Here is a 108,912-nt window from a genome sequence, read left to right on the forward strand (position 1 = left end):
GGGCCGGGAAGTCGGTCCCCTCTGCACGGTCGTTCTCGGGGGTGGTCTCGTTGTCCTCGCGCAGGGAGTCGAGGTCGGCGCGGACCTTCTCCGGGTCGAGCGTGCTCGTTGCTCCGTCGCCGCTGTCCGAAGCGTCGTCGACGACCTCCTCGTTGCTCTCGGCCGGGGCCTGCTCGTCCTCGTTGGCCGGAGCCGGGGGGACGATCTCCTCCGGGTCGGTGACCTCTTCCAGTCGGTCCTCCTCGCGCAGGGAGTCGAGGTCGGCGCGGACCTTCTCCGGGGTGAGGGGCGTGGCGTCGTCGGAGTCGTCCGGGAGCGGGGTGCCGTTGCGCTCGGCCTTCTCGCGGGCGCGGCGCTTCTTCCGCTTCTCCGCGTCAGGCCACACGATCCGGGTGGTGCCCTTGGAGTCGGTGTTGATGGACGGCGGGGCCGGGGTGCGGGGCAGGAGGTCGGTGTCCTGGGCCTGGGCGGGATCGTCCGCGTCGGCCGGGTCTTCGCCGGCAGCTATTCGGGCCTCGCGGAGGTTGTGCTCGATCTGCTCCAGGCGGGACCGCTTCGCGGCCATGTCGTCGGGGCTGGAGACGTCGCGGCTCTGCTCGCGGATGGCGGCCGCGACGAGCCTGCTGCGGCGCTCGGCGGCGTCCAGTTCGTCGGCCTGTTCGAAGGGGCGGTCGACGCGCAGCTTGGCGTCGTCGGCGTTGCGCTCTTCGACGCGGAGGCGGGACTGGGCACGGGCGATGTCGGCCTCGACGTTGGCGAGGGAGTCTTCGAGCCGGGTGATCGGGGTGATCCCGTTGATGTCGAGGTCGCCCTCGCCGTACGTGCGGCTGCTGTAGGGCACGTCGGGGAAGGAGATCGTCGCGGTGCCCTGCTCGCCGTACGGCCGGCTCCAGTCCCGCTTGTACTGGGCGGTGACCTCGATGTTGCCGATCTTGCCGATGATGTGCTGCTTGTGGGTGCCGTACGGCTGCTTGTCGCCGTCGCGTATGACGGCCTTCGCGGCGGTGGCGAGGGCCTGCATCGCCTCCTGGCGCTTGGTGAACGTCTTCGTGCCGATGGTCGCCTCGAAGTTGTCGCCGCGGGTGTCCTTCTTCCGCTCGGCGACGTCCAAGAGCTGCCTGACGAGCTTGTCGGTGTGCTCGCGCAGCAGTTCGGCGCCGCGGATCGTGGACTTGAAGCCCTCCTGGGCGCGCAGGTAGCCCTTAAACTTCCGCTGGAGGACGGCGAGGGAGGCCCGGACGTTCGCCTGCTCCAGGAGGTAGGCGTTGCCGGTCGCCATGGCGGTGACCTGCTCGGGGTTGAAGACGCCGTCCGGGATGTCCTCGACGGTGCGGTCGGTGAGGTTGCCCTTCATGAGCTGCCGGATGAATTTGGCCTTGCGGGCGACGGTCTGCCAGGAGAAGCCGTCGAAGGACTGCTCGGTGACGTACTGGAAAATGGCGACTTCGGGGTTGGCGTTGCCCTGCCGGATGATCCGGCCGTTGCGCTGTTCGAGGTCGGCCGGCCGCCACGGGCAGTCGAGGTGGTGCAGCGCCGTGGCCCGGAGCTGGACGTTCGTGCCCGTGCCCATCTTGGTGGTGGAGCCGAGCAGGACGGCGATCTTGCCGGTGCGGGCGTCCTCGAAGAGCCGGGCCTTCTCGGCGTCGTTCTTCGCCTCGTGGATGAAGCGGATCTTCTCGGCGGGGACACCGCGGTCGACCAGGAGGGTCTTGAGCTCGTCGTAGGCCGCGAAGTCGGACTGCGACATCTCGTCCACGTCGGTCGGGGCGCTGTCCTTCTTCCCCTTCTTCTTGCGCCCCGGGTCCTTCGGGGTGCCCATGTCGAGGAACACGATCTGCAGGCCGCCGGGGGTGTCGTGCGGCGTGTCGTCGTTCTTCGAGGTCGGGTAGACCGCATCCTTGGTCTGCTCGTAGATCCGGTGGATGTTGTCGGCGGCCGCCGGGAGCTTGTTGCCCATCTCGTCAAGGCCGACCATCCGCGGGTCGAGCGAAACCTTCCGCCCGTCCGACGAGATCTTGAGCATGTTGTCTTCGGTCGGCTCGACGCGGCCTTCCTTCACCGCGCGGGCACGGGCCGCGAGTTCCTGCTGGTAGGCCATCTGTCCGTCGGTGGGGTCGACGGTGATGGTGACGGCCTTGCCACCGGCGACGTCCGGGACGTCGAGGTGCAGGTCATCGGCGGTCTTCACGTCGGCGACGGTTCGCCAGATCCTCAGCAGCTCCGGCATGTTCCGGAACGCGGCAAAACGGGAGACTTCGCGGAAACCTGATCCGTCCGCAGCCAGCTCGACGCCGGAGACGATCTTTCCGTAGGTGGAGGCGAAGTCGTCAAAATCACGGATCTTCGCCTTTTCGAGAAGGTCGGGCCGCAGGTAGCGCAGCATCGTGTGCGCTTCGGTGACGCTGTTGGAGATCGGGGTGGCCGTGGCGAAGGTGACCACGCGGCCCGTCTTCGTCTTGGACCGCAGGTACTCCAGCTTCATGTCGAGGTCGGAGGCCCGGTTGGAACCCTCGATCGCGGCGCCCTGGATGGACGAGCTGGTGGCGAGGTTCTTGTAGTGGTGCGCCTCGTCCACGACCACGTAGTCGATGCCCGTGTCCTCGAAGTACAGGCCGGCGAGGTCCTTGGACGCCACGATCTTGGACTCGATCTTGGCTTCGAGGTTCTTGAGCTTCTTCTGGAGCTCCTTGACCATCCGGGACTCGGAGCGTCCGCCGCGGCCTTCCTCCTCCTCGTTCTGCTTCTGGCGCCTGAGGGCCCTCTCCAGGGCCTCCTTCTCCCGCTTGATGTAGGCGATCTGGGCCTCGGGCCGCATCTGGATCGACTCGAACGCGTTCTGAGTCAAAATCACGGCGTCCCAGTCGCCGGTCGCGGCGCGGGCGATGAACTCGCGGCGCTTGCGGCCCTGGAGGTCATCGCTGGAGGCGGTGAGAATCCGGCCGGCGGACTGCGGGTACAGCTCCACGAACTCGTCGTGGAACTGCTGGAGCATGTGGCCGGGCACGACCATCGCGGCCTTGTTGATGAGGCCGAGGCGGCGCAGCTCCATCACGCCCATGGTCATTTCGGCGGTCTTGCCGGCGCCGACCTCGTGCGCGAGGAGCACGGCGGGCTCGTTGACCATGCGGGCGACGGCGGAGTGCTGGTGCGCGTGCGGCTTGAACCAGGAGGCCAGGCCCGGCATGGTTCGGCGCTGTCCGTCGTACGAGCGGAGGGCCAGGTTGTTGTGGGTGTCGTTGTACGCCTTCTTGATGGCGTCGGCGCGCTTCGGGTCCTCCCACAGCCAGTCCTGGAAGCGTTCGCGCATCTCCTCGGCCTTGGCCTGCGCGGCGGCGGTCGCCTCCTCGTCGATGTACGAGGGGCCGTTCTCGGGCTTCACCCGGACCTGGATGCGACCGTTGGTGAGGATCGCCTCGGCCAGCTTGATCGCGTTCCACTGCTGGGTGCCCCAGATGGAGCGGGCAGCGCTGCCCTTCTTGGTCCCGTCGGGCGCTTCGACCTTCCACATCGAGCCGCCGTGGTAGTACACGCGGACGTTCCGGTCGCGCAGGATCTCGCGGAGGAACTGCTCGACGGGCTCGGAGCCGATCCAGGCCGCGCCCATCGGGGCGTCGATCTCGCCCGGGGAGATCTCGGGCGGGAGGACTTCTTCGAGGTGCCGGACGTTGACCTCGAAGCGCCGGTCCTCACCGGCCTTCTGCTGGGCTTCGTTGAGCTTGCCGCGGACGTTGCCGGACAGGTAGTCGGCGGCCGGGATCAGGTCGCCGCCGTCGTGCGGCTCGAAGACGAGTGGCCACTCCTTGCCGCTGTCCGGGTCCTTGGATCGGGCTTCGAGCAGCCGGGTCCGCGCGTCCTCGGGCGTCAGACCGAGGATCTTGCCCAGGGCCTCGCCGTCGAGGCGGCCGTGCTCCTCCAGGACGAGCGCCATCGCGTCCTCGGGCGAGTCCGCGCGGCCCGCGATGGTGCGGTGGACGGCTTGCCGCTTACTGAAGATGGACGCCTTGCTCGACTGGCCGGTGCTGATGTCGAAGGCGTCGAGGGACAGGACGACCGCCATCGTCGGGTCCTTGGCCATGAGGCCGCCCATCTGCGGGCGCTTCTTCGTGGCCTTCTCGACGGTCTCCCCGGTGATCGGGTCGGTGGCCTTGCGCTTGCCCCAGGTGTAGCGGTTCAGGGCCCCGTGCTTGCCGTGGTACTTGTCGTACCGGGCGTTGAGGTCGGCCCGGAGCATGGTGATGATCTGTTCGTCGGCGTCCGGGCGGGACTCCTCGGCGATGAGGGCCTTCATCGCGTCGCGCAGGCCCAGGAGCTGGCGGACTTCGTCTTCCTGGGTGGCCGGGACGTGGAAGGGGTGGATCTGGCCGTCACGGACCTGGGTGAAGGTGCCGTCGTCCTCGGCCTGGACGTGTCCGTCGATGCGGTCGGAGCCGGGCGGGAGCAGCTTCGCCTTCGTCCGGTTGCCGTTGTCCTTCTTGTACCCCAGGCCGTCGGCCTTGGCGTCGGCGACGAGCTTCTTGAGCGCCTTGTCGAGCGCCGGCTCCAGGTGGCCGTCGCCGTCGACGCGGAGTTCGCCGTCGCGGTACATGCCGGAGCCGACGGCCATCTCGCCGAGGACCCGCTCGCGGTTGTGCAGGAAGTACGGGTTGACGAAGACCGACTCGCCGAGCGGGAGGTCTTCGTTCTGGCCGGGCGGGGTCTGGCCGGGCAGCCCCTCGGCCTTCATCGAGTGCACCCAGGTCGGCGGGTCGTCCTTGCCGCGGGCCAGCTTCACCGCGCCCTTGCGGTCGCGGCCGGTGGTGAACTCCTTGTCCTTGTCGCGGCGCCGGAAGACGAGCAGGTCGGTGACGACCTCGGTGCCGGCCGTGCGACGGTGTGCGCCGGACGGGAGGCGGATCGCGCCGACGAGTTCGCCCTTGCGGGCCATCTCCATGCGGGCGTCCTCGGCCCGCGCGGTGGCGCCGTCCATGGTGTAGCGGGACGTCACCACGGCGACGAGGCCGCCGGGGCGCGTCAGGTCGAGGCTCTTGAGGATGAAGTGGTTGTGGATGTTGTGCCCGCCCTTGTTGTGGCGGAGGTCCACGACCTTGTAGTCGCCGAAGGGGACGTTGCCGACGGCCATGTCGAAGGTGCCGTCGGGCACCCGGGTCTTCTCGAAGCCCTCGTTGCGGATGTCGGCGTGGGGGTACAGCGCCTTGGAGATGCCCGCGGTGATCGGGTCCAGCTCGACGCCGGTCATCTGGGCGCCGTCGGGCGCGTAGCCGATGAAGTTGCCGCTGCCGGAGCCGGGCTCCAGCACGTCGCCGCCGTCGAAGCCGAGGTCGCGCAGCGCCTGCCAGACGCCCTGCACGATGGAGGGGTCGGTGTAGTGGGCGTTGAGGGTGTTCGCCTCGGCCGCGGCGTACTCGTCCTCGCTCAGCAGCTCCTTGAGCCGGGCCTGGAGCGGGACGAACTCCTCCTTCGGGTCCTCCACGAACACCTGGGGCGTGGCGCCCCAACCGCTCCAGCGCGAGAGGGTGTCCTGCTCGGCGGGGGTCGCGGGGCGCTTCTCGTCCTCCAGGCGGCGCAGCACCTCGATGGCTGCGATGTTCGCGCGGACGCGGGCCCGCACGGAGGACGGGACGAGCGAGCGCCCGTCCGCCGGCGGGGTGAAGGAGGGGGCGGTCTCCTCCTGTGCGGAGGAGCCGAAGGCTACGCGGTGATCGTCGGCAGGGACCTCGTCATCGGCATGTCCTTGTCCTCCGTCCCGGCCTCCTTCTCCACGTACACCAGCTCGCTCATCGCGGCCTCCCGCGCCCTCAGCTTCGCCATCTGAATCTGGCCGTTCCGCGCCATCGCGTCCAGCTCCGCGCCCGGCTCCGGCTCCGGCACGAGGTCCATGAACGTCTCCCCGATCTCCGTCTCGACCGCCTCGCCGATCCGGGTGAAGAACGCCTCCCTCTCGTTCTCCGGGATCTCCGACAGCGCCGTCGGCCGGTACGTCGTCCAGTACGCCTGAGCCCGCTCGCCGTACGGATTCACTCTGCTGCTCCTCCTGCTGCTGGTTGTCCGGCCGGTCGTCGGCCTTCGGCTTGGTGTCGTCATCATCGCCGGTCACGGCGTCGGACGGGATGGCGGGGCGGTCCGGGGCCGGCTTCTCGTCTCCGTCGGGCCGCTCGTTCTCGGGCTTCTCCTGCGTGCGGGCGCCCGCCCGGTCGGTGTCCTGGGTCGGGCCGACGTGTCCGACGGCAACGTTGCCCTCGGGGACGCCGGAGCGATCGGCGATCTCGCGGGCGGCGGCGCTCTCGGGATTCGGCTGCTGGCGGATGCCGCCGCGCTTGTTGCGGGCCTTCGCGTCGTACGCCTTCTCCGTCTCGGCGAGGAGCCGGCCGAACTCCGCCCTCGCGCCCTCCTCCTGGAGGCGGTCGTTGAGGCCGGGGCTGTCCCAGTCGAACGGGCGGCCGTCGACCTGCGCCTGCTCCAGTCGGTTGGCGAAGTCCGTCGCCTCGGCCTTCCGGCCGAAGGAGGTGAGCTGACCGCCGGTGGCGATGTGGTCGATGACGTACCGGGTCTCGGGGGTGCCGTCTCCGCGCTTGAGCGTGGCCTTGGCGACGACGAAGGTGCCGCCCTTGGACATCTGGGGGTTCTGGAGCTTGGCGTAGATCTGCCGGACGGCGCGGGTGTGCCGCTCCTGGCGGTCCTGCTCCTCGGTGAACGGGGTCAGCTCCCCGCTGGCCCAGTGCTGCTGGACGTCGGCGAGGGTCTTGAACCGGCGGTTGTCGGCGGGCGCCGGCTTCTTCGCGGCCGCACGCCGGGGGGTCGTCTTCTTGGGCTGCGGGACCGGCTCGTCCTGCCAGGCCCGAGGGGCGGGCTTGCCGTTCTTCCTCGGCTTCGGGATCTTCTTCCCGTGGTGGGCCTCGAACCGCTGGACGGTGAGGTTCAGGGCGTCGGCGAGGTTCTGGGCGTAGCGGGCGACGTCTTCGTGGCCGTCTCCCTCGGCGATCTCGGCGAGCCGTTCGGCTTCCTCGGCGAGGTCCCGGACGGTGTCGAGATCCTGGGGGGCGTTGCGGTCCTGGGGGTCGGCGCCGTCGTACGGGATGTGGCCGTCAATCATCTCGTCGAGGAAGTCGGTGCCGTCCCCGGAGAGTTCGTACAGCTCGCCGAAGGCTTCGTCCGCCTCGGAGTTGTTCCAGTCCCGGGGCATGACGGCTTCGAGGTCGGCGAAGTAGTCCGTGCTCAGCTCGGCGACCGCGCGGCGGGCATGGTCGGTGTCGTGGAACTGGCCCTCGCGGTCGGGGTCCTTCTCCGTCTTCTTCGGGCCGCGGGCGCGCAGGGCGTCACCGCGGCCGGCGATGTGTCCGGAGCGCCCGTCCCCGCCGTCGATGCGCAGCAGGTTCGGGTAGTGGCGGGTGGGCCGGTTGGTCTTGGCGGCGTCCGGGAGGAGTCCGCCTTCGTCGTCCTTGTCGTTGGGCATGACGCGGCCCTGGGGGACGAACGGATCGTCGTCCTCCGGCTCGGGGCCCTCGCCCAGGTCCTCGCCTTCGGCGTCCGCGCCGACGTCGTTGCCCTCGTCGTCCTTGTCGTGCGGGTCGTCGGGGGTCTGGCCGTCGTCGCCGGCGTCGTCCTGGTCCTGAGTGCCCGTACCGCGCTTGGGGTCCTTGGTGCGGCGCTCGTCCTCGTCGCGGACCTTGCGCTTGCTGCGGGTGGGGGCGGTGCCGTCAGGCCGGGCGACCATGGTCAGCCGCGAGGCGTGGACGGTGGAGCGCTTTCGGGTGGTCAGGTCTTCTACGAGGACGTTGCGGCCGCCGAGGGCCCGGACGACGCGGGCCATGCCGCCGCCCCACATCCTCGCCACGCCGCCCGTCTCGATGAACCTGCCCTTGCTGTCGCGGGGGTGCAGATCGGGATTCCACGGGCGGCGGAGCCTCTTCGTTTCGAGGCTGGCGAGGCGGCGGTCAGCGGCGGTGTCGATCTGCATGTGGCGGACCATGCACACCGCGGGTGGTTAACGTCGCGTGCTCGATCGGACGCCGCACCGCAAAGGAGGTCCTTTGAAGTATTGGGTAGGCGGGCCGCGCCGCTAGAATCGCCACCGAGCAGGGCTCCCCTGCCGTGGCGGCCCTTCGCGGGCCGAGGATCGCAACGAAGACCGGCTGCGCTCGGCGCACCGGTTCCCAGCGCTGCCTTCATGACCGCCCGCCACGGAAGGACTGACCGATGAGCCTCGACATCGCCCACCTGCACGCTCCGCCCACCGAAGAGGACTGGGAGGAGCTGAGCAGCTACACGCCCGCCGACGACGGCTTCGAGTGGCGCGACATGCTGACCGAGGCCAACATCGCCGCCTCCTACAGGTACAGCGACGACGTCCGCAGGATGCTGCACACCATCCCCGGCGCCTCGGCCCGCTTGCAGGAAATCGGCGAACTCCTTCTGATCGAGACCGTCCAGGAGGCGATGAGCCTGGCCGTGTGCGTGCTGCGGCTGGAAGAGGACGGAGAGCTGTGCCGTACCGACGGCGGCCAGGCCTTCACCACCAGCCGGTCGTAGTTCCCTGATCGGATCTCCTGGAGGGCCAGGAGTCGTTTCGCGGGGCCGTCGCCGGGATCTTCCCTACCCGGCGACGGCCCCGGGCGCCGGCTCAGCCTCCCGCTGGCGCAACGATGACGAACCCGGCGTTGATCGCCGCTTCGAGGTAGTTGCGGGCGTCGGGTAGCCCGTCGGCCTGCTCGTCCTCGGTCAGCTCCTCCCATGTCGGGAGGTGGGAGCAGTCGTGGGCGAACTGCTGGCGGGCCTTGGCCAGGGCCAGGACGCGGGGATCGTCGAGCGGGATCTGGGGCAGCACGGCGTCTTCCTCGGGGAGTTCGGGGCTGTTCCGGGGATCGTGGCGGCCGCGAAGCCCTCGTGCCGCCTGGAACCAGGCTACCGAGCCGGCGTGTTCTCAGGGCTGAGAAGCAGGTGCTCACATCGTCTCGGTGAGGATGTGGAGGCCGAACCACCCCGCGAAGCCGAACCAGGCGACGGCGAAGACCGCGCGGCCCGCCTTGGAGGTGCGGGTGCGGAAGAGGGCCCGCACGTTCTCGGAGAGGGTGTCGTCGTCACGGCGGCTGATGAGCGCGATCGTCTCGAAGACGGCGAAGACGCAGGTCCAGGCGATCCAGATGGCGGGCCACATCAGGGGGATTTCTCCTCGGTGTTGGTGCTGCGGTAGTACAGGCGGCAGCGGCAGTTGGCGGTCAGGGCGATGGGGGCGATCGGGTCGCCCGGGTAGCGCATGGGGTAGCCGGCCACGTCGTACGGCTCGGTGACGGGCAGGGTGACGCCGTCCTGCGCCTCGTGGGCGGGGCGCACGCGGTCGTCGCGGCGGGTGATCCAGGTGCGCTCGACCCCCGGGCCGAGCGCGGCCGCCGTGGCTTCGGCGGCACCGTTGACCGTGGCGGTGGCGGCGGCTTCGGCGACGTGCCGGGCAACGTCGGCGGCGCGGTCGGCGAAGACGGTGCGGATCAGGGAGGCCAGGTCTTCCAGGTCGTCGGTGACGCCCTGAGCCTGGTCGAGGAGTCCGGCGAGCCCTTCGAGGAAGTCGTGGAGGGTGGAGGTGGCGGCGGCGACGGCGGCGAGCACCGCGGTGGCGATCCCGCCCTGGGCAGCGGCCGGCGGGAGGTCGGCGCCGAACGCGGCCGCGATGTCGCGGGCGACAGCGGCGGCGGCCTGGGTGAGGATCGGGGTGAAGGTGTCCGCGGCCTCGTCGGTCCAGCGCTCGGCGTCCACGATCCGGGCGGTGTCGAGCGGTGTCGTGCCTCCCCTGGTGTCGTGAGGACCGTCCGCCGCCCAGAACCTCGTCTTCTTCCGGGCCTTGGGCGATCGGAGACGGGCGAGGATGACGCCCTGCTGCCGGGCGAAGAGCGCGTCGAGCGCGGCCGCCGTGGCGAGACGTGCCCGGTCGAAGTCGTCGTCGGTGACCACGTGCTCGCGCGGGCCGCTGGTCGGCAGGCCCTTGGTCTGGATGCCGCGGGCCTCATCGACGGCGGCCGCGGCCAGGCCCGGCTCGGGTTCGTCGTGCTCTCGTGCTTCCGCAACGGCGGCTGCGGCGGCTCCCGAGCCGGGGGGAGCGTCCTGGACGCGGGCCTGCTCCACGGCAGCCGCGGCCGGCCCGGGTCCGGCCGGGGCAGCTCCCTCGGCGCGAGCCTGCGCCACGGCCTGGGCGGCGGCGCCGTCCGGTTCGGCCCCGGGGTCGAGCGCCGGGGGCTCGCCGGTCGGGGCGGGGTGTCCGGCGAGGGGGTCCTCGGCGCCGGGCTGCTGACCGGGCCCGGCGATGCCGAGCGCGGCCGCGTCGGCGGGGTGCTGCGGCACGGGGGCCTTCTGCGGGGAGATCCACAGGGCGCGGCTGTGTGCGTTGTCGTACGCGGGGAAGCCCGAGCGCTTGCGGTACTCGTCGATCGAGATCAGCCCGGCTTCCCACTCCTCGCGGGCCTCGGCGCGGCGTTTGCGGCGCGGCAGCTCCAAGGCCTCGACGGTGGAGGTGTCGTACCGGATGGAGAGGTCGTCTCCGAGGTCGCTGGCGAAGGCGTTGGCGATCAGCTCCAGGTGCGGCAGCTCGGTGTGAACCCAGAAGCCGTACTCTTCCTGCTCGGCGTTGTCGAAGGTGCGGCCGGACGCGTTGCCGGTGACGGACTCCGGCACTCCGAAGGCGGCCAGGATCTCGACCTTGGCGTTCTGCGAGGCGTGCTCGTACGCCATTTCCCGGGGGCGGGCGGCCAGGTCGACGTAGTTCATGCCGCCGGGGCCCGAGCCGATCACGGACAGGTGCCCGGCGTACTCGGCGCCCGGGAGGAAGCGGTGTTCGAGCCGGTCCATGTCGCGGGCGGACATGGTCGAGGTGTCGACGGCGAGGACACCGCCGGGCCGGGCGTCGTTGCGGATGAAGGCCACGTTGTACAGCCGGCTGAGGTGGTCGAGGTCGACCGATATGCCCGCGGCCTCCAGGGGCGTGATGCCGGAGAAGGGGTCGGTGGGGTGTGGGTCGCGAATCCAGCGGACGCGTTCGGGGTCGAGTTCTCGGACATCGCCGTAGAGCGTGGTGAACTCGTAGTGCTTGATGTACTCGCCCTTGGGGTCGGGTACGGGGATGACCCGGTCCGGGGGCAGGAGGTCGAGCCGGGTGATCGTGCCGCGGTTGGACCGGGTGACCTCGATGAACGCGCCCCTCTTGGAGAGGAGGATCTGCCCGGAGGCCCTTTTCCGCAGGACCGGCCCGGTCTCTAGCGGGTTGGCCTGTCCGTTCAGGACCCGCAGGAGGGGGTGGTCGGGGAAGGTCTCCTCGAACTCTCCGTCTTCGGTGAGGCCGCGGCCGATCTCCAGGGGCAGCCGGGAGGCGTGCTTGCCCATGGTGTCGATCGCCTTGAACGTCCAGATGCTCTGTTCGAAGCCCTCGGTGACGACCTTGTTGAGGTCCCAGCCGTCTGCGCGTCCCTCGGTGCCCCAGGAGGTCGTCGCGGTGGCGTGGGTGGTGGAGGTGTAGCCGCCGGTCCAGGTGACGGTCTTCGACTCGGCCGGCTTGGGGCCGGGGGTGACGAGCGAGCGGAGGGCGGGGAGCCAGCGTCGCCCCATGTCACGCCTCCTTGCTGCTCAGCCATACGCCGCCGCCGGTGACGAGGGCGCAGGCGAGAGTCCACGGGGAGACGAGCCAGGCGGCGAAGGTGATCAGCGACAGGCCGATGCCGAGCGGGAGGTAGCCGAGGAGGGCTCGGGCGGTTCTGCCGAGGGAAGGACTGCCGAAGAGGGTGCCGAGGGCCCCGGTGCATAGCCCGGCGCCGATGAGGAAGAGGGTGAGGAGCGGGGTGACCGTGGAGGTGACCCACAGCAGGCCGACCGTCCCGGCTCCGATCAGGAAGAGCCCGACGAGCTCGCGGGCCACATGATGGCGGGGCGCACTGTGGTTCGGGAGGGGTGGGAGGTTCGGCGATGTCTTCACGCGGCGGACCGTAGGAAGATGGTGTGCCTTGCGTCGCGCGCTGCGTGGTCAGCGGGGCGGTCGGGAGACGCCGGCGACGTAGGCGTTGATGCCGCGGCGCTGGATTCGACCGCCTGGGATGATCATGGCGCTCGGCGGGGGCGGGGCGGGCATCTTCCGCTTCGCCCGTACGCTCTGGTCGCCGCCGATCAAGTGCCTGTTGTCGATCTGGGCCTCGCAATCGGCGTCGGCCACGTCCTCGTACGGGCGGCGGCAGTTGCCGCAGTAGACCTCTAGGGCGTCGACCCGGGTGTTGTCGCCCATCGTGAAGGAGCCCCGGAAGTCGGCGATCTTGGCGATGCGGTCCTGTACCGCGATCTCGGCGGCGACCACCCAGGAGTGTGAGAGGTCCTTGGGCTCCTCGGGCTCCGGGGCCAAGGCCGGCTCGGTGGTGCCGAAGAGATCGAATTCGAGTTGGTCGAGTACAGGCGTCGGCACGTGCGGTTCCTCCAGGCTCGGGACGCCTTAATGGACGGAGTGGCCTGGGTTTCCGTTACACCGGACGGTGACCTGTTGTCGCGCGCTGCCGCTTCGGAGGCGCGTTGGAGCCGCCGGAATGGCCGGATGGCCGTTGCTGGCGGCGCGGGCCGACAAGGCGGTCACGGGACTCCGAGCGACGTGAGCCGACGCCGAAGGGCCCGGTGCGCCGTGCACCGGGCCCCTCGGCTTGCGGGACGAAGACGGCTTCACGCCTGGCGGCCTCTGTGCTTGCACCGTATGCCCGCCTCCACCTCGGAAACGGTGGGACGCCGTATCTGGCCGCAGTCCTTACACCGGCTGGTCCAGGACGAGGACCGGTTGCCGGGATACTGCACCTCGGGCGTGTATCCGCCCGCCTCCATGATCTCCCACGCCTCCTCGTCGTCTTCGGGTTCCTCCGGGATCGGCGGCGGGGTGTAGTAGCTGGGAAGCGGGTGCTGGTCCTCGTCGGCGTGCCCCCCGAGGAGCATCCCGAGGCTGATCCACTGGCCCCGTTTCGGTGACGCGGTCATGAGGTGTGTACTCCTTTCGAGTTCGGCTTCGGGAGGCCGGGAGGGCGGATTCGGATCGTTGAGTCTTCTCGTTGCGGGGGAAGGTCTCTTCGCCGGTGGTGGTCGCCCGGAGACCGATCAGCTCCTGGCCAGCCTCGGACGCGTGTTCTTCTCAGCCTCCGCGAGAGCAGCCGCCGCGTGCTGCGCCAACCGGCGCAGGTGCGGCTCCAGCTCCGGGTAGTCGCCGCGCGCGGTGGACTGCAACAGCGACGCGCACGCGATCAGGATCGCCACCTGCCCGGACTCGTGGGCGAGCCACGTCGACAGCTCCCGGTACACGACGGCTGCGGTGGCCGGAGCCGTCTGCGAGTACGCGTAGAAGAGCGCCGCGTCCCAGCCGTACGGCGCCATGCCCCAGCCCTCCCAGTCCAGGATCGTCGCCTCCGCGGTGACGTTCGCCGGGTGGAAGTCGCCGTGCGCGCACGTCCAGTGCGTCACGTACGGGGCCGGGTAGCCGGTCATCTCCGGCACGACCCGCTCGATCCATGATGCGCGCACCGCGGTCCGGTCGGTGTGCTCCTGGCTCACGTGGTAGAGGTTCGCCCTCGTCCGCGCCCACCACAGCCGCGACAACTCCAGCTCTTCGGTGAGCTGCGGCGTCTGCGACAGCATCGGCTCGTCCACGAAGGTCATCAGCTCCGCGCGGTAGGACCAATGCCTTTCGTGGATGTCGTGGATCGCGATGACGCCGGGGCGGAGTACTTCGCGGAAGCGTCGCACGGTCAGCTCCGTGCCGGACCACTGCGGGGTGGCGCCCGCCCGCTCGGGGATCTCCTCCACGATCCGCAGCCAGCACGGGCCGTGCCCGGGGTGCTCGACGCGGTTGGACAGGCTGCGGCCGTGCCACCCCCACTTCCCCCGGTCGGCCAGTCGTACCCCGAGGGCGTTCCTGGCGCGCTGGTGCGCCGCCATCATGCGGACGGTCTTCGCCGGGTCAGTGGGTGGTGAGTACATCGCGCCCTCTCCGTTCGTTCAGCAGGCGCTCTGCCATCATCAGCGCCAGAGCGCTTGTCGGCAGCACAAAGTCACCGGACATCACCGACTTGATCGCGTCCGGCAGCGGCATGAGGTCTATGTCGAACTTGTCGAACGTCACCTCCTCCGCGTCCCCGTACCGCAGGCCCTCCCCGAGACACAGCGTCGTCCGGTCCGGGCAGTCCGTCGCGTGCAGGAACGATCCGAGGCGCGTCCACTTCGAGGCCTCGATCCCGGTCTTGCTGCGCAACACCCGCTCGGCGGTCGTCACATCCGCCTCGCCCACGTTCGACGCGCCGCCGGGCAGCGTCAGGTATGCGCCAAGGCCCATGGCGTACTGTCGCCGCAGCACCGTCACATGCTCACGATCGTCCAGGGCCACCACGACCACCCCGTTCATGCCTTCCCCAGCTCTACGGGCTGGTCCGGCCACCGCGTTCCTCTGCTCACCGTCTTCCCTTCCTCCACGCCGGGAGACGGGCCGTCTCCCGGCTCTGTCGAGGCTCCGCTAGTGCAGAAGCCCCGTGACCTCCTGACCGGCGAGGCCTTGGGCGACCTGCCAGAGCATCCCGCCGCGCGACGCCTTCACCAGCACCTTGTCGCCGGGCTTGAGCCGCGATTCAACGAGCGTTGTGGCGGTCGCGTTGTCAGCGACGATCGCCACCTCCGGCACTCCGGCGTCTGCGGCCGCCAGGGCGAGCTGCTTCGCCATGGCGCCGCCGACCGCGACGAGGATGTCGACACCGGCTTCGGCCGCCATCTTGCCCACGTCTCTGTGGGCCTGTGCCTCCTGGTCGCCGAGTTCGAGCATTTCTCCGAGCACCACGATCAGGCGGCCTTCGGGCTGCTCCTGCTGCTGCTCAGCCACCGAGGACCACCCCCCGGCCCGCGTAGAAGCGGTCCAGGCGCTCCCAGGTGACGGGCGCGAACTCCTGGTTGACGCCGGGTAGCCCCGACGGGTTGTGGAGCATCACGCCCTCCTTCGTGATCCCGACCGCGAGGACTAGGTGGCCACCCTTCACCGGCGGCGCCTCGGCGTTCGTACGGATCGTCTTGTGCACGGATAGCAAGGCGAGCTGACCGCCGCCGACCGCTGTCCTGATCTCGGCGGCGGTCAGCTCCGGGGCCGACCTGGCTTCCAGTCCCCACCGGCTCGTGAAGTAGTCGGCGAACGGCTGATAGATCAGCCCCCGTACGTGGTTCCCGTCCCGGACGTACGCGCCGGCGTCGACGAGCTCGCGGACGAGCGTCACCGACGGCGGCACGGGCCTCTTCCAGTGGTCGAGCGCCATCCGGGCGCACGCGACACCGCACATCCGCGGTGCCCAGAACGCGTACTCCTCCGGGGTGTCGGCTCCGGATTTCAGCCACAGCGGGTCGTCGGCGGCGTCGCGGGCACCAGCGATGAACTCGGGTACCAGCTCTGGCGATTCCCACTGCGAGTAGTACGGGACGGGGTGTTTGGTCGTGGACTCGTTCATGGGTCCACGGTCTCACCTACGGCAGGTAGGCCGGCTTCGTGAAGGCCGTCTTCACGACGTGTTGCACGAGCGTCGGGTACGGGATGCCGGCCGCCTTCGCCATGGTGGCGAGGTTCCCGCGCTCGGACAGGCCCGGCAGGGTGTTGCACTCCAGCATCGTGATCCTGCTGTTCGCGGCGGCGAGGAAGTCGACCCGCAGCACGCCGTGCGCGCCGATCGTGCGGAACACCCGCTTCGCCATGTACTTCATGGCGTCCGTGACGTGGTCGGGCAGCAGGGCCGGGCAGTTCTCGGTCCGCAGCGACGCGTCGTGCTTGGCCTCGTAGTCGTAGAACTCGCGGTCCGTCACCGCCGAGTGCACCGGCAGGACCTGGACGTGCCCCTCGACCTCGATCAGACCGACGCTGCAGGAGATGCCCTTGACGTACTCCTCGACGAGGTAGTCCGTGTACGGATCGGCCTCCAGCGCCTTCTCGATCATCTCGGTGAGCTGGGCCTCGTCGTGCGCGATGCCGGCCGCGAGACTTCCGCCGCCCGAGCTGGGCTTCACGAACACCGGGAAGCCGAGGGTGTACCGCACGGAGGAGAGGATCGAGGAGACCGTGTTCTGCTTCTCGACCGGCACCCACTTCGGCGTGTCCATGCGTTCCTGGGCGACGAGCGTCTTGAACGTCGGCTTGTACATGCCGAGCGCGGACGCCATGACACCCGAGCCGGTGTACGGCATGCCGATGGTCTCCAGCGCGCCCTGCATCTTGCCGTCCTCGCCGCCGAGCCCGTGCAGACCGAGGAGGGCGACGTCGATGCGGTCGGGCAGCGCCGACAGCGGGACGTCTCGGCAGTCGATCAGGTCCGCGTGGAGGCCTTCCTCCACAAGAGCCTTCGCGGCCGCTTCGCCGGAGGCCAGTGAACCGGGCCGCTCGGGGGAGTCGCCTCCGCACAGGACACCGATCCGTAAGGTCTTGATGTCCGGCACCGTGTGTGTGGGCATGGTGCTCTCCTTCCGCTTCAGAGGGATCAGGGGGTTCAGGGGGTCCGGCCGGACGCGGGTGCCATGCCGCGCGGTGGGAGAACCATCGTCGGTGTCGAAGGTGTACGCGGCCGCTTGATCGCGTCCGGCCGGAGGTGGGGACCCGCCCCTCGACCTACGCCCCGGATGGGCGTGATGAGACCCGGCAATAGGCCGGGGACGGGGGTCTGGTGGGCCGTCCGGCACGGCCCCCTCGGGTCGACGGGACCGGGGGCCGTGCCGGGGCGCGCCGCGCTCAACGCCCGCGCAGTACGGGGGGTCTGCGGGCGGGGCGCGGCGTCTGGGGGCGGGAAGGCAGGTGTCTTCCCGCGGACCGCATCCGGCCGATGCCCGATCTCGGGCCTCGGAGCCGGAACGGAGTTCTACGCGGCGGCGTGCTCGACGGGCTTCCTGGCCGCGGCGTGCTCGCGGTCGAAGATCTCGATGAACTCCTGGGTGCGCTCGTCCCCGGACTCCTTGGACCGGAAGTCGCGGGTCTCGCTCCAGAAGTCGCGGACGGCCGGCCGCTCCATGAGGCTGCGGGCCTGCACGCGCAGCTCCTCCGGAGTGACGACGCCCAGCTCGTAGTTCAGGTGGTTGAGGCTGATCTGGGAGTTGACCCGCACCATCTGGGCGAGCTGTTCCGGGGTGAGGTCTCCCTTGTTCCAGATGCCCCAGTGCTCGGGGTCGGTCGCGATGGCCCCGAGCAGCCGCTGGTGGAGAGCGGCCGTGTCGAGCCGGAGCCGCTGCTGGTGCTGCTCCCTGGAGAGCTCGATCGTCTCCCGGTGCCGCTTCTCGGCGAGCTCGGCCCTCTCCCGGTGCAGGCGTCCCGCGTTCAGGATGCCGACGGCGACCGTGGCGGTGGCGATGAGGATGGCCCTGGAGGTCTTCATGAACTTGCCCTTCGTGGAAGTGGAACCGGTCCCCGGAAGCTCCGGCAATGAGAGGTAGCACCCGGTAAGGGGGTGGGGCTCCCGGCACGGACTTCTCGGCACTCCGCCGTATGCCGCCCGAGGAGGAAAACGGCTGGCGTAGTAGTCCATGCCGGGAGGTGGTACCGCTCCCGGCCCGTAGCCCCGTCACGGGCGTCGGACCCGACACGAGGCCGGGAGCGAGTTCGGATCAGCCGTACGGTCCGCGCAGAACCACGGCCGTGACGGCGCCGGCCGGGTCCAGGTCGTAGCGGCGGGAGGAGGCCCAGCCCCGAGCGAGTTCCTTCACCGCGGCTTCGGACAAGGCGTGCACCTTCGAGCCGTTGGGCCGCTTCTCGCTGACGGACGTCGTCACGTGCAGTACGCCGTTGTCTCTGCGCAGCCACCTGCGGATGTCGGTGATCAGCCGGGTCGCGTCCAGGAACGGGAGCACGTGGCGGCAGACGACGAAGTCGACGCTGCCGGGCACGAGGTGGGGAGGGGCCGCGCCGACGTCGAAGTTGTGGGTCTCGAACCGCTCGTTGGCGTGTCCGGTGTGGAAGTGGCGGGCGCGCTCGATCGCGGTCGGGGAGGAGTCGTAGCCGGTGACGTGCAGGCCGATCTTGGCCATCCGGCAGGCGAAGGAGCCCAGGCCCGTGCCGATGTCGAGAGCGACCTGGCCCGGGGCGGCGCCGGTGTAGTACCGGAACCGGTCCACTTCGCCGACGCTGATCGGCTGGGGGAGCCCGCCCTGCTGGTAGAGGAGGTCCCAGTCGGGCAGGGGGTGGGCCATGGAAGGGCTGATGATCATATCTACTTCCCCTGCCTCTGGGCGTTCTCGACGGTGCCGTTCGCACCCCAGGTCACTCGGTCACCACCAGGGCGTCGCGAAGGCGCTCCAGACGCTCGGCGGAGAACCGGTCGTTCGGGGCGCTGTCCTTCGCGAAGGCGTCGAACTCGGACGGCTCCGGCTCACGAGGAGCCATCGCCTTCCAGGCCGCCAACGGCTCGCGGCGGGGCAGGGGGGCGGTCATCTGAAAGTCCTCACATCTCGTGCTCGGTGAGCAGCAGCATCCACAGGACGAACGCGATGACGGTGATCACGAAGAGGATCTGTACGGCGACCTGTCGCCATCCCCACCCGCGCTCGTCCATCCACCGCATGGCCTTCTTCAAGACCCGGTTTCGGGGGTGATCAGCCCGGTGACGCCCAACCGTTCGTGGACGAATCTCAACTCGGCGACGTACTCGCCGTCATCACGGCTGATGTGGAACCGGTTGACCGCGATCACGCCGTCCGCGAAGCCCTCGTGGATCAGCTTCCGCACACGGAGCCAGCCGGCCGACTGCTGCGGCGCCTGAGGGCCGCCGCTGTCGTGGATCTCCTGTCCGGCCTGCCAGCCCAGGCGGGCGGCCTCGACGCGGAGCGGCGCGAAGAACGGCTCGGGGTCGGCTTTCGGGAGGGTTCGGACGTACAGGCAGACGCGGCGGCCACGCGTCGGCTTGTGGTCGAAGTTCTGCTCGTTGAGCGAGATCCGTAACCGTTGCAGGTGCTCGGCGGGGTTTACGGACTGGAACGGGGTGCCGGGGGGTCTGATGGCGCGCCGTGACGCGTTCGACCTGTCCATCCAGTCGGTGTTCGGTACGCGGGTGGTGCTCTGGCGCATGACGGCCTCGGCTCAGCTTGGGGGCGTGGCGGGCGACACGGCCGCCGGCTGGGGAACCGAGGGAACCCCAGGCCGGCGAGCCATGCCAGGCGGCGGGGAGGCCGCCTGACCCTCTTCCTTCGTCCAGAAGACGCAGTGACTGAGCGCAGCCGACTGCCTGTGATTTGACGTTCAGTCACATCGCCTTCCGAGAACAGCTTGCTCCTTTTGACGGTGCGAGCGCAAGATGGACGCACGAATTAGTAAAAGGATCGAACACACGGACTGCTGCTTCGAGTTGGTGACCTGCGAGGCGAGTCCATGACTCACGAATCTGCGTCTACGACGTACCGGTCTGCGTCGTGGACGTGCCAGACTGCGTCTATGACGCAGACACGAACGAGGCCGGCACCGGCGGCCAAGAACAAGCGGCCGCCGACCACTCGGGCCACGCCGACGGTCATGCGGCGCCGGGTGGGCTCTCAGATGCGGCGCTGGCGCGGCCCGATGCCCTCGGGCGTCGCCGCGAAGCTCATGGGCTGGGACAGCGTCAAGTTGGGCAGGATTGAGCGCGGTCTCTACAAGATCAGCGCCGACGAGGTCCGCGAGTACGCTGGTCTGCTCGGCATCACGGACACGCGGGCGATCGAGGCCGTCGCCGAAGCCGCCGAGGAGCCGTTGGCCGCGTCCAACGGCGCCTGGTGGAAGGCGTACGACGGCCGTGTCAGCTCGTCCCTGCTCGACTTCGTTCAGCTCGAAGCCCGCGCCAAGGAGGTCAAGACCCACCACCCCGTGGTGATTCCCGGCGCCTTGCAGTCCCCTGGGTATGCCCGCGAGATCATCGCTGCCAGCCCGAGGACGGAAGAACTCGCCAAGACGGTCGAACTGCGCATCAACATGCGTCTCGCGCGCCAGGAGATCCTGACGCGCACCGACGATCCCGTGGACTTTCACGCTCTCGTCCCCGAATCAGCGTTTCACGCCCGATTCCGGGACCCTACGATCATGCGCGATCAGCTCCGCAAGCTGATCGACGTCTCGAAGCAGCCGAACGTCACCCTCCAGATCGTGCCGCTCACGGCGCATCCGTTCTACGGATCGGACGGTCCGGCCACGATCCTGGGCTTCGACTACCCGTGGGTGAAGGTCGGCAGCATCGACAACAGCTTCGGTGGCTCGCACACCGAGGACCCGGATGAAGTCGCGTTTCTGGAGACCGGCTTCGAGCAGATTGCCTCCATCGCACTCCCGGTGGACCGCTCACGGGATCTACTCATCCAGCACCTGGAAGGAAGCAACAAGTGACCACCAAGACGACTCCGATGGCGACCGATTTTCCTGACGCCACCTGGGTCAAGTCCTCGTACAGCGGCGAGAACGGCCAGTGCATCGAGGCCGCTGACGTCCGCCCTTCGCACACCGGCATCGCGGTCCGCGACTCGAAGAATCCTGCTGGCCCGGCGCTGCTCGTGCACGGTGGCGCGTTCTCCACGTTCGTGACGGCCGTCGCCGCCGGCACGCTCTGATCTAGCACATGGCGGAGGCCCGCTTCCCCCACGGCCTGTGAGGGGGAAGCGGGCCTCCGTCGTACAGCAGTGCGCACTACACGGTCACCTTAACCACCTGGTCCGACATCGGATACGGCCCTGCATCTGCGTTCAAGAAGAAGGCTCTTCCGATCATCAGCCGAGCGCCGTCCCCAGCCAGGCAACGAGCACGAGCACGAGGATCGCGGTGCCGGCGTACGCGGCAATGGTCAGCAGCGGTGTCTTCCGTCCGCGAGCTCGCGCTTCGGCGGCCTCGCGGTACTCGTCCATGTCGGCCACGGCCCCTTCTCTCCGGTCCTCCCGAGGGAAGTGTCGCAGGCAACGCCCTCCTCCTTTTGACGGTTTCCAGTCAAAACTGCGCACTCTGCTGACAGCGTTCCTCCGTGGGCGTACCGTCTTCTCATGGCAGACTTCCACGAGCTGAGGAACCCTACGGCCTGGAACTGGATCGGCGGTTCCCCGCACCTCGGTGACAGCTTCGACAACGTCAACCCCTTCCGGCCCCAGCCCCCTCTGTTCCGCGTCATGTCGCCGCAGCGGCCGGACAATCAGGGGAACAACAACCCGTTCAACGGGAACCAGGGCCAGAACAACCATCCGGACCGGCAGGTCATCAAGAAGACGGACAAGCCCCGGCCGAACGGTTCGGGCAACAAGGACAAGCGGGCCTGAACCGTCCGGCGGGTATCCGAAGACGACGAGGCCCCGCCTCCTTGGGAGGTGGGGCCTCGTCGTCTTCGGATCAGGTGTCAGCTTCTTCGGCACGCGCCTGTGCCACGGCTGCGTGGGCGGGGCCGCCGTGGAGCGGGACCTTGGCGAGGGGGTCGTCGGTGCCGAGGCCGTGGGGCCGGTCGTAGACGAGGTCGGCGGTGCGCGAGCCATCGGCCCAGCGGCCGGCCTTGTTGCGCGCGGCCAGAGAGACGCCGACCGCGGCCATGTCGGTGTTGGCGCCCGCGCGCCAGGAGTGTGAGGTGACCTTCTTGCCGTCGATGTAGGGCACGCCGGCGCGTTCGGCCAGGAGCTGGAGCCGTTCGTTGAGAGAGCCCTCCGCCAGCCGGTTGCCGCGCTCGCGGCCTTCGGGGTACTTCCGCAGCCTGCCCTTCGTGGTCAGGGCGCGGAAGACCGGGTCGGTGGGTCCGTCGGCGCCGAGCTCGCGCAGGACGGCGTACCAGGCGCGGGCGCGGCGGACGAGCTGGAGGTCGGCCCGGTCCGTGATGTAGCGGCCGCTGCCCGCGCCGGTCTGGTCGGTCTTGGACGTGGCGGTGACGACGTGTACGCCGGTGTCGTAGATCCTGAGCCGGGGCACGAGCAGGTCGGCGAGCTCCATCTCGCGGTGCAAGTTGGCGTAGGCGAGCGCGCAGAGGAACGCGTCGCGTTTGCCGATGGGGGTGGACTCGTCGATCTTGTCGATGATCCGCAGGTTGTAGGGGAGGGTGACGGCGGCCGACCGCTGCACCTCGCCACCGTTCGCGGCCCACTCCTTGCGCCAGAGCTTGAGCCGGCCCTTGAACGCGCTCGGGTCCGGCCGGTAGTCGACCGGTTGCGAGTTCCAGATCCGCGACATGATCACGCCGACGCTGTCGGGGACGTACTGGCCCTTCTTGCCGAGCCGGATCAGGTGCAGGCCGTAGGAGGTGTACGTGGATGTCGTGCAGGGGTGGGCGATCCGCACCGGCCGCTGGGCGGCGCACCACCGCTCGAAGGCGCCGACCGAGGAGGTGCGGTTGGTCAGGGTGCTGGCGGCGAGGGCAGGCTCTTCGAGCTCGTCCATCTCCTCGTCGGTCAGCCGGAAGTCGGCGTCGGTCCAGGGCGGCACGTCGTCGTCGGACGGCGGGAGCTGGCCGGGCCGGAGCATGGTGTGCTGGGTGACGCGGAAGCGGCGAGGGCGGACACGGGTGGTGTCGGGGAGGGCTTCGTCGTCGACGAGCTCCGCGTCGACGACCTCGACGTCCACGGCCTCCGGCTCGGCACTCACGGCTCCTCCGGGTAGTCGGGGTGGTCGTGGAAGGGGGCGGCGAACTTCTTCACGACGGCGAGCAGCCGCTCCGCGAGGGGACCGTCGGGGACCTGGTCCAGGAGGTCGAGCAGGTCGTCCTTGGCGTCCAGGTCATCCAGCGTCCGGCCCGGCTGGTTGCGCAGCACGTGGAAGGTGACCTCCTCGTCGGCGTCGAGGCCGCGGCCGGTGAGGACCGGCGCGAACACCCGGCCGCCGGCCGTCACCCCGTAGCGGGCCGCGCCCGGCGCGGACGGCTCCCACCAGCCGTCACCGGACGCCGCGAGCGCACCGCGCCGCTCCTCCTCGACCCGGGCCCGCAGGAAGCCGGTCCACATGCCCGTTCGGGCATGTCCGTCCCCCGGTCGCTCCGGTCGCTCCCCGGGCATGGTGCCGTCGTTCACGCCGTCCGGCCCGGCCAGTCGGGGTGGTCCCGCCACCGCTGCGCCTCGGTGCGCATCCACTCCAGCTTGCGCACGAAGCCGACGATGTCGCCCTTCTCCATGCACGCGTCGGCGTATCCCCGGGCGTAGCCCAGGGCCTCGTAGGAGAAGAGGGTCACGGCCGGGTTCTCCGCTGCTCGCGCCTTCAAGAAGGCGTGGAAGGCGTCGAGTTGGGCGCTCATGTCCGCGTACGCGTCGATGTCGGGGCGCTCGGGCGGAGAGAGGGGGGAGCCGGTGGCGGGGGCCTTCGTCGGCTCGGGCCGGTGGCCCTGCGGGCTGTACCCGCCGCGGCGGTTCACGAGCGGACCCATGTCTCGGTCGTGGCCGGGTCCTGCACGGCGAACGCCTCCTCGTAGTCGGGGTGTTGGTGCCAGGCGCCGGCGATGTAGCGCAGCGCCTGGCCGAGGCCGTCGGCCACCCCGATGGCGTAGTCGGGGCCCTTGTCGGTCAGGTGGGGCAGGATCTCGGTGAAGGAGACGAGCAGCGCCATGGTGCCGACCGCGAGGTTGTGGGCGGCGCCGTAGTCCGGTCCGAGCTCCTGGACGCGGGCGCTGACGAAGAGGGCGAGCCGCTGGTCGACGCTCGGCCGGAAGCCGGTCGCCGTCAGCGCGTCGACCATGTCGGCCGTGGTGGAGCGGGTCTTGCCGGTGCCGCCGCGGAGGCTGCGCCCGGCGGGGTCGAGTTCGGCAGGGCCGGAGCCCTCCCGTCCGCCTTCTTCGCTGTTCTGTTCGATCCGCTCGTCCACGAAGTCCCCCTCCGGGGCGCCGGCCCGAGCGCTCGTCGCTACGGTGCCATGCCATCCCCTATTCCAGGCAGAATACCGGATAAGGCTTACCTAACCCGGTCCGGCGCGCCCGCGCGGAGGCCGCCGCGAAGAAGTGCGGCGGAACTGGAGGCGAACTGGGGGTCGGACTCGATATCGTCTCCACTGAACCCCCAGTCATCTCCAGTTCTCTGGAAGGGCCCGAGTGAACGACTCTTACACCCTGCATATCAGCGGCGCGCCCCCCGACTTCTTCGACAAGGTGCACGCGCTCCTCGCCCGGCTCCCGGCCGGCGCACTCACCACCGGCGACACCCCCACTGTCGAGACCGCCGCCGAGCTGTTCGACCGGGTCACCCCGGACGCCAGGCACCTCATCCGGCTCGCCGTCGAGGGCGACGGCCGCGCGCTCGGCGCCGACTTCCGCGCCCAGCGTGGCGAGGGCCGCCTCAACGGCGCCACCACCAGCCTCACCCGAGCGGTCAAGTCGCTTACGGAGAAGGGTCGTTGGCCCGCGTCCGTGCCGGGGGTGCTCACCTCCACGAAGGCCGGCCCCGAGGGATACCGCAAGACCCACGCCTTCACCATGCCCCCCGCCCTGGTGCCGGTCTTCCGCACCGCCCTCCAGCGGCACAACAAGCCCCCGGCCGGTGACCCCCAGGCCATCGTCGGCCACCTCGCCGAGCTGTTGGAGGATCTGGTGGGGATGACGCACGAGGGTGCCCGCGAGTTCGCGCAGGACTTCCTGGAGCGGCATGCCGGCGACCTCGCCGTCTGGGTCGTGCACCGGATGGCCCAGAGCCCGCCGGACCCGCTGCTCGATCCGCCCCCGGCCACCGAAGGATGACCCCGCCGGGCACCTCGGCCAGCGGGCTACTCGCCCCCTCGGGCGAGTAGCCCGCGAGCACATCAGCAACCCCGACGGCGGAAGAGCGACCACCGATCTGGGATCGACACCACCAGAAAGGGGAGCTACATGCCCAGTCCACTCGACGCGACCGAAGCCGGTCCTGGGGGCCAACCTGAGCGCCCTGTACATACCGGCTTGGAGGCGTGACCTGTGGTTTTTCGTGTGAGCGGGCGCGAGTTCGCCGCCCTTCGGGCCCGGCTGGAGACGTCTCGGACAACAGCACTCCGGCGTACGCGACCGCGGAAGGACGGTACGACGATGCCCGCTGGCCTCGTCCCGGGGCGAACGTGGGAGATCCCGGTGCCCGACGGGTTGAAGCTGCTGAACAGCAACGACCGGCATCCGCACTGGAGCGAGAAGGCTCGCCGTACGGCGGCGATCCGCGGCGACGTGGCCACCCTCGCCCGCTCGCTGCGGATTCCGCCCTTGCTGTGGGCGCACGTCGTCTACTTCGTGCACCCCGGGCCGCGCACCACCCACTTCGACCCGGGAAACTGGTCCCCGACCGTGAAGGCCGCGGTCGACGGCCTGGTCGACGCCGGCGTACTGCCCGACGACAACGCCACCCGCCTACGTGGGCCCGACCCGCGGCCTGGCGAGCGCTGCGGCCAGGCTGGCGGCCGCGTTGTCCTGGTGCTCACCGAGCTGCGCGCCGCCACTGGCTTCGAGGAGAGCAACACCGCATGATGCATCGCTGGGACGAAGAGCGGATGGAGCGGCAGCGCCGGACCTCCGACTTGGAGCACATCCGCTCGTACTACGGCTTGGAGGAGCGCTGCGGCGTCAAGGTCGACATCGGCGGCCGCGTCCGTTCCCATGGGGACGAGGGGACGATCGTGGACACCGCGGGCCAGTACCTCGTGGTGCTGCTCGACGGGGAACTGCGGCCGGTGAAGCGCCACGTCACCTCGGGGATGGAGTACGAGACGGCGGGAGGCTGGGTGTCGGCCACGCCGCGCTCGACGCCCGCTTCCCCCCGGGGCCGTGGTGTGATTCTCGCCGCTCGGGTGTAGCGAAATCGGCTCCCACTCCGTCTTGTTCAGTATCGGCCCCCCCGCGCGAGGCGGGGGGCCTTGTGCGGCTTGTGGAGCAACGGTGAGCGCAAGTACCCCGTCCGGCACGGACGCCCGTCTGCTGGAGGCGGCTCTGACGATTTGTGGGCGCCGTTCCGGCAAGGCGACGGCCTGCCAGAGCTGTACGCGGAAAGCCGGGGCGGCTCTTCGCCTGACGGACGGCCCCGAGCTGGGCACGGCCCTGCTGCCCGAGTTGGCCAGGGCAGTCTGCGGCTCCGAAGACCGGCCGTGTACGAGCTGCTGGGACCGTGCGACCACACTCCTGCTGGAGCTGCGCCCGTGAGTATGTCGAAGTGGTCGACCGTCACCGTCAAGGTCTCGGGCGTGCACGATGGCCAGGTCTTCGCCTACCAGCTCACGATCGCCGCCGCGCTGGTCGCCGAGGGCTCCGGCGTCCCCCGCTCGTACGTGGAGGATCAGGCGCGTGGCCGGCTGCTCGCTGCTGTGCCGACGCTGGGAAGGCGGTACGGCGAGGACCACCTGCGAGTCGAGTGGTCGGACCGAGCCGAGGTCAGCTCGGCTGGATGACCGGAGGCGCGAGGCGGTGCGCGAGGCGGTGGACCCGGCCGGTGAAGTCCCAGGTCTCCGCAGAGACACCGTCCGGTGCCGGGAGGTCGAGCCGCTGGCACGCTGGGCACGAGGGGACCGCCGGCGCCTCGGCCCCATGCGCCTCGATCTGGTGTTCCGCCCAGTCCTCGATGGCCTCCGTCGCCCTGGCCGGCTCCCCCCGGCCGAGGGCACGCTCGTACGAGGAGCGGAAGACGGCTGCCAGGAGACAGCACGGCTTCTCGCACGGTTCGGGGGTCAGCACGGTCATGTGCCGAGCGTAGTCACGTACTCCCGCTGATTCCCGACAGTTGGGGAAGATCGAACGGAATGAGGCCTGGTCAGGGCCAGGGCCAACCCAGTGCGGCCGGATCTCGCTCATGGTGGCGCTCGGGTCGGTGATCTTGTGGGATCGTGGGGACGCATCACACTTGAAAGGACCTCCTTACATGAGATCGAAATCGGAATCGCACGAGGAAGACGGTCGAGAGAAATACACCGTCTGGATTCTCGTGAAGCACGCCGACGCATTTCGAATCCTCATCAGGAAGAACTCTTTTCGCGAGTCGGATTACGTGGGCAAGCTGATCGGCCGGGGCATGCCGGTTCGTGAGGCTCGTCTTCGCGGTATGCGTCGACGGGCTCGGTGGTGGCCGCCGGTGACCACGATTGTCGCGAACGCGATCAGCCGGCGCCTGGAGGAGGAGGACCTGCAAGGCCCCTGGGACCCTCTGACCGACGAGGAGGAGGAGCTGATGATGCTGTCCGGCCGATGGCCGGGGCACAACGTCGGGGACCTGCGGCAGCGAAACTACGAACTCCCGTCCTCGCTGCTCAAGCAGTTGCGTACGGCTTCATGGAGGGTGAGCCAAGGCCCCTTGGCCGACTTGGAGGAGGAGGGACTGACCTACCACAGCATGGACATGCCTCCGGAGGACGTCGAGCGGAGGAACGAGCTGATCGAGAAGGTGTACGCACCGCCGCGGATCGTCCGGGAGGCACTGGACCGGTACGGTCCGCAGCCGACCGAGGAGGAGGACCAGGGCGCCGAGTAGCCGCAGAAACCTTGACGGTCACCCTCTTCTAAGGACCTCCTTTGCGGTATTCGGCTCCCAATTCCCTTCTCAATCACCCCGCCAATTTCCCTCGCATGGCCTGTTGGAACGCATTGCGCAGCACCTACGGAATGCGCTAGAAATCTCCGCAGACGTAATTGCAAAGCCAGGGAGGACTACGGTGGCCAAGACCAAGTCGGACGCCTCTGTACTGCGGTACGTGGGGGAGAGGAAGGTGCCGGTGTACCGGGCCGACCGCGCTCCCGAGGGTCTGCTGACCCGCGGGCAGCTCCGGGAGGAGGGCCTGAGCCACGCCGGGCTGGAGCCGGCGGGTTACCTGCACTACAACTCCCATCATGGGGTCTGCCCCCTGTTCGAGCGCCGGGCCGCGCGTCCGGTGCGACCGCTGACGGATCGGCAGCGCGCGAACCTGGCCGCGGGACGGCTTCTCGCCGGCACTCAGCCGTGCTGGGTGTGCGGTACGCGGACGAAGTGGTCGACGCGCGACCGAGAGGAGCGCGACAAGCCCGTCTGCGGCTCGTGCCTGCCCGCCGTACAGGCGGCGGCCGAGAAGGCGGCGGCCGACCGGCGGGAGGCGCAGCACCAGGCGTTCCTGGAGACGCTGGCGGCCGATCGGCGCGCCGCCGGGCAGTGGGCAAGGGGCGTCCTGAGCGATCCCGAGTGCGTGATCATCGACTCGGAGACCACGGGCCTCCTCCCCGAGCACCCCTTCACCGTTCAGATCGCAGTGGTCACCGTGGGCGGGGAAGTCCTCCTGGACACGCTCGTGAACCCGCTGGTGCCGATTCCGGAGTCGAGCACGCAGATTCACGGCATCACCGACGACATGGTGGCGACGGCGCCGACGTTCAGCGCCGTCCTGGACCTCCTGACGGACGCGCTCCGCGGGCGCCGCACGGTCATCTGGAACGCGTCGTTCGACCGCGAGGTGTTCCGCAACGAGCTGGAGCGGCACTTCGGGGCGCAGCTCCCGCCGGCCCCGGTGGACGAGGAGCGGCCGTGGTTGGCCGGTCGTGCCCCCGCCGCGGCGGTGAGGCAGGCGTCGGAGTGGCTGGACACCTTCCTGCGGGCCGACTGCGCGATGCAGTCGTACGCCGAGTGGTTTGGGGAGTGGAGCCCCTTCCATCAGGAATACACCTGGCAGCGGCTCAACGGCCCGCACAACGCCCGTGGGGACTGTGATGTGGTCGTACGGCGCCTGCGGACCATGTCCGACCTGTCGGAGGGCCAGGAGGCCCTTCCTCTCTTCAGCTCGAAGGACGTGTGATGTCGCAGCTCAGGATCATGGACTCCGACCCCGACAGGGCGAAGCGGACGGCCGAGGCCGTCATGCGGGCGCTGGAGGCGTCACCGGAGCTGGTGGCGACGAACATGTCGGGGCCGGTGCCGAATCACCGAGATCCGGGCGCCCGCGTCTTCATGGAGGTGATCCTCCTGGAGGCCCGCGGCAAGACGGCGAACGGCGCCGGGGACACGGAGGTGACGGTGGAACGGGTCGACGTACGGCCGCGCAGGCGGGGCCGGCGCGCGCTGCCCCCCGGGCGCCGTGAGCTGGAGCACTGATCCCTCCCGGCCGTCGACGGTTCAGCCGCGGGCGTCGCGGAGCCAGCGGTTGAACGCCGCCCGGTACACGCGGCCGGCGGCCGGGTCGAAGGGCCGGGTGGAGTTCCTGTTCGGGACCGGCTCGGGGATGGGGTCCCCGGGGCGCCACAGCGGCCCGACGGGCTCGTAGGCCGGGGTGGTGGCGGTGTGGCCGTCCCACTCCGCGACCGTCAGCCCGATGGCGCCCAGGGCGGGATCGTGGGTGGCGTCGACGAGCACCCATCGCCCGTCGACCTGTGCCTCGACGGCGGTGTGGACGTCCTCGCGCGAGATGAGCAGGTTCACCTCCGCAGGCTCGGGCGGGAGGTGGTAGAGCCAGCGGACACGTCGCGCCGGTACGCCGATGTTCGGGAGGTGCGTGACGAGGTAGTCGGCCTTCGCGACGCAGTCGCCCCGGCCTTCCGTGAGCAGCGAGGCGGCGTCGTGGGCGCCGTCCGTGGCGTAGGGGATGGCCCGGACCCGTTCGAAGAGCCGGATGCGGTCCTCGATGGCCATGGGGTACTCGCTCTCTCGCCGTCGGGGCCGCCGTGCACCGGGCCCCGAACAAGGCTGTGCCCCGGGAGGCTTCACGTTGAGAGGCGATCCCGGGGCGTTCGAGAACACCTTATCGCGCAGGTCGGGCCGGTCTCAACGTCTTTTCTCCTGAGGCCTGGAGTAGGGGTGCGACCCGGTAGGCTGCCCTCGGGCGGACACGACCGTCCATCGCTGATGAAGGACTTCCCACGCGGGTCCTTCGCCAGAGGCCAGGCCGTCCTCCGACGCATCGTGTGCATGTCCTGAACTCGTCCGCTTCACAGCGGCGTGTGCGTGGGGCGCGCTGCTGCACGGAGTGAGACATGCCTACGAGCAAGCCGCGAAAGCCCCGGAAGCGAACCCGGGAGATCAAAGAGCGCAGCCGGGCGATGGGCGCGAAGCACACCGAAGCGATGCGGGCCATGGACGCCGAGCGCGCCGACCGGCAGTGGCCCCCGCCCGGTACCCCTGAGTCCCCGTACGCGTACGGCGGCGACTTCCAGCGGCACACGATCCCCCTCATCCTCATCGCCGAAGCCCCGGCGGACGTATCCGACGCCGCGGTCGCCCAGGTAGTGGCCGACGCCTGCGACGTCCTCGTGCGGCCGAGTGAAGGCTGGTACAGAGCGATGGCGGACGTGTGGACGATCCCGGTGCGCCGGCCGTCGGAGGAGCTGCCGGCGCACTCGGTGGTGACGATGCTCTTCGCTCCCTCGGCGCGTCGGCCGTGGTCCCTGGAGAACGACGAAGAGAGCCAGGCCGAGCTCAGCGCCTTCGTGGACGACGCGCTCACCGCGGTCCAGGCCGCACTGCACCACCGGTACCCGACGACGAGCAGGGTGAATCCTGAGGTGCTGCCGGTAGGACCTGACAAGGCCCGCGACATCATGGAGAAGGCCGGCGAGGACGCGCGCGCTGTGACCACCGACCTGCACCCGTCGGTTCTGGAGAACGACGGTCCCGAGCCCGAGCCCGAGGAACTGCCGTACCGGGTGGTGGACCGGGAGAACCGCGGCTGGCACACCGTCGGCGAGGACCAGTACATGGTCGACTACGGCGGGCTGCGTCCGGGCCGGCCAGGAGACCCGGTGACCTTCGGTGTGCTGAAGGCCGAGCACGGCCCACTGCGCCGCGTGGTGGCGCCGGACCCCGGCGACGTCCTGATGTTGAAGGGGGCGCTGATCGACGCGGGCAAGAAGGCAGCGGCCTCGACGCTGGTCGCCTTGTACCGCGTGGCGGCCGTGTACGCGCACGACTCCTCGCCGGGGACCAACGACGCCGGCTCGCTGATCGCGGGGCGCGAGGGCTCGTGGGAGTCGGGCCTGATGATGAATCTGGCGTGGACGATCGGCGGTGACCTCCACGAGAAGCCGAAGCGGTACGACGAAAAACACGTCGGGCAGATCATCAACGTCCTGGAGCAGTGGACGAGGCACCCCACCCGCTACGTCGAGGTCGCCGAGAACCTGGCCGACATCTTCGGCCAGGTCGTGGACGCGCAGGGCGGGTGGGCGGAGGTCGCCGACCGCTACTTTCAGCCCGGCGTCCGGGTCGGGCACCCCGAGGACACGATCGAGGCGGTCCGGAACTTCCTGTTCACGAAGTCCGAGGCCTTCTGGGACGAGCAACGCGCCCCGCGGGAAGACGTCCTCGGCGAGAATGAGACGGACGAAGAGGGGGAGGCCGAGTGAGCAACGCCGAAGATCTGTACCTCGGGTGGACCGAGCTGCGGCACGCCGAGGGATGCCGGAAGCCGGCCTGGGCCGCCGAGACCCGCGACGAGTGGGACTTCTTCCGCGGCGGCAAGCACCAGTGCCCGGACGAGGACTGCGGACACAGCAGCCGCTACACGAAGACGACGCTGCGGCTGGTGTGCCGCTCCTGCGGCACGGTGCGGCTTCTCAGCGGGGAGTTGGACTCCCAGGGCGGCTCGACCGTCGAGCGGTACGGGTACGGCCAGCAGCCGCGGAAGGTCGGCGGGCTGTACCTGTACCCGGGCGGGACCGACGAGTGGATCGGCTCGCCGTGGGACTACCTGGTGACCACGGAGAAGGTGGACCGGGTCACGAAGGACAACCTCGTCGGCAGCATGGGGCAGGGCCGCACGCCCCGCGGTCGGACGATCTGGAGCGCCGGCGTTCAGCCGAAGTTCGAGATCGGGCTGTTCGGCACGCCGATGGTCACGTACACCGTGGTGAGCGGTGACGCGAAGTTCAGCTCCCCGACCGCCGCAGCACGCTGGATCGAACAGCAGATCACCGGCTGAGGCCGAGGTCCCGCCCAGGAAGGGGGTCCGGGCGGGACCTCGGCCCCTGTCTCCAGGGACGAGGAGCTGGTGCTCCTCTTCGCCGATCAGCTCGCGCGACCGCGTAGGACGACGAGCTGAGGCACGCCGCCTTGGTGCTCCTCGTGCTGTTCGAGCTCCAGGGCGACGGCGCGGCGCAGGGGTTCGAGGCGGGTCGGCATCGGCTGCCAGTCGGGCGGCAGGCCGGCGCCGCGCTCTCGGTGCAGCTCCTCCATCTCCTCGTTCAGGACCTCGGCCGCCTTCGCGAAGACCCGCTGGATGCCGCCCTTGAGCAGCGGGACGCCGGGCGGCTCCTGCACGGTGGTGCCGTCCTCGCGCTGGCCGGTGTGGTTGTGCTCCAGGCTGACCCACAGGTGCTTCACGGGGTGCTGCAGGGGTGCGACGAGGCTGGCGCGCACTGGGAGGTAGTCGCGCAGGGCCTGCCGGGTCGCGGGGGACAGTGGCCACTCCTCCGGGGGAGGCGGGGTGGCGGCGCGGCCGCTGCGGGGGCGGTGGACGCGCATGCTGGACAGGTCGGCGGCCAAGTGCGCCTCGTGCTGGGCGGCGAGGGTGCCGGAGCTGGAGGCGGTGTCGAGCACGATCCCGTACATGGCGAGGAACCGCAGCCGGAACGGCTCGGTGACCTTCCGGTCGACCCTGTCGACCAGGGTCTCGAAGCGCCGCATCAGGAGTGCACGGATCGGGGCGGCGACGACGGGCGCGAGGTTCGGCGCGGGCGGCATCTCGGGCAGCTCGAAGGGGATGCCGGCCTTCTGCGCGATGAGTTCGAGGCAGCGTCCCCGGACACGCAGCGCGGAGTCGGACTCGCGCTCGCCCTTCTTGCCGTCGCCGCGTACGAGGCCTCGTACGGCCAGCTCGAAGAAGGAGCGGGTCACGTCGAAGGCGAGCAGGGAAGGTAGGTCGTCGTACGCGTCGGGCGGCAGGCCGCCCTCGGTGAAGGCCCGCTCGTAGGCGCCGACCAGGGCGCGGAGCTGCTTGGCCCGGGACGCTCCGGTGCCCGGGTCGCTGCACAGCTCGTCCACGGTGCGCTCCATGGCGTGCAGGGACGGCACGAGAGGAATCTGCAGGGTGGGGGTGGCCATGGGTACATGATGGCGTGTCCGGCTGGATGGTGGAGCCGCCTTTCACCGGGTGGAGTGAATCCGGACGGCCCGGTCCGGGCCGGGGGAAGGTCTCCGCTCCGGCTTCCGGGCCGGTCAGGCGATCAGCCCCCGGTTGTTGCGGATCGGCTCGGGCTCGTAGATCGCCAGGAGGATGCCCTCCGCCCGGTCGGGGCTTTTCATCCCGCGGGCCCTCATCTTCTTCTTGGACTCGACCACGACGTGGCCGCCGCTGTTGTGCCCCAGCTTGGGGGTGGAGAGCTGGATGGCCGCGTCGTCGTCGACGCGGAGCCGGAGCCGGCCGGAGCCGGTCTCGGGGTCGGGCTGGAGCAGGAAGCGGGTGGCGAGCCACATCTCGTCCCGCTTCGTGAAGGGGCGCATGACGGCTCCGGGATCATCACGCAGGGGGGACTCGGAGACCATGACACCGACGATCGCGGAGGCGTGCTTGCCGTTCTCGCCCCAGGTCTTGAGCATCGACACGGCGCCGTGCCCGAGGCCGTTCTTGTCCACCTTGACGCGGACCTGGTGGGGGCTGCCGAGGGCCTGCGCGAGGCGTTCGGCGGCGTGGATCTCCTCCAGGATGCGCTTGGCGACGGTGACCTGGTTGTCGTTGGCCGCGCCACTGGAGTAGTGCCGGGCCTCGACCACGTCGCCGACGATGCGGTAAATGGTGAATTCGTCGCCCCCGTCCGCGGCCACGTCCACGCCGAGGCGTACCCAGGCGCCGCGGCGGACGGTGTGCTTGGCGGTCTCGTCAGCGAGTTCGAGGTCGCACAGCCTCACCCAGCCGGGGCCCGTCGGGTCCTCGTTCTGCTTGGCGTCCTCGATCCACGTGATCGGGATGACCTTGCCGCCGCCGCCCTTGGGGAACCGGGCGTGGACCTTGGCGATGACGTAGGGGTGGTCCTCGCCGTACGCGCGGATCGTGGCGTCGATCCAGTCCTGGGCGGGCAGGTGGTCGGCGAGGGAGTGCCGGGCGCGGCCCGGGGGGCAGTCGTTGCACAGAGGGACGCGTTCGCGGGTGATGGCGGGCGAGTCGAAGGTGGCGATGGGGATCGTGACGGTGGTGGCCTCCTCGGGCTTGTCGCCGTCCTCGCACAGGACCTCGAACCAGGATCGGGGGTCGTCCGCGGGCGGGTTGCCGATGGCGAGCATCCTGGCGTCGCCCGTCAGGAGGTTGTTGGTGCCGTTGCCGATGCTGCGGGCGATGCCGCCGGCCTCGTCCACCACGATGAGCAACTTGGGTGTGCCGTGGATGCCCTGCATGGCCGCCTCGTCACCCTCCGGCGCGGTGAAGCCGTAGGCGATCAGGACGTCGTTGCCGTAGGCGTCGGGCATCTTCCACTGGGTGGTGTCGCACGACCCGGGGAGCTGGGCGCGGGCGATCGTCCGCCTGATGTGGGGCCAGAGCTGATTGCGGACCTGCCGGAAGCGGGTCGCGGTGGTGACGATGATCATCGTGCCGGGCGGGTTCACGGCGCCGGCCCAGGCGACCAACCTCGCCGCGATCCAGGTTTTGCCGACCCCGAATCCGGCCGGGACCGCGATGCGTTTGTAGTGGGGGACGGCGTCGACGATGGCGCGCTGCTTCGACCAGATGCTTTCGCCGAGGACATCTTCGATGAAGCCGCTGGGGGTGTCGTGCCACAGGCCGTAGAGGGTGCCGGTCTCGCGCTCGACCTCGGTCAGGATCTGGGCCTGGTCGGCGTGGCTGAACTGGCGGAACGCCTCGCGGCGGACGGGGATGGGGACGCGGAGGAGTTGGTCGGCGAGGCTCCCGGCTTCCTTGGACCGTACGCCGGAGCGCTTCTCCTTGGAGGCGATGGCCGCGGCTGCGGCGGCGGTACGAGGCGGGGGAGCGGTGGACATGGCGGGCACCGTGCCGTCCGCGAAGAGCTAGTGTCGCGGCCTGCGGGTGCGGGACGGCCCCCGTCCGGTCTCGTGCCTCCGCCTCCGCAGGGGGTGGGCGCGGGGGCGGCGCGTGATCGGGGACGGGGGCCGGTGTGGAGCTGTTCGGTGGTCGGCTCCGGACAGGTACGGAGACGGAGCCGACCACCGTGGGGCTGGGCATCGGGCCCAGGGGTGAGGCGGGGGAGGTGCCTCACCGACTACAGACGGAGTGGGACGCGGAAGTGTTACAGGTGCCTCCGAAAGTTTTTTCGGGACGGGTTCAGGCGTTGACGGTCCGGGTGACGTACGAGGCCGGGACGCCGATCTCGTCGGCGATCCGCTGGTGCGCCCACTCGTACGGGGCGGCCGCCATGACGGGGATCGCGGCGTTGCGGATCGGCATGGCGGCGTCGCGCAGCGCCCGGTGGGTCTCGTACTCGCGGGCGATCCGGGGCAGGGCCTCGTGCGCGTCCTTGACCATCGGCACGCCGGCGTCCTTGCCCGCGGCCGCGAGCTGTTCGCGGGCGGGGAGCGCGGCGTCGCGGCCGAGCTTGAGGGCCTTCTGCATGACGCGCAGGACGCCGGTGCGGCTCAGGCCTGCCGAGAGGTTGATGCCGCGGGCGGTGGTGTAGCAGGTCAGGGAGGCGATGGCCTTGTCGCGGTCCTCGATGAGACGGTCGAGCTCGTCCTGGGCCTCGTTGACGATCTCGGCGGCGCGCTCCAGCCGTTCGTCGGGCCGGCTGATGGTGGCGAACTCCTTGTTGACCTGCTCCTCGGCCTGCTTGCGGATGGAGGCGAAGTCGGGCCGGTCCAGCTTGGGCACGACGCGGCGGCCGCTGGCGGCGATGGCCTCGGCGTCCGCGAGGCCGATCTGGTCGAGGGCTTCCTTCCAGCGGGCGCTGCTGTCCTGGAAGCGCGTGGCGAGGTCGACGGCCTTGGGGCCGGTCTCGTCCGTGCAGTTCAGCCCGGCGTCCTCGGCGGCGCGGGGGCGATCGGCCTTGGCGGGGAGCTTGGCGCCGGCCTCGCCCCAGGTCTGCCCGAGGGCTTCGAGCTGGATGCGGCGGAGGGTGGAGCGGACGATGCCGAACGCCTGCGCCAGGGCGTCGCGATCCTCGGGGTGGTGCAGGGCGTAGGCGGCGATCAGCTCGTCGCGTTCGGGCCTGATGGTGGCCATGCTGAGGAACGCGGTCTCGCGGATCTCGTCGGCGGCGGCGCGGCGGGCCTTCGGGTCGGCGATCTGCTGGAGCGTTTCGCGGACGTCCGCGACGGCTCCGGCTCGGACGTCCGCGTAGTCGATCGTGGGAAGGGTGGTGGTCATGGCGATCCCGTACGGGAGCGCGCCCGGGTGGGCGCTGTCGGCAGGGGAAACCCCTAGCCCCGAGTCCTTCGCCGAAAACTGTACCCCAAGTGATGTCCGGATGGCTCAATCAGGTGTTGCTCGGCTCTTCGGCCGGATCGGCATCATGCTCCAGGTCCTCGTCCTGCTCGGGCTCGGGCAGCCGGTAGAGGACCGGACGCCGGAGGCCTTTATCGCCGCTCCGGCGACATGGTCAGTGAAACGCTGACGCGGGCCCGGGTTCCGTCGGGGTAGAGGACGAACTGCGCGCCGCCCGGGTAGGTGACGGCCATCTCGCTGGGGAGCATCGGCCGGCGGACCTTCCAGCCGTCGCTGTAGCTCTCGCGGGGGTGGTCCTCGAACCAGGAGTTGCAGATCCGGCACACGAGCAGGAGGTTGTGGGGCTGGTTGATCCACAGTTCGCGGGCGCCGCCCATACCCCTGTTGACCCGGTGGTGGATGGTCAGGTCCCGGATGGTGCCGCAGCGGACGCAGCGGCCGCCGTCCCGGTGGAAGACGAGCTGGCGGACTGTGTCGGTGGGCCCGGTGCGCCGTCGGGTTGGCATGAGAGGGTGCTCCGTCCTGCCCCGGCGCCGGGCCGCGGGGCGCGGCCGCCGGTGTGCGCGCGGGGCGAGGACGGGAACATGCACGCCGGCCGGGCCTTACGTCGCGGCACCGACGAGCTCGGCGGACTCCTCCTCGTCCGGCTCGGCGGCCCGGGTGAGGGCGTCGAGGATGGTGGCGGCGTCGGGGACCCGGACGTAGGACAGCATCAGCTTCCCCTTGTCGTCCTCGCCGAGGGTCACCTCGAACTCGGCGCCGGTGGTCTCCTCGTCGTAGTAGTAGGTGCCGGGGCCGCACTCGTCGAGCGGGCCGTCGGCGTTGGTGAGCCAGGCGATGCCGAAGACCTCGTCTATGGCCTCGGCGATCACGTCGTTCGGGATGTCCTCGAACTCGACGGTCCCGCGTCCCTCGTTGTCGATGCAGAGGCGGCCGGAGCCGAGGCCGTCCTTCTCGTAGCTGAGCATCACGTCGCAGCAGTACCGGGGCGTCTTGGTGTGGTCGAGCGGGGGGAAGGCGGCCGTCATGGCGGCGACGGCGGCCTCCTCGACGTCGTTCCAGGCCCGTTCCCAGTCCTCGATGGCTTCGGTGACGGCAGGTCGCATGGTGGTTCTCTCCGTTCTTCCCGGCCCGGCGTCCCGCAGGGAGCGGCCGCCGACCAGGGGGCGGGTTGGTCGAAGAGAGCACCGTGCCGGCCTCGGGTGCTTGTGTCGCGCGAGGCCGCTCGTCGGCCTCGAACTGCCCGGGGGCGGGACGGCCCGCAGGGGCCGGAGGGGGTGACCACGACAAGGCTTCGTCTGGCTTGGGTTCGTCGTGGTTGAGGTTCTTCTTGTTTCCGTGCGCTCTCGCGCATGAGGCCGCATACGCCAGAGCGCACGTGGCCACATGCGCTGTGCCGCATGAAGGTGGTGACCACGTGCGCTGTACCGCATGAGGACCCCCACATGCGCTCTGGCGCATGTGGGTAAGAAGACGCAGGTCAGGCGGCTGCCTGCGAGGCCCGGGTGAAGAAGGAGCGGAACCGTGCCCACCGGCCGGCCGCCGGACGCTCGTCGGCGACGACCGGCTCGTCCGGGATGGCGGTGGACTGCTCCACGGCCGGGCGCTCGTCCTCGACGGCGAGCACCGTCTCCTCCGCCGTGCCCACCTTCGCCGCGCGCCGGACGGCGTCGGCCTTCACGATCCGCCGGTACAGGTTGCCGTACGGGTGCTCGGCCTCGTCCACGAGAATGCCGCTGTCGAAGAGGTTCTGGGCGGCGCGGCCGCGGGTCATCCACCGGGCGAACGAGCCGGCCGAGATCCCGGCGACCTCCGCCGCCTCGGGGCGGGTCATGCCCGCTTCCACGGCCTGGCCCAGCTTCTCGATGACGACGGGGGTCAGGAGCGTCGGGCGGCCACGGTGAGCAGTGCTGCGAGTAGTCATGGGCCGGACAGTAAGGACGGCTCCGGCTTGTGTCGCGCCCTCGAAAATCAGGCCGCGACGCAAGGCGGGAGGCGACTGCACAGTGCGCGGCAACCAGGGAGTGCACCGGCGCTCCCTCGAACCGCAGGAGCGCCTGTGTCCCCCTCGTCCCCCCTTCCGTCCTCCCTTCGCAGTTTCGTAGGCGGTTGCTGCCGGGCCGTCTACTACAGCCTGCTCTACCTCGCTTCCACCGCATTGGCGTGGGCGATCGGGCCGATGTCCCACGGCTGGAGCTGGTACTTCACGGCGAGCGTCATCGCCGGCGCGGCCGCCGGCGTGGCGGGCGAGAAGCCGCGCGACGTCTTCGCGTTCATCGCGGCCGTCTTGCTGAGCGTCTTCTCGCTCTGGGCCGGCCTGACGGTCGTCGTCGCCATCGTCCTGTTCCGGACCGTACGGCGCGCGGTGATGCTCTCCCACCGCGACCCGACGAAGCCCCGGCGCTCCCTCTGGGAGGTCATCGACAACGCGCTGGACCTGGCGGAATGACCGAGGACCCGCGCCTGCACCTGGTGCCGGTCCGGCAGAAGGACGCGAAGGACTTCGTCGCGTCCTGGCACCGGCACCACCGGCCCCCGCCGGGCGCCGTGTTCGCCGTCGGCGCGGCCGACCAGCACGGCGTGCTCCGCGCGGTCGCCCTGGTCGGCCGCCCGGTGGCCAGGGCGTACGACAACGGCCAGACCCTGGAGGTGACCCGCACGGCGACCGACGGGGTCCGCAACGGCAACAGCCTCTTGTACGGGGCGGCGTGGAGGGCGGCGAAGGCCCTGGGGTACACGCGGCTGATCACCTACACGCAGGCCGGGGAGAGCGGGGCGAGCCTGCGGGCGGCCGGTTGGCGGGTGCTCGCGCAGCGGCCACCGCGCCGTGGCTGGGACTGCCCGAGCCGGCCGCGTCCCGACCGGGGCGTCGACCACGTCCCCAGGACCCTGTGGGAGGCGCCGACGGCCTCCTCCCGGAGTTCGGCGTGAAGCCGCCGGGCCCCGGCTTCCCAGCCCCGTTCAGCGCCTCTCGGCGCATCTGAGATCCACATCACGCCCGCTGTGCGCAGCGGGAACTGACACGGCCGCGCGCCCGCCCCACTCTGGGACCGGGCGCGCGGCCGCGCAGTTGCAGCACCATCAATCAGCGAAGACCCGGAGGTCAGTCGTGTTCGCGTCCGTCTTCATCCTGCTCTACGCCGCACATCTCCTGTCCGACTACGCCTTCCAGACCGATCACCAGTCCGAGCACAAGGCCCTGCGCTCTCCGGCCGGCTGGTGGGCCAACATCTCCCACGCCGGGACCCACGTCGTCGCCTCGGCGGTCGCCCTGGGCGTCGGCACGGCCGTACTGGACCTGCCGCTGCGCGGGCCCGTCGTGCTCGGCGTGCTCGCCTGGGTGGGCCTCTCCCACGGGTTCATCGACCGCCGGTGGCCGATCCGGTGGTGGATGGAGCGCACCGGCAGCAAGGACTTCTTCAACAAGGGCGGGGCGCCGTTCGTCGACCAGACCGCGCACGTCGCCGCGCTGGTCCTCGCGGCCCTGGCCGCCGCCGCGTAGCCGCCGTGGGCCGGAACGCGGACGGGCCGCCGAGCGTGTGCTCAGCGGCCCGTCGGGGGCGGACGTCAGGCGGCGACGTACGAGCCCGAGATGGTGATGACCTCGCCGATGTCGTTCTCGCCGCCGTAGACGTGGTCGATGTTCCCGAGCGCGGCGCCGTTCTCCATGTTGGCGATGACCCGCAGGCGGTCGATGCTCTTGCCGTCGCTGCCGGAGTAGATCAGCGCGTCACCGAGCCAGACGCCGTGGTCGGCGCCCCGGCCGTCGTACTCCAGGGTGAAGACGGTCCGCAGACCGGCCGCCGCCGGTACCGGCAGGGTCAGGCCGAAGCCGTTGCTGGAGGCCGCGTTGGTCTCCTTCCGGGCCACGATCATGGCCGTGAAGGTGACGTTGCCGTCCGCGCTCTTGGCGTACCGGCCGGCGGTGGACGTGCCGTCGACGCCCTTGACGTTCGTCAGCTTCGGGGTCCAAGCAGGCATGTGTGCTCCTTCGAAGAGGTGAACCCGCCGATCTGGCGGGCGACCCGAACAGTGGAGGAGCAGCGGTGCTTACGTCGCGTCCTGCCGGACGGGAAGCCGTGGCCCGTGCTGGCGCGGCCGGGAGCGGCTGCGCCACGATGGCGCGATGAGCGACGAGGAACCGTTGGAGCAGTGGGCCCGTCGGCGCGAGGAGCGCCGGGACCGGGCTCGGGGACGGCTGCGGGCGGTGCCGCTCGGCGGCGGCCCTCACCGGGGGGCGCACGTCGAGCCGGACGCCCCGAGGGCGATCGAGGAGTACGACGGCGCCGACTGGGCGGTCGTGGGCCTGGTGCCCGATCTCGCGGCGGCGAAGGCGGCCTTGTACCCGCCGCGCCCCGAGCCGGAGCGCCCGGCCGAGTGGGACCGCCCGGCGCTCGGTCCGGGGCGCGGCCGCCACCGGCGGACGGCCCCGACCGAGGACGGGGCGCCGGGAACTACTTCTTCGTCTTGACGAGCGACGGCGCCTTCGCGGCCGGGGCGGGCGCCTTGGGGGCGGCGGGAGCCTTCGCGGCCGGGGCCGTCGGCTTGCCCGTCACCTTCGGGGCGGCGCCGGGCGAGGCCGGGCGCACCGTGCCGTGGTCGGCGGCCGGCCCGCTGCCGGAGCTCGGGCTCGTGCCCGTCTGATGCAGCACGCACGGCCGGGCGCCGGTCGGGACGTAGTCGCCGTGACCTCGGGACGAGACGGCGGCGCAGCGGGGTATGGACCGGCGGTCGTCGTCGGCGTCGCTGTCCGAGGAGAGCGCGATCAGGAGGAACGCGGCGAAGGCGAAGGCGAACGCGCAGGCGGCCAGGAGGAACGGCAGGTTCGGGGACTTCTGCGGACGGCGGTAGGTGGAGCTGGACACGGGGTCTGGGCCTTTCGGTTCGAGAGGGGGAAAGAAGAGGTGGGGGGTTACAGCAGCGGCTGCACCTTGGGGTCGTCGCCGTAGTCGTCACCGTCGGGGAAGCGGCCTTCCACGTCGGGGAGGAGGACCTGCCAGACGTCCGGCTGGTGTCCGTACAGGGCGCGCATCCCCGTGAACCCGCTGGTGTCCGCCGCGCGCCGCAGGCGGACGGAGTAACCGAAGATGACCCCCGCGAGCTCCAGGCCCTCGGTCGGGTCGAGCGCGTCGAGGACGAGCTGGTCGACGGTGTTGTTGAGGACCATCCCGGCGACCTCGGCGGACAGGCCGGTCAAGGCGAGTTCGTAGCTCCGGCCGGGCCGGTCGCACAGGCCCACGGTGTACGCGAAGGGGGGACTCACCCCATCCGGGTCGAAGACCCAGCGGACTGCGTGACCGGCCCGCTGGATGATCCGGGTCGTCTCGTCGTCGGCGGCGGTTCGGCTGCTCGGGGCCATGGGGCGCTCCTCGTGTGTGCGGCGGCGTGGGGACGCGGCACGGGCGAGGCGGGGCGCTGCTCGGCTTGCTCGCTGAGCTGGGTGGAGACGTCGGCCATCCACGCCCGGAACGCGTCAGGCGCAACACAGCCGGCCGCCGCCGTTAGCGTCCACACCTGGGCGGTAGTGGCCATGCCGGGGAGCGCGGCCGAGGAGGCGGGGAGCAGCGGCCCGTGGGGGCACCGGTGGATGCCGAGGGCGGCCGCCACGTCGCGCGTGAACCACACGATCTCGCCCTGCCGTACGCGGACGCGGACGTGAGCGGTGTCGTAGCGGAAGACGCGCGACAGGGACGGCATCGGCAGATCCTTCGGAGCGGAGCGCGGGTGGGGCACTGGTACAGACGGAGTGGGCGGCCGATCCGCTACACCCCGGCCGGGGCGCAGCGGGGCCGGTCTCAGATCAGGGCGTAAGGACTGGACTCGGTGAAGTCGCCGGAGGCGAGATCCACGATGAGGTGAGCGCCATGCACCGGCCGGTCGAGGCGGGAGTACTCGGCCAGCAGATCGCGGAACCGCTCGTCGGCCTCGGCAAAGACCTCGTACCCGGCTTCGCCCTCCTCGGGGAAGTCGAAGGGGTCAACGGTGCCGTCCTCGTGGTGCAGGTAGATCGTCTCGTCGCTCCAGTACACGCCGTCTTCGTAGTTCGGGGTGGTGACGAACTCGATGCGCACGACGGTGTCGTGGGTGGTCAGGGCGCGCAGCACGCCGAGGAGTTCGTCCTTGACGCGGCTGTCCGCCTCTCCGGCGCACCAGCCTGCCAGGGCGTACAGCGCCTCGCGGTCCATTCCCCGGAGCAGCGGCAGGAGCCGGTCCTTGTCGGTGAGGAGCGAGCGGCGCCGGAGCCGGGCCAGGGCGCTGTGCAGTCGTCCGCGCAGCCAGGCCGGGACGGTGGTGGTGGGGTTCATGGCTCTGTGGTCTCTCGGGGGGCCCGGGGCCGCGCCGACGCGGCCCCGGGGGGCGGTCAGGGCTGGAGGGAACGGGCGATCTCGGCGATCTGTTCGGCGACGGTGCGCAGCTCCTCCCGGGTTTGCGGCGCGCCGTCGGGGAGGTTGATGGTGAACATCTGGGGGTCGGGGTTGTAGTAGGGCGCCACGACCAGGTCGACCTGGTCCGGGAAGCAGTGGTCCACGAACACGTGCAGCGTGGGGACGTCGGGGCCCCAGAGCAGGCCGTACGCGCCGATGAAGCCGGAGTCCGCGCCCCAGCCGTCGCCCAGGATGCGGGCGGCCTCGCGGGCGTAGTCGCTGATGACGTACGGGTACTCGGTGCCCGGGGCGGGGTCGTACACGTCGACCTTGGCGGCCGGGGCGAGGGTGGTGTCGTTCTCGGTGGTGTTGTCGGTGTGCAGGTTCACGATGGTCTCTCTGGGAGGGGGCGCGGGCCGGCGTGGGGGCGCGGTCCGCGCGGGGATCAGAAGGTGGTGGGCGTGTGGCCCTCGACGTCGTCCACGAGCGCGAGGCCGAACGGCCGGGCGTACTCCTCGTACGTGCGCTGCACCGCGTCGCTGTGCCAGTCCACGTCGAACGCGCATCCGTTGTCGGCGCCGTCGCGCTCGACCGCGTCCTTGAACAGGGCGTCGATGGCGGCCTGGTCGCCGTCCTTGACCTGCTGGGAGTCGATGATGGTGAGCGTGGTGCCGTCGACGGTCCAGATGAGCAGGGTGGCCACAGGGGGCTCCATGGAGTGGGCCGCCCGGCGCCCGGCCGGGCGGCGGGTGGTCAGATGACGGGGACGGCGATGATCAGGTGGTCGCCGGTCTGCGGCGGCTCGGAGTCGCTGATCTCGATCAGGGCGTCAGCGATCCGCGAGCGCTCGAAGTCGTGCGGGTAGTCCAGGCCATCGGGGGAGTCGGTGAAGTAGGCGGTCGCACCCCATGTGGCCCACGCCGGGCCGTCGTCGTACTCGGTGGTGATGCGGAAGCCGACGGCGGCCGGTCGACGGACGTCCGGCCGGTCATCGAACCAGTCCTTCAGGCCCTCGCGGAGATCGTCCAGGAGCTCGCCCTCGTCCTCCCGGGGCTGCGTGATGTCGGTGGTCCACAGCCGGGCAGCGTCGCACTTGGCGCACGTGTTCTCGTCGTGGGCGTTGATGGCGCGGCAGGTGCAGCGCCACATCAGGCCGGAGTGAACGGCGCGCTCGCGGAGAACGGTGCCCTCGTACTGGAACGCGCCGCTCAGGAGGCGGTTGACGATGGCGGTCACGTCGTCGGAATCGGTGGACATGCGGGTTCCTTCCGGGCCGCCCGGCGGCGGCCGGGCGGCTGAGCATGGGGTGGGGTGGGTTAGCCGAGGAGGGCGAGCGGCGGCGCGGGTGGCAGGGCCGGGGCGTTGCCGGGCGCGGGGGGCTCGGCGGCGGCGAGGTGTCCGGCCTGCTCGCGGCGGAGGTCGTTGAAGGCGCCGTGCTCGGGGATGCCCGGGTGGGACTCGTCCGCGAGGTAGAGCACGTCCGGCGGGGTGTCGTCGTGCCATCCGGCCTGCTCGGTGAACCACTCGCGGAAGAACGGCAGGTGCAGCAGCGTGCGGCCCGCGTCGGGTAGGTCGGAGCCGTTGACGACGAAGGAGTACGGGGCCTCGCCGTCGTGCCGCTCGGGCCCGGCGAACGTCAGCGTGAACGCGGTGCCGGGCAGGGGCGGGCCGACAAGTTCGCGCAGGAACGCGGTCAGCTCGTCCAGGAAGTCGCGGGCCTCGATGGTGGTGTCGTAGCGGGCCTCGTCGTACGCGGAGAGGTCGCTCGCGGAGACCTCCCCGCCGTCGTCCTGGTACGCGGCGAGCCGGGCGGCGTGCCGGTCGTTCAGTTCGGCGTGGCGGGTGAGCCAGGGGTGTATCTGGCCGATGTAGTCGATGGTGTCGTTCATGAACTGGGGCTTTCTGGGGCGGCCCCGGGCCGGCGGCGGGCCCGGGGCGCGACGGGTCAGGCGAGGCGGGTGACGGTGATGTCGTCGGCGCGGTCGACGGTGCCGAAGGTGGTCACGGCGAGGGCCTTCGGGATGTCCGCCTCGGTGTTGTAGCCGGGGGTGATGCGGACGGTGTGGCACAGCTCCTTGTCGACGTACTGTCGGGCGAGGCCGGGGCCGGTGGCCCGGAAGTACACGACGCGGGTGTAGGTGTCGGTGTCGTCCGGTTCGGTGAAGACGGCGTACCGGGCGCGCTCGGCCTTGTCGGCAAGACGGAGGGCGGTGTGGGAGAGGAGGGCGAACTCGGCCCACGGGCGGCGGTCGACGGGCACGGTGGCGATGACCATGGTGTCGTTGTGGCGGACGGCGGTGGCGTCGGTGAATCCGGCGGTGGTGAGGCTGGCGAGTACGGTCTCGCGCAGTTCGGCGGCGGTGGCGGGCATGGGAGTCCTCCGGTCGAGGGGCAGCACCGGGCCGGCGGTCGGACGCCGGGTGCTGGCGGGCAGGGCGGATCGTGGGGGGCGGGAGCGGCTTGGGTCGCGCGCTCCCGCCCGCAGGGGCCGTCAGGCGGCGACGAGCGCGGCGGCGTCCTCGGCCTGGAGGTCGAGCTCCGGCTTGATCACGTCCCACCACTCGGCGTACGGGCCCTCTTCCTCCCAGCGGGTGCGGGCCATGGCCAGGGCGTGCCCGTTGCTCTCGGCGCGGGGGAAGCCGTAGCGGGCGAGCCCCTGCTCGGCGAGCCGGGCGTCGATGACCTCCCACGGGCGGCCGAGACGGAGCCAGTCGGTACGGACGACCGAGTGCACGGGCAGGTCGTACCGGTGCTCGCCGGTGAGCGGGGAGTCCAGGAAGTAGAGGACCTGACGGGAGACGGGCGCCTTGTCGGTGGTGAGCGGGACGGGCGCGGCGTGCTGGGCGAGGACTTCCCGGGCCTTGGAGAGGGTGAGGTCCCAGTGGTGGCGGGTGAGGGTGCCCTCGGCGGCGCGGCGGTCGATGAACGAGTACGCCTCGTTGAAGCCTTCGGCGGTGGCCCAGCCGTCCTCGGTGAGCCAAACGGCGGGCTCGGCGCCGATGTGCCCCCAGACGTCGGCGGGCGTGAAGTAGGGGCCGCCCTCGTTGAGGGTGTCGATCACGTTGCCCCGGTAGCTCTCGACGACCTTGCGGGCGGCCGGGTGCAGGGCGGCGAACAGGTCGGCCGCGAGGATGTACTGCGCCCGGTCGCGCTCGCTCCTCGCCTTGTTGGCGGCGGCGGCCTCGGTGAGCTTGTCGCGGCACCGGTCGTGGGTGTGCGACAGGGGGAAGGTCTCGGCGCGGTCGCGGGTGAAGAAGTGGCTGCGGCCCTCCCGGTGTCCGCCGGGCCGGATGCGGCGGTTGCACAGGGCGTGGCCGTCGGGCCCGAAGGCGTGCCACAGCTCATGGGTGGAGTCGGTGGTGGACCAGACGCGGGCGGTCGCGGGGTCGGTTCCGATCTGAGGCATGAATGTGCCCTTTCTGGAGGCTTTTGCCTGAGTTGTTGCCCCCCTCGCTCTTGGGGGCCAACAAGAAAAACTGTACACCAAGTTAGGGAGTGGTCAACACGTCACCCGCCCCGGGGAGACCGGCCTCCTCCCGGTGTTTCTCCGCCGCACGCCGCGCCCCGCCCCTCGACGGCACAGTCGCCCGCCACCCGCACGAGCAGGCCGCCACCGACGAGCTGTCGTACTGCCACCCGCTCTTGCGCCCGACCGGCCCCGCCCACGCCTGGCTTCCCCAGTTGTCCGCCGCCCGGGACCAGCCGCGCGGCTCCGACGTCCGGGTCACATGCCGCGCCTCCGGGGCGCACAGCAACCGCAGCCCGGCGTCCGCCACGGCGGCCACGGCCCACGTGTTCCACTGCGACCCCTCCAGCCGGGCCGACAGCTCCACCCCCGCGTCCGAGGTGACCGTGAGCCGGCCGTCGGGCCACACCCGCGCGGACGCCCCGGGCACGCTCCACCCCACCGACCCGTCCGACTGCCGGGGCACCCCGTTGGCGTGCGTCCGCGTCATCCGGGCCACCACCCGCACCGACGCCGGGGCCATGTCCGGGTTCCGGTGGTCGGCGGCGGCTGGGGCGAGCGCGGCGAGCGCGGACAGCCACGCCCCGGCGTACGGGTATGCGGCCGGGCGCAGCGTCACCAGGGCGGCGCGCTCGCCGGTCCCCGCCCGGACGGCGGCCCTGACGAACTCCCGCCCGGAGGTGCGGGCGTACTTCCGCACCCGGACCGGGCCGCGCGGGGTGGGGTAGTCGGTTTCCTCGCGGTCTGCGAGCAGGGTCAAGCCGGGCATGGAGGCCTCCAGGGCGAGCGCGGGAGCAGCAGGGCAGGACGGGGGGCGGAGGCGCACCGTCACCCGTTCGGGTGAATCAGAGGGTGCGCGGGGGAGAATCGCCGCCCCCCGGTCGTCATGTTCGTGAGCGGGCGCGTACGGCGCCCCCGGTCAGGCCGGGCAGGGCTGGGGGTGGACGCGACGGCGGGCGCGCTCCAAGACGGCCGGGCGCCGCTCGGGCGGGATCGGGACGTGGTGCTTCACGTACTCGTACGGGCCGTCCCCGGGGGCGGGCATCCGGTGCGCCACGAGCGTCCCGCCGGGGAACGCGTCGGTCGGCTCGGTGATCTCGAAACGGACGCGGGTGCGGCCGAGACGGCGCGTCCACGCGTACGTCACCCCGTCGTGCTCCGGGACCGCGAACCGGGCCGGCCCGATGCTCAGCCTGTAGAGGGTGCACGCGGTGGGCGCGCCCGGCTCGTCGTGCTCCCGCTCCCAGTGCCCGCACCGGGCGCAGCAGGGGGTGAGCGGCGGTCGCTCGCACGGCACGGCACGGTAGACCGGGCCGAGGGCGGCGGGCAGCATGCTCGCGGTCGGCCCGAAAGTGAAGACCACGGTGCCGTCCGGCTCGATGGCGGCGGCGCCGCGCGAATGGAGCGCGGAGCGAAGTACGGAGCGCAGCAGGGCGCCGGAGACCGGTACCGCGGCGGCGTCGCGGTCGACGTTGCTCAGGGCGTACGCAGGGCCCGGAACGTCGAGGGGGCGGGAGATGGCGAGCGCGGCCGGAGCGGCGACGGTGGGCATGACGGGGTCCTTTCGGGGCGGGACGGGAGGAGGGGCGCCGGGCCCCGGGCCGGCTGCGGGCCCGGGGCGCGTGGCGGGGATCAGGCGGGGGCGGCCAGGAGCGCGGCGGGGACGACGAGAAGCGGCTCGTCCGGCTCCCACATGTCGCACGCGGTGCGCCTGCCCTCCGGCACGGCGAACACGACGCGCGGCTCCGGCTCCTCGCCGTCGTACAAGTCCCGGTCGAGCTGGCACGGCGTGCACACGCACCACGGGTTCCACGGCCGGGGAGCGGCTACGTACGGGTCCGTCATCCACGCGGAGCTGCGGGTGATCCGGCCGGACCCTATGGGCCGGTCGAACGACGCAAGGACCAGATCCCCGGCCTTGACCTCCCGGGCGGCCACGACCCGGGCGGACGCCTCAGACGCCCCGGGCGGCAGGGCCTTGAACGGGGCGTTCGTCGGACGCTGGGTGGCGACCAGCGGCGTCCGGGACGGGTCGACGTCGAACATCTCACGGTGCCCCGGGCACTCCCGGCTGAGGAGCTGCGCCTCCCGGCGGCCCTGGCGGTACAGGCCGTCCAGCGGTTCGGGCAAGGACGTGGCGTCGTCGGCCTGCCGGTACTCGGTGGCACCCCGGGCGAACGCGGCCTGCCCGGCGGTGTGCGGCGCGCCGTCGTCGCCCCACATGGCCCATGGCCACAGGCCGCCGATCAGGTACCGGCCGTGCGCGTCCGGGGTCACGATGACAATGCGGCCCAACTCGTTGTACGTCTCGGTCCACTGGAGCGTCAGGGTGCCGTCGGCGGCGAAGGTGCCGCTCGTGCCCTGGTCGTCCCGGGCGGCGTTGGCGACGATCCGCACGGCGGTCTCCCGGGTGAACAGGTGCGCGGTGTCCTCGTCCCACACGGACGTGACGGGCAGTCCGACGTAGGGGCCGTGCCCGGTGTCCGAGATGGTGAAGAGCTGCACGCTCAGGGGCGTTCCGTCGGCGTGGGCGGCGGGCGGGATGCTGGTCATGGTGTGGGTTCCTTCCGGGCGAGGGGAGAGTGTCAGGGAGCGGGGGCTTGTGGCCCGGGGGCGCGGCGGGCGCCCCCGGGCCGGCTGTGTGCTCAGCGGTTGATCGGGGCGGTCGCCGCGCCGTCGTTGGCGACGGCGGCGTCCATCACCAGGTCCCGGGCCGCTCGCGGTTCGAGGAGGGCGGAGATGGTGAGGTCCTGGACCATCTCCGGGAAGTCCCACGGGCCGAAGGTCCGCCCGGGGAGCGCGGAGAACTCGGAGGTGTACCGGGTGCCGCTCTTGCGGACGGTGACCGTCGGGACGGGCGCGGCGGCCGGGGCGGGCGCCGGGCCGTGCTCGTCCGGCGTGTCCTTGTCCGGGTTGCACTCGTCCGAGTCGGCGTCCGAGTCGGGGTTGGGGTACTCGGAGCGCGGATTGGCGAGCAGGGCGAGCGTCGCCTCCCTGAACACGTCCAGCGCGTCCAGGCCGCCGAAGCCGTACGCCCGGTCAAAGGCCGTCTCCATGGCCCGCTTGACGGTGCTGAGGCGGTACAGCGGGTCCAGCGTGCGGGGCGGGGTGCCGCCGCTGTAGGCGTTGGGGACGCCCGTCGTGGTGAAGACGCGGTGCCAGTCCTCGCCCTCCGGCCAGTGGCCGACGACCACGGTGCCGTCTCCGTGGAGGTCGATGCCGCAGAGCGTCAGGTCGGGGTCGTCGGCGCGTTCGATGACGACGGTGGTGGTGCCCTCCGTCTTCGGCACGTCGAGGGTGGCCAGGGTGTTGTTCGCGTCGTCGGTGATCAGGTAGCGCACGGGGGTTCTCTCCAGGGGTGTGGGGCCGGGGCGCGGGCGCGCCCCGGCGGCGGGGCGGGTCAGCGGCACTCGACGTGCGCGCGGCACTCGGCGTCGAGCGCACGGAGCGCGGCAGTCCACTCGGGGGTACCGGGCAGCTCTTCCAGTTCGAGCACCAGGGCGCGCCCGTCGGGGTTGTCGGTGCGGGAGCCGTCGGGGTTCGTCCAGCCGTACGGCGGCCGGCCCGCGACCGTCGAGCACAGGACGGCGGCCGGGCCCGTGCCGTGGCACGCGGCGGGCAGCCCGTCCACCAGCGGGCCGCACTGGCGGTTGCCCATCGAGCGGCAGTCCCATCCGGACTCGTCCTCGTCGATCCGGCCGTCGCGGTTGTCGTCGCCGGTGAGGTCCGCCTGTCCGTCGATCCAGCCGTCGTTGTAGGCGGTGACGACGGCCCGTTCGGTGGCGTCGGCGGCGGCGTGGTCGAGCGCGGCGCCCGTGGTGTACGTGGCGAGGAGCAGCGCGGGGAGCAGGAGCAGCGTGGGGAGGAAGGGGCGGACGTGGGCGAGGAAGCGGCGCATCGTGGGTTCTCCGATCGGAGGGGGCGCGGCGGAGTGCGCCGCGCCCCGGGGTGGCAGGGGGTCAGGCGGGGCAGCAGTCGCCGGTGAGCTGACGGTGGGCGTGGCACGTGGTGCGCTCGTCGCCCGCGATCACGCCGTACCGCTCGCACGTGTCCTCCAGGACCGCGATGCGCTCAAGGGGCGCGCCCTGGAAGGGGTTGCGGCAGAGGGTCAGGTGCATGTCCGTGAGGGCCTTGAGCGCGTCGTCGGGGGTGTCGGGGAGCTGCGTGCGGCGGACGCGGTCCGTCGCGGCGTCGAGGGTGACGGCGAGGGCTTCCGTGACCCGCAGGGTGTTGAACCGGCGCGCGGTCCGCTCCCTGGCCGCGTCGACGTCGGGCGCCACGGGGGAGACGACGGCGTACCCGGTGGGGGTGCGGCCGGTCCGGCGCTCCCAGGCGGCCTTGTGCTGCCAGTCCGCGAACGTGCCCCAGGCGTGGACGCGCGGGTTCCGGCAGGGGTGTGCCTGCTGGAAGTAGGGGTCCGTGGAGTACGGGGCGCAGGGGACGCACGGGCGGCCGAGCCAGTACGCGTTGGCCCCGAGGAGCGTGCCGTCCGGGTTGAGGGTGCACGCGAGGAAGACGCGGCCGACGTCGGAGGGCGTACCCTTCGGCAGCTTCACGCCTATGAAGAGGGCGGCCGTCAGGTCCGCGAGCGCGGTGGTGAACTCCTCGTTCGCCCGGTGCCGCTCCTCGCCGTACACGCCGTGGTCGTTGAGCGTGGCGAGCGCGGCCCGGTAGCGGGTGAGCGCGGTCTCGGGGTCGGTGAGGTAGCCAAGCGTCTGGTCGAGCTGGACGCACCACGTCTCATCGGGGTCAAGTACCAGGTCGGCGGTGGTGATCGCGTGGCCGCACGGGCAGTACGCGTCACCGTCCGGGCCGATGGAGAAGGGGTGCGTGCCGCACTGGCCGCAGAAGATCGGGGTGGCGGCGGGGCGCGCGGGGACGTCGAGGAGCGTGGTCACGGCGGTGTCCTCCCGGACAAGGGCATGGGCGTGGGAGAGGAGGGCCGGGCGGGCGGCGGCGGAGGGGGTGGGCCGGCCGCCTGCCCGGCGGTCTGTGGTGCGCGCTACGCGGCGGGGACGTAGTCGGCGGTCCGGGCGTACTTGCCGCACCCGGCGGAGAGCGCGGGGTCGGTCACCCGGTAGACGAAGACCTTGATCCACTTGCCCTTGGGGTAGCCCTTGCACGGCTTGGTGCGCTTGCGGGTCTGGCGCGGCTGGTGGCCGTGGTGCGCGGTCCGGTACTCGGAGGCGACGTAGCGGCCGGCCCACGAGCCGTAGCGGTCGATCTCCTTCTCCTCCATGCCGAGCATCGTCAGGTAGTCGCTCACCTTCACGCGTTCGGTCATGTCGCGGTGGGTGCGGGTGGCGCGGCGGCGGTCGCGGAGGACGCGGCGGGCAGCAGACACAGGGGTGTCCCTTTCTGGTGAGGCCGGGGATGGGTGCGGCTCGCTCTTGCCGCTCCGTCCCGGTCGGTGCTCCACCATCATAGGCACACCCGAGCAACTTTGTACACCCAGTTAGTTCCTGAGATCGAAATCCCTTGTGCATATAGGGGACAGGGGGCGGGTTGACACCATCGACCTATCTCGGTGTACAGTCTTACTCGTTGGCCCCCAAGAGCGAGGGGGCGACACCCACACTCGGTTTCCGGAGAGAGGTCACACCCATGCCCATCGCCCTGGCCAAGCCCACCGACGACACCCCCGACACCCCGCCGGCCCCCTGGTACATCACCGTCGGAACCCGCCCGGACGGACGCGTGACCAGCGTCGAACTCTCCGACTACCCCCCGAGCAACGACACCACGTTCCGCGAGAACGTCCAGGCCACCGTGTGGCAGACCCCGCTTCCGGAGTACGAGGAGGACACGGCACGCGCGGTCAAGGTCCTCGACCTCGAACTCTCCACCGCCTACCACACCGACGACGAGTCCGAGTGGGCCAGGGGCGAGGAGAGCGCACGGGCCTTCCGCTTCGACCGCACCGACGAACGCGCCTTCCTCCGGGCCGTCGAAGCGCGGCTCATCCTCGCCGGGGTCCTCGACGCCCACGCGGGCATGGTCCACTGCCAGGGGTACGGCATCACCCTCGACACGGGCGAAGAGCACTGGGCCTACCGGGACGGCACGGGGGAATGGAACTTCGCCACCCGCGACATCCTCGACATGGAGGGCTGGAGCCACCGCGCCGACGCCATCGCCCCGGCCACGGCGTCCCCCCGTCGCCTCGCCGCCGCGATCCTCCTGCACCTGACCGACGCCGGGGACGTCGACACCGCCACCCTGCCGCCCCTGCTCCGCGCCCGCGTCGCCTACGGCCTGTGGCGCCTGAGGCCGAACTGGCGGAACTTCAAGTACCGGGCCCGCTTCCTCCTCCGCCTCTACCGCAACCGGATCACCGCCCGCATCCGCTGACCCCCGCCCCGGGGGCGCACCGCACCCGCCGGTGCGCCCCCGGGCCGGCCCGCCGCCGCCCCTCGTGACACGCGCGCGCGTAGACGGTTCCACGAAGTTCAACGAGATGTTCTTTTCGCAGGTCAGAGGCTTGCGCCGTAGGCGGTGACGCACCCCGCCGCGCGCCCGTCCTGCCCCTCTTTCACACCTTTTCTTCCTTGGGAGTTCCCCCGTGGAGTTCAACGAAGTTCCGGCGTCCGTCCGCAGCTACACCCACTTCACCGATCCGGCCGACGCGACGTTCCCCGCCTACCGGGTGTTCGTGTACGGGCCTCACGTCCTGCCCGACCAGAAGGGACAGGTCATGTCCCGGGCGCTCCTGCGCGCCATGCTGATCAACGCCACCAAGGACAACTGCGGCTCCATGGCCCGGGATGAGCTGTCGGGCGGACTGAGGTACCGGTACCCGGATCTGCCGGACACCTTCGTGGCGCACCCCGATCCAGACCTCCGGCTCCGGGAGTGCGCGACGTGCGGGCAGTGGGTGAGCGAGCACGCCAACCCGAACGGCTCGGCCTGCGCCACCTTCACCGCACAGCCGGAGCCGGGCAGCACCGGCAACCCGCTGTGCGAGAGGTGCCGTCAGCCGTACAAGCACCACGGGCGCTCGCTCACCGTGGCGTGCGCCGACTTCCTCCCCGTCTACGAGGACCAGCGGGTACGGCAGGACGTGAAGGAGCTGTGCGCCGCGCTCACGGAAGCGGGCGTCACCTTCCGGGTCCAGCACTCGCCGTGGGGAGCGCTCCAGGTCGACAGCGCTAAGGGCGCGTACACGGTCGAACGTGTCTCGGATCGCTCGACGGCACTGGGCCGGCCGTCGGGTTGCTGGTCCGCGCTCCGCTGGGAGGGCGCGCGGTACTCCGGACTCGGACAGGCCACCGTGCCGCAGGTGATCGCCCTCGTCTCCGGCGCCGCCCCCGGAGCAGGCCCGACCGCCTGATTCTCCGTCGTCTCCGCATCGCTGCGCGGCCTGCCGTCGCGGAGCGGTGCGGGAACGACGGCGCCCCGCCGACTCCCTTCCCGCCCAACGGACCAGGAGGTCCCCATGCCCATGGACAAGCCCGCCAACGTCACCCCCGCCCCCGAGTCGCCCATCACCCGTAAGGAGTTCCGCACCCTTCAGTTGCTCGTGATGTTCCAGTCCTTCGCAAGCGCCATCGCGTTCGCCGTCATCCTCTTCGCGGCCCTGACCTCGGCCTGAGCCCAGATCTCACCGCCGGCCGGGGCGCGCCCTCCCGCCGCCCCGGCCCCCGCTCCCGCTGCCTCCCGTCTCCGGCCGCGCCGTGCTCCGTCGCGGCCGGGTTCAGGGCGCGCCGTAACCGCGTCTCCCGGGCCACCATGCCGCCCGTCCCCCCTGATCACCTCTGGAGTACCCCCATGACCCACCTGTCCTCTCCCGTGCTGCCGCTGATCCCCTCCGCGTTCGCCACCGGTGACCGGATCTCCTGCCGGGGCTGCACGTACGTACGTCTCGCATCCGGGATCTGGGAGTGCCCGCCCTGCGGCCCTGCGTCGTTCACCATCAACGACGAGGCGATCCGGAGTCTGTTCGTGCAGCCGGGACTTCTCGACGCGATGGGCTCCGTGCCGCTGTTCGCCCCGGCCAGCGTCCCGGCGGGCACGCCGCTCCCCGGGCGGCCGGTCCTCGCGGGAGAGCGGCCGTTCGAGCCGGGGCGGCCCTACCTGCTGTCCTCGACCGACGACACCGAAGACCTCGCGGGCGTCCCGAACGACAAGCCGGGGCCGTGGGGCATCGCTCAGGCCACGATCGTCTCTTCCGACGGCGGCCCCTCCAGCGGGAACGGCTACGACGTGTCGCTCGCGGAGACCGGGACCGTGTTCATCCGGACCGCCGACAAGGGCGTCACCCTCGCGTACACCCCCGCCGAGGAGCCGACAGCCGAAGAGGCGTCCGTGCTGAGCGCCCACCAGGTCGTGCGCGACCTCATGGCGGCTGTGCTCTTGCTCCACGGCTTCTGACCTTCCCCGCCCGGACGGGGGCGTGTCCGTACGGCGCGCCCCCGCCGGCCCCCTGCTTCCTCGCCTTCCCGTAAGCCCCTTGGAGGACTCGACCATGAGCACCACCGTTCCCCCCGCCCCCGCGACCGCGCCCGTCCGGTACTTCGCCGAGTTCTGGTCCGGCATGCAGGTCACCCGCCGCTCCGAGGGCACCCGCCGTGAGGACTGGGTGGCGATCACCGTGCCGAAGGACGGCCCGGACCCCGTCGCCCGGTTCACCGCCCCGTACGCCCCAGACGGGGAGATCGGCGCGAACGCCCTGCTCGCCGCGAACGGATGGCACGCGCTGGGGCCCTGGGAGTACCTTGCCGGCCGGAACACCTACCGGGCCCGGGTGGAGCCGATGCGCCCGCTGGTCGTGGCCCTCCAGGACGCCGTACGGGCCGTGGAGGACTACGGGAGCCCGGACACCCTCGCGGTCGTGGGCGCGGCCCTGGGCGGCCTGTACGTCGACGTCATGGACGAGCAGGCCCACCGCATCCACGACGGGGCGGAGCGGGCCGTGGCGCTGGCCGAGGGCGCCGAGGAGTGGACCCTTCTGGAGGACGTGGAGCGCGCGGTGTCCAGCTTCCTGCACAGGCCGGACGGCGCCACGATCGAGCACCCGGCGGTCCGGGCCGTCGTGCTCCTCACCTCGCAGTGCGGCAGCCGGTACGGCGAGCGGGTGGAGGACCCCGTCGAGCGGCGCGCGTGGATCGCGTCCCCGGAGCGCCGGGCCTGGAGGCGGGCCTACCTCGACGGTCTGGAGGCTCTGCGCAAGCTCGGGTCCGCCATCGAGGGCACGGGCGACGGAAAGGCTCTGGACAAGGCGATGACGGCGTTCGTGGCGTCCGTGCGGCGCGTCATCCCCTACCAGGCGCTGTTCGAGACCCGCCGGGCCCTGGTGGAGGCCGCGCGCTCCTACGGCCTGTTCGTCGTCGGGATGCGTCAGCCGATGCCCGAGGGCGGATGGGAGTGGGCCCGTCGCCTCGGTGACGCGACGTTCCTGTTCGCCGTGACCCCGCCGTTCGTGGAAGGCCCGTACGGGGCCGTGGAGGTCCAACGGTTCTCCGAGGACGGGACGGCCGACCCGGTGCGGTACTTCCCGCTCGGCGGCAACGAGGAGCGGCGCCGCGCCGTGGCCGAAGCCCTCTACCGCATCTGACCGTGCCGCCCGGCCCGGGGCGCGCCCGCTGCGCCCCGGCCGCCGGCCCGGCGCTCCCTTCCCTCAGCCGTACCCGTTGCGGCCGTGAGCAGGGCGCACCGTGCCCCCGAGTACCTGATCCGATTGGAGCTTGCCGTGTTCCACATCACCGAAGCCATGGCCGCCGAACTGAACGCCGCGGCGGTCTTCCTCCCGCAGAACCCCGCCGAAGAGGACTCGTTGCCCATGGTCGGGAACGGGGGAGCGCAGGTCTACGCGTACTGGACGACGGCCGGTCTGCACGTCTCGCTGGAGTTCGGCAGCACCCCGGAGGCGCTGCGCGACGCGAACGGCAACGTGCCCGTGCGCATCGAGCTGGGCGCCAACACCGTGTTCACCACCATCTGACCCCCGAGAGGAACGTTCCATGTCCACCCTTGCCCTGAACGCTTCGGCCGCTGCGCCGGCCGTGTTCCCCCCGCCGTCCGTCCCCTCGCGCTTCTGGGACGGCGACCGCTACGAGTGGTCGACCGGCGACGTCTGGGAGCGGTCCGAAGGCCAGTGGGTGCCCGTGCCCGACGACGGGTCCGGCTCCTTCACCGACGCCGAGGTGCGTCACGCCCTGGCGCGCGCCGTCGACAACCGCGACCCCGGTCACCGGTTCGTCCCCCGGCCGCCGGGCGCGATCCTGCCCGGCATGCGGGTACACAGCCTGCTGGACCTGTTCGCCCTGTCGTTCCAGCCCGCCCGGTCCGCCGCCCAGTACCTCCTGGAGCACCAGGACGGACGGTTGGTGGCGGGCCGGGAGCTGATCGCCGCGCACGACGAGGACGCCGCGCACGACTTCCCCGCCGTCATCCCCCTGTGGATGATGCGCTACCTCCTCAAGGAAATCGTTCAGGAGCAGCGGCGGCCGGAGGTGTCGTATCACCGGCCGTCCGGGCGGCTGTACGTCCGCTACGAGCGGCCCGTGGACCTGCCCGGCCGGGAGACCGTTGAGTGCGTCCACGTCTTCGTCCTCTCCAACGCCGATGTCCACGGGGGTGCCTGACCATGTCGAACAAGGCCGAGCGCGACAAGATCGGCGAACTCCTCCAGCGGGAGTGGAAGGACTACGCCGCCATCCTCGACGACCGGGGCGAGACCTGGAAGACCACCGATCCCATGCGGTGGCCCGCCAGTAGCGCGCTGCACTCCCTCGACCACGCCATCCGGCGCCTGCTCGACGTGGCCAAGATCGTCGGTCTCGACGTCACCCGGGCGTCCCTGGAGCGCGATCACCGGGCGATCGAGGAGTACCGCCGGATGTTCCCCGGCGCGGGGATGCCGACGCTGGAGGACGTGGTGAAGTCCCTCCCGCCGGCCGCCTGACCTTCGCCCCTTCTCACCTCTACACGCCCTGATCTGGAGATTCCTCATGTCCCGTACCACCGTGTCCCCGTCCCTTCCCCTGCCCGACCGTGCCGCGGCCTTCCTGCGCCCCCGGTTCGACCAGTACAGCCCCGGCTTTCGCGACGGGTGGCACGTCATCTCCCGCAACGGCCGGTGGGCCGTCGTGTGGAACCTGGCCGGCCGCGAGAGCGGCGAGACGCCGGAGCAGGCCGTGAAGCGGCTGGAGCTGGCCAAGGCCCTGGCCGCGGGCGGGTACGCCGTCAGCACGCCGCCCGGCTTCTCCATGGTGTTCTTCGCCGACCGGCCGCGCACCGACGGGCCCCGGTACTCGGTCGTGACCGACGACTCCCTGTTCGGCCGCCCGCGCGTGGTGATGGACACCTGGACCAGCGTCGGCATGGCGTCGTTCGAGGACCCGGAGAGGGCCCGCAAGCGCTGCGCGGAGCTGGAGCGTGAGCAGGCGCTAGCCGACGCCATGGCGAACTCGACCCCCAACATGGCCAAGTACCTCAGGGGGGCGGACGAACTCCTCGGTGACGGGTTCTGGTTCCTGCGCACCGAGGAGTACAGCGACGCCGACCACCGGCCGCCGACCGTGCACGAGCGCGTCGACGCCCTGGTCGACGTCGCCAACGCGGTGCTGCGCGGCGCCACGTTCGAGCGGACCGGGCGCCGGATGGCGTACGAGTCGGAGGAGTACGACGTGGCGTGGTGCCCCAAGAGCAGCACGCCGGCGGTCGGCTACTTCCCCGGTCGGCACGCCGAGGACCAGCGCACCCCGTTCATGGATGCCGCGATCGGGCTGCTGGTCGACGCGGGGCTGACCCCGGCGGTCTTCGGCGAACCGGTCGGTGAGGGCGCCTTCATGGTCGAGCAGGAGGGGTTCCAGGTGGGCACCGCCCCGCAGGCCCGGCGCGGCTCGCCGCGCGTGTGGGTGTCCCTGTGCGGGCGCGGCGTCGCGCTGGCCGAGCACGGGCGTGCCGTCGAGGTGCTGCGGGAAGCGGGGTGGACGGTCAACCCGTCCGGGTTCGACAGCGAGGGTATCCACGAGGCGTTCCCGCCCGCCGGGACGGTCGTGCCGCGCCGGGAGGGCACGACGCTGGGCTTCTACCCGAGCGACGCGGACCACGAGCACGTTCAGGCAGCCGTGTCCCTGCTGCTCGACTGGGGGTTCAACCCGGCCGAGACCCGCGACAACCGGACGGTCGACACCCCGCACGGAACCGCCCTGGAGTATGACGACCTGGCGAACGGGTTCCTCGTGCACTCCACCGGCCAGGACGACCACGTGATCGTCCAGTTCCTGATCGACGGACAGCACCGGGTCGGCACGAGGACGGACAGCGAACTGCACGCGTACGCGAAGGCGCTGCGGGCGGGCGGGTTCCTCGGCGGGTACGCGGACGGCTACTACCAGATCTCGGCCCGCCGGATGCTGGGCCAGGAGGCGAAGGACGTCGCCACCATCCGGGAGGTGCTGAATGAGACCGGGCACCGGTGGGAGTCGCTGCACCTGGAGGGCCTGCGGGTGCGGCTGCGCTGGTACACGGGCTCGGTCGTGGTCAAGCCCTTCGGGGAGATGGAGCCCGAGGAGCGGGCCCGGCGCATGGAGCGGATGCGGGAGGACCTGGAGCGCGCCGGCGGGAAGCCGGTGCTGCTGTCGCCGTACCACCTGCGGGTGGAGGTCTCGCCGGAGGCGTGGGAGGTCCCGGCGGGCATCGGGTGCAACGTCGAGGAGCACGAGGTGCCCGAAGTCCGGGCGGCGCTGATGACCCTGGAGGGCAACGGCTGGTTCGGCGGGATCTTCGCCGAGGAGGTGATCACCGAACCGTGGTCGCCGCCCACCGGCTTCCACCTCTTCCCGACCGGCCAGGACGGGACCGTCATCGTCACGGCGGAGGGGGACGAGCGCGCGGGCGACCCGTGGGCGAAGGAGATCGTGGCGAAGCGGTGGGAGGCTCACGAGCGCTACGCCCGCATCTTCGAGGGCGCAGGCTGGACGGTGCGCCTGCTCGGGAGCCGTGACGAGACCGGCGGGACGCTCGCCGTGCGGGTCCCGGGGCACTGAGCCGGCCGTCCCGGGGGGAGGGGTTGGCGTCGGCCTTCCCTTCCCCCCGGGACCTAACTTGGTGTACAGTTCTTGTCGTTGGCCCCCAAGAGCGAGGGGGCCGACACCACGCTCCGCACCTCCAGAAAGGCACCCTCGTGTCCATTTCCGCGAGCCCGGCCAGCGCCACCGCCGACACCGCCCTCTTCGACGCCACCCGCCGCACCCTCGGCCCCGGCTGGACGCTGCGCCCCAGCTTCCACCCCCCGATGAGCGCGACCATCCGTTCCCGCTACGGCCACCACGTGGAGCTCAACGGCATCTACGACGGCCTGATCTACGCCACGGCCCACCTTCCGAACCGCGAGCGCAGCACCTTCTCCGCCCGCCCGGACGCGAACACCGCTGAGGCGTACGGGATCGCCCTCGCGAAGCTGATCACCGGAAACTTCGTCCCGGCCCACAACGCCGTCTGCCCCGTGCGGCACTTCCACGCCGCCGTGAACACCGCCCTCGGCGGCCGGGAGCGCACGACGTTCTGGGAGTTCGGCACCCTCCACACCGCGTGGGCCCTCCCCGACGGCGGCCGCGCCCGCGTCAAGGCCCGCCGCGCTCCCCTGGACAACAGTCCCGAGGACACCGAGGAGAGCGGCGAGGGCATCGAGGCCACCACCACCTTCAACGACCTGACGTTCGAGCAGGCCGCGCGCGTCCTGGCCGTGCTCGACCTCGCGAACGACGACGAGCGCCGCCACGTCCCGGTCTGCGGGTACCCCGCCCGCCGACTCAAGGCCGCCGCACCCGCGCTGCGCGGCATCGACACCTACCACTGGCCGAACCTGGGGGGCCACTTCACCGTCTCCCTGACCGTGGACGACCGGGTGAAGGTCGAGATCGCTGCACCGGCCACGGCCCCGCTGTTCAACGTCACGGTGTACGGCGACACCGGCAACCAGATCGCCGCCATCCGCGCGCTCTGACCCGCGCCCCGCTGCGCCCGGCCCTGCGCCGGGCGCAGCGGGCCCCCTTCCCTCTCCGGCCCGCGCGCTCGCGCCTCCGGCCGTCCTGACCATTCCGGAGCACCACCATGCCCATTCCGACCCCCGGCTCTGTCGCCTCGGCCACCGCCGCCCGCAGAGCCCACACCGCCCTCGTCCAGCGCCTCACCGAAGAGCGCGACGCCGCCGCCGAGGCACACGCCGGCGCGAAGAGGGCCGTGCACGACGCCCGGTGGCGCCGCGGCCGCGCCGAGGACAAGCGGTCCATGCTCCTGGGCATCGACCGGCACCTCCCGCCGAGCCAGGCGCGCGACAAGGGCATCCGCGACATCACCGACTACACGGAGCGGATGGCGCAGGCCAAGAAGTCCGCCCGTGCCCTCCACGCCGCGACCGGCGTCGTCCTGCGCGCCGCCGAGCTGTCCCTTCTGGGAGCCACGGCCGCCGAGGCCGCCGCGCACGCACCGCTCCCGACGGGGGAGCGGGCCGAGGTGATCGGCCGCGCCGCGTGCGATACCGCGCTTACCGCGCGCGAGTTCACCGCCGTGACCCACCGCCCGGACTGGCGTGCGGCCGGCGGCTGGATCGCCGCCGCGCCGGAGACGTGGACCCGGGAGTACGCCACGAACATCGTCCTCAACTGGGCGAAGGCCCGGGGCGCGTGGCTCCTGGCCGACGGCGCCGGAACGCTGTTCGTCGTCTCGGCCGACCGCGTCATCGAGCTGTCCCCCGTACGAGAGCCGGTCCCCACCGAGGGCGACGTCCTCGAAGCCGCGCTCAACGCCTACGGCCTCTCCTCCGACGCGGACGGCACGGACGGGGTGACCTTCCGGGTGATGCCCGCCGAGCCGGGAACGCCCATCGAGGACATCTACAACGGGCCGCACCTGCTGCTGTACGCCGGGGAGCGGGCCGACCGTCCCGCGAGCGAGTACAGCGAACCGTGGTCGGTCCACCTGCACCGCAAGGATGGCGACTACGTCGATCAGGTGTACGTCGCGCCCGAGGGGCTGGAGTGCGCCGAGGCGAGCGCGGCGTGCGCGCAGGCTGTCGTCTCCTGGTTCGAGCGCCGCCGGCGGGGGACGGTCGGCCGGGCGCTGCTCGACGGCCTGTCCGCGCTGGGCATCCACGCCTTCGCGGATAACGGTGACGGGAGTACCTGGATCGTCGTTCCCCGGGACGCCGCCCTCGGGTACACCGGGCCGCACCTCACCGTCTTCGGCTGGACCGAGGACAAGGAAGCCTCGGTGGACCTAGCGGTTGGTGAGCAGACCGGGATGACGGTCTGCTTCGATGACGGCGTCCGCGCCTGGCCCGAACCGCTCTTCGGCTTCGAGGGCTCCGATCTGGCGCCGTGCCTGCGCGCGGTCGTCCGCTGGGCGCTGCTCGGCCCGCTGGACGACAAGGTCCGCGAGGGGGCCCGCTCCGTCGAGGAGTGGGAGAAGGAGCGCGCCGACGTGCTCGCCGAGACGGGTCTCACGCCCGACGAGCAGCCCGCCGACTCCTCCGCGCTCGACGACGCGCTCCGCCCGTACGAGAAGGACGCGCTCGCCCTGCTCGGCGACCTCCGCGACCTCCTCGCCTCCGGCTCCTGACCACCCCTGCGGCCGGTCGCCACCCGGCCGGCCGCCCCACATCCCGAAGGAACTTCCCCCATGACCAGCACCAAGACCGCCGGTGACGTCCTGCGCGCCGCCCTCGCCGACTGGGACCTCGTGCCCGTGGTCGACGTCTCCGCCTTCGCCTTCCCGCTCGACCTCGGCGCCCGCACGCTCGGCGGCCCGTACATCGCCGTCGCCGACTGCGAGCCGACCACCGAGGGACCGGTCGACGAGCACACCGGATGGCTCGCCGTGGTCCTGGACGAGGACGGCGAGCCGGTGAAGACCCTTCACGACGGCACGTCCACCGGCCCCGTGGACTGCGCGGCCGACTCGATCGCCGTGGCGGCCGTCATCGCCGCCTTCCTCACCTCGCCGGTCTCCCGTCACTGCGACTGCTACTCCCAGGAGCGGTACGGGCGCCGCCACGACCGCGAGTGCAACCGGTACGCCTTCCCCGAAGGGGACCGGTCGTGAGCGCCGCGCCCCCGTGCGCCGTGCACCGCGTGCCGGACCGGCGCGGCCCGCGCGCCACCGCTGTGCCGCTGCCGTCCTGCGGCGGCGGCACGGAGTACGGCGTCTGGGACGAGGGCGCCGGCGGCTTCGTCTACGCGGCCGACTGCGCCACCGACTCCGGGAACTGGGCCGTCAACCTCTTGGCCGAGGACCCGGACGCGGAACTGTCGGTCAAGGCGGTGTGCCCGGATCACCAGGAGCAGCCCGCCGCCGTCTGCGAGGACTGCTACGGCGACGAGGACGAATCGTCGTGATCACCCGCCTGGAGACGTGGTGGAACGTCGGCGTGGACAGCTTCGCCGAGGACAACGGCTACGACGTCGCCGAGGTCCCGCGGGAGCTGATCGGCTACGTCACCGCGTCCGTTACCGACATCAAGTCCCTTGATGAGGCGGAGGGTTGGGCGTACGACTTCGGCCCGACCCGTCTCCGGGTCCTCGACGGCCGAGTGCACATGGCGCTCGGCTGGCGCCTGGAGGTCGACCGCGACGCGTGGGCAGCCGTTCGCGGGCTCGACCCGCGCGCCGGTCTCCGGCACGACTTCGCCGGGCACATCGCCCACGAGCTGATCGGCCTGCCGTCCGTGTGCGAGACGGACGCGGCGATGACCGCGCGGTTCGCCACCGGCCACGGCGTCGTCCACCGCACGTGGACGTGGCAGGACCGCCACCCCAACGCCCGCAACGACGGGCCCCCCATCCACCTCCCGGCCGCCCCCGGCCGGGCCCACAGGAAGACGAACCCATGACGCTCAGCCCGACCGGCGCGAAGATCCTCGACGCCAACGAGAACGGCATGGTCTCCGGCCACGCCGCAGCGCTCGCCAAGCTCGAAGCCGACGGCCTGGTCATCCCGCACAGCGACGAGGGCGGCACGCACTGGATGACCGAGGAGGGGTGGGCGGCCTTGGACGCCTGGCGGGCGGAGAACCCGGGTCGCAGTGCGCTGCCGGACACTCCGAGCATCCTGCCGAAGCTGCCCGCCCGGCAGCACGAGGCGGTGCTCACCGCCGCGCGGCGGCCGGACCAGAACGTGCCCGGCCGCGACGATCCGGCCTACCACAAGAAGGGAGAGGCGTGGTTCCGCGCCTCCACCCTGCGGAGCGTCGCCGCGAGCGGCTACGCCACCATCCGGCCCGAGCCGTACGACGAGGGCCCGATGACGTGGGAGGAGACGGGCCGCTCGCTCTACCTCACGGAGGCCGGGCGGGAGTACGCCCGGCAGCGCGGGGGCGTCGACGTCCGCCGGCGGCGCGTCGTCGCCCTGGCCTGCGGGGACAAGAAGCTGCTGCACCCGGGCTTCAACGAGTATGGCAACGCGAACGCGGGCTACCCGGTCGGGGAGTTGTACGTCGGGAGCTACCACCGGTCCCTTCGCAGCGCGGCGGACAAGCTGACCGATCCGGTGCTGATCTTCGTCCTCTCCGCCCTCCACGGTCTCGTTCCGTTCGACCGCCGCCTGCTCCCCTACGACGTCCGCCTCGGAGACGAGCGTGCCGTCACGCCGGAGAAAGTTGGCTGGGACGCGGCGCGCCTTGGCCTGGACGACGCGGACGTCGTCTTCCTCGGCGGCCAGGACTACGCCGCGCTGCTGCTGCCGTCTGTCCCGCACCTGTACGCGCCGCTGGTCGGCGGCATGGGCGAGCACCGCGGCCAGTGCGCGCGGGCCCGCGACAACGCCGCCGTGCGCGAGGCGTGGTGGGAGAAGGCCGCCGCCCTCCACGCCGAGCACGCCGCCCGCTGACCCCGCGCCCCGGGGTCCCAGCGGCCCCGGGGCGCCCCCCGCCCCCAACCTCCGGCCCGGGTTCACCAGCCTCCCGGGCCCCAGCGCCAGGAAAATCATGATCACCCTGTTCGGTCCGCCCATCGACCTCAGCGACCTGCCGACCTTCGCGCGGGTGGATGCGCGTCCCCGCCGGTCGGCCTTCGTCGGCCGGGTCTCCACGAAGGACAACCAAAACCCCTCTTCTTCCATACCCCGTCAGGTGGCCCTCGCCTCCCGATGCCTCGAAGAGGGAGAGGAGTTCGCGGCATACTTCTGGGACGTCGAGTCCGGGATGCTCCCGCCCGAGGCCCGGGGTCTCGCCCCGCAGGAGATGTACGACGCGCTGCGCGTTCCGACCCGCCGGGATGGCGGCCTCCAGGACCTCCTCGCCCACGCCGAGGCGATGGGCATCACCCACGTCCTGGCCGAACGCGCCGACCGTGTCGCACGGGCCATGCTCACCAGCCTGAACACCGAACACCACCTGGAGAAAGCCGGGGTGGAGGTGGTGTACGCCAACGAGCCGCAGGGCGGGACGGAGTCCGGACGGCTGCGCGCTCGTCGCTCCAGTCAGGTCGATGCGGAGGTATACCGGACGGTCATGCTGGAGATGTCCATGGGCGGGCAGGTCCAGCACGCCGTCGGCGGGTGGAACCACGGGGTCCCGCCGTACCCCTACGTCGCGGTCGTCGACGAGAACGCGCCGCCGCCGACCCGGGGTCGGTTCGGCGAGGCACGGCCGAAGAAGAAGCTGGTCCCACACCCGGACGTGCGACGGTTCGACGCGTCTCGGGAGCTGTGCCGCCTGCGGCGCGAGGAGCACCTGAAGTCGGGGGACATCATCGCGATCCTGTCGGCCGACCCGGAGCGGTACCCGATCGAGGGCCGATGGACGCACAACCGGGTCGAGGGCCTGCTCGCGAACCCGAAGCTCACCGGCTACCAGGTCTACAACAGGAAGGCGTCGAGGACCGGGCGGCCGGGCTTCTCCCGGTGGAACCCGATCTCGACATGGGTGTGGTCACCCGCGCCCGCGCACGAGGCCGTGGTGAGCCTGGAGCAGTGGAAACAGACCCAGGAAGTTACCGCCGCCCTCAGGGCGGGCACGGCGGGCGGCCCGCTGCTGCGCATCCAGGCCGCCGCCGGCCGACGAGGACTGACGGTCACGCGGGTCGACAGCACCGGCAGCCACACGCGGTACCGGATCGGCGCCCGGCAGGTCGTCCTGCCCACCCCCATCCCGGACGCGGTCGCCCAGCAGATCGTTGAAGACCTGGAGCGTGCGGCGTGAGCGAGGTCATCGAGTGCCGGGCCGTCCGCCGCGGCCGGCTGTGGGTGGCGCACGAGCCCGAGCACGGCGTGTACGGGAGCGGGCGGACGCTGCGGCTGGTCCGCGAGAGCGTCGAGGGAGGCCTCGCGGCCGTCGGCGTGACCGCCGAGGTGACGATCACTGCGGTGACGCCGGAGCTGGAGAAGCTGCGCGCTGTGGAGGAGGCCCGTACGGCGGCCCTGATCGAAGCGGTGAAGGCCCTGGCCCTGCGGAAGGCGACGCTGCGCGACATCGCCGAGGCCACCGGCGTGCCGGCCGCGCACGTGAAACGGCTCCTCGCCGCGAACAAGACCGCCCCAGCCCCCGCCGCGAACTCCACCGAGGGTTCCGCCTCCGAGACCGCCGAGGACCCGGAAGAATGCCACCACAACGAGAGGACCACGTCTTGATCACCGTCACGCTGCACTTCCCCCACGCCGACTTCGAGGGCGTGGAGCTGCCCGCTCTTCCGGCCCAGGGTGACAACCTCTTCTGGCACGAGGAGGACACCGAGGGGCCATCGGAGTGGAAGGTGACGTCCATCGACTGGTTTGCCAGCCGCTACGGGGCCGGCCCGGGGACGGTCGCGGTCGTCCTTGAACCGGCGAACATGGCGGCGCACCAGGTCTCCGAGCGGCATAAGGCCGAGGGCATCGCCGAGGCTCGCGCGCTCGACGTCGGCAAGGCCCCCGAGCCGCGCCCGGCCCGGGGGCCGATGACGGAGGAGAAGGCCGCCGCGCTCATCAAGGAGGAGCCGGAGCTCGCGCTGCTCGGCACTGCCTGGGTGAAGAACCTCTCGAAGTTCGGGCTCCGCCCCTTCCAGATGCTCAACCTCGTCCGCCATGTGCGCTCGCGGTCGGCGTCGGAGGACGAGTGCACCTGCGTCACGAACTGCGCCGAGGACCCCAAGACGGCCTGCGCCCTGTCCGGCCGGCGGCACGTCCACCCGGCCATCCCGGGCCGCCCCGGCGTATACGGGCCGTGCCCCGAGCACCCCGACGCCCCCGGCGACCACTGACTACTAGGATTCAGACACATGTCGAGCCTTCCCTACACCGTCGTCCAACCGCTCCAAATCCCGGATGCGGCGTACAACGGCGACGGCATCGCCACCCTTGTCGTCACCGGCACCTCCTACGGCGGCATCTGGGTTCTCAACGCCATCTCCACCCACGTCCCACCGGACGGGGCCGAGTCCATCGGCGAGATCGAAACGGAGGCGGCCCCGCGGCAGCCGGATCGAGCGCTTGAAGCAGCGCAGGACTGGGTCCGCACGACGTGCGACGAGATGGGAATCGCCCTCGGACACTTCAAGGACCTGAACAGCCACTACGGGCCCGACGAGGCTCCGTTCTTCACCGGCGGCCAGTTCCTGATCGATCGTCGCCCCCCGGCTGCCGAGTAGCGCTCCCCGTTCCCGTCGTCCAGAAGGGCTCGTAGTGCAGGCCGCGGATATCCACCTCAGCTACACCGACCCGATGACCGGGCGGGCTCCACGCAGCACTCGGTACCGGGACACGCAGTACGCCGACCTCGACGGCGTGGTCCTCGTCGTGCGGCACGCTCACCGGTCGCGGACCGGGCTGTGGTCGGCCGAGCCGTACGAGCGCCACCTGCACGGCAGCGCGTATGCGATCTGGGCGGAGCACTTGAAGGACGGAGCCGGCGGCGGGCTGATCTTCGCGCACATCCGGCGGCGGGACCTGCTGGAGCAGATCGCGAAGGCGGTCGGCACCGAGGAGTGGATCAAGGCGCGAGAGGCCTGGATGAGCCTTCCGCGCGACCGCTGGTGGTCCGGGAGGCGGTTCCGGGTCGTGCGCCGCGCGCCGCGCCAGTGGTGGGCGCTGCCGACCGACCCGGCCCGGGACGCCGAACGCGGACCGTGGCCGAGCGAACAGGCCGCGCTCGCCGACCTGGATACGATCTGAGAGCCGATGCTGTCCCGCCGCCCGGCGGAACGCAGTCGAAGGGCCCCGCGGTTCACCCGAACCGCGGGGTCTCTCGTCGTACCGGCGACCTCGCCCTCCAGGGGCCAAGCCGTCCGGTGGACCGGACTAGCACCGAGACCCCCGAAGGGGTGGCCAATCTCGAAAGAGGTGATGCCGGGAGCGGGCCACTCGGCATAGTGCGGGCATGACATCCCGCACGATCCCCCTCGCCCGCCGGCGCCGCCACGCGCTGCTGCTGCACGAACTCGCGCACCTGGTGGCGGAGTGCGGCGCCGCCGCGGCCTCCCTGTTCCGGCCCGCCGCCATGGCCCCGCCAGAGGCCGCCGAGATCGAAGTCGACCTTGGACGATGCGTTCGCCTCTGCCAGACGGCGGACGGCTCCCTGGAGTGGGCCCGGCAGCAGGACGCGGCACGCTGGCCTGCGGCGCCGGCGCCGGTCGACGGCCGAACCTTCGAAGCACGGCGCGTGGCCGCCGAGGCGGAAGCCGTCCTCGGGCTGTGCGACCGGGAGGCCGCCGTGCCCCTGGCCGCTGTCGCCCGCCGGGTCGTGGACGTCTGGCTGACCGACCGCGCGGCGGCCCTCGTCCTGATCGCCGAACCCGTCGCCGGCGGGGAGTGCACCGGGGAGGAACTCCTCGACGAAGCCACCGTCATCGCGGCCGTGGACGGGCTGAGGATGCTGCACCGGGTGCCGGACGGCCCCCAGGAGCCCGACCCCGCTCTGGAGGCGGAGCGGTGCCTGCGGGCCTCGACCGCCTTCGCGCTGGCCGCCGTCCTCGCCTCCTGCGACCTCGACTGAGGCGTCCCTCGGGGAGGACGGCCGGCGGCTGGTCGTGAGGGTGCTTCCGCCTGCCGCCGCACTGTCCCGCTCCAGGGCCGAAGGAGGCTAGCGCACGATCCGGTACCGGTATTCCTCAACCGCTTTCACCCGGCGAGCGCCGGGGCCTTCGGCGCGGCCGGGAGGACCTGGGCGAGGAGCTGGGCGACGGAGATCAGCGTGCGGTCCGTCAGGTGGGGGCCGATGAGCTGGATGGCGAGCGGCAGTCCCTCGGCGGTCTGGCCCGTCGGCACGACGAGCGAGGGGAGCCCGACCGGTCCGGCCAGGTTGATCCAGGCGGTCTGGTCGTAGTACGAGCGCTTCGCGCCGTCGACGGTGATGTACCGCTGGGGGACCGGGATAGAGGTCTGGTCGGGGACGGCGGCGGTCGGGGTGGCGGGGGTGATGAGGAAGTCGTGCGTCTCGAAGTACGAGGCCCACATGGTCCGGAGCTTATGCCGGTCCTCGTCCAGGCGGCTCCAGTCCCGGTGCCGCATGGTGCGGCTCTTGAGGTAGAGACCGCTGGGGTCGTCGTCGGCGAGGGCGTCGGCGGCCTTGACCTCGGCAGCGAACGCGGCGTCGGTGGCGCTCGCGGCGGACGTCGCATACATCAGCCGCTGGAAGAGCCGGTCGCTGGCAGCGAAGTCGACGGGCCGGGTGCTCTCGTCAACGCGGGCGCCGGCGGCGCGCACGGCCTGGACGGCGGTGGCGAGCAGCCCGCGGACGTCGGCGTCGACGTGGCAGTAGGCGTCATCGGCCCAGACGCCGATCCGGTACTGGGCGAGCCGGGTCTTGGTGGCGGCGGGCAGGTCGATCCGCCAGGCCGTCGCGTCGGCCGGGGCCGGTGCGGCGAGCACGTCCAGGAGCAGGTCGAGGTCTGCGGGCGTGCGGGCGATCGGGCCGAGGGCGAGCATGTCCGAGCTGGTGAGCCAGCCCGGCGGGCGCGGGATGTGGCCGCGGGTCGGCACGATCGGGGAAGTGCTGCGGGAGGTCCGCAGGGCGTAGACGCCGCAGTAGGCGGCGGGCAGCCGGAGGGAGCCCGCGAGGTCGGAGCCGACTTCGAGGGAGGACAGGCCGCTGGCGACGGCGGCCGCGGGCCCGCCCGAGGAGCCGCCGGTGGTGCGGTCGGCCCCGAAGGGGTTCTTCGTCGTACCGAACAGGGGGTTGCTCGTCTGGAGGTCCTGGCACATCGTCGGCACGTTGGTCTTGCCGACGATGACGGCGCCGGCCGCGCGCAGGAGGGCGACGGCGTCGGCGTCGGTGGTGGGGACGTGGTCGGAGAGGTCGGGCGAGCCGCACGTGGTGCGCAGCCCCTTCGTCTCCAGGGCGTCCTTGATGGTGATCGGCAGGCCGTGGAGCGGGCCGAGGGTGCGGCCGGTCTCGGCGAGGTGCTGGTCGGCCCGGTCGGCGGCCGCGCGGGCGGCGTCCGCGTCCAGGGTGGCGACGGCGTTCAGGATCGGGTTGACCTTGGCGTGGTGGACGAGGAGTTGGTCGAGCAGGGTCCGGCTGGAGGTCCGGCCGGTGCGCAGGGCGGCGAGCTGCTGGCGGGCGGGGGCGAGGTGCAGCGGGCTGGTGGCGCGGGCGGCGGCTCCCTCCCGGGCGGCAGCCGGGTGGGCTATGCCGAGCGCGCCGGCGACGGCCGCGGACGCGGCGAGAAGGGTGCGGCGGGACATCACGTACGTGCTCCTGACGGGGTGGTGCTGACGGGCGAGTCGGAGGAGGAGCGCGGCGGCGCGTGGAAGTAGGCCGCGACGCGCAGGAGGTGCTGTTCCTCGGCGCGGACGGTGTCGAGCACGAGCGCGCTGTCGGCGTACTCGGTCGGCTCGGCGACGGGCTTGCCCTGGGTGTGAAGGACGAGGGCGTGCTGGAGCTGGTCCGCGGTGACGGCGGCGGCGAGCCGGCGGCCGCGCCTCCACGGGCGGGCGCGCCGGGCCTCGATGTCGCGGCGGGCGGCCTCGCTCAGGTACGGGCGCAGAGTGATCTGCGCGTCGCGGATTTCCGCGCGGCGCCGGATGAGCTCATAGCCCAGGCCCTTGCGCTGGCGCAGGTACTCGCGTTGGGGAACGGGCTGCTGCAGAACGATCCCGGGGTCGGTGCGGACGAGGGTGGTCCACAGGTTGTCGAGCCGGGCGTAGACGAAGTGCTCGCGGGCCAGGGTGTAGAGGGAGCCGGTGCGCGCGGCGAGGACGGGCAGGAAATACCCGATCTGCGTCAAGGTCGCGCCGATGTCGCCGCAGGCCCAGGCGAAGCCGTTGAGGTGGCTCACGCTGAATCCGACCTCGGCGCCGATGATCGCGGCGATGCGGATACTGCTGTAGGCGAGGGTGATGGTGGCGCCGATGGTGACGAGGCGCAGGCCGGCGGCGATCGAGGGGGCGCCCGCGGTGCGCGCGTACTTCCAGCACGATCGGGCGAGGTAAATCTCGGCGACCGAGTACGTCCCGAAGTAGAGCAGCACGTAGCCCTGGTAGTAGGGGTCGTGCGCGTAGTACAGGGAGAAGTCCACCGGCCGCTGCGTGGCCGGGGTGAGGAGCGTGAAGAGGACCGCCATGCCGGCGATGACCACGGCGGCGGTGATCAGGAGATGCTTGGCCCGGCGGCGGGCCTGCTCGGCGGGCCGGGACCAGTAGGCCAGGACGGTGCTCTGGAGCGCGAGCACCAGGATCACGAGGGACTGGGCGAGCGGCACGACGATGTTCGGGACGCCGAAGAAGCCGTCGACTCGGACCCAGACCCACGTGATGGAGACCGCGAAGCTGAGTGCGGAGGCCAGGAAGGAGACCGCCAGGGCGACGAGCGCGGGGTCGGAGGCGCTTCGGCTGGTTCCGCGGCGGTCGCGGAGCAGGTCGCGGAGCAGGATGAGGAACCCCGTGCCGGCGATGATCAGGCACAGGGGGTGGAGGAGGTCTTTCAACGTGGCCTTCGAAGGAGCGTGCGGGTTATCGGGTCGTCCCGGTCGGGGACGGCGCGGCTGGAGTGGACGTGCTCTTGGAGGAGGGAGCCGATGGTCTCGGCGTCCGCCTCTTCGGGCTTGGAGTACCGGGTGCGCGCGCGGAGCATCCTGATCATGGTCGGGGTCATGTCCGGCAGCAGGCCGCCGAGGTCCCCGACGTTCTCAAGGCCGTCGGGGTCCAGACAGTCGAGGTCTTGTCTCCTGTCGCCGGTGATCAGGCCGGCGATCAGATCGAGGTAGGCCCGCAGGATGTGGGCCAGCTCGTGGCCGATGATGAGGTCCTGGTGAGCGAGGCTGGTGGTGGCGTCGTAGAAGAGGTAGTCGGTGTCCCCGATGGCCATCCACGTGCCGCACGGCAAGGAGCCGTCGCTCGTCCTGGGCAGGCTCGTCTCGTCGGTGACTGGGACGAGCTTGATCGGCCGGCCCGTGTGCTGCTGGATGTACGGGATCAGGTCGCGGACAGTGCGGGCGGGGGGAAGTCGGAGGCTGGCGACGAACTCGCGGGCCTTCCGCTGATCCTCGTCCTGCGCCGAGCGGTCCCTCGCGACGCGCGCCGGGCGTCGGAATCTCCACATGGCGTCTCCTTCCACGGCCGCGTCACCGTTCGATCCTGTTCAACGTGATAGTCAGTATTCACGTCAGTTCGTCCGGTTCGGCAGGGAGACCTTCCATCTGCCGGGCCGCCTGGATCATCTTGAGCAGTGCTTCCTGGCTCATTGGGGAGAGACCGGCAACCCGGAGGGCGATGTTCTTCACACCGAGTTCGTCAAGTGTCTTGACCAGGTCGAACTGGCCCACGATCCGTCTAGTGACCTCGTCGTCGAGGAAGTAGCCGGGCTTGACCTCGAAGAAGTTGGCCAGCGTCTGGATGACCTTGCCGCTCGGGTTCTTCGTCTCGTCGTTGCGTAGCTGCCCGATGTACGCCGCGGTGATCTCCACCGGGCCGAGGGCGGACGCGGCCTCGGCTACGTAGGTGTTGGAGAATTCGCCGTGCTTGTTCGCTTTCCGACTGTAATCTTCGTCTTTGCGACTCGGCCGAAGCTTGTCGAAGAGGTAGTTGAGCCGGTCGGCGAACGAGGCGTCGGCACCCGGTGCGGGCACGGGCGTTCTCTCGTCCTCGGAGGTCTGTCTGCGGGCATGGGGCATGGATGACGTGCTCTCGTGGAGGGGGCTAAACAATAGTTGACTATGCCACAGGCATATGCCTAGCTTCACCCCGCACCGGTCAACTATCGTTTAGCGGACATCCGAGGGCACGGTGCCCCGTGATCGCTACGGCCTGACCATCCACAACCAGCGGGGACGACAGAAAGTGACCGAAACGCAGGAGCCCTGGGGCGCACCGCCCGTCGGCGCTCATTGCCCTACGGCTGCCCGCATGGAGGTCCTGGCCTCCGTCCGCGAGACCAGAGTCGTACCGTCCCCCCGGAACCACGAGACCGCCCCCTACGGCGTAGCGCTCCGGCCCGGTCCCGCAACCGCCGACCGCGAGGTCCGTCTTCCCACCGCCCGCTCCAGCCGCTTCAGCATCACCGCCGGGACCGACAGCGCCGCCCAGGCCAACCGCACCGCCGGCACGCTGCTGCGCACGCTGTTCTTCCGGGGGCCGAGCACTCCGAACGCGACGGTCACCGGCCAGCGTGCCCTGCTGTGCCTCGCCGAACTGGCGGGCGTCGCCGCGACCCGCCAACCGGCGGGTACGTCCCTGTGGTGTCAGCTCTGGATGGACGACGAGCACGTCTTCGTCGCGGTCGAGGAAGACGCCACCCCGCCGGCTTCAGCACGGGTAAGAGTCCTGGAAGTCTCCAGGCGCCTCGCCGACGACTCCGGTTCCCACGAGCTGCCCGACGGCTTCCAGAGCTGGGCCGCGGTTCGCCGCCTCGACCGAACCGGCTGAACGTCAGCGGAATGCTGACCTTGGGGCGCGTCAGTGAAATGCTGACCCCATGGCGATCGATCCCTACAAGCAGCAACAGCTCCACGAAGCGGCCGGAGAACTGCTCCGCGCCAAGTACACCAACGGCTGGCCTCATCTGGACCCCATCCGAAGCATGCACGCAGTTCGCGCGGCGACCTTCGAGGACCCGGTCTCCTCCGGTGAGAAGCCGCCGACCGTACCCGCCGAGGACGTCCTCGCGGCCCTCACCCAACTCGCCGTCGCCCGCGAAGTCATCGACCAATTGGAGCTCGACCTTCTGCGCGCGGCTCGCGCACGAGGGGCCTCCTGGCAGAAGATCGCCGACCACCTAGGGCTGGCGAGGAAGCAGTCCGCCGAGGGGCGCCTTATCCGTCTGGAGCGCTCGAAGACCCACGGCGACCGGTACGTCGGCAAGCAGCGCGAGGAGCGAGCACGTCAGCGAAACGCTGACGAATGGTGCCGCACTCACGAGGACCGCATCCGGACCGTCGCCCAACGAGTCCTCTCGATCTCCTCGGCTTGGCCCGAACTCACAGACAGCGCTTTGGGATCGGCCTGCCTTGACGGTCTGGTGACCGCCGGGGATGGGCCGACACTCGCCGGGCACCTGTTTCGGCTTCGATTGATCTTCGCTCCGTACGGACTTGAACCTCTGGAAGCGGTCGGAGAACAGCGCGACAAGGCGGCGGCGATCCGCGACTCCGTGCTCGACCTCGTCGCGGAGCTACTGGCGGTCCGGGCCGCTCAGCCAGCACCGCGTGGTCAGTGACTCGCTGACCACGGCTAGATCATCGGCATCCGGCGCAGGACACGGGCCCAGGCCGTTTTGTGGTCGGCCCGGCCCGGCCTGCGCCGGCCGTCGACGTCCACGACGTCGTGCCGCGGGTAGCGGCGCCGCTGCCTCCACGGCCCCAGGGACGTCAGCACGAGCTCGGCCTGGTCCTCGTGCGTACGGGGTCCTTGGCGCACGCCCTTCTTCCGACTGCGCATCCAGTCCTCTTCGTCCTGCCACCAGTGCCACAACTCGATCTCGGCGGCGTAGGTCCGGGCTCGACGACTGGTCGTGCCGTGAACTCCAAGGGCTTGAGCGGCCAGGACGAGGCAGGAGGTCTCCCGGGCTCTCCAGTAGCCTGCTCCCGCCCTGGCCATGGCCAGCTCTGTCCGCTGGACGTGCCGCTGCCCCTTGGGCAGTGGGGTGCCGCCAGACGTCCGGCACATATCCCCGGGGGAAGCGGCACAGACCGGGCATTCGTGGTGAGGGACCAGGGACGCTCGGGCCGTCACCATCAGCTCCTGCATCCGTAGGAGCTTCCGCCGGATACAACGGCCTTCGTAGCCGGTGAGGATCGCCAGTTCCGCCACGGTCAGGGGTGCTGTTCTGTGCTCGGTGAGTGCGAGGTGTACCCGGGCAGTGTGGTGACCGAGTCCTCCTCGCCGCCGTGTACGGCCGTGACCGAGCCGCCCGTAGGCGAAGACGTCCGCTCGGACCGTCTCCAGGCGGTCCTGGAGACGGGAGAGCATGGAGGTACGGGTCGCCGTTGCTGATAGGCGGGGTCCTTGTGTCCCACCCCAGGCGCATAGGGGGAGTTGGGGAGATTCGGACAGCGGGTGTTCCTCTCCCAGGGGGAGGAGTTGCCACGTCGCGGCAGGCCCGATGTTCTCCTGAGGGGCGAGGAAGCCGTCGAGGGCGAGGCGGTCGAGGGCGCGGTGCATCGTGGAGCGGCCGTGCCCGGTGGCGAGAGCTGCGCGGCGGATGTCGAGGGCGAGGACGAGGGTCCCGGCCTTGAGGGCGTACAGGCACAGCAGGTCGAGCGCCGCGCGGTCGGCCGGGCCCGACTCGATCGCCCAACGGCCGGGAGCGGCGTCGGCTGCCGCTTGGAGGGCGACAACCAGGGCGACGACGTCGACCAGGCGCTCGGACCACTCCACGTTGTCCTCGTCGTCCAGCGAGGGCATCCGGGAGGCGTACTCGACACAGCGGGCCCACTGCCGGGCGAGGCGTCGTTCGGCAGCCTCCTCGGAGACGTGGGTGCGGTAGCCGGCGCGGCGACGGGTGCAGGCGTGCAGGAGTGCTCCGCGGCGGTACTCCTGCTGTTTGAGCAGTGCGCGGACCATGGGCCAGGTCCAGCGGCGGACGGCCAGCCGGACGAGGATGGCTGCGAGGGCGCGGCTGGCATCTTCGGGGACGGCGCGCAGGGCGGCCACGGTGTCGACGTCCGGAAGTGCGGCGGGGATGCCGGCGAGGCGGGGGCCGAGCCGGTCGTTGACGATGCTGGAGCGACGGGGCAGGGGCGCCGGGGTGGCTTCGCGCGGGTCGGCGCCGAGCAGGACGGCCAGACGTTCGAACGCCTCGCGGGAGTTGCCGCACGACGCCGGCGTGAGGAGCCGGGCGGCCTCGGTCTCGGATTCCGGGGACATCAGCGTGGCGCGGCCGCCGTCGCGGTGTGGCGCCCCGATCGGGCGGACGGCGGCGGTGCTGGCGTTGTTGAGCACGGAGGTGTCGAGCGTCGGGAGCGTCCTCTTCGCGGCCTCGTTGATCAGCCGTACGAGGGATGACGATAGGGGCGTTGACGAGGCCACCCATACGTGTCGACCGCCGGTGGGGCCGGAGGAGACCGTGACGCAGACGAGGCCCGCCTCGTTGAGGTACCGCAGCAGTCTGGCGAGGTCTAGGCCGACTGCTCCGTGCTTGGAGTCGAGGTCGAACACCACCCAGCGGAAACGGTGCTGGGGGTCGGTGAGGGGCAGAGCGTACGGCCCGCTCGGGACGAATCCGTCCAACGGGACCCCTTTGTACTCGTGCAGCCAGCGGCCGAGCTCATCGCGAGTGTCCGCGCGCAGCTCCGCGCGAGGTGACAGGTCGAGCATCACTCCGGCGAGACCCCGCGGGTTCTGCAGCGGGAGCGGTCGGGCCTCCGGGGCAGACGGATGCGACAGCGCGAAGAGGGTGAGCTGTGCCCCCTGGCTGGTCGATTTATCGCCTTCTGACGGGCTTGTTGTACGGCGCGCCGCCGGGGAGGGCTGGAAGCGCACGCGGGTATGCGGCATCATGGCTCCGTGCTCGGCCACCATGTGCGGGCACAACAGAGCCCGCCATGGCGGGACTGGTGCAAATTCAGAGATTCGATCAACAGATCGAATCTCCTCGTCGGACGGGTGAGTCCGGCGAAATGGGCCGTGGCAGCGCTCAGGTGTAGGAGCCTGATCGCGACGACCGCGGTTCGGGCGGCACGAGGGCGGTGGACCTGTAGGAGGGTCCGGTGCTCGGCGGCCGCCGGGGAAGCTAGGTCATGACCACTCCAAGGGGGAGCGACGAACAGGCAGCGGGGAACACCGAGACACAGAGCACGAACGCACCACGGCCCACCGGACGCCGGCGCACGACGCGCCACCCGGTGGGCCTTTCCGTTGCGTATCCCCGCCCCGCGGCGGGTACATTGGTGCTCATCGAGACCTCGTTCTCCAGCTTGGTCTCCCAGTCGCCCCGCCAAGGCGCCTCGCTGCTAAAGGTTTCGCCGCCTTGTTCTTCGCAGCCAGGCCCGGCGGGGCATTTCTGGTTTCTCGGTGTGGTCTTGTCGAGCCGGCCGACGGTCGCCGCCCTGTGGATAGCGAGCACGGAGGTCTCGGGGGTCAGCCTAGACTGTCCGATCACGCCTGTGGGCGTACCGGCTGCTGCGCGTCCCAAGTGTTCGTGACGGCTCATCACGGCTGGCCACGCCACGTCTCGTAGGCCGCGCTCGCCCTATCGGCCTGGTACTCGGCGAGTTCCTGGTCAGGGTGGTAGGCGATGGCGACGCCCGTGGCCGTGTCGACGATCGCCCACGGCAGCGGAGTGCCCTGATGGACCTGCTGGTCTTCGGGCCGGTGCTCGACGCTGTAGTGGGATCGGGTCTCGCGAGCGAAGCGGGCTCGCAGCGGGCCGGCCGCGGTGAACAGGTCGGTGATGCGCTTAGAGGTCTCGGGTGACGCTTCGGCTTCGGAGACCAAGGTGCCGGAGGATTCCTGCCGGACGGGCATGGGCCAGGCGTTGGTGTCGATGCCGACCGCGCAGAGTTCCGGGACGGGCGTACGGGTGTACCGGGCGAGGAGGTAGCCGTTCTGCTCCTCCGGAGTGCCCGTGGACCGGTTCCCGAGCCGGAGGTACGCCTCTCGCAGTTCGTCGCCGAGCTTGGCCGCCATGGTGTCGTCGCCGACCGCGCGGGCGGCCTTGAGGCGGGCCAGGCGGCCGTTGCTCCAGGCGGTGAACGAGGGCGGCACGTCGATTCCAGGGGATCAGGGGTGGTCAGGGCGAGGGCGCGGGAGACACAGGAGGGTCGGGAAGACCTGAATGCTCTCAGGAGCAGGGTGCATCAAGCGACTTTGATAACCGGCCCCAGGCCCCCTCTTCCTCGACGCCCGCGCGCAAGCGCGGCCCCTCCTTCGCGCGAGACAAGACGCTGGCAGCGCCAAGGGGGCCTGGGGCCGGTTATCAATGTGAGTCATGCCACCCGCCGGACCCGCATGACCTGCACCTCGGCGCCCTGGCCTCTCGTACGGAGGGAACCTCGACGGCGCGCGCAGCGCAGCACGGTACTGGTGTCCTCCGGCGCGATGCCGGTGCGCGCGGCCACATCCGCGGCCGGCAGCCACTCCTGGAAGGGAAGGAGGTCCAGTTGCCGCCTCCACGGGGCGTCGCTCATGGCGCGCCTCTCCTCTCGAATCCGCCGGGTCGCTCTTCCCGGAACGTTCTGCACACGATAGTGCACACCGAGGAAGGCCTGTCACAGAAACCTCCGGCGCGTCGGCATGAATGGCTCGATTGCAGGTAGACGTACCGGGCCGACAGCTCTACAGGGGTTGTAACGGTTTCGTAACTGCGCATCCGGCCGTCGTCAGTGGCGACGCGGGGTTTGCCCCCTTACCGTCCGGTATCCGGACTCCCTCAATCGTCATGAACCGCTCATGGCATCCTTTTGCCTCTTCTCTCGCGGATCGCCCGTTTTCGTTTCCCCGTACTAATTGCTGCTGGCATATGCCTCCTGAGCTGACGGAAGATGAAGTTCCTGTCACAGCCACATCTGGAGTGGAGCCGATGCCTGAGTCGCCCAGCCCGCGCGCCGAGCAGTCGTACGACTGCGACTCCGGGCTGGACCTCAATACCGTCGCCTTGGCCGCGGCGCGGAACCCCGAGGACAGCGACGGCCTCGCCACGCTCTTCCAGCACATGTACGACCCGGTCGTGCGCTACATGGAGACGAAGGTCAAGGACCCCGCCACCGCAGAGGACTTGGCCCAAGACACCTTCGCCCGCGTCGTCGAGCGGATCGAGACCTACACCGGGGCCGGCATCTGGGCCTGGGTGTTCCGGGTCGCCGACAACGTGTGCCGCGACCACTACCGTCCGATGCGCAACCGCGGGTACGAACAGCCCTCGGAGACCTGGCGCGTCGACCTTCCCAGTCACGACCTCACCCCGGAGGAAGTCGTGGAGTGGAGCGAGCTCGGCCGCGCCCTGAACCAGCGGATCAACAAACTGCGGCCCGACTACCGCGAAGTTCTGCGTCTGCGGCTGATGGCAGGACTGACCGCAGCGCAGGCTGCGGAGGTCATGGGGAAGGAGATGGGTAACATTCGAGTCTTGCAGCACCGCGCGCTCAAGGCTCTCCGGAAGCACCTGCCGGCCGACAGCACGGCGGCGCTGTACTTCCTGTCCGCTTCCCCCGATGCTGGGGAAGACGGTGTAATACGAACATCACGCGTGGATCTGAAGGAGAAGAGCGATGTGGCTGGGACGTCGGGATAGCGCAGCGGAGAAACTGGACCGCTGCCTGTCTGGCGAACCGGCTGCGGACAAGGAGACGGAGGAGCTGGCGCTGCTAGCCGCCGCCCTGGCGCCGCGCCGTCCCATCAGCGAGAGCAGCCGCGCACGCGCGTTCGACGCGATGATGCGGCGCGTCGAACGCCGCGCCAACCCGGTGGAGGGGACCACCGCCTCCGAGGACCTGGCCACGCCGGTGGTGCACGTGCGCACCGCCCAGACCGGGGAGCGCGGCCGTCTGCGCGTTGCCGACATCGAACCCGTCGACGACGCCCGCCTCGAAAAGATCGCCGCCCGCGTTGCCGAACGGCTGGGACAGGAAACCCGGGACCGTACGTGATACCTGGCGACACCGGGTCGCTCGAAGTCGTCTGCGAAGACCTCGGCGGTGACTGCATCTCGTACACCGGCGAGGACGGCGTCACGATCGTCTTCGTCTCGCCGGCCCAGTCCTTCGGCTCTGCGGTCGAGCAACTGAGGAAGGCCGTGCCCGGCCTCACGGTTCCCCGCGCGCAGCAACTCATCCGGAAGCACTGCCCGTCCATCCGGGATATGAACGAGCGCCTGGGCATCGACACCGCCTCCCTGCCCAGGGTCGAGGCCGCCCCCGAGGCCGGTGACGTCGAACTCCCCCTGGAGGGCGGAGCACACCGCCGACCTCGCGCCTCCCGGTGGGCCCGGATCTTCGCCGTCGCCGCCCCGGCCGTCTTCGCCGGCGCGGCCGCCGCGCACTTCCTCTCGCCCGGAGCCGGCGCAAGCACACAGGCCGCCGCCATCCCCCAGGTGAGCCAGCAGGACAAGGAGGCAGCCACGACCTACGGGCTGCCCGCGTTCAAGGAGATCGCCAAGGACGGCCAGGTCGTGTGCGACCCGATCGGCCAGTTCGAGGCGAAGTGCGTGGATGCCGACGGCGAGATCATGACCTCCGAGGTGTCCATCGGCACTTCGACAGCCTTCACCTTCTCCTACGAGGACGAGAAGATCGGCTTCCGGGTCTTCCCCGACGAGGTCTCGGCCAAGGCGTGGGAGGCCGAGGACGCCAATCGCGAGGTCTACGACAACGTCTGGCGGCACGACAGGGTCGTGCTCTGGGGGACCGACCCCGAGCGGCTGGGCCAGTGGCGTGCTGCTCTGCAGAAGAACGGCGACACCAAGATCGCCCCTCATGCGTTGGGGGCCCCGCTCCCCGGCCCCCTTGCAGCACTAGCGTTCGGCACCCTCGGCGTGACCGAGGAGACGTTCGCGAACGGCGTGGACGAAGCGTCGGGTGACAGCGCGCAGCTCCTGCGCGCGGTTCAGCTCGTCCTCGGTACCGCCGAGCCGGGCGCGGGGGAGGCGAAGGCCGGCCCGGACGACGCGGTCGCGATCGTGGTGGACGCTCCGGGCGAACCCGACTCCACGGAGAACCCGCCGAGCGTTCCCGACCCGCAGGGTGAAACCGAACGTCCGGGGGGGAAGACCTTCCCGGACACGTCCAAGACGACCGCCCCCGAGCCGACCGTCGTTCCTGAACCGACGCCGACCGTCGAGCCTCCAGCACCGACACCGTCGGTAGAACCGACGCCTGCTCCGACGCCCACCCCGACACCCGCGCCCACTCCGTCTCCGGTTCCCACTCCGTCTCCGGTTCCCACACCGCCCCCGACCCCGTCGCCGACGCCCCCTCCCCAGCCGGAGGGCGGTTTCGTGGAACCCCCCGGGGCCTCGGGCAGTGGGGCGTCGGAGGCGAAGCTGGTACCGGACAAGGTCGTGGAGCCGACCGGCGCCCCTGCACCCGAACCTGTGCCCGATCCCGAACCGGTGCCCGATCCCGAACCGGTCTCTCCCCCCGCCGGGGCGGAGTCGGGCGAGACGGCGGACGACGAGCTGGTGGTACTGCCCACCGCGTAGAGCGTTAGAAGGGCGGGGTCTGAGACCCTGCCCATGGGTCAGCTCCTCCGGTGGGAGCGGGGCCCGCCGCGCGCGCCGCCGACGTCCTCGTGACCTTGGCGGTCGCGCGGCAGAGGTCCGGGCCCACCGCGTCGACGTCCAGTTCGAAGACCGTCCGCTTGACGCCCTGGTTGTCCTCGTAGGAGCGCTGCCTGAGGCGGCCCTGTGTGATCACGCGCATGCCGCGCTGGAGCGATTCGGCGATGTTCTCGGCCGCTTGGCGCCAGGCCGAGCAGGTGAGGAAGAGGGCGTCGCCGTCCTTCCACTCGTTGGTCTGACGGTCGAAGGCGCGGGGGGTGGACGCGATGCGGAACTTCGCGACCGCCACGCCGGACGGGGTGAAGCGCAGCTCGGGGTCGTCGACCAGGTTGCCGACGACGGTGATGACGGTCTCGCCTGCCATGAGGGGCCTTTCGGAGGAGTGCGGGAGGGGCCGGCCTGCTCGCGCGGGCCGGCCCCGGTGGGGGTGAATCTGTGTCTAATAGACACAGATCGGGTCAGGAGAAGAGCGCCTTCCAGGTCTGCGGGCCGGGGACGCCGTCCGCGTCGCCGCGCAGCTCCGGGCGGGAGAGTTGGAAATCCCGGGTGTTCTGCCGGTCGGCGTCGGTCCACTTCGGGCCAGGGCCGCTCGTGTAGTGCTTGCCGAAGCCCCGCTTGACGAGCTGTTGGCCGAGCGCGGTGATGTGGCCGTTGGACTTGCCGGGCCCGAAGTTCGAGGCGCCGGGGAAGGGCGGCGCCGGCTTGGCGGTGACCTTGCCGGGCAGGGCTCCGAGGAGCTTCTTGAGGGAGTCCTCGCCGGGTACGCCGTCGGCCGCCTTGCCCGTGAGGCCGAGGGACCGCTGGAAGGCGCTGTAGTTCAGGGTGTCGGCGTCGGTCCAGGTCGGCCCCGGGCCGCTGGTGTAGTGCTTGCCGAAGCCCCGCTTGACCAGGGCCTGACCGACCTTGGTCACGTGCTGCCCCTTGGCCCCGTAGCCGTACGGCAGACCGTTGATGGTGACCTGGTTGCGGGCGGTGGTGGGGTTCGAGCCGCCCGGGAGGGAGCCGCCCGGGTCCGGGGCCGGCTTGTAGGGGCCCGCGGGCATACCCGCCTGGACCCAGGAGTAGAGCCGGGGGCCGGGGCAGGCGGTGGCGAAGCCGTCGCGGTGGCCGCGCTTGGCCAGGGTACGGCCGGTCTTGCGGCACGCCTCCTCGTACAGGGCGCGGCACGCGGCGAGCGCGGCGGCGCTGGGCTGCTGGTCGCCGCCGATGGCGATCTGCACGCCGATGCCGCTGGTGTTGTGGTCCGGGCAGTGGGCGCCCTGGAGCCCCCACCCGCGGCCTTCGTAGATGTTGCCGGCCTGGTCCACGACGAAGTGGTAGCCGATGCCGCTCCACCCGTTGCCCAGGTGCTCGGCCTCGATGGCGCGCATGATCGCGAAGCCGGTGCGGGAGACCGGGGTGCCGCCGTCGTAGTGGACGAAGAACTCGGTCCGGGCGCTGAGTGCGACCGTGGCGGGGGTGCCGTTCCAAGGCTTCGCGCCCCAGGTGGCGCGGGAGATGATCTTCATGGGGGTACTTCCTCCGTCGCTGTTGAGCAGGGAGGGAGCACCGTGACGGGCGTCGACCGTTTGTGTCGCGGGCTCACGCGGCGGCTTCGCCGTCCGGGTCCTCCTCCGGGTACTGGAGGGCGAACAGCGTCTCGGACAGGCGGGTGGCGAGGTCGTCGGCGCCCTGGTTCTGGACGGCGACCGGGCCTCCGGCGGCGCCGGTCAGCTCGATCTCCAGGTGGTCTTCCTTGCCGTACTGGCGGCGGTGCTGACGCTCCAGGTACCAGGCGGCCGCCCGCCAGTCCGGAGGCGTCTTGTCGATGACGGTCTCCTCGATGACCTTGCCGGTGTGCGGGTCGAACTTCCGGATCGTCTCCTTGGTGACGATGCCGCCGCGGCTGGAGCGGCGGATGTCGAAGGCGGCCTGGAAGGCGGCGTTGGCACGGGCCGCCTCGATCTTCTGGAAGAAGTCGACGAGCTGGTCGTTCTCCGGGTCGGGTACGGCGCCGTTCTCGCGGTCGAGGAGTTCGTTGTGGCCGATGCGGCGCCAACGCAGGAACGTCGAGCGGGAGATTCCGGCGTTGACTGCGGCCAGGTCCATGGACAGGCCCATGCGGGTGGCCTCGATGAGCCGCGCCTCTACCTCGGTGGTGAGGAGCTGTGCGCGCGCCCTGGCACGGCGGCGGTCTTTGCGTCGAGGCATGGGCCGGAAGGTAGATCAGCCGTCGCGTTAACGTCCCGGCGAGAACAGGTGGCCGCATGCCGGGCAGCACGTGGTGCCGGAGCGCTCGTCGTCGCCGCTGTCGGCCAGGGCGCCGGCGTCGAAGTCGTCGTCCTGGCCGTGGGCGCCGGGGGCGTTGGGGTCGTCGGCGCCCTGGGGCAGGGTCTCGGGGTCGACCTGTCGGAGCAGGGTCTCCATCTCCTCGTCGCTGAAGCACAGCGAGTCGAGGAGGTCGGGGTCGGCGGTGGCGAGGTCTTCGAGGATGGTGGCGAGCGGGCCGGGGAGCCAGCCACCGGCTTCGGGGAGCCGGTTGAGGAGGATGAGCAGGGTGCGGGCGTGGCGGTCGTCCTTGGAGGACCAGCCGCGGGTGACGGGGACGAGCCATCCGCCGTCGTCGTCCAGGAGGAGACCGTCGGGCAGGGGGAGGCCGCGTATGTGCATCTCGATCAGGGCCTCGCGGCGGCCGTGTCCCGCGATGAGCTTCCCGGTGCGCTCGTCGGCGACGACGGTCTCCACGAAGCCGTGGTCGGTGATGGAGGCGATGACGCGTTCGACCTCGTGGCCCTTGGGGTTGGCTGGGTCGACGGGGAGGTCGGTGAGCGGGACGTAGGTGATGTAGCGGGGGGCGGTGAGGGTCATCGCGGTTCCGTTCGGCGCACCGGCGGAGGTGGGGGCGGGCGGCCGGCCAGCGAGCCCGCGGACTTCAACCGCGGCGTCCCGTCTCGCTACCGGGACGTGCCGTCATGGCCGGGCCGGGCCGCCTGCCCCGTGCCACCGCGCCCCTTTGTGTGTCCGGACGGGGCGTGGCGGGCCTGGAGGCCCGTTCGCGGGTGCGCGTTCCGCGGCCGGGCTTCTCGCAGGCCGGGGGAACGTAGAGGATGGGGAGTGCTTATGTCGCGGGGGCAATCCCCCCACCTAGCCTAACTTGGTGTACAGTTCTTCTTGTGCAACGATTCTGAGCGAGGAGTTGCGCCGGGTCTGGTGTAACGAAATCGCGTGCCACTCCGTCCATAACCAGTGCAGGCGACCCGGGACACGATCCGCACCCACAGCCGGCAAGAGCGAACCGGCTTTCCAGAAAGGCACACAGCTTCATGAGCAGCGAGAACACCGGGCAGACGCCGGAAGAGCACGCGCGCGCCGCGATGGTCGCCTACGCGGTGAAGGAGTACTTCGCCGGCCTCTGCGACCCCTACATCGAAGCGAACGCGGCGTTCATCGAGGGCACCCCGGGTCTGCGCAGCACGAGCGCGACCATCGACGGGCTGCTCGCTGTCACCTTCACCGAGTCCCGCAGGAAGCCGTCCTTCTTCGTGGAGAACGAGGACGAGTTCGTGGAGTACGCCGACCAGAAGGGTGAGGCCCGCTTCGTCGCCAACGAGGCGTTCGAGAAGGGCGTGCTCAGGAGGGCCCGGTGGGACGCCGAGAACGGCGTCGCCTACGACAAGGACTCCGGCGAGATCCTGCCCGGCATCGGATACAAGCCGGGCGGCGACTTCATCAGCGTCAAGCCCTCGTGGACCGACGGCGGCCGCGAGTACGTCAGCAGCATCCTGGCCGAGGTCCTGGGCGGGGCCGTCAAGGCACTGCCGATGCTCTCCCCGGACGAGCAGGAGCCGGAGACCGCCTCCGGGCCGGAGCGCGAGCGGTGACCCGCCGCACGTCCGCCGCCTGACCTTCTCGCCCCTTTGGCCCGGCCCCCGTTCGCGGGGGCCGGGGCTCCTGCCGCAAGGAATCACCGTGACACCGTCGAGGACCACCCGCCTCACCCTGCTCGACCGGGCGGAGACCCCGGAGATCAACGACGCCGCCTTCCGCCGCTTCTACCGCCTCACGCGCACCGCCGACTTCGGCACCTGGTACACGTGCGGCGAGATAGCCGAGCTGTGGGGCATCGGCCACCACCAGGCCCGCCCCACCCTCGGCGCCCTCGTCGCCGGCGGACTGCTGGAACGCTCCTTCGAGCCCCACCGGCTGCGCGGATCGGACCGCCGCATCATCACCTACCGGCTGCTCCTCCCGACCGAGACCGCCGGAGGCACCCAGTGACCGAGCAGGTGCTCGCGGACATCGATGAGCAGTTGAAGATCGTCTCCGGCCGGCGGGCCCCCTTCACGATGGTGCCCGAGTGGGTGACCGTCCACGAAGAGCTCCAGCCGCAGGCCAAGGCCTTGTACGGCGCGCTGGCGATGCACGTCAACATCAGCCGGAACGACGGCAAGGTGTGGCCTACCCGCCTCGCCCTGTCGAACATGCTCGGGTGGAGCCGCGAGCAGTCCGTCGACCCGTACATCAAGCAACTCGTGAAGGCCGGGGCCATCACGGTGGAGGACTACCGGCGCTCCGACGGCAGCATGGGCAAGATCTACTACGTTCACGAGACCGAGCCGACGTGGCACACCGGCCCGCGCACCGTGGCCGAGTTCTACGTCCTTCACCGCGAGAAGGTGAAGGCCATGAAGGCCGCGAAGAAGGCCACGAAGAAGGCCGAGTCTGCCGACGGGCCCAGCACCCCCGCTCCCACGGCCGATCGCCGCGGCAGCACGCCCCCGGCCGCGAAGAAGGCGACCTCGTCGCGGACGAAGAAGGCCGTCGACCCGGCCGAGACCGCTCCGGCGGTACCGGACACCTCGGCCGCGCCCGAGCAGGAACCCGCGCCTGCGGCGGCCGCGCCCAAGGCCAAGGCGACCAAGGCCCGGAAGGAGAAGACGCCCGAGGAGATCGCGCTGGACAAGCTCGCCGACGAAGGCGCGCACCGATGGTGGGACGTGGAGGCTCCCAAGCTCGTCGCGGAGAAGAAGATGACGAGCTTCATGGGCAATTCCTCCAGCGCCTTCCTCGCCGTACGCACCCTGATCCGTCAGGCCCTCGCGGCGAAGCCGAACTCGTACGCACCGCACGTGATCATGGCCGCGCTCATCGACGGCGCCCAGTGGTCCCCGCACCGCACCGCCTTCGACAAGGCCCTGCGTCGGGTCAGCGGGGTCCAGGCGGCAACGGGCACCGGCCGTCCCCGCCTGTACCGCGACAGCCAGTGGGGGCAGGACAAGCCGACGGCCCCGTCGGCGGTCTCGGCGGAACCCTACGTGCCGCCCGCCGACGAGTTCGCCGTTCTTGACGATGACGACTGCTGAGGAGAGGAGTACCGAGATGGCCATGACCCTGGCCGTACGCGACGAGGCGGCCCTGGCCGTGCGCAACGAGGCGGAAACGCCGGCGGAGCCTCCGCTCCACCGCGCCGTCATGAGCGTGATGAAGATTCTGCAGTCCCGCGGGATGGACCCCACGATCAACGGGGAGGAGGAGTACGAGGACCGGCCGGACAGCATCGACGAGTACCAACTCCAGGTCAACCGTCGGGCCTGGACCAACAGCCTCGTGCTGTGCGACCTCACCGCCTACGAGCGGTTCACCCTGGGCCGCCTCGACGCGGCACAGCACCCCGACCGGCTGCGCTGGTTCGTGGACACGCTCGTCACGGTCCGGCGCCACAACCGCGCGCAGCTCCAGCTTCCCGCCGAACAGCGCAAGAAGAAGACGCCGAAGCGGCTGAACGGGATCGTGTCCGGCAACATCGGCACGGGCAAGACCGCCGCTGCCATAGCGGCCGGTGCGTACGGCGTCGAGCAGGGCCTGATGGTCCGCGTCGTCAGCCACTCCCGGTACCTGTCGTGGCTGCGGCCGGACTCCGCGCCCGCCGGCCTCACACCCGGGCAGATCAAGGAGCGCTACCAGCGCTGTGACCTGCTGATCCTGGATGAGGCTTGCAACGAACTGGACGGCTACGCCTCCACGTTCGTACGGACCGAAACCGCGGATCTCCTCAGCGCCCGCCTGCACACGGGGAAGGGAACGCTGCTCACGACCAACCTGAACTCCGACCAGATCGCCGAGGTCCTGGGAGAGCGGTTCGCGTCCCGGCTGGGCAGTCAGGCCTCGCTCTTCGACATACTCGGAGAAGACCGCCGACAGCCGATCCGCTGGTGACGTCCCCGAGACCGGGGCACGGGACGGCGCGCCGTCGAGACCGTGCCCCGGCTCCGGCGTGCCCGCGTTCCGGCGGAGGAGCGTCCAAGTGATCTAGACTGCGCGCGACCAGACGCTCAAGAGCGAGGGCGCTGGCGAACGCTCAGGAAGGACTCTGCGCCGTGGCCGCATCCGGAAAGACCAAGACCGTTCTGCGGGAAATCACGCAAGGCGAGCGCGAACTGCGCGACTGGCACCGCAACCTCCGCATCGGCGCCGCCGGGGCCAGCTTCGGCATGATGCTCGCCTCCCTGTACCAGCTCCACTGGGCCGGGACCCTGATCGGCTTCCCCTCCTTCGCCGCCGGCGCGATGGCCGGGTCCCTGGAGGTGCTGCTCGCCTTCAACGCCGGCGCGGTCACCTCCATCCGCAAGCGGGCCGCCGACGGCCAGGAGGCCGGCTACTACTGGAGCCTGTGGGCGATCTTCGGCTTCCTCCTGTGCATCTCCGTCGCCGCGAACGTGGGCCACGCCGTCGTGGCGCTCTCCGAGTGGTTCGCCTCCGGCACGGCGCCCGCCGTGATGGTCCAGCACAAGGCGTGGGTCTACGGCGTCGGCAGCGCCGTCGCGGCGATGGTGCCGCTCGGCGGCTCTTTCGGCCTCCACATCAGCGGGTTCGTCCGTAAGCACGGCGCCGGGTCCGACTGGTCGGACGCCTCGGGTACTGCGGCCGTCGTGACCGCAGGCCTCGCCGCGGCGGGGGGCGCCGCCGTCGACCACAAGCCGGAGACCCCCCGTCCACGGGTTCGCGGCCCGAGGAAGCCGTTGTGGACCGGTCAGGGCGGGGTCCCCGAGCAGCAGGCCGAGCTGAAGGTCGTTCCGCCGCCGGAGTCGCCGGCCGAAGGCTCCGGCTCCTCCTCCAAGCCGCCCGCCGAGGAGCCGCCGGTCAAGCGGCCGTCCGGTGGCGTCGAGGAGCTGCGCCCGGACCTGCCGTACGAGGAGCGCAAGGAGTTGCTGTACCAGGAGTGGCGCGCGGCCATGCTGGCAGGCGAGGAGCACCGGTTCCGGCAGGGCGGCGACCTGAACGGTTCCAAGCTCGGCCTGCGCCTGGGCAAGGGCGGGGCGAGCGGCCGGAACTACATCAGGCCCGAGTTCGAGAAGCGCTTCGCCTACGAGCAGGAGCAGGACGCGGCGGGCTCCGAGGAGAAGGAGCTCGTGGGCGTCGGCTGACCTGCGGCCTCCCGTCCTCTAAGGCGGGCGCCCCGTATCCTCGGGGCGCCCGCCGTTTCGTCTCCTTCACGGATCGGACCAGTGTCGATGAACCACAGCCGCCAAGTTGCAGCGGCCCGTCTCGCCGCCGCACATGCTGCTCGTGCCACGGCGGACCTCTCCCGTGCCTACGTCGGTGAGACGTCGTCCGCCGCGTCCGCGGAGGACCGGATTCGTGCCGCCCGCCGGATGCGGGTGCTCTCCTTGCAGGTCCTCGACTGGACGATCCGGGCGGAGTTCCTGAACGGCGCGTCGTGGGAGGAGCTGGCCGAGTACACAGGGCGGCGCGACGTGAACGCGCTGCGCGAGCAGTACGAGGCCGGGACGCTCCAGTGGGTGGAGGAGCTTCCGGAGTCGACGCAGGAGGAGGCGGAAACGGCGGGGGCGCTGGACGAGTGGTACCGGCGGCACGCCGAGGAGCTGCTGGACCCGGCGCACGACTCCCCGGTCGGAGGGCTGTTCATCCCGCCCCAATGAGGGTCGAACCTGGTAAACTGTATACCGAGTTAGGGCGCGATCTTAGCGGTCCGCCCAGCGCACCATGCCCCGGCAAGAGCGAGCCGGGGCCTGCTCGGTCCCCAGAACCAGGAAGGCGGTCCACCGTGGCCGGACCCACCCTCACCGACACCATGCCCGAACTCGACGACCTGATGACGTGGTCGGTCGACAAGGCGTTCATCGCCGCCCAGCGGGAGATCGCGCCGGTCGGCAAGGACGGCGAGAACAAGGACCAGCGGTACAACTTCCGCCAGGCCGAGGACGTGATCCGGGTCTGCTCGGGCGCGATGCGGAAGTACGGCCTGCGGATCTTCCCCGCCCGAGTCCTCAGCCGCGAGCACCAGACCCGCGGCAAGATGAACGTCACGATCATCGAGGTCGAATGGGCCGTCCGCGGCCCGCAGGGCGACGTGATGGACACGCCGATCGTGACGATCGGCGAAGCGGCCGACGCCTCCGACAAGGCGACGAACAAGGCGATGACCGCGAGCGAGAAGTACGCCCTGCTCCAGGCCTTCAAGATCGAGGTCAAGCCCGGAGACCTGGACGACGGGGACCGCGATCACCCGCACGGCGTGCGCTCACCGCTCGACTGGTACCTCGAACGGCTCCGGCTCGCCAACGTCTGGTACAGCCGTGACGAACTCCGCCGGGTCCTCGACGTCGCCGCCAACAACAACATGCTCTCCGCACCGATGCCGGACAACCCGCAGTGCACGCTGGAGCAGTACGTCCTCATGCGCGGCCGACAACTCGTCGCCGAGGAGCAGGAGCGGGAGCGGGAGAGGGCCGAGCAGCACGAGGCCTTCAAGGCACAGATGTTGGTCGAGCACCCGACGCCGGGTCCGGCGCACGACCCGTGGGCGGTGCGTCCGCCGCAGCCGACGGCCGGCCCGCCTACCGTGGACAACGAGGAAGTGCCCGCTGAGGACACGGAGCCCGGCGAGGCGCCGCCGGCGGAGGAACGGCTGCCGGAGCAGTCCGAGGTCCAAGCCCTGGTGAACGGCGCCAAGGCGGACGCGGACGCGCTGACGGGCATCCGCGCCCGGTTCGGCGAAGCGGTGCTGGAGCAGGTCGTCATCAGCTCCCCATGGGGGCAGATCAGCGCGAACGCGGCGATCACCCTGGCCTTGGACGACATCGGCAGCAAGGCGAGCAAGAAGGCACCGACCGCGCCCAGGAAGGTCACCCCGCAGGAGAAGGCAACCGCGAAGATGCTGGCCGAGGCGCAGCTCCAGGCCGACGCGCTCGGCGTCGAGCTCCACGAGCACCTGGCGCCGGTTCTTCCGCCGGGGGAGACGGATACCTCCCGCCTCACGTCCCGGGTCGAGTTGCAGAAGCTGATCGCGGAGCAGCGCCCGCGCACCCTGGCTGCCCTGATCAAGGCAGGGCACACCGCGGCCGCCGAGCTGTACAGCCGTCTCGGCGTCTACGTCCCGGCGGCCAACATCGACAAGATCGTCGCTGCCGTCGAGGCGGACCAGCCGGCGTGACGCACCGCGCGCTCCTCGGCCTCCCGGGTGTCGGGCCGCGGAGCGCGTCAGGCGCTCGCGCCACTGCCCGACGAAGGCGTACGGCTTCGTTGCGGCCCGATCGCCAGGGGCGTAGGTACGGCTGAGGCGTACCTACGCCCCTGCGTCCACGAAGGCGTACGTGCGCCTCGGGCCCGTACCGTACGTACGGCTCGCCTCTCCCGCAGGTACGCCTTCACCGGGTGCTCGGGGCGTACCTGGCCGCTCGGGATGTACGCCTCCAGGGGGCGTACCGCTCGCGCCCCCGAGGGGGTACCCGTACGGTTCGCCGGGCGTACGGGTACCCCCTCTCGCGGAACGAAGGCGTACAGGGCGGTGGCCGCTCAGCCGTACCCCGGTGTGCGCCTACGGCTGCGCAGAAGGCGTACGTACGGGGTACGCCCCTTCTGAGCTGGGGAAACGTCGGGGCGTACGTTCAACGGGCCCGTACGGGTGTCGGGTCGGCGCAGCCAGGCGTACGGTGCTGGCTGACCGTCCGCGGCGTACCCGGGCGCTCGGGGAGCCGGCGGACCGAGGTGAAGGTGCGCGGGCGCTCGCCCCGTGAAGGTGTACGGGTCGCAGCGGGCGAAGGCGTACGGGGACGTCTCAACGAAGGGGTACCTGCCAGGTCCCCGGGTACGCGCGTCCCCTCTCGCGAGGCGTACTCCAGCCGGTGAGGGCGCACCAACGACGAAGGCGTACCCCAAAGGAGTACGCCTTCGCGTGTTCAGGTGGAGCTCGATCAGGATGCCGCCCCATCGGCTCGACGGTCCCGGGCACGCGCTCGGCGCTCCTCCTCGTTCTTCGCCTCCTGGGCCTGCTCCTCTTCCCGCACGAGTTCGAGGAAACGCTCGGGCTGCTCCTCAGCGAGCCGGCGGCGCGCGCGGGCCCGGGGGTTGAACTCGGGGAAGAAGACGCCGCGCTTGGCCGCCTCGGCGACCTGAACCCTGTACACGAAGCGGTCCTCGACCCTGGCTCGGCTGCACAGGGCGGTGATCCGGCTGCGGTAGCGCTTGTTGGGCTCCTCGTCGGCCTGCGGCAGGTACTTCTCCGGCTCGCGGGCGATGGCGGCGAGCGTGGGGCGGACCGTGCGGGCCAGCTCGGGTGCGCGGAAGGCGAGGGCCTGGATCTCGTAGTCGTCCGGGCGCCTCTCCCACTCCTGCGTGCTGGTGAGAAGGAACTGCACGAGGTGCGGCGCAAGGCGCTGGATCTGCTTGGCGCGATCCTTGTGCTTGCTGATCTTGACCAGTTCGGCGACGCGCAGGGAGACGTCGGCGGCCGCCGGTTCCTTCCATCGCCGGGCGGGCCTCGTGCTGTTGCCCTCGCCCGGTGACTTCTCACCCGCGGGGAGGGCCTGCTGCGGTGGCACCATTCCGGCGCGTCCTCCTGAGTCATGCGTCTGCCGGCCGGGCGCCGGTGGGGAAGATGAGGTGGCCGCGCTGCAACCGAACCCGCCGTGTGCCGGATCATCACCAGAGCGATTGGCTCCCCGGCCCTCGGCGCCGGTGAGGCGCGAAGTGGGCTCGATTCGCTCTTCTCCGCCCTGTTCACTCAGCCCGCGAACGGGCTCCAGAAAGGTTGGGCGAAGCGCTGTCTCCAACGGCGGGTTCGGCAGCACCGGGGCCACCTCACCTTCGCGGGGATGATACCCGCGCCCGAGGCCGGGCGCGGGACTCGTCAGCTCGATTAGGCCGTTGTGCCCTGCTTCGGGCTCGTCACGGACTCGATCTTGGTCGTGATCTTGCTCGGCTTCCACACGAGGTCGTGCGCGGTCTGCGAGGCGGCCAGGACGGCGAGGATCGTGCCGAGGGTGGGAAGTCCGTGGGTGAACTGGTCGGTGCCGCTCGTGCTGGCCACGGTGACGACGCCGGCGAGGAGCGCGACGACGACGGCTACGACGCGCTTGGCTCTGGCCGACCAGAACGGCTGCTGCACGACCGCGGTGAGCAGCGGCAGGACGGAGCCGACGGCCGAGGCGACGGCGATGGTGTCGAGGGTGTTCATGGGAGGGTCCTTGTCTGTCGGTGGCGGAACGAGCGGACCCTGCACGGACGGAAGGTCTTACGTCTCGCCCTGGTCAGTCGCTGGGCGGGACGATGTCCTCGGCGATCTCGTCGGGTGGCTCCGGTGCGGTACGGCCGAGGGAGCGCAGGTTGTCGATCAGGACACGGATGTAGTCGAGCGCCGCGGCCTTCCAGCGGCGGTCCTTCCGCTGCTCCTCCTGCATGTGCCGCACCTCACGCTGGAGTTCGAGCTGCCCGGCCTCCAGGACCGTCACCCGCTCGATGGTCTGGGCGTGGACCGCGCGCTCCTGCTCCAGGACGACCTTCTGCTGGTCGAGCATCCCGCGCTGCTGGTCCAGCAGGGAGGAGAAGCCCGCGGTGACGGTCTTCATGGCCTCGACGTACGTCTGGCCCTCGGATGCCTGGGCCGAGGTGACGGCCTGCACGGAGGCGACTCGTTCGTCGGCGTCGCCGCGGCGCTTGACCTGGCGGTAGCTGAACCAGGCGCCCGCGACGACACCGCCCATGCCGCAGACAGGAGCGATGACGGGCGCCAGGGAAGTGAGCCAGTCCACGGCGCCCCTCCTCGAAGACGGATACAGGTGCGCGGGAGCCGGGGCCCGAAGGCCCGCGGCTCCCCGCGTCGCGAACAGTGCACGACGGGGGTCGTTTGCGTCCTGTGCTTGTCAGGCCGCCACGAGCAGATCGCGCGGTACGCCGGCGGTGATGTTCCACGCCTCCTCGACGGCGGCCAGGAGCTGGTCGTCGGTGATCGCGGCATCCATGGCCTCGGGGTCCTGGCTGCTGGCCGAGGCGGCGGCCGTGATGATCGTGTCGCAGGTGGTGATGACGGGGGTCAGCCCGGCGCTGGTGGCCACGCTCAAGTCCGCGGGGTTGAGGACGGTGCGGGCGAGGCCGACCCGCAGCGGGTTGCCGGGGGTGTCGGGGTCCTCGGTGAGGACCCGGCGGGCGATGTAGGTCCAGGCCATGCGGACCCGGGCGGCGAACTCCGGGTTCAGGGCGAGCGCGTGCATCGAGGCGAGGGGGATGGCGGGCACGAGGGGGTCCTTACTTGGTGTAGGTGACACGGAGTTGAGGGGGATTGGCCTGGCCGACGCCACGGGCGATGCCGTAGTACGTCGAGGAGGTGGAGGCGGGGTCCAGGGCGACGCCGCGCCACGACGTGCTGTCGAAGATCGCCGTGATGTCGACCCATTTGCCCTCGTTGCGCTTCCACGAGATGGCCTTCGCCTCGGAATCGCAGGAGAACGCGGAGGGCCTGGCCGTGTGCTTGTGGGCCTTGATGACGGCCTGCCCGCCCGAGTTGCTGTACCAGTGCTCGAAGTAGATGAACACCTCGGCCTTGAGGATCGTGGCGCCGGACAGGTCGGTGCCCAGAGCGGCGGGGAAGCCGATCAAGGCGCTCTGTGTGCCGTTGGTGCTGCTGTAGTAGCCCTGGACGCACCGGTTGCCGTAGTAGCTGTTGTAGGAGGAGCGGTTGGCGTACGACCCGGACCACGCGGCCGGGTAGGTCTTGGTGTACTTCTGCACGGGCGGCGTGGTCGCCCCGCCGCCGGAGTTGTAGGAGCCGGTCTCCGGGACGTGGGGGCCGACGTCCTCCACGTACATGACGCCCATGTGGTTGGAGCCGCCGAACAGCCTCACGGTCTGACCAGCCGGGCCCCCGTAGTTCTTGAACGTGATCAAGGCGCGGTGCTGGCCGAGGCCCCATGCCTCTCCGCTGCGGATGTCCTCCAGCCGGACCCGCTGGTAGCCCGTTCCCGCGCCGATCAGGGGGTGGACCGCCGACTGGATCTGCTTGGAGGAGATCAGGGGCGCGCTGGTGCCGCCGTCGCGCAGGATCATCTGGAGCTCGCCGCCCGGCGCGCTGGGGTCGGCGTAGCAGTCGAGGACGGTGCGGTACATGCGTCCGGCCTCGGCGACGAAGCCGAGCTCGACGAAGCCCATGTCCGCGCCGCTGACGTTGCTGATGCTGCTGGCCTGGTAGTCGATGGCGACCAGGCCGCGCGGGCACTGGTCGAGGTAGTTCTTCCAGTCCGTCCCGGCGATGGTGACCGTGTCGGCGACCGCGAGGCTCTGGAAGCCGGCGGCCCCCTCCTGGTCGATGGTGGCGACCGGCGTACCGTTCGTTGACAGGGTCACGTAATTCGGGCGGCCGGTGACCAGGGCCACGGCCTCCTCGCCCGCGTCGTCGTACAGCAGCAGGCCGCGGGGCGACAGCTCGGCGCGGGCCCCGGTGACGCCGGAGGCCAGGACGACCCGGCACGTCGCGTTGTCGTACCGCACGGTGCCCGCGCTGGCGTCGACGCTGGAGCAGGCGACGCGGAGCTGCACCGTGCCGGCCGGGGCGGCGGTGTCGGGGACGCCGTTCAGCGTGGTCCACACCCCCTTCACCGCAGCCCCGTCGCCGGTGGTGACGGTGCTGTACCCGAGGACGCTGCCGGTGGCGTCGAGCCACTGCCCGTACAGGCTGATACGGACGCCGTTCCAGTCGGTGGAGGCGAGGTAGTCGACGCTCAGCCAGAGCTTCTGGCCGGGGACGGCGGGCAGGGTAGCCAGGGTCATGGAACGGGTGACGGCCGTCGCGTTGGCGGCGGAGACCTGGAGCGCGCGGGGCGTGCCGCTGCCCGGGGTGGCGATGGACCAGTAGGGGCTGGTCGCGACCCGCTGGTCGGAGACGGCGCCCTCGAAACTGGGGTCGGCGAGCACGTTGCCGTCGGTGCCGAGGGCGAGCCGGTCGGCGGACAGCGACCCGGCCTTGATGTGGGTCGCGTCGATCGTCCCCGCGACGATCTTGGTGGCGGTCACGGCGTTCGCGGCGAGTTTGTCCGCCGTGACCGACAAGGCCGCCAGTTTCTCCGCCGTGACCGACAAGGCCGCGATCTTCTCGGCGGTCACGGCCAAGGCGAGGAGCTTGTCGGTCGTGATCGAGCCCGCGAGGATCTTCGGGGCGGTGATCGCGCCGTCGGCGATCTGCACGCCGGGGACCAGGGGCCGGACGGTCGCGTTGTCGAACAGCACGGTCCCGGCGCTGCCCTGGTTGCCCTCGACCCAGATCTCGGCCCGCACGCATCCGGCCGGGGCGGTCACCGTCCCCGCAGCGCGCGCCCACGCGGCCCGGCCTTCGGGGACCTGGGTGACGGAGCTCGTCGAGAGCCGGGTGCCGGCGCCGTCGAACCAGCGGACGAAGAACCGGACATCGCCCCCGGCCCAGTCGGTCGACGCGTTGTAGTCGATGCCGAGGTAGAGCTGGTCACCGGCCAGGACGGGGGCCGTGGTCAGCCGCAGGCTGCGGGAGACCGGTGTCGGTGAGGTGCAGTCGAGCCGCAGCGCGTAGGAGGAACCGTTGCCGCCCGTGGCCTGGGACCAGTACGGCTGGCCGGCGACGAGGAGACCGGTGTACGCGCCCTCGAAGCTCGGGTCCGACAGGATGTTGAGCCCGCCGGCGACGACGAGTTTGTCGGTGGTCACGGACCCGGCGGCCAGCTCGACGGCCGTCACGGCGCTGGCCTGGATCTCCCGGGCCCCGATCGCGTCCGCCGCCACCTTGCCCGCGACCACCGAGTCCGCGGCGAGCGCGGCGGCGGTGACGCTGCCCGCGACGAAGTTCGTGCTGTCGACCAGGCCGGTCTTCAGGGCCTCGATGGTCACCGCGTCGACCTGCATCACCGAGGCCGAGTTCGCCGTGTTCTGGGAGGAGTAGTTCAGCCATAGGTACGGCGAGATGTAGCGGACGGCCTGATGGACCAGTCCGGCGGCCCGGGGGTCGGGGTTCGGGCCTGCGGACCCGGTGACGCCTGCGGCTGCGCGGTCCTTGAGGTAGCCGACGACGGTCACCCAGCCGCCGGAGGAGACGCTGGTCCCGCTCGCTGCCGCGTAGTAGTGCGAGTTCGTGCTGTTGTCGCCGTTGCGGTTGACCAGCGTGGTCCTGTCCGCGCCGACGCCGAGCGCGCCGACGTAGAAGGCGTCCGTGCCGGACGGCGGGCCGGTGAGCCGGACGCGGGCGCTGATCCGGTAGAGGGTGCCGGGCTCGTACGGGATGAGCGTCGTGCCGCGCGCCTTGACGAAGCCCTTGGCCTGGCCGACGGTCTGCCCCGTGGGGGCATCGGTGATGCCGGTGAGGTGTTCCCACCCGGCGCCGGTTCCGGTGGCCAGGACCTGCCAGGCGGCCGGGTCGCCCATGGCGTCGACGTAGCGCTGGGCGGCGGAGTCGCTGAGCGCGCCGCCGAGCGCGTTGAGGTTCACCGCCCCGTCGGCGATTGCTCTGAGCGTGACCGACGCCTTGCCGAGCTTGTCCTCCAGCACGGCGCCGGCCGCGAGCGCGGTCGACCCGACGGCCCCGAGCGCGATCTTGGCCTGGGTGACGGCGGCCTCGGCGAGTTTCTTCTCCGTGACCATCCCGTCCACCAGGTCCTGCTCTACGGCCTGACGGGGAGTGGCTTGCACAGCGGCGGAGGGAGGGCCGGTGAGGGCGGCCGTGTTCTGCGCGACCAGGCGCACCCACACCGGGGTGTAGCCCTCGATGGCGATGGTCACCGTGCCGCCGAGGCGCGCGGTGATCGTGGCGACCTGGGTGGTCACGTCGGGGACGAAGTCGGCGTCCGGTCCGACATGCACCTGGACGAGGAAGAAGTCGCTGGGCGCCCCGTACGAGTCGTCCCACTGCCCGTCCCATCCGACGAGGAGGCCCGCGAGGACGGGTTCGACGCTTGCCGGCGTCGGGGTGGGTGGCGGGCTGGTGTTGACCGGGACGAGCGCGACGCCGCCGTCCGGCTGGACACCGACGCTGCCCTTCAAGCTCCCCTCGGCGTCGTAGATGTCCATGGCGCCGCCCTCGATCGAGGTCAGCGCCGCCTGCGCGGTGCGTTCCAGCGCGCGCAGCCGCTGATCGTGCTCGTGCAGCAGTCGCGCCAGGTCACCACCCGGGCCGGGATCGAGGATCTTCACCATGGCGCGGGACCCTGCACTGGCGCGGAGGCTTGTGTCCCGGTGTGCCGGGTCTAGTAGTGGAAGCTGTCCGAGCGCTTGAGGGTGAGGGTGACGGTGCCGTCGGCGCCGATCTCGTCGCTGACGATCCGGTGCCAGACTTCGAGGTCCCCGAGCCAGGGGACGTGGACCTGGATGAGGATGTCGTCACCGAGCTGCCAGGACCCGAACTTGGCGTTGGGGTGGTCGATGATCCGGATGCTCGGGATCTGGAGGGCCTTGGTACGGCCGGCGAGTTCCTGCTCGCCGCGTGTGCGCAGGGCCTTGTCGGAGGTGAGCGTCTTGTCGGTGACCGTGGCGACCCGGCGGAGCCTGCCGTCGAACCGGTGGACCTGGGCGCGCTTCATCTTCCGGCCTTCGCCCCGGCCCAGGACGATCGCCTCGTTGGCGTAGTCGTCGCCCATCCCCTCGGGGCGCGCGATGGCGATGATGTTCTCGTCGCCCGCGAAGCGGAGGTCCGGGCGCTTGCGGCCTAGCCGGGGGCGGCCCAGGAGCAGCCGGTGGTTGATCTGGTTGCTGCTGGCCGTGGCCCAGGTGTGTTCCTCGCGCCAGTCGTAGGGGGTCGTCCGGGCGAGGGTGTCGAGGACCTGCCCGCAGTCCGGGTTGTCCCACCAGGCGAGTTCCCAGGGGTCGGAGCCGTTGGCCTCGCCGAGCTTTTCGCCCAGGTCGTGCTGGTCGAGGACGAGGCCGATATTGCCGTACGGGCGGGTCTGGAGGTGGCGCCAGATGTTGCGGACGGCGTCGTACACGTCGATCCGGGGGCCGCCGTAGGGCTTCGGCGGAGGCGGCACCTTCTGCACGCCTTTCTTCCCGTCGACCCATCCGTCATGATTTTTATCTTTTCCGGCATATGGGTCTTTTGGTGTGATGAGGGCGCCGGAGATCATGTAGTCCTCGTACGGGATGCCGTGGGGGTAGCAACTCAGGCCTTCGGCCCCGATGGTGGCCTTCGCTCCCTCGTACGCGGTCTTGGTGACGATGCCGCCCCAGCGGATGTAGCCGTCCACCTCCAGGTAGAGCTTCGTCGCCCACTCCTGGAGGATCGGCTGTCCGTCGGAGCCGAGCATGCGCGCGTATTCGGGCTCGATCGTCCCGGCCAGGGAGCCGGGCCCGGACAGGTCTCGGCGGGGGTTGGAGGACAGGGACAGCGGTACGTCCCAGTCCAGGATCACCTCCGGCAGGGCCCTTTGGGCGATGAGACGCGAGGCCATCAGCTCTCGTCCTCGTACGGGTCCTCCACCCATTCCACATCCGCGATGAAGCTGGTGGTGACGTCGGCCTGGAACACGCCTGGCTGGTCATTGTCCATGGCCATCATCGAGACGAGGGGCTGCACGGTGCCCCGCATGGTCGTGGGGATGCTGATGGTGTCGGCGGCGATCATGTTCCGTCGCTCAGAGCCGTCCGTCGCCCCGGTGTCGAAGGTGATCGACTCCCCCTGGAGGGGACCGAGCTTCCAGGCGAAGGAGCCCCACACGCCGCCCTTCAAGATCTGGAGGGCGGAGAGCGTGAGCACGATGCGGGCCTTAGTCGCCCACGGCGGGATCTCCACCGTCCAGCGCGAGGTCGGCGGCCACGCCACCCACTGCCACTTCGTGGTGCCCGCCCAGTTCTCGTCACCGGCCGGAGAGTCGGTGTAGAGGCGGCGGCGGGCCCGCGGGTTCACCATGTCCCGCAGGTCCTTGATCATCGACTGGGTGATCGAGGAGGTGTTGGCGGGGATGTCGATGCGGGCCAGTGTGATCGCCGAGTCGCCGGGCCGGATCTGGCGAACGCTCGTCGTGGTCGGCGGCACGTTGGAGATGACCCGCGTGAAGACGTACGGGCCCGTCTTCGGGTTGCTGGGGAGCGGCCAGGTCTCCCCGCTGGAGTAGGGGTTCTCGATCCGGGCCACGATCAGGTCGGACCGCTTGGAGACTCCGGTCGCGGCCACCGGTACCTGGTCGCTGCTCGGCAGCCGGGCCACGTACGCCTGGTACTTGCCGCCCGTGGCCCGGTTCAGGACCGCGCACGCGCCCGGCAGGACACTCACGGCGGCGGCCGGCGTCGAGACCGCCCGGACCTGGAGGTCACCGGCGCCGACGATCCCCTCGCCTCCGGCGAACGCCGCGTAGGCCAACACCCGGGCGACCTCCGAACTGTGCTCGGCGCCGCCCTCGGTGAACCACGGGACGGTGTCCCACATCTCGCACTCCCTGATCGGTGAACTCGCTGGGCGCGGACTGTCACCGATCGGGAGGGCTTACGTCGCGCCCTCGGGCCTACCGCGCCGACCCGTCACAGGTAGGCGTACGCGTCCCTCCACGCGATCGTCATGAAGGCGGCCCCGGTGCTGTCGGTGCCTCGGAGGATGAAGTCCTGGCGGCCGGTCGGGAGACGCAGTTCACCCAGGCCGGGCGTCCCGCGAGACAGGAGGCCGGCGACGTTCGCATTGCCGTTGCGCAGCACGGTGCGTGCCCACGGGCGCGGGTCGATGACGACGCGTTCGCCCACGCCGAGCGACAGGTCGAGCCCCAGCTTCCAGCGGCCGACCAGTTCGCAGGCGGGCTGGGTAATGGGCCCGTAGATCGTGATCACGGGCCAGCACGGCTTCGTGCCGCCGATGACCACCTCGCCGGGGACTTTCCCGCTGCCTTCGCCGGTCATGGTGAGGGGCGTGCGCAGCGGACCGACCAGACCACGGTGCGGCGCCGGGCTGATGTCGACGCGGACGCTGCGTTCGGTCGCGTCGTACGCCGTGGCGTCCTGGCACGCGAACGTCGCCACGACGGGGGTGTATCCCTGGCGCGTGAGCTTCGAGCCGGCCGGCGCCCACTTCCTGGGGCGCCCGTAGAACATCCTGGCGCGGCCGCCTTGCACTGTGGAGAGTGTCGCCGGCGTCGCGAACCGCCGCCGAAGCGCCTCGGCGTCCCACGCCTGCCCCATCACGGAGAGCCTGCTCAGGTTCGCGCCGTGACGATCCCGCTGCGTGCGGGCGTCATCGACCGCGTCCACGCCGACCTCGAAGGTGATGGTCGCCGCGGCCTTCCAGTCCTGCCCGAAGCGGATGCCGTCGGTTCGCGGGAGCGGGATGTCGCCGACGTCGATGTCGCCCGGCGTGATCTCGTACGGCTCCAGCAGGTAGTAGCCGCTGCGGAAGCCGCCGAAGGTGAAGTTCGCCCCCGGGTAGATTCCGTTGGAGCCGTACGACAGGTTCCACTCGCCCTCAGCCAACATGTGCGCCTCCGCGCCGGATGCGGCGGAGCTCGAACATGGCGTCGCCTAGTGCTTCGCCGGGGCTCATCGGGGCCCCGGTCATGGTCAGGTTGAGGTCACCGCCGACGAGGGCGCCGGCCCCCTGCGGGGTGCTGGCCCGGGGCGCGGTCGCGGTGCTGCTCCGGCTTCCGCTGTGCAGCGACACGGCTCCTTGGGCCTGCTGGGAGAGGGCGCCGTTCGCGAAGTACACGACCCGTCCGCCGAACATCCGGGCGACCTCGTCGAGGATGGCGGTGGAGCGGCGGCGCTTGCTGGGGGCCAGCGGAATGTACGCCTCGCCACCGGTCTCCGGCTCGGCCCACAGCCGCCATTCGCCGGGCCGGGCAATCTGCGCAATGTGGCGCTCGGAGCCCTCGGCGAAGGACTGCACTCTGTTGCGAATGCGGTGGATGCCGCCCTCGGCGAACTTGACGATGCCGCCGTTCGCTTGCGGGGACGTCTCGACGTAGGGCTTGCCGATGGTCGTGTACTTGATGGTGACGGTGACCGTCTTGCCGGTCAGCGAGTTGATGCGGCCCTGGATGTCGCGGACGTTCTGGATCGCGGTTCCGGTCGGGGCGGTGATCTCGACTTTCTTGCTGTTCGGGACGTCCTTGACCTGGAAGCCGAGCTTCTTCAGCTCGTCCTGGGCGAGCTTCGTGGGGGCCTCCATCTTGAGGGTCTTGCCGGGCGGGAGCGCGGCGACCTTGTCCCGGACGGCGGTGAGGTCGGCGGCGGCCGTCTGGATCAGGGCCTTGATGGAGACGTTCTTGTTCGCCGGGGTCGCGGCGATGGAGTCGACGAGCAGGGCGAGCTGGCTTCGGGCGCCGCCGGTCGGCGCGGTGATCGAGACGTTCTTGCCGCCCGGCAGGGTGGTGACCGCGAATCCGACGGCGCGCAGGGCTGCGATGGCTTCGCCGTTCGGGGCCTTGACGGTGATGGACTTTCCGGCGGGCAGGGTGCCGAGCTGCGCCTGGAGCCCGAGGATCTGGGCGTTCGCCTCGGGTATGCCCTTGGCGCTGAGCAGGATGCTCACGGTCGAGGGCATCAGGCCCATCTTGTCGGCGAGGCCGGCCGCCTGTTCCTTCGTCAGTCCGAGGTCCCGGCCGTAGGCGATGGCGGCGTCGCGGGCCTTGGTCATCTCGGTCTGCCCGGTCCGTAGGGCGTCCGCGAGCGGGGTGCCGTTGTTCTTCGCCATGTCGAAGGCGGCGATGGCGGCCGCGGCGGCGGAGTCGCGCAGTTCGGTGAGGTGGCTGTTGAACTGCTGGCCGCTCTTGGTGGCGGTGTTGACCGCCCCGTCGTAGCCGATGAGTTCCTTCGAGGCGTTCGCGAGCTTGCCCGCGTTGGCCTCGATCGCGTCGTTGACCGAGATGATCGCCGAGTTGACCCGGGTCTGAGCGTCGTGGAAGGACTGCGTGCCGCCGGTGAGCGCGTCGAGGGCCCTCTTGAGGCTGTTGACCCGGTCGTCGGCCGTGGCGGTGGAGCTCGACATGCCATCGACCGCGGTCTTGAGGCGGCTGAATGAGTCGGTGCCCGTGTTGCCGGCGCCGTTCATCGCGGCCGCGCCCTCGCGGGCGTTGCGCATGCTCTCCGACAACTCGCCGTTCAGGCCCTTGAGGGCGTCGGCGGCCTCCTTGTACTGCTGTCCCTGCTTCGAGTAGTCCTGGACCCAGACGTCCCGGCCCCGCTCGACGTACTCCTTGTTCGCTTCCGCGAGGGAGCGGAACTTGTCTTCGAGCTTGCCCAGGCCGTCGCCCTGGTCGAGGTAGGCGTCGGTGAGCTGGGTGAGGTTGACCCCGACGTCGCGCAGCTTGTCGACCAGCTTGCCCTTGCCCTCTCCGATCTTGGCGTCCTGGAGGAGAAGGACGGCTTGGGCCCTGACGTTGGCGTCGATCGCGCCGTTGGAGTCGCGGAGCGCCTGCGTGAGCGAACTGACCCGCTGCTCTTGGGCCTCGGCGGCGCGGGCGGCCTTCTCATGCTGGTTGGCCAGGAGGCCGATGCCGATGGTGACGGCGGCGATGGCCGCGCCCCACGGGCCGCCGAGCGCGCCGAGAAGTCCGGTCATGCCGATGCGCATCGAGCCGACGGCCGATCCGACGGCCCGCATCGCACCGGTCATCCGTCCGGCCCCGGAAGCGGCGCCGGCGTAGGCGCCCTGCATCCGCTGCCACACGCTGATGTGCGGGCCCATGGCCCCGTTGGCGACGCTGGTCGCCGACCCGAGGTTGCGGACGGAGGAGATCATGCCCGTGAGGGCGGTCGTGATGCCGCGCACGACCTTGAAGGCGAGCATCGTCCCGAGGAGGATGCCGAGCCCCGTGCCGAGGCCGGGGATCACGTTCATCAGGCCGTTGAAGACGTTCAGCAGGCCGTTGAAGGACTGCAGGAGCATCCCGAGCCCGACCCCGGCGGAGGAGAGCGTGGCGACGGCCTGGGCCAGGTTGGCGATGATGCCGATCACCGCAGGGCCTACGCTGCGGCCGATGGAATCGAGGAAGGCGCCGATGCCCGGCATCAGCTCGGTACGGATCTGCCGGATGAGATCGGTGACCCCGTTGTCCTTGGCCATCCGGCCGAGCCCGCGCATGAGGTCGCCGACGAGCAGGTTCAGCTCGTGGAAGGTGGCGGAGGAGTCGGAGAAGAACTTCTCCATCGACCGCTTGCCCTCGCCGCTGTTGGCCCAGCGGCTGAACCGGAGCATGGAGGCTTCGAGCCCGTCGAAGAGCGCGTTGCCCGCGTCCATCCCCGCCCGGCCGACGCCGGCGATGCCCTGGCCGAGGTAGAGCGTCGTGCGTCCGAGTTGCTTGGCCTTCTCCGCCGCGTGGTCGAGGAACTTGCCGAGCGAGCCGGTGGAGCGGCCGGCGGCGGCCGAGGCCCGGACCCACTGGGTAAAGCGCTCACCTGCTTCGCCGATCCGCTCGACAAAAGGGCCGGAGGCCACCAGGAAGTCGAGGGTGGCGTGGCCCAGGTTGCCGAGTCCATCGGTCAGGTTGCCGATGACCTTGGAGTTCGTCCCCGCGATCTTCTTGAAGTCGCTCTTGAAGATCCCGGTCTGCATGAACCGGGCGCCACCCTTGGCGAGCTGGCCCATCTGGGCGGCGGAGTCGCCGAGGGAGTCCCGCAGGAGCGGCAGGACGGCGTTCGACAGGGGCCGGATCTCGTCGGCGACCTTCGAGAAGAAACGTTCCTGCACTGACTGGCGCATGGAGCGCCACGCGCCGCTCAGGCTCGCAACGGCCGTGACCGACTTGCGGGCGGAGGCCGACAGGCCCTCCATGGACTGGTCGAGCGCCTGCTGCTGGGCCTTGGTGAGCTTGGCGCCCTCGCCGAGCTGGGCCTGCGCCTTGAGGGTCTGCTTCAGTGCCTCGCCGAAGCCGGAGAAGGCGACCCGGGTACCGATGGCGGCGCTGCCCGCCGCGGCGATGAGTCCGGGGACCGCGCCGAGGATGCCGACGGCCGGAGCCATCGAGGAGGCGAGGGCGACGACGGCGCCGCCGTATTGCGTGAGCGCGGCAACGGCCGGCTGGAGGACCGAGAGCAGGCCGCCGATGGCGAGCATCCGCAGGGAGCGCCGCCCCTTCGGCATCCGGAACTGGACGGGGACGTCGACGGGGTTGCGTTCGACCTCGGCCCGCGCTCCGCCGAGCAGCGACCGAATCCGGTCCAGCAGCCCGCCCCCGCGCTCGCCCTCGTCGGGGCGGAGCGGCACGCGTACGTCGCTGCGAGCTGCCTCTCGGGCGGCGGCGTCGAGTTCGCCACGCAGCCCGTCGCGGTCAACGCGAAGGCGGATCTTGGCCGTGACGCCTGCGGACGCCTTCTCGACGGCCTTCTCGATCCGCTTGCGCAGACCCTTGCTGTCGACCTTGATCTTGACCTTGACGGCCAGGCCCTCGGCCGCGGTCTCGACCTTGGTCCGCAACTCCTCGGCGAACCCTGCGAGGGAGGCGACGACCGGCACTTCAAGGCGGCCGGCCTGCATGCCCTCAGACACTGCGAACCATCCCTCGTCTGGCTGCGGCCGCTAGCATCGCGCGGTGGCCGCTCATCGGCTGCGTGGGCTGCTCCGCCTCCTGGCCGTCCCCGCGAGGGGCGGCGTCCGCCGTGTCGTACGGGCGGTTGATCGACCGCGGTTTCTCGCGGCGGTGATCGGAGGCGAGCAGGGAGACTTCCTCCACGAGCTGCGCCAGGAGTTCGGTGTGCACGGTCCAGCCGCCGATCGGCGACGAACTGACACGGGACTCCTCGGGCAGACCGTCGAGGAGCGTGATCAGTCGGCGGAGTCCGAGGAAGCCGGGCTGTCCGGGTCGGAGCCAGACGCCGCGGGCGTCGAGTCCGTAGTACCGGAGGAGGTCGGACTCGACGTCGTCCCATCGGGAGCGGAGGAGCCGGCCGACCCGAAGAGCTTTCCCAGGTCCACCCCGTAGACCCGGATGAGGGCGGTGCTGAGCCAGACGTAATCCGGGACGGAGGGACGTGCCCCGGCGAACCGCTTGTAGTCCTCGCCGAGGAGGATCGCGTACGTCTCGCGGACGGCGGCGAGGAACTGCCTCGGCAGTCGGGGCCGCTTGAACAGCAGCTCGATGATCTCGCCGGTGGCCGAGCCGCTGTCCGTACGCATGAGGTCTGTGAGCAGGCCGACGAGGTCGAGATCGTCGCTGAGGAGCGGATCGAGCGCGTCGGCCGGCAGCTCGGCGGGGAAGAGGTACTGCTCCTCGCGGAAGATGACGGGGATGCCGTGCGGGTACTGGACCTCGCGGCGCCGGGCGTCGAGGTTGATGGCGTAGGACATGGGGTGGTTCCTCCCAGGGGTCTGACGGGACCCGCGGAAGGTAGAGAGGCCGGACGGCTTGTGTCGCGCGCTCCGTTTCTCAGAGAAACGCGCCTGCGCGGAGCCGGGCGCCGGAAAGGAGGTCCTTAGAGGATGAACCAGGGGCCGATCGAGGGAAAACGTCCGAGTGGTCGTAAGTCCACTGCGGGCCCTGCTCTCCGATGCCGAGAAGAAGGACGGCGTGGACCACGCCGGCCGTGCCCGCCTGGAAGGAGCGACGGCCGCAGCAGACCGGCGGGGAAGAGCCCGCCGCCCTCGGTTCCGCAGGAGAGCCGCGACCGCGACGAGGCGGCAGGGCTTGTGTCGCGCGCTCCGTTTCTCAGGGAAACGCGCCTGCGCGGAGCCGGACACCGGAAAGGAGGTCCTTAGAGGAGGAACCGGGAGCCGATCGAGGGAAACCTGCTCCGATCGTCGGAGCGTTTCCCTGAGAAACGCTAGCCTCGTCCCGAGCTACATCCGGATACACCTTGGAGGAACTGAAAAGTGGCAATTTCACCACAAAAGCCACGACGCTCAGCGAAGGTTGGCAAAGGAACAAGTGAGACAGAGAAGCCTAAAACCGGTATCTACGACATTCCGGACGGTAATTGGGACCTCAAGGACGTCTCGCTGAAGGACATCTGTCCGAACCCGTTCAACGATCGCGACATGGGCGATCTGGACGAGCTGGCCCACGACATCGAGACTGACGGCCTCTTGGAACCGGTCTCGATCCTTTCCTCCGAGCTCTTCATCAAGGAGTACGGACAGCGGTTCCCGGACAAGTGCGCCGTCGTGGCGGAGGCGGGAACGAAGTACGTCCTCGGCTACGGCGAGCGCCGCTGGCGTGCATCGGGCATGGCCCGCTTGTCCGAGATCAAGGCGATCGTTCGCAACGACCTCGTATCAACGATCCGGTTCGCCCTCATCAAGGAGAACTACCACCGCAAGGACCCCACCGAGATCGAGCAGGCGCGCCACATCAACCGCCTGGCTACCGAAGAGAAGATGTCCTACCGGGAGATCGCCGACGCGCTGAGCATCAAGTCGATCGGTACCATCTCCAAGCGCATCCGCCTCCTGGAACTGCCGGCTCCCGCGCAAGAGGCCTTGGAGCAGAAGAGGCTCGGCGTCACCGCGGCGCTGGGGCTTCTGGAGCTCCCGGAGGAAGAGCAGCAGCTTGCCGCTCTGCACCTGATCCTCGACAGCGAGGGGAAGCTTCGTGTGCAGGACGCCGTGCACCAGATCCTCGTTCACGGCGTTTCTCCGAGAAACGCCTCGGAGGAGGAGCCCAGCGAGCAGACGGACACCGAGACCCCTCCGGAGAGCCCGGAGGAGTTGGAGATCGAGACCGACAGCGAGCCGAATCCCCCTGCGGACGAGAAGACCGACACTCCGTCGCCGAACGAGAAAGCCGCCGGCACGGGTGACGATGCTCCACAGCCGCCTGCTCCCCCGCAGTCACCAGTCCCTTCGCAGCGGCCGGCCGTTCCTCTTAGGACGGCCGCTTCTTCCAAGAAGGGTGCCGACACCGACAGGTACACGGCGAACAAGGAGCGGGACCTGGCCTGCGTGGACCTCCTGCGACGCGGTGCCGAGGTATCCACCGAGGCGCGCGAAGCCGTCATCCGGAGGGCGCTTCTGGCTGGGAAGGGTGACGCCAGGAAGCAGGCGCACGTCTGGCTCGTACAGAGCAACAAGGCGCACTTCGACATCAAGGACACCGACGCCTACTTCCAGGCCGTATTGTCGTCCGGTGACGCTGACCTCGTCGGGCTGGCGACGTTCGTGACTGCTCTGGCCGCGAACGAAGCACGGGCCAGCGATCGGCGTCGGCCAAGCTGGGACATGCACGACGCGAGCTACGTCCTCTTCCTCATCGAGGCCGGCAACTATGTGCCGGAGACCCAGTGGGAGAAGGCGGAGCTGACCCGGCTTGGCGTTTCCCTGGGAAACGCTCATGACCCTGAGCATCTGACCGATCAGGAGAGCCTGTGAGCTCCAAACTGCCAAGGCCGAAGCGCAATCTCCTGCCCAAGGGCCGGAAGCACCCGCTCATCCTGGCCTTCTTGCTGGCCGCCGGCGGAACCACCAAGACGACCACCACGATCATGCTCGGCTGCATCTTGGCCCTGCGCGGCTACCGCGTGCGGATCTTCGATCTGGATGCCCAGTGCAATGCCAGCGAGATCGCCAACCGCGGCCCTGCCGACCTCAAGGCCGGGGTCCCTACCGTCTGGGACGTGATCACCGGAGCTGCCACGCTCGACGAGGCCACGGTGGGGGCTCTTATGTGGAACGGCGAGATGCCCGAGGGCTGGGACGCCGAAGTCCACGGCGAGTGGGAGGAGTACCTGGAGATTCCCAACCTCTACATCGTTCCCGGCGACGACCGGATGAAGAACATCGAGAAGCACTTCACCAACTCCCCGGCGGACTTCAACTGGCTGTGGGACCAGATCATGAAGTACCGCACCGGAGAACTCACGGCGGAGGAGAACGAGGTCTGGCTCTTCGACCTGCCGGCCAACTACGGCCAGATCACGCTGTCCACCCTCATCGCCATGGACGAGGACGACGAGGTCGTCCCGCCGGTACTCGTGACCGGCAAGGAGGCGAAGCAGTTGGAGAAGCTGCTGACCGAACTGCATGAGGTCGCGCACCTGTACAGGAACAAGTCGGTTCCGGCCCGCCCTACCGTCCACAACATCCTGCTGTGCGGCACTCCCACCGCCAGTCACAACGCAGCCGAGTACCAGCGCACCGTGGACGAGATCGAGGAAGCCCACGGTGATCGCGTGCTCCCCCACGTCCGGTACAGCGGCGTGGCAGCCGGGCAGTACCGCCAGAAGGCGCCGGTCGCGATCAGTGACCCCAAGTCGCGCCCGTCGGAGGACTACAACGACGTCGCGGACTGCCTCGGGTTCCCCGACCTGATGCCGGAAGGGGCGTCGTAGCGTTTCCCTGAGAAACGGAGTGCCGAAGGCCCGTACTGATCGCGGAAGGTGACATCTCCCGCGCCCGGTACGGGCCTTCGCAGTGCTCGACCACCTTACGCCGGGGCGAAGGCCGGGTCGTTCGTGAGCAGGTACCAAGCATCGGTGTCGTCGCTGCCCTGGACGGCGAGTCGGAGGGGAAGTACGGCCTCCTTCGCCTTCTGGAGGTCGGTGTTGACTCCTTCCATCTGCATGGTGCGGGGCATGACGTACCGGTAGGCCTTCGGGCCGTCGACCACCTCGATGACTGCGGCGATCTCGGAGCGGCCTCCGATCCTCGGAGGCGCGAACTTGAAGTGCTTCGGCCCCGTGCCGCCGCCGGCCGGGGCGATCTGGGAGATGGTGCCGCCGCCGAAGACGGCGGAGAAATTCTTGGCCGACCACTGCTGTAGGTCGACCTCGACGGAGGCGGCGTCGCTGGTCTGGAACGTCCGGCTGGGGAAGTCCATCTGCGCGGACTTGACCTGCTCGAACTGCGGTTCCTCCGAGAACTTGAGGCTGTCCTCCGTGGTGAGGCCGACGCTGAACCAGCCGACGGGCATCGCGACGGTGGCGTCGGCCGGTGCCTCGGTGCCAACCGGGGCGAGCCAGACGCGTGTGCGGGCGGGGATGACGATCTGAGAGGCGTTGGTTATCTCGCCTGCCATGGTGGAGCTCTCCTTGTGGCCAGGAACTAGGGCCGGGCCACGATGGAGAGACCAGGTGGTTAACGTCGCGGGCTCAGATCCGCAGGGAGATCACGGGGCGTCGAGTGGCGGGTGGACGGTGACGAGCAGACCGAAGAGGTGGCGGGGCTGCCCGTCGGCGAGGGGCGAGTCGATCA

At 70.7% G+C, this 108,912-nt stretch carries 121 protein-coding genes (1 of these 121 only partly in view); 52 read left to right on the top strand and 69 right to left on the bottom strand.

Features of this window, described 5'->3' with window-relative positions; genetic code table 11:
- A partial coding sequence (locus ACIP5O_RS31285; RefSeq protein ID WP_401299422.1) for a helicase-related protein occupies nt 1-7,954 on the bottom strand: 7,954 nt, incomplete at its 3' end.
- A 239-nt stretch (nt 7,955-8,193) separates the two neighbouring features.
- On the opposite strand from ACIP5O_RS31285, the gene ACIP5O_RS31290 reads away from it, so the two are divergent.
- Nucleotides 8,194-8,526: a hypothetical protein gene (locus ACIP5O_RS31290; RefSeq protein ID WP_401299425.1), complete on the top strand. Its 333-nt coding sequence runs from the start codon at nt 8,194-8,196 to the stop codon at nt 8,524-8,526.
- A gap of 91 nt (nt 8,527-8,617) precedes the next feature.
- Here ACIP5O_RS31290 and ACIP5O_RS31295 read toward each other — a convergent pair whose 3' ends face one another.
- The 15 genes from ACIP5O_RS31295 to ACIP5O_RS31365 form a co-directional block, all read right to left on the bottom strand.
- Nucleotides 8,618-8,821 carry a hypothetical protein gene (locus ACIP5O_RS31295; RefSeq protein WP_401299428.1) on the bottom strand — a complete coding sequence of 68 codons (204 nt, stop codon included), beginning with the start codon at nt 8,819-8,821 and terminating at the stop codon, nt 8,618-8,620.
- A gap of 117 nt (nt 8,822-8,938) precedes the next feature.
- Nucleotides 8,939-9,151: a hypothetical protein gene (locus ACIP5O_RS31300; protein ID WP_401299431.1), complete on the bottom strand. Its 213-nt coding sequence runs from the start codon at nt 9,149-9,151 to the stop codon at nt 8,939-8,941.
- Nucleotides 9,151-11,583 (bottom strand): phage portal protein, encoded by a 2,433-nt coding sequence (locus ACIP5O_RS31305; protein WP_401299434.1) that lies wholly within the window; start codon nt 11,581-11,583, stop codon nt 9,151-9,153. Before ACIP5O_RS31305 ends, ACIP5O_RS31300 begins: the two co-directional genes overlap by 1 nt.
- Nucleotide 11,584: 1 nt before the next feature.
- Nucleotides 11,585-11,947, bottom strand: coding sequence for a hypothetical protein (locus ACIP5O_RS31310; RefSeq protein WP_401299437.1), 363 nt, complete (start codon nt 11,945-11,947; stop codon nt 11,585-11,587).
- A 48-nt stretch (nt 11,948-11,995) separates the two neighbouring features.
- A complete protein-coding gene (locus ACIP5O_RS31315; RefSeq protein WP_401299439.1) occupies nt 11,996-12,424 on the bottom strand; it encodes a hypothetical protein in 429 nt (142 codons plus the stop codon).
- Nucleotides 12,425-12,672: 248 nt separating this feature from the next.
- Nucleotides 12,673-12,978, bottom strand: coding sequence for a hypothetical protein (locus tag ACIP5O_RS31320; protein WP_401299441.1), 306 nt, complete (start codon nt 12,976-12,978; stop codon nt 12,673-12,675).
- A 117-nt stretch (nt 12,979-13,095) separates the two neighbouring features.
- A complete protein-coding gene (locus tag ACIP5O_RS31325) occupies nt 13,096-13,971 on the bottom strand; it encodes a hypothetical protein (protein ID WP_401299443.1) in 876 nt (291 codons plus the stop codon).
- Nucleotides 13,952-14,392: an NUDIX domain-containing protein gene (locus ACIP5O_RS31330; protein ID WP_401299445.1), complete on the bottom strand. Its 441-nt coding sequence runs from the start codon at nt 14,390-14,392 to the stop codon at nt 13,952-13,954. Before ACIP5O_RS31330 ends, ACIP5O_RS31325 begins: the two co-directional genes overlap by 20 nt.
- 108 nt (nt 14,393-14,500) lie before the next feature.
- On the bottom strand, nt 14,501-14,860 hold the full coding sequence (locus ACIP5O_RS31335) for a glutamate ligase domain-containing protein (protein ID WP_401299448.1): 360 nt from the start codon (nt 14,858-14,860) through the stop codon (nt 14,501-14,503).
- Nucleotides 14,853-15,473 carry a C39 family peptidase gene (locus tag ACIP5O_RS31340; protein ID WP_401299451.1) on the bottom strand — a complete coding sequence of 207 codons (621 nt, stop codon included), beginning with the start codon at nt 15,471-15,473 and terminating at the stop codon, nt 14,853-14,855. The genes ACIP5O_RS31335 and ACIP5O_RS31340 overlap by 8 nt, the downstream gene beginning before the upstream one ends.
- Before the next feature lie 16 nt (nt 15,474-15,489).
- Complete coding sequence (locus ACIP5O_RS31345; protein ID WP_401299454.1) at nt 15,490-16,464, bottom strand: D-alanine--D-alanine ligase; 975 nt, start codon at nt 16,462-16,464, stop codon at nt 15,490-15,492.
- Nucleotides 16,465-16,865: 401 nt separating this feature from the next.
- Nucleotides 16,866-17,375: a DUF6082 family protein gene (locus ACIP5O_RS31350; RefSeq protein ID WP_401299457.1), complete on the bottom strand. Its 510-nt coding sequence runs from the start codon at nt 17,373-17,375 to the stop codon at nt 16,866-16,868.
- A 229-nt stretch (nt 17,376-17,604) separates the two neighbouring features.
- Entirely contained in the window at nt 17,605-18,204 is a 600-nt protein-coding gene (locus ACIP5O_RS31355; RefSeq protein ID WP_401299460.1) for a class I SAM-dependent methyltransferase, read from the bottom strand.
- A gap of 52 nt (nt 18,205-18,256) precedes the next feature.
- Nucleotides 18,257-18,427 carry a hypothetical protein gene (locus tag ACIP5O_RS31360; protein WP_401299463.1) on the bottom strand — a complete coding sequence of 57 codons (171 nt, stop codon included), beginning with the start codon at nt 18,425-18,427 and terminating at the stop codon, nt 18,257-18,259.
- Between the two features lie 138 nt (nt 18,428-18,565).
- Nucleotides 18,566-19,060, bottom strand: coding sequence for a hypothetical protein (locus tag ACIP5O_RS31365; RefSeq protein WP_401299466.1), 495 nt, complete (start codon nt 19,058-19,060; stop codon nt 18,566-18,568).
- Between the two features lie 363 nt (nt 19,061-19,423).
- Here ACIP5O_RS31365 and ACIP5O_RS31370 point away from each other — a divergent pair, with 363 nt between their 5' ends.
- Both ACIP5O_RS31370 and ACIP5O_RS31375 read left to right on the top strand, forming a co-directional pair.
- Entirely contained in the window at nt 19,424-20,344 is a 921-nt protein-coding gene (locus ACIP5O_RS31370) for a DUF5753 domain-containing protein (protein WP_401299469.1), read from the top strand.
- Nucleotides 20,341-20,565 (top strand): DUF397 domain-containing protein, encoded by a 225-nt coding sequence (locus ACIP5O_RS31375; RefSeq protein ID WP_401299472.1) that lies wholly within the window; start codon nt 20,341-20,343, stop codon nt 20,563-20,565. The genes ACIP5O_RS31370 and ACIP5O_RS31375 overlap by 4 nt, the downstream gene beginning before the upstream one ends.
- A 156-nt stretch (nt 20,566-20,721) precedes the next feature.
- On the opposite strand, the gene ACIP5O_RS31380 is transcribed toward ACIP5O_RS31375, so the two are convergent.
- Nucleotides 20,722-20,865, bottom strand: coding sequence for a hypothetical protein (locus ACIP5O_RS31380; protein ID WP_401299474.1), 144 nt, complete (start codon nt 20,863-20,865; stop codon nt 20,722-20,724).
- A gap of 123 nt (nt 20,866-20,988) precedes the next feature.
- On the opposite strand from ACIP5O_RS31380, the gene ACIP5O_RS31385 reads away from it, so the two are divergent.
- Complete coding sequence (locus tag ACIP5O_RS31385) at nt 20,989-21,258, top strand: hypothetical protein (RefSeq protein WP_401299477.1); 270 nt, start codon at nt 20,989-20,991, stop codon at nt 21,256-21,258.
- Nucleotides 21,259-21,328: 70 nt separating this feature from the next.
- Here ACIP5O_RS31385 and ACIP5O_RS31390 read toward each other — a convergent pair whose 3' ends face one another.
- The 4 genes from ACIP5O_RS31390 to ACIP5O_RS31405 form a co-directional block, all read right to left on the bottom strand.
- Entirely contained in the window at nt 21,329-22,561 is a 1,233-nt protein-coding gene (locus tag ACIP5O_RS31390; RefSeq protein ID WP_401299479.1) for a hypothetical protein, read from the bottom strand.
- Nucleotides 22,558-22,917, bottom strand: a complete 360-nt coding sequence (locus ACIP5O_RS31395) for a DUF6221 family protein (protein ID WP_401299482.1) — start codon at nt 22,915-22,917, stop codon at nt 22,558-22,560. Before ACIP5O_RS31395 ends, ACIP5O_RS31390 begins: the two co-directional genes overlap by 4 nt.
- A 62-nt stretch (nt 22,918-22,979) precedes the next feature.
- Nucleotides 22,980-23,333, bottom strand: a complete 354-nt coding sequence (locus ACIP5O_RS31400) for a hypothetical protein (protein ID WP_401299484.1) — start codon at nt 23,331-23,333, stop codon at nt 22,980-22,982.
- On the bottom strand, nt 23,318-23,767 hold the full coding sequence (locus ACIP5O_RS31405; RefSeq protein WP_401299487.1) for a hypothetical protein: 450 nt from the start codon (nt 23,765-23,767) through the stop codon (nt 23,318-23,320). The genes ACIP5O_RS31400 and ACIP5O_RS31405 overlap by 16 nt, the downstream gene beginning before the upstream one ends.
- Before the next feature lie 223 nt (nt 23,768-23,990).
- Between ACIP5O_RS31405 and ACIP5O_RS31410 the strand changes: the two genes are divergently transcribed.
- The 4 genes from ACIP5O_RS31410 (at nt 23,991) to ACIP5O_RS31425 (ending at nt 26,296) form a co-directional block, all read left to right on the top strand.
- Nucleotides 23,991-24,632, top strand: coding sequence for a hypothetical protein (locus tag ACIP5O_RS31410; protein ID WP_401299490.1), 642 nt, complete (start codon nt 23,991-23,993; stop codon nt 24,630-24,632).
- Nucleotides 24,633-24,953: 321 nt separating this feature from the next.
- Nucleotides 24,954-25,382 (top strand): hypothetical protein, encoded by a 429-nt coding sequence (locus tag ACIP5O_RS31415; protein ID WP_401299493.1) that lies wholly within the window; start codon nt 24,954-24,956, stop codon nt 25,380-25,382.
- Nucleotides 25,379-25,708, top strand: a complete 330-nt coding sequence (locus tag ACIP5O_RS31420; protein ID WP_401299496.1) for a hypothetical protein — start codon at nt 25,379-25,381, stop codon at nt 25,706-25,708. The genes ACIP5O_RS31415 and ACIP5O_RS31420 overlap by 4 nt, the downstream gene beginning before the upstream one ends.
- Nucleotides 25,709-26,047: 339 nt before the next feature.
- Nucleotides 26,048-26,296 carry a hypothetical protein gene (locus ACIP5O_RS31425; protein WP_401299499.1) on the top strand — a complete coding sequence of 83 codons (249 nt, stop codon included), beginning with the start codon at nt 26,048-26,050 and terminating at the stop codon, nt 26,294-26,296.
- Here ACIP5O_RS31425 and ACIP5O_RS31430 read toward each other — a convergent pair.
- The gene (locus tag ACIP5O_RS31430; RefSeq protein WP_401299501.1) at nt 26,280-26,585 is read right to left on the bottom strand and encodes a hypothetical protein; all 306 of its coding nucleotides are present in this window, start codon (nt 26,583-26,585) and stop codon (nt 26,280-26,282) included. The genes ACIP5O_RS31425 and ACIP5O_RS31430 overlap by 17 nt on opposite strands.
- 388 nt (nt 26,586-26,973) lie before the next feature.
- On the opposite strand from ACIP5O_RS31430, the gene ACIP5O_RS31435 reads away from it, so the two are divergent.
- The 3 genes from ACIP5O_RS31435 (at nt 26,974) to ACIP5O_RS31445 (ending at nt 28,953) form a co-directional block, all read left to right on the top strand.
- Entirely contained in the window at nt 26,974-27,369 is a 396-nt protein-coding gene (locus ACIP5O_RS31435) for a hypothetical protein (protein WP_401299504.1), read from the top strand.
- Nucleotides 27,370-27,550: 181 nt separating this feature from the next.
- A complete protein-coding gene (locus ACIP5O_RS31440) occupies nt 27,551-28,657 on the top strand; it encodes an exonuclease domain-containing protein (RefSeq protein WP_401299507.1) in 1,107 nt (368 codons plus the stop codon).
- A complete protein-coding gene (locus tag ACIP5O_RS31445) occupies nt 28,657-28,953 on the top strand; it encodes a hypothetical protein (RefSeq protein WP_401299509.1) in 297 nt (98 codons plus the stop codon). Before ACIP5O_RS31440 ends, ACIP5O_RS31445 begins: the two co-directional genes overlap by 1 nt.
- A gap of 21 nt (nt 28,954-28,974) precedes the next feature.
- Here ACIP5O_RS31445 and ACIP5O_RS31450 read toward each other — a convergent pair whose 3' ends face one another.
- A complete protein-coding gene (locus ACIP5O_RS31450; RefSeq protein WP_401299512.1) occupies nt 28,975-29,487 on the bottom strand; it encodes a transglutaminase domain-containing protein in 513 nt (170 codons plus the stop codon).
- A gap of 407 nt (nt 29,488-29,894) precedes the next feature.
- Here ACIP5O_RS31450 and ACIP5O_RS31455 point away from each other — a divergent pair, with 407 nt between their 5' ends.
- On the top strand, nt 29,895-31,196 hold the full coding sequence (locus ACIP5O_RS31455) for a hypothetical protein (protein WP_401299515.1): 1,302 nt from the start codon (nt 29,895-29,897) through the stop codon (nt 31,194-31,196).
- A complete protein-coding gene (locus ACIP5O_RS31460) occupies nt 31,193-31,771 on the top strand; it encodes a hypothetical protein (protein WP_401299518.1) in 579 nt (192 codons plus the stop codon). The genes ACIP5O_RS31455 and ACIP5O_RS31460 overlap by 4 nt, the downstream gene beginning before the upstream one ends.
- A gap of 86 nt (nt 31,772-31,857) precedes the next feature.
- On the opposite strand, the gene ACIP5O_RS31465 is transcribed toward ACIP5O_RS31460, so the two are convergent.
- The 6 genes from ACIP5O_RS31465 to ACIP5O_RS31490 form a co-directional block, all read right to left on the bottom strand.
- Nucleotides 31,858-32,892, bottom strand: coding sequence for a hypothetical protein (locus ACIP5O_RS31465; RefSeq protein WP_401299521.1), 1,035 nt, complete (start codon nt 32,890-32,892; stop codon nt 31,858-31,860).
- Between the two features lie 114 nt (nt 32,893-33,006).
- Nucleotides 33,007-34,782, bottom strand: coding sequence for a hypothetical protein (locus tag ACIP5O_RS31470; RefSeq protein ID WP_401299523.1), 1,776 nt, complete (start codon nt 34,780-34,782; stop codon nt 33,007-33,009).
- Between the two features lie 301 nt (nt 34,783-35,083).
- Nucleotides 35,084-36,121 (bottom strand): hypothetical protein, encoded by a 1,038-nt coding sequence (locus tag ACIP5O_RS31475; RefSeq protein WP_401299526.1) that lies wholly within the window; start codon nt 36,119-36,121, stop codon nt 35,084-35,086.
- Between the two features lie 209 nt (nt 36,122-36,330).
- On the bottom strand, nt 36,331-36,705 hold the full coding sequence (locus tag ACIP5O_RS31480; protein ID WP_401299529.1) for an HNH endonuclease: 375 nt from the start codon (nt 36,703-36,705) through the stop codon (nt 36,331-36,333).
- 96 nt (nt 36,706-36,801) lie between these two features.
- The gene (locus tag ACIP5O_RS31485) at nt 36,802-37,305 is read right to left on the bottom strand and encodes a hypothetical protein (protein WP_401299532.1); all 504 of its coding nucleotides are present in this window, start codon (nt 37,303-37,305) and stop codon (nt 36,802-36,804) included.
- A 374-nt stretch (nt 37,306-37,679) separates the two neighbouring features.
- The gene (locus ACIP5O_RS31490; protein WP_401299535.1) at nt 37,680-38,123 is read right to left on the bottom strand and encodes a hypothetical protein; all 444 of its coding nucleotides are present in this window, start codon (nt 38,121-38,123) and stop codon (nt 37,680-37,682) included.
- 135 nt (nt 38,124-38,258) lie between these two features.
- Here ACIP5O_RS31490 and ACIP5O_RS31495 point away from each other — a divergent pair, with 135 nt between their 5' ends.
- The 3 genes from ACIP5O_RS31495 to ACIP5O_RS31505 all read left to right on the top strand — a co-directional run bounded on the left by ACIP5O_RS31495 (nt 38,259) and on the right by ACIP5O_RS31505 (nt 39,701).
- Nucleotides 38,259-38,648: a hypothetical protein gene (locus ACIP5O_RS31495; protein ID WP_401299538.1), complete on the top strand. Its 390-nt coding sequence runs from the start codon at nt 38,259-38,261 to the stop codon at nt 38,646-38,648.
- Nucleotides 38,645-39,130, top strand: a complete 486-nt coding sequence (locus ACIP5O_RS31500; RefSeq protein ID WP_401299540.1) for an XF1762 family protein — start codon at nt 38,645-38,647, stop codon at nt 39,128-39,130. The genes ACIP5O_RS31495 and ACIP5O_RS31500 overlap by 4 nt, the downstream gene beginning before the upstream one ends.
- A gap of 178 nt (nt 39,131-39,308) precedes the next feature.
- Nucleotides 39,309-39,701, top strand: coding sequence for a DUF3307 domain-containing protein (locus ACIP5O_RS31505; RefSeq protein ID WP_401299543.1), 393 nt, complete (start codon nt 39,309-39,311; stop codon nt 39,699-39,701).
- 65 nt (nt 39,702-39,766) lie between these two features.
- Here ACIP5O_RS31505 and ACIP5O_RS31510 read toward each other — a convergent pair whose 3' ends face one another.
- The gene (locus ACIP5O_RS31510) at nt 39,767-40,180 is read right to left on the bottom strand and encodes a hypothetical protein (protein WP_401299546.1); all 414 of its coding nucleotides are present in this window, start codon (nt 40,178-40,180) and stop codon (nt 39,767-39,769) included.
- Between the two features lie 145 nt (nt 40,181-40,325).
- On the opposite strand from ACIP5O_RS31510, the gene ACIP5O_RS31515 reads away from it, so the two are divergent.
- Complete coding sequence (locus ACIP5O_RS31515) at nt 40,326-40,670, top strand: DUF6087 family protein (RefSeq protein ID WP_401299548.1); 345 nt, start codon at nt 40,326-40,328, stop codon at nt 40,668-40,670.
- On the opposite strand, the gene ACIP5O_RS31520 is transcribed toward ACIP5O_RS31515, so the two are convergent.
- The 16 genes from ACIP5O_RS31520 to ACIP5O_RS31595 all read right to left on the bottom strand — a co-directional run bounded on the left by ACIP5O_RS31520 (nt 40,654) and on the right by ACIP5O_RS31595 (nt 51,374).
- The gene (locus ACIP5O_RS31520) at nt 40,654-41,064 is read right to left on the bottom strand and encodes a hypothetical protein (protein WP_401299551.1); all 411 of its coding nucleotides are present in this window, start codon (nt 41,062-41,064) and stop codon (nt 40,654-40,656) included. The two genes, ACIP5O_RS31515 and ACIP5O_RS31520, sit on opposite strands and share 17 nt — an antisense overlap.
- A 47-nt stretch (nt 41,065-41,111) precedes the next feature.
- Nucleotides 41,112-41,558, bottom strand: a complete 447-nt coding sequence (locus ACIP5O_RS31525; protein ID WP_401299553.1) for a DUF4262 domain-containing protein — start codon at nt 41,556-41,558, stop codon at nt 41,112-41,114.
- A 436-nt stretch (nt 41,559-41,994) separates the two neighbouring features.
- Nucleotides 41,995-42,504: a hypothetical protein gene (locus ACIP5O_RS31530; protein WP_401299556.1), complete on the bottom strand. Its 510-nt coding sequence runs from the start codon at nt 42,502-42,504 to the stop codon at nt 41,995-41,997.
- 56 nt (nt 42,505-42,560) lie between these two features.
- Nucleotides 42,561-42,953, bottom strand: coding sequence for a hypothetical protein (locus ACIP5O_RS31535; RefSeq protein ID WP_401299559.1), 393 nt, complete (start codon nt 42,951-42,953; stop codon nt 42,561-42,563).
- A 56-nt stretch (nt 42,954-43,009) separates the two neighbouring features.
- A complete protein-coding gene (locus tag ACIP5O_RS31540; protein WP_401299561.1) occupies nt 43,010-43,267 on the bottom strand; it encodes a hypothetical protein in 258 nt (85 codons plus the stop codon).
- Nucleotides 43,268-43,317: 50 nt separating this feature from the next.
- Nucleotides 43,318-43,821 (bottom strand): hypothetical protein, encoded by a 504-nt coding sequence (locus ACIP5O_RS31545; protein WP_401299564.1) that lies wholly within the window; start codon nt 43,819-43,821, stop codon nt 43,318-43,320.
- A gap of 59 nt (nt 43,822-43,880) precedes the next feature.
- A complete protein-coding gene (locus tag ACIP5O_RS31550) occupies nt 43,881-44,453 on the bottom strand; it encodes a hypothetical protein (protein ID WP_401299567.1) in 573 nt (190 codons plus the stop codon).
- A gap of 56 nt (nt 44,454-44,509) precedes the next feature.
- Nucleotides 44,510-44,935, bottom strand: a complete 426-nt coding sequence (locus tag ACIP5O_RS31555) for a hypothetical protein (protein ID WP_401299570.1) — start codon at nt 44,933-44,935, stop codon at nt 44,510-44,512.
- 120 nt (nt 44,936-45,055) lie between these two features.
- Nucleotides 45,056-45,970: a hypothetical protein gene (locus tag ACIP5O_RS31560; protein ID WP_401299573.1), complete on the bottom strand. Its 915-nt coding sequence runs from the start codon at nt 45,968-45,970 to the stop codon at nt 45,056-45,058.
- An 82-nt stretch (nt 45,971-46,052) separates the two neighbouring features.
- A complete protein-coding gene (locus ACIP5O_RS31565) occupies nt 46,053-46,799 on the bottom strand; it encodes a hypothetical protein (protein WP_401299576.1) in 747 nt (248 codons plus the stop codon).
- Between the two features lie 150 nt (nt 46,800-46,949).
- Entirely contained in the window at nt 46,950-47,582 is a 633-nt protein-coding gene (locus tag ACIP5O_RS31570; RefSeq protein WP_401299579.1) for a hypothetical protein, read from the bottom strand.
- Between the two features lie 80 nt (nt 47,583-47,662).
- Nucleotides 47,663-48,583 carry a hypothetical protein gene (locus ACIP5O_RS31575; RefSeq protein ID WP_401299581.1) on the bottom strand — a complete coding sequence of 307 codons (921 nt, stop codon included), beginning with the start codon at nt 48,581-48,583 and terminating at the stop codon, nt 47,663-47,665.
- Between the two features lie 92 nt (nt 48,584-48,675).
- The gene (locus tag ACIP5O_RS31580) at nt 48,676-49,371 is read right to left on the bottom strand and encodes a hypothetical protein (protein WP_401299584.1); all 696 of its coding nucleotides are present in this window, start codon (nt 49,369-49,371) and stop codon (nt 48,676-48,678) included.
- Between the two features lie 59 nt (nt 49,372-49,430).
- Nucleotides 49,431-49,928 (bottom strand): hypothetical protein, encoded by a 498-nt coding sequence (locus ACIP5O_RS31585; RefSeq protein ID WP_401299587.1) that lies wholly within the window; start codon nt 49,926-49,928, stop codon nt 49,431-49,433.
- A gap of 61 nt (nt 49,929-49,989) precedes the next feature.
- The gene (locus ACIP5O_RS31590) at nt 49,990-50,928 is read right to left on the bottom strand and encodes a hypothetical protein (RefSeq protein ID WP_401299589.1); all 939 of its coding nucleotides are present in this window, start codon (nt 50,926-50,928) and stop codon (nt 49,990-49,992) included.
- Between the two features lie 104 nt (nt 50,929-51,032).
- On the bottom strand, nt 51,033-51,374 hold the full coding sequence (locus tag ACIP5O_RS31595; protein WP_401299592.1) for a hypothetical protein: 342 nt from the start codon (nt 51,372-51,374) through the stop codon (nt 51,033-51,035).
- A gap of 260 nt (nt 51,375-51,634) precedes the next feature.
- On the opposite strand from ACIP5O_RS31595, the gene ACIP5O_RS31600 reads away from it, so the two are divergent.
- The 21 genes from ACIP5O_RS31600 to ACIP5O_RS31700 all read left to right on the top strand — a co-directional run bounded on the left by ACIP5O_RS31600 (nt 51,635) and on the right by ACIP5O_RS31700 (nt 67,937).
- Complete coding sequence (locus ACIP5O_RS31600; RefSeq protein ID WP_401299595.1) at nt 51,635-52,381, top strand: hypothetical protein; 747 nt, start codon at nt 51,635-51,637, stop codon at nt 52,379-52,381.
- Nucleotides 52,382-52,592: 211 nt separating this feature from the next.
- Complete coding sequence (locus ACIP5O_RS31605; RefSeq protein WP_401299597.1) at nt 52,593-53,360, top strand: hypothetical protein; 768 nt, start codon at nt 52,593-52,595, stop codon at nt 53,358-53,360.
- A 105-nt stretch (nt 53,361-53,465) separates the two neighbouring features.
- The gene (locus ACIP5O_RS31610; RefSeq protein ID WP_401299599.1) at nt 53,466-53,621 is read left to right on the top strand and encodes a hypothetical protein; all 156 of its coding nucleotides are present in this window, start codon (nt 53,466-53,468) and stop codon (nt 53,619-53,621) included.
- A gap of 176 nt (nt 53,622-53,797) precedes the next feature.
- Nucleotides 53,798-54,400 (top strand): hypothetical protein, encoded by a 603-nt coding sequence (locus tag ACIP5O_RS31615; RefSeq protein ID WP_401299602.1) that lies wholly within the window; start codon nt 53,798-53,800, stop codon nt 54,398-54,400.
- Nucleotides 54,401-54,494: 94 nt separating this feature from the next.
- Nucleotides 54,495-55,583 (top strand): hypothetical protein, encoded by a 1,089-nt coding sequence (locus tag ACIP5O_RS31620; protein WP_401299604.1) that lies wholly within the window; start codon nt 54,495-54,497, stop codon nt 55,581-55,583.
- Nucleotides 55,584-55,718: 135 nt separating this feature from the next.
- Nucleotides 55,719-55,970 (top strand): hypothetical protein, encoded by a 252-nt coding sequence (locus ACIP5O_RS31625; protein WP_401299607.1) that lies wholly within the window; start codon nt 55,719-55,721, stop codon nt 55,968-55,970.
- Nucleotides 55,971-55,989: 19 nt separating this feature from the next.
- On the top strand, nt 55,990-56,613 hold the full coding sequence (locus ACIP5O_RS31630; protein WP_401299610.1) for a hypothetical protein: 624 nt from the start codon (nt 55,990-55,992) through the stop codon (nt 56,611-56,613).
- A gap of 2 nt (nt 56,614-56,615) precedes the next feature.
- Complete coding sequence (locus tag ACIP5O_RS31635) at nt 56,616-56,933, top strand: hypothetical protein (RefSeq protein WP_401299612.1); 318 nt, start codon at nt 56,616-56,618, stop codon at nt 56,931-56,933.
- A gap of 46 nt (nt 56,934-56,979) precedes the next feature.
- On the top strand, nt 56,980-59,022 hold the full coding sequence (locus tag ACIP5O_RS31640; protein WP_401299615.1) for a hypothetical protein: 2,043 nt from the start codon (nt 56,980-56,982) through the stop codon (nt 59,020-59,022).
- Nucleotides 59,023-59,159: 137 nt separating this feature from the next.
- Nucleotides 59,160-59,981: a hypothetical protein gene (locus tag ACIP5O_RS31645; protein ID WP_401299618.1), complete on the top strand. Its 822-nt coding sequence runs from the start codon at nt 59,160-59,162 to the stop codon at nt 59,979-59,981.
- Between the two features lie 107 nt (nt 59,982-60,088).
- Nucleotides 60,089-61,594 carry a hypothetical protein gene (locus tag ACIP5O_RS31650; RefSeq protein ID WP_401299620.1) on the top strand — a complete coding sequence of 502 codons (1,506 nt, stop codon included), beginning with the start codon at nt 60,089-60,091 and terminating at the stop codon, nt 61,592-61,594.
- A gap of 60 nt (nt 61,595-61,654) precedes the next feature.
- Nucleotides 61,655-62,077, top strand: a complete 423-nt coding sequence (locus ACIP5O_RS31655; RefSeq protein WP_401299622.1) for a hypothetical protein — start codon at nt 61,655-61,657, stop codon at nt 62,075-62,077.
- Nucleotides 62,074-62,370 carry a hypothetical protein gene (locus ACIP5O_RS31660; RefSeq protein ID WP_401299624.1) on the top strand — a complete coding sequence of 99 codons (297 nt, stop codon included), beginning with the start codon at nt 62,074-62,076 and terminating at the stop codon, nt 62,368-62,370. Before ACIP5O_RS31655 ends, ACIP5O_RS31660 begins: the two co-directional genes overlap by 4 nt.
- Nucleotides 62,367-62,864 (top strand): hypothetical protein, encoded by a 498-nt coding sequence (locus ACIP5O_RS31665; protein ID WP_401299627.1) that lies wholly within the window; start codon nt 62,367-62,369, stop codon nt 62,862-62,864. Before ACIP5O_RS31660 ends, ACIP5O_RS31665 begins: the two co-directional genes overlap by 4 nt.
- A complete protein-coding gene (locus ACIP5O_RS31670) occupies nt 62,861-63,859 on the top strand; it encodes a DUF6884 domain-containing protein (protein WP_401299630.1) in 999 nt (332 codons plus the stop codon). Before ACIP5O_RS31665 ends, ACIP5O_RS31670 begins: the two co-directional genes overlap by 4 nt.
- Nucleotides 63,860-63,956: 97 nt before the next feature.
- Nucleotides 63,957-65,171, top strand: coding sequence for a recombinase family protein (locus ACIP5O_RS31675; protein WP_401299632.1), 1,215 nt, complete (start codon nt 63,957-63,959; stop codon nt 65,169-65,171).
- Nucleotides 65,168-65,599 carry a hypothetical protein gene (locus tag ACIP5O_RS31680; protein WP_401299635.1) on the top strand — a complete coding sequence of 144 codons (432 nt, stop codon included), beginning with the start codon at nt 65,168-65,170 and terminating at the stop codon, nt 65,597-65,599. The genes ACIP5O_RS31675 and ACIP5O_RS31680 overlap by 4 nt, the downstream gene beginning before the upstream one ends.
- Nucleotides 65,596-66,207, top strand: a complete 612-nt coding sequence (locus ACIP5O_RS31685; protein ID WP_401299638.1) for a hypothetical protein — start codon at nt 65,596-65,598, stop codon at nt 66,205-66,207. The genes ACIP5O_RS31680 and ACIP5O_RS31685 overlap by 4 nt, the downstream gene beginning before the upstream one ends.
- Nucleotides 66,208-66,225: 18 nt before the next feature.
- Nucleotides 66,226-66,594 (top strand): hypothetical protein, encoded by a 369-nt coding sequence (locus ACIP5O_RS31690; protein ID WP_401299641.1) that lies wholly within the window; start codon nt 66,226-66,228, stop codon nt 66,592-66,594.
- A gap of 34 nt (nt 66,595-66,628) precedes the next feature.
- Nucleotides 66,629-67,117, top strand: a complete 489-nt coding sequence (locus tag ACIP5O_RS31695; RefSeq protein WP_401299643.1) for a hypothetical protein — start codon at nt 66,629-66,631, stop codon at nt 67,115-67,117.
- A 205-nt stretch (nt 67,118-67,322) separates the two neighbouring features.
- A complete protein-coding gene (locus tag ACIP5O_RS31700; protein WP_401299646.1) occupies nt 67,323-67,937 on the top strand; it encodes a hypothetical protein in 615 nt (204 codons plus the stop codon).
- A 125-nt stretch (nt 67,938-68,062) separates the two neighbouring features.
- Here ACIP5O_RS31700 and ACIP5O_RS31705 read toward each other — a convergent pair whose 3' ends face one another.
- From ACIP5O_RS31705 to ACIP5O_RS31720, 4 genes are read right to left on the bottom strand one after another with little or no spacing between them, the layout of a single operon-like run.
- Complete coding sequence (locus ACIP5O_RS31705; protein WP_401299649.1) at nt 68,063-69,628, bottom strand: amidase family protein; 1,566 nt, start codon at nt 69,626-69,628, stop codon at nt 68,063-68,065.
- Nucleotides 69,628-70,869, bottom strand: coding sequence for an MAB_1171c family putative transporter (locus ACIP5O_RS31710; protein ID WP_401299654.1), 1,242 nt, complete (start codon nt 70,867-70,869; stop codon nt 69,628-69,630). Before ACIP5O_RS31710 ends, ACIP5O_RS31705 begins: the two co-directional genes overlap by 1 nt.
- Nucleotides 70,866-71,483 (bottom strand): hypothetical protein, encoded by a 618-nt coding sequence (locus tag ACIP5O_RS31715; RefSeq protein ID WP_401299655.1) that lies wholly within the window; start codon nt 71,481-71,483, stop codon nt 70,866-70,868. The genes ACIP5O_RS31710 and ACIP5O_RS31715 overlap by 4 nt, the downstream gene beginning before the upstream one ends.
- A 58-nt stretch (nt 71,484-71,541) precedes the next feature.
- A complete protein-coding gene (locus ACIP5O_RS31720; RefSeq protein ID WP_401299656.1) occupies nt 71,542-72,009 on the bottom strand; it encodes a hypothetical protein in 468 nt (155 codons plus the stop codon).
- A 277-nt stretch (nt 72,010-72,286) separates the two neighbouring features.
- Here ACIP5O_RS31720 and ACIP5O_RS31725 point away from each other — a divergent pair, with 277 nt between their 5' ends.
- The gene (locus ACIP5O_RS31725) at nt 72,287-72,805 is read left to right on the top strand and encodes a hypothetical protein (RefSeq protein WP_401299657.1); all 519 of its coding nucleotides are present in this window, start codon (nt 72,287-72,289) and stop codon (nt 72,803-72,805) included.
- Nucleotides 72,806-72,854: 49 nt separating this feature from the next.
- On the top strand, nt 72,855-73,595 hold the full coding sequence (locus ACIP5O_RS31730) for a hypothetical protein (RefSeq protein WP_401299659.1): 741 nt from the start codon (nt 72,855-72,857) through the stop codon (nt 73,593-73,595).
- A gap of 14 nt (nt 73,596-73,609) precedes the next feature.
- Here ACIP5O_RS31730 and ACIP5O_RS31735 read toward each other — a convergent pair whose 3' ends face one another.
- The 3 genes from ACIP5O_RS31735 to ACIP5O_RS31745 form a co-directional block, all read right to left on the bottom strand.
- Nucleotides 73,610-75,607 (bottom strand): hypothetical protein, encoded by a 1,998-nt coding sequence (locus tag ACIP5O_RS31735; protein WP_401299661.1) that lies wholly within the window; start codon nt 75,605-75,607, stop codon nt 73,610-73,612.
- Nucleotides 75,608-76,528: 921 nt separating this feature from the next.
- A complete protein-coding gene (locus ACIP5O_RS31740; protein ID WP_401299664.1) occupies nt 76,529-77,083 on the bottom strand; it encodes a hypothetical protein in 555 nt (184 codons plus the stop codon).
- A gap of 221 nt (nt 77,084-77,304) precedes the next feature.
- The gene (locus tag ACIP5O_RS31745; protein ID WP_401299666.1) at nt 77,305-77,505 is read right to left on the bottom strand and encodes a hypothetical protein; all 201 of its coding nucleotides are present in this window, start codon (nt 77,503-77,505) and stop codon (nt 77,305-77,307) included.
- A 392-nt stretch (nt 77,506-77,897) separates the two neighbouring features.
- On the opposite strand from ACIP5O_RS31745, the gene ACIP5O_RS31750 reads away from it, so the two are divergent.
- Genes ACIP5O_RS31750 through ACIP5O_RS31760 form a run of 3 tightly spaced genes read left to right on the top strand, consistent with a single transcriptional unit; the run spans nt 77,898 to nt 80,513 of the window.
- Entirely contained in the window at nt 77,898-78,608 is a 711-nt protein-coding gene (locus ACIP5O_RS31750) for an RNA polymerase sigma factor (protein WP_401299669.1), read from the top strand.
- Complete coding sequence (locus tag ACIP5O_RS31755) at nt 78,586-78,963, top strand: hypothetical protein (RefSeq protein WP_401299672.1); 378 nt, start codon at nt 78,586-78,588, stop codon at nt 78,961-78,963. Before ACIP5O_RS31750 ends, ACIP5O_RS31755 begins: the two co-directional genes overlap by 23 nt.
- Nucleotides 78,960-80,513, top strand: a complete 1,554-nt coding sequence (locus ACIP5O_RS31760) for a hypothetical protein (RefSeq protein WP_401299674.1) — start codon at nt 78,960-78,962, stop codon at nt 80,511-80,513. Before ACIP5O_RS31755 ends, ACIP5O_RS31760 begins: the two co-directional genes overlap by 4 nt.
- 4 nt (nt 80,514-80,517) lie before the next feature.
- Here ACIP5O_RS31760 and ACIP5O_RS31765 read toward each other — a convergent pair whose 3' ends face one another.
- From ACIP5O_RS31765 to ACIP5O_RS31780, 4 genes are all read right to left on the bottom strand, one after another.
- Complete coding sequence (locus ACIP5O_RS31765) at nt 80,518-80,955, bottom strand: single-stranded DNA-binding protein (RefSeq protein ID WP_401299677.1); 438 nt, start codon at nt 80,953-80,955, stop codon at nt 80,518-80,520.
- A gap of 94 nt (nt 80,956-81,049) precedes the next feature.
- Entirely contained in the window at nt 81,050-82,099 is a 1,050-nt protein-coding gene (locus ACIP5O_RS31770) for a peptidoglycan-binding protein (protein ID WP_401299680.1), read from the bottom strand.
- A gap of 73 nt (nt 82,100-82,172) precedes the next feature.
- Nucleotides 82,173-82,781 (bottom strand): hypothetical protein, encoded by a 609-nt coding sequence (locus tag ACIP5O_RS31775; protein ID WP_401299683.1) that lies wholly within the window; start codon nt 82,779-82,781, stop codon nt 82,173-82,175.
- Nucleotides 82,782-82,808: 27 nt separating this feature from the next.
- Entirely contained in the window at nt 82,809-83,438 is a 630-nt protein-coding gene (locus ACIP5O_RS31780) for a hypothetical protein (protein WP_401299686.1), read from the bottom strand.
- Nucleotides 83,439-83,893: 455 nt separating this feature from the next.
- Here ACIP5O_RS31780 and ACIP5O_RS31785 point away from each other — a divergent pair, with 455 nt between their 5' ends.
- The 7 genes from ACIP5O_RS31785 to ACIP5O_RS31815 all read left to right on the top strand — a co-directional run bounded on the left by ACIP5O_RS31785 (nt 83,894) and on the right by ACIP5O_RS31815 (nt 90,024).
- On the top strand, nt 83,894-84,451 hold the full coding sequence (locus ACIP5O_RS31785; RefSeq protein WP_401299689.1) for a hypothetical protein: 558 nt from the start codon (nt 83,894-83,896) through the stop codon (nt 84,449-84,451).
- Between the two features lie 88 nt (nt 84,452-84,539).
- Complete coding sequence (locus ACIP5O_RS31790; RefSeq protein WP_401299691.1) at nt 84,540-84,848, top strand: hypothetical protein; 309 nt, start codon at nt 84,540-84,542, stop codon at nt 84,846-84,848.
- The gene (locus ACIP5O_RS31795; RefSeq protein ID WP_401299693.1) at nt 84,845-85,933 is read left to right on the top strand and encodes a hypothetical protein; all 1,089 of its coding nucleotides are present in this window, start codon (nt 84,845-84,847) and stop codon (nt 85,931-85,933) included. Before ACIP5O_RS31790 ends, ACIP5O_RS31795 begins: the two co-directional genes overlap by 4 nt.
- Nucleotides 85,934-85,949: 16 nt before the next feature.
- Nucleotides 85,950-86,786, top strand: a complete 837-nt coding sequence (locus ACIP5O_RS31800) for an ATP-binding protein (protein ID WP_401299696.1) — start codon at nt 85,950-85,952, stop codon at nt 86,784-86,786.
- A gap of 161 nt (nt 86,787-86,947) precedes the next feature.
- Complete coding sequence (locus ACIP5O_RS31805; RefSeq protein ID WP_401299699.1) at nt 86,948-87,994, top strand: hypothetical protein; 1,047 nt, start codon at nt 86,948-86,950, stop codon at nt 87,992-87,994.
- 81 nt (nt 87,995-88,075) lie between these two features.
- Nucleotides 88,076-88,510 (top strand): hypothetical protein, encoded by a 435-nt coding sequence (locus ACIP5O_RS31810; protein WP_401299702.1) that lies wholly within the window; start codon nt 88,076-88,078, stop codon nt 88,508-88,510.
- Between the two features lie 125 nt (nt 88,511-88,635).
- Nucleotides 88,636-90,024, top strand: a complete 1,389-nt coding sequence (locus ACIP5O_RS31815; protein ID WP_401299704.1) for an ERF family protein — start codon at nt 88,636-88,638, stop codon at nt 90,022-90,024.
- A gap of 760 nt (nt 90,025-90,784) precedes the next feature.
- On the opposite strand, the gene ACIP5O_RS31820 is transcribed toward ACIP5O_RS31815, so the two are convergent.
- The 10 genes from ACIP5O_RS31820 to ACIP5O_RS31865 form a co-directional block, all read right to left on the bottom strand.
- Nucleotides 90,785-91,414, bottom strand: coding sequence for a hypothetical protein (locus tag ACIP5O_RS31820; protein WP_401299707.1), 630 nt, complete (start codon nt 91,412-91,414; stop codon nt 90,785-90,787).
- A gap of 314 nt (nt 91,415-91,728) precedes the next feature.
- The gene (locus ACIP5O_RS31825; RefSeq protein WP_401299710.1) at nt 91,729-92,046 is read right to left on the bottom strand and encodes a hypothetical protein; all 318 of its coding nucleotides are present in this window, start codon (nt 92,044-92,046) and stop codon (nt 91,729-91,731) included.
- A gap of 73 nt (nt 92,047-92,119) precedes the next feature.
- On the bottom strand, nt 92,120-92,620 hold the full coding sequence (locus tag ACIP5O_RS31830; RefSeq protein WP_401299713.1) for a hypothetical protein: 501 nt from the start codon (nt 92,618-92,620) through the stop codon (nt 92,120-92,122).
- A 111-nt stretch (nt 92,621-92,731) separates the two neighbouring features.
- A complete protein-coding gene (locus ACIP5O_RS31835; RefSeq protein WP_401299716.1) occupies nt 92,732-93,103 on the bottom strand; it encodes a hypothetical protein in 372 nt (123 codons plus the stop codon).
- Nucleotides 93,104-93,113: 10 nt separating this feature from the next.
- Complete coding sequence (locus ACIP5O_RS31840) at nt 93,114-97,016, bottom strand: hypothetical protein (protein ID WP_401299718.1); 3,903 nt, start codon at nt 97,014-97,016, stop codon at nt 93,114-93,116.
- A 50-nt stretch (nt 97,017-97,066) separates the two neighbouring features.
- A complete protein-coding gene (locus ACIP5O_RS31845; RefSeq protein ID WP_401299721.1) occupies nt 97,067-98,263 on the bottom strand; it encodes a hypothetical protein in 1,197 nt (398 codons plus the stop codon).
- Nucleotides 98,263-99,237, bottom strand: a complete 975-nt coding sequence (locus tag ACIP5O_RS31850) for a hypothetical protein (protein WP_401299724.1) — start codon at nt 99,235-99,237, stop codon at nt 98,263-98,265. Before ACIP5O_RS31850 ends, ACIP5O_RS31845 begins: the two co-directional genes overlap by 1 nt.
- 92 nt (nt 99,238-99,329) lie before the next feature.
- Nucleotides 99,330-100,268, bottom strand: coding sequence for a hypothetical protein (locus ACIP5O_RS31855; protein WP_401299727.1), 939 nt, complete (start codon nt 100,266-100,268; stop codon nt 99,330-99,332).
- Nucleotides 100,258-104,277 carry a hypothetical protein gene (locus ACIP5O_RS31860; RefSeq protein WP_401299730.1) on the bottom strand — a complete coding sequence of 1,340 codons (4,020 nt, stop codon included), beginning with the start codon at nt 104,275-104,277 and terminating at the stop codon, nt 100,258-100,260. The genes ACIP5O_RS31855 and ACIP5O_RS31860 overlap by 11 nt, the downstream gene beginning before the upstream one ends.
- Before the next feature lie 276 nt (nt 104,278-104,553).
- On the bottom strand, nt 104,554-105,075 hold the full coding sequence (locus tag ACIP5O_RS31865) for a hypothetical protein (RefSeq protein WP_401299732.1): 522 nt from the start codon (nt 105,073-105,075) through the stop codon (nt 104,554-104,556).
- Between the two features lie 522 nt (nt 105,076-105,597).
- On the opposite strand from ACIP5O_RS31865, the gene ACIP5O_RS31870 reads away from it, so the two are divergent.
- Complete coding sequence (locus tag ACIP5O_RS31870) at nt 105,598-107,091, top strand: ParB/RepB/Spo0J family partition protein (protein WP_401299735.1); 1,494 nt, start codon at nt 105,598-105,600, stop codon at nt 107,089-107,091.
- Nucleotides 107,088-108,050, top strand: coding sequence for a ParA family protein (locus ACIP5O_RS31875; protein WP_401299738.1), 963 nt, complete (start codon nt 107,088-107,090; stop codon nt 108,048-108,050). The genes ACIP5O_RS31870 and ACIP5O_RS31875 overlap by 4 nt, the downstream gene beginning before the upstream one ends.
- 95 nt (nt 108,051-108,145) lie before the next feature.
- Here ACIP5O_RS31875 and ACIP5O_RS31880 read toward each other — a convergent pair whose 3' ends face one another.
- Nucleotides 108,146-108,736, bottom strand: a complete 591-nt coding sequence (locus ACIP5O_RS31880) for a hypothetical protein (protein ID WP_401299741.1) — start codon at nt 108,734-108,736, stop codon at nt 108,146-108,148.
- A 90-nt stretch (nt 108,737-108,826) separates the two neighbouring features.
- A protein-coding gene (locus ACIP5O_RS31885; RefSeq protein WP_401299744.1) for a hypothetical protein crosses the window boundary here: on the bottom strand, nt 108,827-108,912 show its end. Its footprint extends 358 nt past the window's final position; only the last 86 of its 444 coding nucleotides appear in the window; its start codon lies beyond the right edge, outside the window; it ends in the stop codon at nt 108,827-108,829.

Origin of the sequence: Streptomyces sp. NPDC088915 (genome assembly GCF_044749825.1) — a bacterium.
Taxonomy (GTDB): Bacteria; Actinomycetota; Actinomycetes; order Streptomycetales; family Streptomycetaceae; genus Streptomyces.

What these genes read in the sequence shown, in the direction of transcription:
- ACIP5O_RS31675 (WP_401299632.1), top strand. Translation starts at nt 63,957, where the DNA reads ATGATCACCCTGTTCGGTCCGCCCATCGACCTCAGCGACCTGCCGACC.
- ACIP5O_RS31705 (WP_401299649.1), bottom strand. Translation starts at nt 69,628, where the DNA reads ATGTCCCGCCGCACCCTTCTCGCCGCGTCCGCGGCCGTCGCCGGCGCG.
- ACIP5O_RS31610 (WP_401299599.1), top strand. Translation starts at nt 53,466, where the DNA reads ATGCCCATGGACAAGCCCGCCAACGTCACCCCCGCCCCCGAGTCGCCC.
- ACIP5O_RS31480 (WP_401299529.1), bottom strand. Translation starts at nt 36,705, where the DNA reads ATGCCAACCCGACGGCGCACCGGGCCCACCGACACAGTCCGCCAGCTC.
- ACIP5O_RS31600 (WP_401299595.1), top strand. Translation starts at nt 51,635, where the DNA reads ATGCCCATCGCCCTGGCCAAGCCCACCGACGACACCCCCGACACCCCG.
- ACIP5O_RS31290 (WP_401299425.1), top strand. Translation starts at nt 8,194, where the DNA reads ATGAGCCTCGACATCGCCCACCTGCACGCTCCGCCCACCGAAGAGGAC.
- ACIP5O_RS31850 (WP_401299724.1), bottom strand. Translation starts at nt 99,237, where the DNA reads ATGTGGGACACCGTCCCGTGGTTCACCGAGGGCGGCGCCGAGCACAGT.
- ACIP5O_RS31570 (WP_401299579.1), bottom strand. Translation starts at nt 47,582, where the DNA reads ATGCCCACCGTCGCCGCTCCGGCCGCGCTCGCCATCTCCCGCCCCCTC.
- ACIP5O_RS31415 (WP_401299493.1), top strand. Translation starts at nt 24,954, where the DNA reads ATGCCCGCTGGCCTCGTCCCGGGGCGAACGTGGGAGATCCCGGTGCCC.
- ACIP5O_RS31470 (WP_401299523.1), bottom strand. Translation starts at nt 34,782, where the DNA reads ATGTCCACCGCTCCCCCGCCTCGTACCGCCGCCGCAGCCGCGGCCATC.
- ACIP5O_RS31800 (WP_401299696.1), top strand. Translation starts at nt 85,950, where the DNA reads ATGGCCATGACCCTGGCCGTACGCGACGAGGCGGCCCTGGCCGTGCGC.
- ACIP5O_RS31345 (WP_401299454.1), bottom strand. Translation starts at nt 16,464, where the DNA reads ATGCCCACACACACGGTGCCGGACATCAAGACCTTACGGATCGGTGTC.
- ACIP5O_RS31400 (WP_401299484.1), bottom strand. Translation starts at nt 23,333, where the DNA reads ATGGGTCCGCTCGTGAACCGCCGCGGCGGGTACAGCCCGCAGGGCCAC.
- ACIP5O_RS31370 (WP_401299469.1), top strand. Translation starts at nt 19,424, where the DNA reads ATGACGCAGACACGAACGAGGCCGGCACCGGCGGCCAAGAACAAGCGG.
- ACIP5O_RS31650 (WP_401299620.1), top strand. Translation starts at nt 60,089, where the DNA reads ATGCCCATTCCGACCCCCGGCTCTGTCGCCTCGGCCACCGCCGCCCGC.
- ACIP5O_RS31475 (WP_401299526.1), bottom strand. Translation starts at nt 36,121, where the DNA reads ATGACCACCACCCTTCCCACGATCGACTACGCGGACGTCCGAGCCGGA.
- ACIP5O_RS31490 (WP_401299535.1), bottom strand. Translation starts at nt 38,123, where the DNA reads ATGACTACTCGCAGCACTGCTCACCGTGGCCGCCCGACGCTCCTGACC.
- ACIP5O_RS31300 (WP_401299431.1), bottom strand. Translation starts at nt 9,151, where the DNA reads ATGTGGCCCGCCATCTGGATCGCCTGGACCTGCGTCTTCGCCGTCTTC.
- ACIP5O_RS31545 (WP_401299564.1), bottom strand. Translation starts at nt 43,821, where the DNA reads ATGTCCACCGATTCCGACGACGTGACCGCCATCGTCAACCGCCTCCTG.
- ACIP5O_RS31430 (WP_401299501.1), bottom strand. Translation starts at nt 26,585, where the DNA reads ATGACCGTGCTGACCCCCGAACCGTGCGAGAAGCCGTGCTGTCTCCTG.
- ACIP5O_RS31630 (WP_401299610.1), top strand. Translation starts at nt 55,990, where the DNA reads ATGTCCACCCTTGCCCTGAACGCTTCGGCCGCTGCGCCGGCCGTGTTC.
- ACIP5O_RS31445 (WP_401299509.1), top strand. Translation starts at nt 28,657, where the DNA reads ATGTCGCAGCTCAGGATCATGGACTCCGACCCCGACAGGGCGAAGCGG.
- ACIP5O_RS31365 (WP_401299466.1), bottom strand. Translation starts at nt 19,060, where the DNA reads ATGCGCCAGAGCACCACCCGCGTACCGAACACCGACTGGATGGACAGG.
- ACIP5O_RS31485 (WP_401299532.1), bottom strand. Translation starts at nt 37,305, where the DNA reads ATGCGACCTGCCGTCACCGAAGCCATCGAGGACTGGGAACGGGCCTGG.
- ACIP5O_RS31330 (WP_401299445.1), bottom strand. Translation starts at nt 14,392, where the DNA reads ATGAACGGGGTGGTCGTGGTGGCCCTGGACGATCGTGAGCATGTGACG.
- ACIP5O_RS31555 (WP_401299570.1), bottom strand. Translation starts at nt 44,935, where the DNA reads ATGCCCGCCACCGCCGCCGAACTGCGCGAGACCGTACTCGCCAGCCTC.
- ACIP5O_RS31715 (WP_401299655.1), bottom strand. Translation starts at nt 71,483, where the DNA reads ATGTGGAGATTCCGACGCCCGGCGCGCGTCGCGAGGGACCGCTCGGCG.
- ACIP5O_RS31615 (WP_401299602.1), top strand. Translation starts at nt 53,798, where the DNA reads ATGACCCACCTGTCCTCTCCCGTGCTGCCGCTGATCCCCTCCGCGTTC.
- ACIP5O_RS31515 (WP_401299548.1), top strand. Translation starts at nt 40,326, where the DNA reads ATGAGCGACGAGGAACCGTTGGAGCAGTGGGCCCGTCGGCGCGAGGAG.
- ACIP5O_RS31820 (WP_401299707.1), bottom strand. Translation starts at nt 91,414, where the DNA reads ATGGTGCCACCGCAGCAGGCCCTCCCCGCGGGTGAGAAGTCACCGGGC.
- ACIP5O_RS31395 (WP_401299482.1), bottom strand. Translation starts at nt 22,917, where the DNA reads ATGTGGACCGGCTTCCTGCGGGCCCGGGTCGAGGAGGAGCGGCGCGGT.
- ACIP5O_RS31560 (WP_401299573.1), bottom strand. Translation starts at nt 45,970, where the DNA reads ATGCCTCAGATCGGAACCGACCCCGCGACCGCCCGCGTCTGGTCCACC.
- ACIP5O_RS31700 (WP_401299646.1), top strand. Translation starts at nt 67,323, where the DNA reads ATGACATCCCGCACGATCCCCCTCGCCCGCCGGCGCCGCCACGCGCTG.
- ACIP5O_RS31450 (WP_401299512.1), bottom strand. Translation starts at nt 29,487, where the DNA reads ATGGCCATCGAGGACCGCATCCGGCTCTTCGAACGGGTCCGGGCCATC.
- ACIP5O_RS31550 (WP_401299567.1), bottom strand. Translation starts at nt 44,453, where the DNA reads ATGAACGACACCATCGACTACATCGGCCAGATACACCCCTGGCTCACC.
- ACIP5O_RS31385 (WP_401299477.1), top strand. Translation starts at nt 20,989, where the DNA reads ATGGCAGACTTCCACGAGCTGAGGAACCCTACGGCCTGGAACTGGATC.
- ACIP5O_RS31575 (WP_401299581.1), bottom strand. Translation starts at nt 48,583, where the DNA reads ATGACCAGCATCCCGCCCGCCGCCCACGCCGACGGAACGCCCCTGAGC.
- ACIP5O_RS31620 (WP_401299604.1), top strand. Translation starts at nt 54,495, where the DNA reads ATGAGCACCACCGTTCCCCCCGCCCCCGCGACCGCGCCCGTCCGGTAC.
- ACIP5O_RS31305 (WP_401299434.1), bottom strand. Translation starts at nt 11,583, where the DNA reads ATGGGGCGACGCTGGCTCCCCGCCCTCCGCTCGCTCGTCACCCCCGGC.
- ACIP5O_RS31730 (WP_401299659.1), top strand. Translation starts at nt 72,855, where the DNA reads ATGGCGATCGATCCCTACAAGCAGCAACAGCTCCACGAAGCGGCCGGA.
- ACIP5O_RS31565 (WP_401299576.1), bottom strand. Translation starts at nt 46,799, where the DNA reads ATGCCCGGCTTGACCCTGCTCGCAGACCGCGAGGAAACCGACTACCCC.
- ACIP5O_RS31725 (WP_401299657.1), top strand. Translation starts at nt 72,287, where the DNA reads ATGGAGGTCCTGGCCTCCGTCCGCGAGACCAGAGTCGTACCGTCCCCC.
- ACIP5O_RS31350 (WP_401299457.1), bottom strand. Translation starts at nt 17,375, where the DNA reads ATGAAGACCTCCAGGGCCATCCTCATCGCCACCGCCACGGTCGCCGTC.
- ACIP5O_RS31845 (WP_401299721.1), bottom strand. Translation starts at nt 98,263, where the DNA reads ATGGCCTCGCGTCTCATCGCCCAAAGGGCCCTGCCGGAGGTGATCCTG.
- ACIP5O_RS31755 (WP_401299672.1), top strand. Translation starts at nt 78,586, where the DNA reads ATGTGGCTGGGACGTCGGGATAGCGCAGCGGAGAAACTGGACCGCTGC.
- ACIP5O_RS31770 (WP_401299680.1), bottom strand. Translation starts at nt 82,099, where the DNA reads ATGAAGATCATCTCCCGCGCCACCTGGGGCGCGAAGCCTTGGAACGGC.
- ACIP5O_RS31670 (WP_401299630.1), top strand. Translation starts at nt 62,861, where the DNA reads ATGACGCTCAGCCCGACCGGCGCGAAGATCCTCGACGCCAACGAGAAC.
- ACIP5O_RS31320 (WP_401299441.1), bottom strand. Translation starts at nt 12,978, where the DNA reads ATGACCGCGTCACCGAAACGGGGCCAGTGGATCAGCCTCGGGATGCTC.
- ACIP5O_RS31655 (WP_401299622.1), top strand. Translation starts at nt 61,655, where the DNA reads ATGACCAGCACCAAGACCGCCGGTGACGTCCTGCGCGCCGCCCTCGCC.
- ACIP5O_RS31750 (WP_401299669.1), top strand. Translation starts at nt 77,898, where the DNA reads ATGCCTGAGTCGCCCAGCCCGCGCGCCGAGCAGTCGTACGACTGCGAC.
- ACIP5O_RS31360 (WP_401299463.1), bottom strand. Translation starts at nt 18,427, where the DNA reads ATGACCGCCCCCCTGCCCCGCCGCGAGCCGTTGGCGGCCTGGAAGGCG.
- ACIP5O_RS31340 (WP_401299451.1), bottom strand. Translation starts at nt 15,473, where the DNA reads ATGAACGAGTCCACGACCAAACACCCCGTCCCGTACTACTCGCAGTGG.
- ACIP5O_RS31455 (WP_401299515.1), top strand. Translation starts at nt 29,895, where the DNA reads ATGGGCGCGAAGCACACCGAAGCGATGCGGGCCATGGACGCCGAGCGC.
- ACIP5O_RS31855 (WP_401299727.1), bottom strand. Translation starts at nt 100,268, where the DNA reads ATGTTGGCTGAGGGCGAGTGGAACCTGTCGTACGGCTCCAACGGAATC.
- ACIP5O_RS31355 (WP_401299460.1), bottom strand. Translation starts at nt 18,204, where the DNA reads ATGATCATCAGCCCTTCCATGGCCCACCCCCTGCCCGACTGGGACCTC.
- ACIP5O_RS31765 (WP_401299677.1), bottom strand. Translation starts at nt 80,955, where the DNA reads ATGGCAGGCGAGACCGTCATCACCGTCGTCGGCAACCTGGTCGACGAC.
- ACIP5O_RS31525 (WP_401299553.1), bottom strand. Translation starts at nt 41,558, where the DNA reads ATGGCCCCGAGCAGCCGAACCGCCGCCGACGACGAGACGACCCGGATC.
- ACIP5O_RS31690 (WP_401299641.1), top strand. Translation starts at nt 66,226, where the DNA reads ATGTCGAGCCTTCCCTACACCGTCGTCCAACCGCTCCAAATCCCGGAT.
- ACIP5O_RS31865 (WP_401299732.1), bottom strand. Translation starts at nt 105,075, where the DNA reads ATGTCCTACGCCATCAACCTCGACGCCCGGCGCCGCGAGGTCCAGTAC.
- ACIP5O_RS31500 (WP_401299540.1), top strand. Translation starts at nt 38,645, where the DNA reads ATGACCGAGGACCCGCGCCTGCACCTGGTGCCGGTCCGGCAGAAGGAC.
- ACIP5O_RS31325 (WP_401299443.1), bottom strand. Translation starts at nt 13,971, where the DNA reads ATGTACTCACCACCCACTGACCCGGCGAAGACCGTCCGCATGATGGCG.
- ACIP5O_RS31775 (WP_401299683.1), bottom strand. Translation starts at nt 82,781, where the DNA reads ATGCCTCGACGCAAAGACCGCCGCCGTGCCAGGGCGCGCGCACAGCTC.
- ACIP5O_RS31530 (WP_401299556.1), bottom strand. Translation starts at nt 42,504, where the DNA reads ATGAACCCCACCACCACCGTCCCGGCCTGGCTGCGCGGACGACTGCAC.
- ACIP5O_RS31745 (WP_401299666.1), bottom strand. Translation starts at nt 77,505, where the DNA reads ATGAGCGACGCCCCGTGGAGGCGGCAACTGGACCTCCTTCCCTTCCAG.
- ACIP5O_RS31640 (WP_401299615.1), top strand. Translation starts at nt 56,980, where the DNA reads ATGTCCCGTACCACCGTGTCCCCGTCCCTTCCCCTGCCCGACCGTGCC.
- ACIP5O_RS31635 (WP_401299612.1), top strand. Translation starts at nt 56,616, where the DNA reads ATGTCGAACAAGGCCGAGCGCGACAAGATCGGCGAACTCCTCCAGCGG.
- ACIP5O_RS31780 (WP_401299686.1), bottom strand. Translation starts at nt 83,438, where the DNA reads ATGACCCTCACCGCCCCCCGCTACATCACCTACGTCCCGCTCACCGAC.
- ACIP5O_RS31510 (WP_401299546.1), bottom strand. Translation starts at nt 40,180, where the DNA reads ATGCCTGCTTGGACCCCGAAGCTGACGAACGTCAAGGGCGTCGACGGC.
- ACIP5O_RS31785 (WP_401299689.1), top strand. Translation starts at nt 83,894, where the DNA reads ATGAGCAGCGAGAACACCGGGCAGACGCCGGAAGAGCACGCGCGCGCC.
- ACIP5O_RS31585 (WP_401299587.1), bottom strand. Translation starts at nt 49,928, where the DNA reads ATGCGCCGCTTCCTCGCCCACGTCCGCCCCTTCCTCCCCACGCTGCTC.
- ACIP5O_RS31880 (WP_401299741.1), bottom strand. Translation starts at nt 108,736, where the DNA reads ATGGCAGGCGAGATAACCAACGCCTCTCAGATCGTCATCCCCGCCCGC.
- ACIP5O_RS31465 (WP_401299521.1), bottom strand. Translation starts at nt 32,892, where the DNA reads ATGGCCACCCCCACCCTGCAGATTCCTCTCGTGCCGTCCCTGCACGCC.
- ACIP5O_RS31825 (WP_401299710.1), bottom strand. Translation starts at nt 92,046, where the DNA reads ATGAACACCCTCGACACCATCGCCGTCGCCTCGGCCGTCGGCTCCGTC.
- ACIP5O_RS31420 (WP_401299496.1), top strand. Translation starts at nt 25,379, where the DNA reads ATGATGCATCGCTGGGACGAAGAGCGGATGGAGCGGCAGCGCCGGACC.
- ACIP5O_RS31840 (WP_401299718.1), bottom strand. Translation starts at nt 97,016, where the DNA reads ATGGTGAAGATCCTCGATCCCGGCCCGGGTGGTGACCTGGCGCGACTG.